General features: G+C 52.4%; 104 protein-coding genes and 3 tRNA genes (1 of these 107 running past the window's edge). 89 read left to right on the forward strand and 18 right to left on the reverse strand.

Translation table 11 applies throughout. From position 1 onward, the window contains the following. Nucleotides 1–273: 273 nt before the first annotated feature. The 9 genes from B5G27_RS16650 (at nt 274) to B5G27_RS12045 (ending at nt 12,942) form a co-directional block, all read left to right on the forward strand. Nucleotides 274–405: a hypothetical protein gene (locus B5G27_RS16650; RefSeq protein WP_275533046.1), complete on the forward strand. Its 132-nt coding sequence runs from the start codon at nt 274–276 to the stop codon at nt 403–405. Nucleotides 406–653: 248 nt separating this feature from the next. Next, complete coding sequence (locus B5G27_RS12010) at nt 654–1,253, forward strand: HAD-IIB family hydrolase (RefSeq protein WP_087179112.1); 600 nt, start codon at nt 654–656, stop codon at nt 1,251–1,253. Nucleotides 1,254–1,404: 151 nt separating this feature from the next. Beyond that, nucleotides 1,405–1,779, forward strand: coding sequence for an NUDIX domain-containing protein (locus B5G27_RS12015; RefSeq protein WP_330399066.1), 375 nt, complete (start codon nt 1,405–1,407; stop codon nt 1,777–1,779). A gap of 62 nt (nt 1,780–1,841) precedes the next feature. Continuing rightward, the gene (locus B5G27_RS12020) at nt 1,842–5,297 is read left to right on the forward strand and encodes a PD-(D/E)XK nuclease family protein (RefSeq protein ID WP_087179114.1); all 3,456 of its coding nucleotides are present in this window, start codon (nt 1,842–1,844) and stop codon (nt 5,295–5,297) included. Then, nucleotides 5,294–9,058: a helicase-exonuclease AddAB subunit AddA gene (gene addA / locus B5G27_RS12025; protein ID WP_087179115.1), complete on the forward strand. Its 3,765-nt coding sequence runs from the start codon at nt 5,294–5,296 to the stop codon at nt 9,056–9,058. Before B5G27_RS12020 ends, addA begins: the two co-directional genes overlap by 4 nt. Further along, nucleotides 9,055–9,330: a DUF1294 domain-containing protein gene (locus B5G27_RS12030; RefSeq protein WP_087179116.1), complete on the forward strand. Its 276-nt coding sequence runs from the start codon at nt 9,055–9,057 to the stop codon at nt 9,328–9,330. The genes addA and B5G27_RS12030 overlap by 4 nt, the downstream gene beginning before the upstream one ends. 225 nt (nt 9,331–9,555) lie before the next feature. Then, nucleotides 9,556–10,137 (forward strand): hypothetical protein, encoded by a 582-nt coding sequence (locus B5G27_RS12035; protein WP_087151332.1) that lies wholly within the window; start codon nt 9,556–9,558, stop codon nt 10,135–10,137. Nucleotides 10,138–10,147: 10 nt separating this feature from the next. Beyond that, on the forward strand, nt 10,148–11,422 hold the full coding sequence (locus tag B5G27_RS12040; protein ID WP_242958172.1) for an ISAs1 family transposase: 1,275 nt from the start codon (nt 10,148–10,150) through the stop codon (nt 11,420–11,422). A gap of 317 nt (nt 11,423–11,739) precedes the next feature. Then, the gene (locus tag B5G27_RS12045; RefSeq protein ID WP_087179117.1) at nt 11,740–12,942 is read left to right on the forward strand and encodes an LL-diaminopimelate aminotransferase; all 1,203 of its coding nucleotides are present in this window, start codon (nt 11,740–11,742) and stop codon (nt 12,940–12,942) included. 106 nt (nt 12,943–13,048) lie between these two features. Here the strand turns inward: B5G27_RS12045 and B5G27_RS12050 are convergent, their stop codons facing one another. Next, complete coding sequence (locus B5G27_RS12050) at nt 13,049–14,080, reverse strand: 3-deoxy-7-phosphoheptulonate synthase (protein WP_087179118.1); 1,032 nt, start codon at nt 14,078–14,080, stop codon at nt 13,049–13,051. 295 nt (nt 14,081–14,375) lie between these two features. Between B5G27_RS12050 and B5G27_RS12055 the strand changes: the two genes are divergently transcribed. After that, nucleotides 14,376–16,352: a leucine-rich repeat domain-containing protein gene (locus B5G27_RS12055; protein WP_087179119.1), complete on the forward strand. Its 1,977-nt coding sequence runs from the start codon at nt 14,376–14,378 to the stop codon at nt 16,350–16,352. 156 nt (nt 16,353–16,508) lie between these two features. On the opposite strand, the gene B5G27_RS12060 is transcribed toward B5G27_RS12055, so the two are convergent. After that, nucleotides 16,509–17,243: a lysophospholipid acyltransferase family protein gene (locus tag B5G27_RS12060; RefSeq protein WP_087179120.1), complete on the reverse strand. Its 735-nt coding sequence runs from the start codon at nt 17,241–17,243 to the stop codon at nt 16,509–16,511. A 218-nt stretch (nt 17,244–17,461) separates the two neighbouring features. On the opposite strand from B5G27_RS12060, the gene B5G27_RS12065 reads away from it, so the two are divergent. From B5G27_RS12065 to B5G27_RS12105, 9 genes are all read left to right on the forward strand, one after another. Further along, a complete protein-coding gene (locus B5G27_RS12065) occupies nt 17,462–17,938 on the forward strand; it encodes a protease complex subunit PrcB family protein (RefSeq protein ID WP_087179228.1) in 477 nt (158 codons plus the stop codon). A 30-nt stretch (nt 17,939–17,968) separates the two neighbouring features. Continuing rightward, entirely contained in the window at nt 17,969–19,528 is a 1,560-nt protein-coding gene (locus B5G27_RS12070) for a DUF3794 and LysM peptidoglycan-binding domain-containing protein (protein WP_087179121.1), read from the forward strand. 111 nt (nt 19,529–19,639) lie between these two features. Beyond that, nucleotides 19,640–20,527 (forward strand): 4-(cytidine 5'-diphospho)-2-C-methyl-D-erythritol kinase, encoded by an 888-nt coding sequence (ispE, locus tag B5G27_RS12075; RefSeq protein ID WP_087179122.1) that lies wholly within the window; start codon nt 19,640–19,642, stop codon nt 20,525–20,527. Then, nucleotides 20,517–21,197: a GntR family transcriptional regulator gene (locus B5G27_RS12080; RefSeq protein WP_087179123.1), complete on the forward strand. Its 681-nt coding sequence runs from the start codon at nt 20,517–20,519 to the stop codon at nt 21,195–21,197. The genes ispE and B5G27_RS12080 overlap by 11 nt, the downstream gene beginning before the upstream one ends. A gap of 105 nt (nt 21,198–21,302) precedes the next feature. Then, nucleotides 21,303–21,959: a stage II sporulation protein R gene (spoIIR, locus tag B5G27_RS12085; RefSeq protein WP_087179124.1), complete on the forward strand. Its 657-nt coding sequence runs from the start codon at nt 21,303–21,305 to the stop codon at nt 21,957–21,959. 2 nt (nt 21,960–21,961) lie between these two features. Further along, the gene (locus B5G27_RS12090) at nt 21,962–23,158 is read left to right on the forward strand and encodes a cation diffusion facilitator family transporter (protein ID WP_087179125.1); all 1,197 of its coding nucleotides are present in this window, start codon (nt 21,962–21,964) and stop codon (nt 23,156–23,158) included. 23 nt (nt 23,159–23,181) lie between these two features. Further along, nucleotides 23,182–23,904 (forward strand): acyl-[acyl-carrier-protein] thioesterase, encoded by a 723-nt coding sequence (locus B5G27_RS12095; RefSeq protein ID WP_087179126.1) that lies wholly within the window; start codon nt 23,182–23,184, stop codon nt 23,902–23,904. 10 nt (nt 23,905–23,914) lie between these two features. After that, nucleotides 23,915–24,892, forward strand: a complete 978-nt coding sequence (locus tag B5G27_RS12100; protein ID WP_087179127.1) for an alpha/beta hydrolase — start codon at nt 23,915–23,917, stop codon at nt 24,890–24,892. 21 nt (nt 24,893–24,913) lie between these two features. Further along, entirely contained in the window at nt 24,914–26,725 is a 1,812-nt protein-coding gene (locus B5G27_RS12105) for a DUF6320 domain-containing protein (protein WP_087179128.1), read from the forward strand. A gap of 91 nt (nt 26,726–26,816) precedes the next feature. Here B5G27_RS12105 and B5G27_RS12110 read toward each other — a convergent pair whose 3' ends face one another. Continuing rightward, on the reverse strand, nt 26,817–27,602 hold the full coding sequence (locus B5G27_RS12110) for an HAD family hydrolase (RefSeq protein ID WP_087179129.1): 786 nt from the start codon (nt 27,600–27,602) through the stop codon (nt 26,817–26,819). Nucleotides 27,603–27,872: 270 nt separating this feature from the next. Between B5G27_RS12110 and glmM the strand changes: the two genes are divergently transcribed. The 22 genes from glmM to B5G27_RS12230 all read left to right on the forward strand — a co-directional run bounded on the left by glmM (nt 27,873) and on the right by B5G27_RS12230 (nt 52,099). Further along, nucleotides 27,873–29,216 carry a phosphoglucosamine mutase gene (gene glmM / locus B5G27_RS12115; RefSeq protein WP_087179130.1) on the forward strand — a complete coding sequence of 448 codons (1,344 nt, stop codon included), beginning with the start codon at nt 27,873–27,875 and terminating at the stop codon, nt 29,214–29,216. A gap of 644 nt (nt 29,217–29,860) precedes the next feature. Continuing rightward, nucleotides 29,861–29,992, forward strand: coding sequence for a hypothetical protein (locus tag B5G27_RS16655; RefSeq protein WP_275533029.1), 132 nt, complete (start codon nt 29,861–29,863; stop codon nt 29,990–29,992). 244 nt (nt 29,993–30,236) lie between these two features. Continuing rightward, complete coding sequence (locus tag B5G27_RS12125; protein WP_087179131.1) at nt 30,237–30,425, forward strand: small, acid-soluble spore protein, alpha/beta type; 189 nt, start codon at nt 30,237–30,239, stop codon at nt 30,423–30,425. A gap of 134 nt (nt 30,426–30,559) precedes the next feature. Beyond that, nucleotides 30,560–31,234, forward strand: a complete 675-nt coding sequence (locus tag B5G27_RS12130; protein ID WP_087179132.1) for a WecB/TagA/CpsF family glycosyltransferase — start codon at nt 30,560–30,562, stop codon at nt 31,232–31,234. Between the two features lie 208 nt (nt 31,235–31,442). Beyond that, nucleotides 31,443–32,534, forward strand: a complete 1,092-nt coding sequence (locus tag B5G27_RS12140) for a PucR family transcriptional regulator (RefSeq protein ID WP_087179134.1) — start codon at nt 31,443–31,445, stop codon at nt 32,532–32,534. Nucleotides 32,535–32,568: 34 nt separating this feature from the next. Continuing rightward, entirely contained in the window at nt 32,569–33,255 is a 687-nt protein-coding gene (gene ftsE / locus B5G27_RS12145) for a cell division ATP-binding protein FtsE (RefSeq protein ID WP_087179135.1), read from the forward strand. After that, the gene (ftsX, locus tag B5G27_RS12150; RefSeq protein ID WP_087179136.1) at nt 33,245–34,195 is read left to right on the forward strand and encodes a permease-like cell division protein FtsX; all 951 of its coding nucleotides are present in this window, start codon (nt 33,245–33,247) and stop codon (nt 34,193–34,195) included. The genes ftsE and ftsX overlap by 11 nt, the downstream gene beginning before the upstream one ends. A gap of 20 nt (nt 34,196–34,215) precedes the next feature. After that, the gene (locus B5G27_RS12155) at nt 34,216–35,322 is read left to right on the forward strand and encodes a murein hydrolase activator EnvC family protein (protein WP_087179137.1); all 1,107 of its coding nucleotides are present in this window, start codon (nt 34,216–34,218) and stop codon (nt 35,320–35,322) included. A gap of 204 nt (nt 35,323–35,526) precedes the next feature. Then, nucleotides 35,527–36,741 (forward strand): S41 family peptidase, encoded by a 1,215-nt coding sequence (locus tag B5G27_RS12165; protein ID WP_087179139.1) that lies wholly within the window; start codon nt 35,527–35,529, stop codon nt 36,739–36,741. A 298-nt stretch (nt 36,742–37,039) separates the two neighbouring features. Then, the gene (locus B5G27_RS12170) at nt 37,040–37,483 is read left to right on the forward strand and encodes a PTS sugar transporter subunit IIA (protein ID WP_087179140.1); all 444 of its coding nucleotides are present in this window, start codon (nt 37,040–37,042) and stop codon (nt 37,481–37,483) included. Continuing rightward, complete coding sequence (locus B5G27_RS12175; protein ID WP_087179141.1) at nt 37,477–38,760, forward strand: neutral/alkaline non-lysosomal ceramidase N-terminal domain-containing protein; 1,284 nt, start codon at nt 37,477–37,479, stop codon at nt 38,758–38,760. Before B5G27_RS12170 ends, B5G27_RS12175 begins: the two co-directional genes overlap by 7 nt. Further along, nucleotides 38,757–39,488 (forward strand): SIS domain-containing protein, encoded by a 732-nt coding sequence (locus B5G27_RS12180; protein WP_206609000.1) that lies wholly within the window; start codon nt 38,757–38,759, stop codon nt 39,486–39,488. The genes B5G27_RS12175 and B5G27_RS12180 overlap by 4 nt, the downstream gene beginning before the upstream one ends. A 70-nt stretch (nt 39,489–39,558) precedes the next feature. Beyond that, a complete protein-coding gene (locus B5G27_RS12185) occupies nt 39,559–40,824 on the forward strand; it encodes a hypothetical protein (RefSeq protein ID WP_162611246.1) in 1,266 nt (421 codons plus the stop codon). 144 nt (nt 40,825–40,968) lie between these two features. Next, a complete protein-coding gene (gene clpB, locus B5G27_RS12190) occupies nt 40,969–43,572 on the forward strand; it encodes an ATP-dependent chaperone ClpB (RefSeq protein ID WP_087179144.1) in 2,604 nt (867 codons plus the stop codon). Between the two features lie 29 nt (nt 43,573–43,601). Next, nucleotides 43,602–44,834: a Y-family DNA polymerase gene (locus tag B5G27_RS12195; protein ID WP_087179229.1), complete on the forward strand. Its 1,233-nt coding sequence runs from the start codon at nt 43,602–43,604 to the stop codon at nt 44,832–44,834. Between the two features lie 24 nt (nt 44,835–44,858). After that, nucleotides 44,859–45,872 carry an acyltransferase gene (locus tag B5G27_RS12200; protein WP_087179145.1) on the forward strand — a complete coding sequence of 338 codons (1,014 nt, stop codon included), beginning with the start codon at nt 44,859–44,861 and terminating at the stop codon, nt 45,870–45,872. Nucleotides 45,873–45,968: 96 nt separating this feature from the next. Beyond that, nucleotides 45,969–46,478 (forward strand): DedA family protein, encoded by a 510-nt coding sequence (locus B5G27_RS12205; protein WP_087179146.1) that lies wholly within the window; start codon nt 45,969–45,971, stop codon nt 46,476–46,478. A gap of 26 nt (nt 46,479–46,504) precedes the next feature. After that, complete coding sequence (locus B5G27_RS12210; RefSeq protein ID WP_087179147.1) at nt 46,505–47,788, forward strand: glycosyltransferase; 1,284 nt, start codon at nt 46,505–46,507, stop codon at nt 47,786–47,788. After that, on the forward strand, nt 47,739–48,371 hold the full coding sequence (locus B5G27_RS12215; RefSeq protein ID WP_191419974.1) for a hypothetical protein: 633 nt from the start codon (nt 47,739–47,741) through the stop codon (nt 48,369–48,371). The genes B5G27_RS12210 and B5G27_RS12215 overlap by 50 nt, the downstream gene beginning before the upstream one ends. A 46-nt stretch (nt 48,372–48,417) precedes the next feature. Next, complete coding sequence (locus B5G27_RS12220; RefSeq protein ID WP_087179148.1) at nt 48,418–49,116, forward strand: response regulator transcription factor; 699 nt, start codon at nt 48,418–48,420, stop codon at nt 49,114–49,116. A 70-nt stretch (nt 49,117–49,186) separates the two neighbouring features. Further along, nucleotides 49,187–51,328: a sensor histidine kinase gene (locus B5G27_RS12225; protein WP_242958310.1), complete on the forward strand. Its 2,142-nt coding sequence runs from the start codon at nt 49,187–49,189 to the stop codon at nt 51,326–51,328. Nucleotides 51,329–51,418: 90 nt separating this feature from the next. Further along, on the forward strand, nt 51,419–52,099 hold the full coding sequence (locus B5G27_RS12230; RefSeq protein ID WP_087179150.1) for a TIGR00266 family protein: 681 nt from the start codon (nt 51,419–51,421) through the stop codon (nt 52,097–52,099). Between the two features lie 214 nt (nt 52,100–52,313). Here the strand turns inward: B5G27_RS12230 and B5G27_RS12235 are convergent, their stop codons facing one another. Beyond that, entirely contained in the window at nt 52,314–53,192 is an 879-nt protein-coding gene (locus B5G27_RS12235; protein WP_087179151.1) for a DegV family protein, read from the reverse strand. Nucleotides 53,193–53,371: 179 nt separating this feature from the next. Between B5G27_RS12235 and B5G27_RS12240 the strand changes: the two genes are divergently transcribed. Next, the gene (locus B5G27_RS12240) at nt 53,372–53,974 is read left to right on the forward strand and encodes a TetR/AcrR family transcriptional regulator (RefSeq protein WP_087179152.1); all 603 of its coding nucleotides are present in this window, start codon (nt 53,372–53,374) and stop codon (nt 53,972–53,974) included. A gap of 5 nt (nt 53,975–53,979) precedes the next feature. On the opposite strand, the gene B5G27_RS12245 is transcribed toward B5G27_RS12240, so the two are convergent. Further along, nucleotides 53,980–54,053: transfer RNA gene (locus B5G27_RS12245), tRNA-Val, on the reverse strand. Nucleotides 54,054–54,253: 200 nt separating this feature from the next. Between B5G27_RS12245 and B5G27_RS12250 the strand changes: the two genes are divergently transcribed. The 8 genes from B5G27_RS12250 to B5G27_RS12285 all read left to right on the forward strand — a co-directional run bounded on the left by B5G27_RS12250 (nt 54,254) and on the right by B5G27_RS12285 (nt 61,368). Then, nucleotides 54,254–54,526: an acylphosphatase gene (locus B5G27_RS12250; RefSeq protein ID WP_087179153.1), complete on the forward strand. Its 273-nt coding sequence runs from the start codon at nt 54,254–54,256 to the stop codon at nt 54,524–54,526. 85 nt (nt 54,527–54,611) lie between these two features. Then, the gene (proC, locus tag B5G27_RS12255; RefSeq protein ID WP_087179231.1) at nt 54,612–55,403 is read left to right on the forward strand and encodes a pyrroline-5-carboxylate reductase; all 792 of its coding nucleotides are present in this window, start codon (nt 54,612–54,614) and stop codon (nt 55,401–55,403) included. Nucleotides 55,404–55,418: 15 nt separating this feature from the next. Beyond that, nucleotides 55,419–56,114, forward strand: coding sequence for an anaerobic ribonucleoside-triphosphate reductase activating protein (locus tag B5G27_RS12260; RefSeq protein ID WP_087179154.1), 696 nt, complete (start codon nt 55,419–55,421; stop codon nt 56,112–56,114). Between the two features lie 145 nt (nt 56,115–56,259). After that, nucleotides 56,260–58,629 (forward strand): ribonucleoside triphosphate reductase, encoded by a 2,370-nt coding sequence (locus B5G27_RS12265; protein ID WP_087179155.1) that lies wholly within the window; start codon nt 56,260–56,262, stop codon nt 58,627–58,629. 5 nt (nt 58,630–58,634) lie between these two features. Then, nucleotides 58,635–59,540: a thioredoxin-disulfide reductase gene (trxB, locus tag B5G27_RS12270; protein ID WP_087179156.1), complete on the forward strand. Its 906-nt coding sequence runs from the start codon at nt 58,635–58,637 to the stop codon at nt 59,538–59,540. Between the two features lie 41 nt (nt 59,541–59,581). After that, complete coding sequence (locus tag B5G27_RS12275) at nt 59,582–60,253, forward strand: Crp/Fnr family transcriptional regulator (RefSeq protein WP_330399064.1); 672 nt, start codon at nt 59,582–59,584, stop codon at nt 60,251–60,253. Between the two features lie 164 nt (nt 60,254–60,417). After that, nucleotides 60,418–60,726: a thioredoxin gene (gene trxA, locus B5G27_RS12280; protein ID WP_087179157.1), complete on the forward strand. Its 309-nt coding sequence runs from the start codon at nt 60,418–60,420 to the stop codon at nt 60,724–60,726. A 30-nt stretch (nt 60,727–60,756) separates the two neighbouring features. Further along, the gene (locus tag B5G27_RS12285; RefSeq protein ID WP_087179158.1) at nt 60,757–61,368 is read left to right on the forward strand and encodes a uridine kinase family protein; all 612 of its coding nucleotides are present in this window, start codon (nt 60,757–60,759) and stop codon (nt 61,366–61,368) included. On the opposite strand, the gene B5G27_RS12290 is transcribed toward B5G27_RS12285, so the two are convergent. From B5G27_RS12290 to B5G27_RS12305, 4 genes are all read right to left on the reverse strand, one after another. Then, the gene (locus tag B5G27_RS12290; RefSeq protein ID WP_087179159.1) at nt 61,365–62,177 is read right to left on the reverse strand and encodes a Cof-type HAD-IIB family hydrolase; all 813 of its coding nucleotides are present in this window, start codon (nt 62,175–62,177) and stop codon (nt 61,365–61,367) included. The genes B5G27_RS12285 and B5G27_RS12290 overlap by 4 nt on opposite strands. 19 nt (nt 62,178–62,196) lie before the next feature. Then, a complete protein-coding gene (locus tag B5G27_RS12295) occupies nt 62,197–63,576 on the reverse strand; it encodes a UDP-N-acetylmuramoyl-tripeptide--D-alanyl-D-alanine ligase (RefSeq protein WP_087179160.1) in 1,380 nt (459 codons plus the stop codon). Continuing rightward, complete coding sequence (locus B5G27_RS12300; RefSeq protein WP_087179161.1) at nt 63,573–64,628, reverse strand: D-alanine--D-alanine ligase family protein; 1,056 nt, start codon at nt 64,626–64,628, stop codon at nt 63,573–63,575. The genes B5G27_RS12295 and B5G27_RS12300 overlap by 4 nt, the downstream gene beginning before the upstream one ends. Nucleotides 64,629–64,734: 106 nt before the next feature. Beyond that, nucleotides 64,735–66,183: a nicotinate phosphoribosyltransferase gene (locus B5G27_RS12305; protein WP_087179162.1), complete on the reverse strand. Its 1,449-nt coding sequence runs from the start codon at nt 66,181–66,183 to the stop codon at nt 64,735–64,737. Between the two features lie 257 nt (nt 66,184–66,440). On the opposite strand from B5G27_RS12305, the gene rhaM reads away from it, so the two are divergent. From rhaM to B5G27_RS12380, 16 genes are all read left to right on the forward strand, one after another. Beyond that, nucleotides 66,441–66,755, forward strand: coding sequence for an L-rhamnose mutarotase (gene rhaM / locus B5G27_RS12310; protein WP_087179163.1), 315 nt, complete (start codon nt 66,441–66,443; stop codon nt 66,753–66,755). A 179-nt stretch (nt 66,756–66,934) separates the two neighbouring features. Then, complete coding sequence (locus B5G27_RS12315) at nt 66,935–67,699, forward strand: glucosaminidase domain-containing protein (RefSeq protein WP_143449717.1); 765 nt, start codon at nt 66,935–66,937, stop codon at nt 67,697–67,699. Between the two features lie 734 nt (nt 67,700–68,433). Next, on the forward strand, nt 68,434–71,082 hold the full coding sequence (locus B5G27_RS12325) for a valine--tRNA ligase (protein ID WP_087179165.1): 2,649 nt from the start codon (nt 68,434–68,436) through the stop codon (nt 71,080–71,082). A gap of 123 nt (nt 71,083–71,205) precedes the next feature. Then, complete coding sequence (locus B5G27_RS12330; RefSeq protein ID WP_087179166.1) at nt 71,206–73,425, forward strand: LTA synthase family protein; 2,220 nt, start codon at nt 71,206–71,208, stop codon at nt 73,423–73,425. Then, the gene (locus B5G27_RS12335; protein ID WP_087179167.1) at nt 73,422–74,705 is read left to right on the forward strand and encodes a bifunctional folylpolyglutamate synthase/dihydrofolate synthase; all 1,284 of its coding nucleotides are present in this window, start codon (nt 73,422–73,424) and stop codon (nt 74,703–74,705) included. Before B5G27_RS12330 ends, B5G27_RS12335 begins: the two co-directional genes overlap by 4 nt. Beyond that, nucleotides 74,706–74,840, forward strand: coding sequence for a hypothetical protein (locus B5G27_RS16660; RefSeq protein WP_275533047.1), 135 nt, complete (start codon nt 74,706–74,708; stop codon nt 74,838–74,840). Nucleotides 74,841–74,909: 69 nt separating this feature from the next. Continuing rightward, nucleotides 74,910–76,229, forward strand: coding sequence for a tetratricopeptide repeat protein (locus tag B5G27_RS12340; RefSeq protein WP_087179168.1), 1,320 nt, complete (start codon nt 74,910–74,912; stop codon nt 76,227–76,229). 152 nt (nt 76,230–76,381) lie between these two features. After that, nucleotides 76,382–76,696: an STAS domain-containing protein gene (locus tag B5G27_RS12345; protein ID WP_087179169.1), complete on the forward strand. Its 315-nt coding sequence runs from the start codon at nt 76,382–76,384 to the stop codon at nt 76,694–76,696. Next, complete coding sequence (gene spoIIAB / locus B5G27_RS12350) at nt 76,693–77,148, forward strand: anti-sigma F factor (RefSeq protein ID WP_087179170.1); 456 nt, start codon at nt 76,693–76,695, stop codon at nt 77,146–77,148. The genes B5G27_RS12345 and spoIIAB overlap by 4 nt, the downstream gene beginning before the upstream one ends. Beyond that, complete coding sequence (gene sigF, locus B5G27_RS12355) at nt 77,127–77,843, forward strand: RNA polymerase sporulation sigma factor SigF (protein ID WP_087179171.1); 717 nt, start codon at nt 77,127–77,129, stop codon at nt 77,841–77,843. The genes spoIIAB and sigF overlap by 22 nt, the downstream gene beginning before the upstream one ends. A 149-nt stretch (nt 77,844–77,992) precedes the next feature. Further along, a complete protein-coding gene (locus B5G27_RS16065) occupies nt 77,993–78,169 on the forward strand; it encodes a hypothetical protein (protein WP_162611245.1) in 177 nt (58 codons plus the stop codon). Continuing rightward, nucleotides 78,159–78,830, forward strand: a complete 672-nt coding sequence (locus B5G27_RS12360; RefSeq protein ID WP_087179172.1) for a stage V sporulation protein AA — start codon at nt 78,159–78,161, stop codon at nt 78,828–78,830. The genes B5G27_RS16065 and B5G27_RS12360 overlap by 11 nt, the downstream gene beginning before the upstream one ends. Next, the gene (locus B5G27_RS12365) at nt 78,781–79,245 is read left to right on the forward strand and encodes a stage V sporulation protein AB (RefSeq protein ID WP_087179173.1); all 465 of its coding nucleotides are present in this window, start codon (nt 78,781–78,783) and stop codon (nt 79,243–79,245) included. The genes B5G27_RS12360 and B5G27_RS12365 overlap by 50 nt, the downstream gene beginning before the upstream one ends. Nucleotides 79,246–79,341: 96 nt before the next feature. Then, entirely contained in the window at nt 79,342–79,710 is a 369-nt protein-coding gene (locus B5G27_RS12370; protein ID WP_087179174.1) for a hypothetical protein, read from the forward strand. A 237-nt stretch (nt 79,711–79,947) separates the two neighbouring features. Beyond that, on the forward strand, nt 79,948–83,292 hold the full coding sequence (locus B5G27_RS12375; protein ID WP_087179175.1) for an ABC transporter ATP-binding protein/permease: 3,345 nt from the start codon (nt 79,948–79,950) through the stop codon (nt 83,290–83,292). Nucleotides 83,293–83,328: 36 nt separating this feature from the next. Next, entirely contained in the window at nt 83,329–84,273 is a 945-nt protein-coding gene (locus tag B5G27_RS12380) for an AEC family transporter (RefSeq protein WP_087179176.1), read from the forward strand. Nucleotides 84,274–84,317: 44 nt separating this feature from the next. On the opposite strand, the gene B5G27_RS12385 is transcribed toward B5G27_RS12380, so the two are convergent. Beyond that, nucleotides 84,318–86,330, reverse strand: a complete 2,013-nt coding sequence (locus B5G27_RS12385) for a glycoside hydrolase family 31 protein (protein ID WP_087179177.1) — start codon at nt 86,328–86,330, stop codon at nt 84,318–84,320. Between the two features lie 314 nt (nt 86,331–86,644). Between B5G27_RS12385 and B5G27_RS12390 the strand changes: the two genes are divergently transcribed. Genes B5G27_RS12390 through B5G27_RS12400 form a run of 3 tightly spaced genes read left to right on the forward strand, consistent with a single transcriptional unit; the run spans nt 86,645 to nt 89,964 of the window. Continuing rightward, nucleotides 86,645–87,232: a TetR/AcrR family transcriptional regulator gene (locus B5G27_RS12390; protein WP_162611247.1), complete on the forward strand. Its 588-nt coding sequence runs from the start codon at nt 86,645–86,647 to the stop codon at nt 87,230–87,232. A gap of 19 nt (nt 87,233–87,251) precedes the next feature. After that, on the forward strand, nt 87,252–88,802 hold the full coding sequence (locus B5G27_RS12395; RefSeq protein ID WP_087179234.1) for a phytoene desaturase family protein: 1,551 nt from the start codon (nt 87,252–87,254) through the stop codon (nt 88,800–88,802). Between the two features lies 1 nt (nt 88,803). Next, nucleotides 88,804–89,964, forward strand: coding sequence for a 2Fe-2S iron-sulfur cluster-binding protein (locus B5G27_RS12400; protein ID WP_087179179.1), 1,161 nt, complete (start codon nt 88,804–88,806; stop codon nt 89,962–89,964). Nucleotides 89,965–90,755: 791 nt separating this feature from the next. Here B5G27_RS12400 and B5G27_RS12405 read toward each other — a convergent pair. Together B5G27_RS12405 and B5G27_RS12410 are read right to left on the reverse strand one after the other, a co-directional pair. Next, entirely contained in the window at nt 90,756–91,406 is a 651-nt protein-coding gene (locus B5G27_RS12405; protein WP_087179180.1) for an SdpI family protein, read from the reverse strand. A 3-nt stretch (nt 91,407–91,409) separates the two neighbouring features. After that, nucleotides 91,410–91,676, reverse strand: a complete 267-nt coding sequence (locus tag B5G27_RS12410) for an autorepressor SdpR family transcription factor (protein ID WP_087179181.1) — start codon at nt 91,674–91,676, stop codon at nt 91,410–91,412. A 279-nt stretch (nt 91,677–91,955) separates the two neighbouring features. Between B5G27_RS12410 and B5G27_RS12415 the strand changes: the two genes are divergently transcribed. From B5G27_RS12415 to B5G27_RS12435, 5 genes are all read left to right on the forward strand, one after another. Further along, nucleotides 91,956–92,450, forward strand: a complete 495-nt coding sequence (locus B5G27_RS12415; protein WP_087179182.1) for an HAD hydrolase family protein — start codon at nt 91,956–91,958, stop codon at nt 92,448–92,450. A 151-nt stretch (nt 92,451–92,601) separates the two neighbouring features. Beyond that, the gene (locus tag B5G27_RS12420) at nt 92,602–94,329 is read left to right on the forward strand and encodes an ABC transporter ATP-binding protein (protein WP_087179183.1); all 1,728 of its coding nucleotides are present in this window, start codon (nt 92,602–92,604) and stop codon (nt 94,327–94,329) included. After that, on the forward strand, nt 94,329–96,161 hold the full coding sequence (locus B5G27_RS12425) for an ABC transporter ATP-binding protein (protein ID WP_087179184.1): 1,833 nt from the start codon (nt 94,329–94,331) through the stop codon (nt 96,159–96,161). Before B5G27_RS12420 ends, B5G27_RS12425 begins: the two co-directional genes overlap by 1 nt. A gap of 12 nt (nt 96,162–96,173) precedes the next feature. After that, entirely contained in the window at nt 96,174–96,623 is a 450-nt protein-coding gene (locus B5G27_RS12430) for a MarR family winged helix-turn-helix transcriptional regulator (protein ID WP_087179185.1), read from the forward strand. Nucleotides 96,624–96,783: 160 nt separating this feature from the next. Then, nucleotides 96,784–98,070, forward strand: a complete 1,287-nt coding sequence (locus B5G27_RS12435) for an aminotransferase class I/II-fold pyridoxal phosphate-dependent enzyme (RefSeq protein ID WP_087179186.1) — start codon at nt 96,784–96,786, stop codon at nt 98,068–98,070. Between the two features lie 45 nt (nt 98,071–98,115). On the opposite strand, the gene B5G27_RS12440 is transcribed toward B5G27_RS12435, so the two are convergent. Then, the gene (locus B5G27_RS12440; RefSeq protein WP_162611248.1) at nt 98,116–99,006 is read right to left on the reverse strand and encodes an AraC family transcriptional regulator; all 891 of its coding nucleotides are present in this window, start codon (nt 99,004–99,006) and stop codon (nt 98,116–98,118) included. Nucleotides 99,007–99,257: 251 nt separating this feature from the next. Between B5G27_RS12440 and B5G27_RS12445 the strand changes: the two genes are divergently transcribed. The 13 genes from B5G27_RS12445 (at nt 99,258) to B5G27_RS12505 (ending at nt 110,060) form a co-directional block, all read left to right on the forward strand. Then, on the forward strand, nt 99,258–100,667 hold the full coding sequence (locus B5G27_RS12445; RefSeq protein ID WP_087179188.1) for a family 4 glycosyl hydrolase: 1,410 nt from the start codon (nt 99,258–99,260) through the stop codon (nt 100,665–100,667). Then, on the forward strand, nt 100,664–101,440 hold the full coding sequence (locus B5G27_RS12450; RefSeq protein ID WP_087179189.1) for a hypothetical protein: 777 nt from the start codon (nt 100,664–100,666) through the stop codon (nt 101,438–101,440). The genes B5G27_RS12445 and B5G27_RS12450 overlap by 4 nt, the downstream gene beginning before the upstream one ends. Nucleotides 101,441–101,834: 394 nt before the next feature. Beyond that, a complete protein-coding gene (gene thiW / locus B5G27_RS12455) occupies nt 101,835–102,365 on the forward strand; it encodes an energy coupling factor transporter S component ThiW (RefSeq protein WP_087179190.1) in 531 nt (176 codons plus the stop codon). A gap of 286 nt (nt 102,366–102,651) precedes the next feature. Next, a complete protein-coding gene (gene thiM, locus B5G27_RS12460; protein ID WP_087179191.1) occupies nt 102,652–103,473 on the forward strand; it encodes a hydroxyethylthiazole kinase in 822 nt (273 codons plus the stop codon). Next, nucleotides 103,460–104,119 (forward strand): thiamine phosphate synthase, encoded by a 660-nt coding sequence (gene thiE / locus B5G27_RS12465; protein ID WP_087179192.1) that lies wholly within the window; start codon nt 103,460–103,462, stop codon nt 104,117–104,119. Before thiM ends, thiE begins: the two co-directional genes overlap by 14 nt. Nucleotides 104,120–104,122: 3 nt before the next feature. Beyond that, the gene (locus B5G27_RS12470; protein WP_087179193.1) at nt 104,123–104,785 is read left to right on the forward strand and encodes an HAD family hydrolase; all 663 of its coding nucleotides are present in this window, start codon (nt 104,123–104,125) and stop codon (nt 104,783–104,785) included. Nucleotides 104,786–104,895: 110 nt separating this feature from the next. Further along, entirely contained in the window at nt 104,896–105,765 is an 870-nt protein-coding gene (thiD, locus tag B5G27_RS12475) for a bifunctional hydroxymethylpyrimidine kinase/phosphomethylpyrimidine kinase (protein WP_087179194.1), read from the forward strand. Nucleotides 105,766–105,767: 2 nt separating this feature from the next. Beyond that, nucleotides 105,768–106,961: a putative hydroxymethylpyrimidine transporter CytX gene (gene cytX, locus B5G27_RS12480; RefSeq protein ID WP_087179195.1), complete on the forward strand. Its 1,194-nt coding sequence runs from the start codon at nt 105,768–105,770 to the stop codon at nt 106,959–106,961. Nucleotides 106,962–107,108: 147 nt separating this feature from the next. Beyond that, complete coding sequence (gene mscL, locus B5G27_RS12485; RefSeq protein ID WP_087179196.1) at nt 107,109–107,531, forward strand: large conductance mechanosensitive channel protein MscL; 423 nt, start codon at nt 107,109–107,111, stop codon at nt 107,529–107,531. A 26-nt stretch (nt 107,532–107,557) separates the two neighbouring features. Further along, the gene (locus tag B5G27_RS12490) at nt 107,558–109,084 is read left to right on the forward strand and encodes a Na+/H+ antiporter NhaC family protein (protein WP_087179197.1); all 1,527 of its coding nucleotides are present in this window, start codon (nt 107,558–107,560) and stop codon (nt 109,082–109,084) included. Next, complete coding sequence (locus tag B5G27_RS12495; protein ID WP_242958311.1) at nt 109,077–109,769, forward strand: C39 family peptidase; 693 nt, start codon at nt 109,077–109,079, stop codon at nt 109,767–109,769. The genes B5G27_RS12490 and B5G27_RS12495 overlap by 8 nt, the downstream gene beginning before the upstream one ends. A gap of 134 nt (nt 109,770–109,903) precedes the next feature. Then, nucleotides 109,904–109,976, forward strand: a tRNA-Val gene (locus B5G27_RS12500). A gap of 11 nt (nt 109,977–109,987) precedes the next feature. Further along, nucleotides 109,988–110,060 (forward strand) — tRNA-Ala (locus B5G27_RS12505). A gap of 841 nt (nt 110,061–110,901) precedes the next feature. Here the strand turns inward: B5G27_RS12505 and B5G27_RS12510 are convergent. From B5G27_RS12510 to B5G27_RS12530, 5 genes are read right to left on the reverse strand one after another with little or no spacing between them, the layout of a single operon-like run. Next, a complete protein-coding gene (locus tag B5G27_RS12510; protein ID WP_087179198.1) occupies nt 110,902–111,171 on the reverse strand; it encodes a hypothetical protein in 270 nt (89 codons plus the stop codon). Beyond that, nucleotides 111,168–111,455 (reverse strand): hypothetical protein, encoded by a 288-nt coding sequence (locus B5G27_RS12515; protein ID WP_087179199.1) that lies wholly within the window; start codon nt 111,453–111,455, stop codon nt 111,168–111,170. Before B5G27_RS12515 ends, B5G27_RS12510 begins: the two co-directional genes overlap by 4 nt. A gap of 36 nt (nt 111,456–111,491) precedes the next feature. Then, nucleotides 111,492–112,262, reverse strand: a complete 771-nt coding sequence (locus B5G27_RS12520) for an ABC transporter permease (RefSeq protein WP_087179200.1) — start codon at nt 112,260–112,262, stop codon at nt 111,492–111,494. Next, nucleotides 112,259–112,996 carry an ABC transporter permease gene (locus tag B5G27_RS12525; protein ID WP_087179201.1) on the reverse strand — a complete coding sequence of 246 codons (738 nt, stop codon included), beginning with the start codon at nt 112,994–112,996 and terminating at the stop codon, nt 112,259–112,261. The genes B5G27_RS12520 and B5G27_RS12525 overlap by 4 nt, the downstream gene beginning before the upstream one ends. Then, complete coding sequence (locus tag B5G27_RS12530) at nt 112,987–113,748, reverse strand: ABC transporter ATP-binding protein (RefSeq protein WP_191375022.1); 762 nt, start codon at nt 113,746–113,748, stop codon at nt 112,987–112,989. The genes B5G27_RS12525 and B5G27_RS12530 overlap by 10 nt, the downstream gene beginning before the upstream one ends. A gap of 207 nt (nt 113,749–113,955) precedes the next feature. Between B5G27_RS12530 and B5G27_RS12535 the strand changes: the two genes are divergently transcribed. After that, nucleotides 113,956–114,663, forward strand: a complete 708-nt coding sequence (locus B5G27_RS12535) for a response regulator transcription factor (protein ID WP_087179203.1) — start codon at nt 113,956–113,958, stop codon at nt 114,661–114,663. Next, nucleotides 114,660–115,343 carry the 5' end (the start) of a sensor histidine kinase gene (locus B5G27_RS12540; protein ID WP_087179204.1) on the forward strand. Its footprint extends 708 nt past the window's final position, so only the first 684 of its 1,392 coding nucleotides appear in the window; it begins with the start codon at nt 114,660–114,662; the stop codon falls past the right edge of the window. The genes B5G27_RS12535 and B5G27_RS12540 overlap by 4 nt, the downstream gene beginning before the upstream one ends.

The raw sequence follows: 115,343 nt of genomic DNA on the forward strand, positions 1-115,343 counted from the left end.
CCTCCGCAGTCACCTCAGTCACCCACACACCCGTGCTGAAAGGTTTTCGAAAAAGGCGCTTCGCTGTTTTCTGGTTTACTCAAGCCGGAAGGTCCCCAGCAAATGCAGCATTTAAAAACGTAGCGAGAAGGGAACTTTCCCGGCAAAAGGCACCCCCTCTCCCGGAAGTCCGCGGTCCCTTCCGATTGGTAAAACTTCTTGTTTTGCCGCTGAAGCTCCCCTCTCACCCACCTTTCGAAATCCTGCATTTGACTGCGGGGACCTTCCGATCGGATGCGCGCAGAAAACCGACCCTTTGATGCGCCTTTCGCGGCGGGCGGGGATATGGCGACGGTGACTTGGAGTAATCTGCTGGAAAGACTTAAAAGAATGGGATGCGGCGTTAATTTCAAAGCGGATGCCTGAGCCGCAGGCGAATCTTCCGCTTTGAAATTGTCCTTAGCCGTATCCCATTCTTTTTACGTCTTTCCCAGATTACGGAACCGGAACCTGAGCCATATCCCCGTCCGCCGCGAAAACATCCTCAATCAGATCAACGGTTTTCGGACGTTATATCCACAAGGAAGGCTCCTCCACAAATACAGATTTCATGTTATAATAGTCCCATGGATTTTTGCCAGGCTGTATAACCACATCTGGAAGGGAGACAGATCATGACTGACATTAAGATCATATTTTTTGATATTGACGGAACTCTGATCGATATGAAGAAAAAATGTATTTCGGAAAAAGCGTTGGAGACGCTGCAGAGGTTAAAGGAGAACGGGATCAGGATCTGCGTTGCCACCGGGCGGTCGCCGATGCAGGTGCCGCGGTTCCCCGGGGTTGAATTCGACGCGTTCCTGACCTATAATGGATCCTACTGTTTTGACAGACATCAGGATATTTTTTCGAATCCTTTAAGGCGAGAGGACGTCCGTACGCTCATTAAAAATGCGGCGGGGCTAGGCCGGCCGGTATCTGTGGCCACGAAGAGCAGGCTTGCGGCCAACGGCGCGGATGAGGATCTGACGGAATATTACGGGTTCGGAGGAGTGGACCTGGAAATAACAGATGATTTTGATACCGTGGCAGAGCAGGAGGAAATCTACCAGCTCATGCTTGGATGCAGGAAGGCAGATTACACAGCCATACTGGAAGGGACCAGAGCGGCAAAGATCGCAGCCTGGTGGGACCGCGCTGTGGATATCATTCCCTCAAACGGCGGGAAAGGGATCGCGATCGACGGAAGATGGAATCTATTTCTATTGTAAAGAAAAGGGATTGATATGATCTCCGAACAGGTGCAGGAATGTGCAAAGGAGCGGAAGGATGAAGAAAGATGAAGAAAGATGCACAGAGATGATCCGGAAGGAGAGACGCGGATGGAAAAATGGCTGAAATGGGCGATCGAGATACAAAATCCTGCTTGTCCATGAAAATAACGGGACATGGTCTCTGCCGGGAGGCTGGTGCGATGTGCTGGAGTCTGTTCGGTCAAATACAGAGAAGGAAGTCCGTGAGGAAACCGGGCTTACAGTAAACGCGGTAAAGATTATTGCTGTGCAGGACAGGAATAAGCATAATAAACCATTATATGCATACGGCGTGTGCAAAATTTTTGTTTTATGCGAAGTGATGGGCGGGGAGTTTGCCGAAAATGCGGAGACCACGGAAACGAGATTTTTCTCCCTGGCGGATCTGCCGGGTGAACTGGCGGAAGAGAAAACGACCCGTGAACAGATTGAAATGTGCTTTCGAGCGGTAAAAGATAAAAACTGGCAGACATGGTTTGACTGAGTGATGGGGACAGAGGATGCCACAGGCGCAAGTGCTGCACAGGACGAGACAGGAGGTATGAAATGTCATTACAATTTATATTCGGCAATTCGGGCAGCGGGAAATCCCACTGGCTGTACCAGTCTATCATCGAGGATTCCATAAAGCACCCGGAGAAGAATTATCTTGTCCTTGTGCCCGAGCAGTTTACCATGCAGACGCAGAAGGACCTCTGCCTGATGCATCCCAGGGGCGGGATCATGAATATCGATGTGTTAAGCTTCGGGCGTCTGGCCCACCGCGTGTTTGAGGAGGTGGGCAGGGACAGCCTCCCCGTGCTGGATGATGAGGGCAAGAATCTGGTGCTCAGGAAGATCGCGGGGAACTTTGAGGATGAGCTCACGGTCCTGAAAGGGAACCTTAAGAAACAGGGCTATATCAGCGAGGTGAAATCCGTGATCTCGGAGTTTACCCAGTACGGCGTGGATCTGGAGAGAATCGACGGATTTATGGAAGGGCTGGACCAGAACAGTTATCTCTATTATAAGCTGAAAGATATCCGAAGGCTCTACGAAGGGTTCGAGGATTATCTGAGTGAAAAATATATTACAAAGGAAGAGATGCTGGATGTGCTCAGCGATGTGGTCCCCCAGTCGGAGATCTTAAAGGACAGCGTAGTCGCGATGGATGGGTTTACCGGCTTTACCCCGGTCCAGGACCGGCTGCTGGGAGAGCTGCTCAGAGTGTGCGGCAGGGTCATGATCACCGTGGAGATGGATGAGAGGGAAGATCCTTTTGTGTACCGCCATCCGTACCAGCTCTTTGCGCTCAGCAAGCAGATGGTCACTTCTCTTGTGAAGATCGCCCGGGAGACAGGGGCAGAGGTGGAGGAGCCGGTGTGCCTGTACGGGAAACCGCCGTACCGGTTCCGCGAAAATCCGGAGATGGCATTCCTGGAGTCAGAGCTGTTCCGCTATTCGGGAAAGAAGTTCCGCGCAGATGAGGACGGAGAGGAAGAAAGCGCGGAGCGGGCGGTCACTCTCCACGAGGCGGGGAATCCGCGGGGGGAGGCTCAGTATGCCGCTGAGGCAATCCGCTGTCTGGTGAGGGAAAAGGGCTATCGGTACCGGGACATCGCGGTGATCGCGGCGGATATGAATGTCTATGCGGATGCGCTTGAAAAGGCATGCGCGGCGTTTGGCATTCCGGTGTTTATGGACCATAAGAAGAGCATCCTTCTGAATTCATTTGTAGAGTATGTGCGGAGCCTTCTGGCAATGGCAGAGCAGAACTTTACCTATGAGAGCGTATTCCGCCACCTCAGGACCGGACTGTGCGGATTTACGGACGAAGAGATCGACCGCATGGAGAATTACTGTCTTGCCCTCGGGATCAAGGGTTATAAGAAATGGCAGCAGGCGTGGGTGAGACGGACCGCATGGGTCGGCGAGGAAGAACTTCAGGAACTGAACCATCTCAGAGTACAATTTGTGGAAAAGACGAGCAGTCTCATGGCCATCCTGAAGCAGCGCAGGAAGACCGTCCGGGACGTGACGCTGGCTGTTTACGGATATATTGCCGGTGAACGGCTCCAGGAGCAGCTCGCGGCGATGGAGCAGAAGTTCCAGGCGGAAGGGGAGCTTGCCCTGGCAAAGGAATACGCCCAGGTCTACCGGATCGTGCTGGAGCTGTTCGACAAGTTTGTGGAGCTTCTCGGAGATGAGAAGATCTCGCTGAAAGAATACTGCGAACTCCTGGACGCAGGGCTGGAGGAGGCGAAAGTGGGCGTAATTCCGCCGAGCATGGACCAGGTCGTCATAGGCGATGTGGAGCGCACCAGGATCAAAAATATCCGGGCTCTCTTTTTCGTGGGGGCAAATGACGTCCTCCTTCCGGGAAATACAGCGGCGGGCGGGCTATTGTCGGAGCGGGACAGAGAGCAGTTCCACCGGGAGGAGATCAGCCTGTCCCCGGGCCCGAAGGAGAAGATCTATATCCAGAAATTTTATTTATACATGAACCTGACAAAGCCTTCGGAGCGGCTTTCCATTTCCTGGTCAAAGGTGTCCGCCGAGGGGAAGACCATGCGTCCGGCATACCTGGTCCAGGATATCAGGCGGCTCTTCCCGGAGCTGCGCCCGGTTGATGAAGAGAAACGGGGACTGACGGAGCGCGAGGTCACGAGAAAGACCGGGATGCGCAGAGTGGCGGAAGGCCTGAGAGACCGGCAGAGAGGACTGGATGATCAGTGGAAGGAGCTGTACACATGGTTTGCCGCAGATGAGAAGAGCGCAGAAGACCTGTCCCACACTCTGAGGGCTGCGTTCCTGCGCAGGGAGTATCCCGTACTGGGCAGGGAGCGCGCGGAGGAGCTCTACCCGGACCGAAGCCGTGTGAGCGTGACGCGGCTGGAACAGTTCGCTTCCTGTGCGTACGCCCATTTCCTGAGCTACGGGCTCCGCCTCTCCGACAGGGAAGAGTACGGGTTTGAAGCTCTGGACCTGGGGAACATCGCTCATCAGTCTCTGGAGCGTTTTTCCAGAAAAGCGGACCGGGAAAAGCTGAGCTGGACAGAGATGTCCCCGGAGAAACGGGAGGAGCTCATCTCGGAGAGCGTGGAAGAAAGCGTCATTGATTACGGGAATACCGTGCTTTTCAGCTCCGCGAGGAATGAGTATATGATCGGGCGGATCAAGCGGCTGATCAGCCGTTCCGTCTGGGCGCTCACCCGCCAGCTTGAGAAGGGGGACTTTGTGCCCAGCGGATATGAACTGAAATTCGGGAGCGGGAAGATCGACCGGATCGACACCTGCGAGGACGACGGCTGTGTGTATGTGAAGGTGACCGATTATAAGACGGGTATGAAAAGCTTTGATATCACAGCGCTGTACCACGGGCTGCAGATGCAGCTCCCGGTCTACCTGAACGCGGCAGTAGAGGTGGAAGAGAGGAAACATCCGGGCAGGGAGATCATTCCCGCGGGGATCTTTTATTACAGGATCCAGGATCCGGTTGTCCCGGAGAAGGACAGCGCTGAGGCGGTGGAGCAGAGCATTTTAAAAGAACTGAAGCTGGACGGGCTCATCAACGGGGACGAGGCCGTCGTCTCCCATCTGGAGCGGGATCTCTCAGGCGCTTCCGTCTTGTTCCCCATGGGACGCAATAAGGACGGTTCCCTCAGCAAAAGCTCCAGGGCGCTTCCACGGGAGACGTTTGAGGCTGTGCTGAGATATACAAGAGAAAAGGAACGTGCCCTGAAAGACGAGATGTATGCAGGGGAGATCGGGGCGGCCCCCTACGAACTGGGCGGGGCCACCGGCTGTGACTACTGCGCGTACAGTGATATCTGTGGGTTTGACCTGAGGATATCCGGGTGCGCATACCGCAGGCTGGAAAAACTCTCTGTGGAGGAAGCCGTCGGCGCCATGGCGGCAGCCGTGGAGAAGGGACAGGGCGAAACAGAGGAGAAAGCAACCGGGGAGAAAGCAACAGAGAATAAAGAAACCGGGGAGAAAGAAAAAGGGGGTGAGCAGGAGTGAGTGTGAGATGGACAGACGAACAGCAGAAGGTGATCAATCTGCGGGACCGGAATATCCTGGTGTCAGCGGCAGCGGGCTCCGGCAAGACGGCAGTGCTCGTGGAGCGGATCATCCGGAGGCTCACAGAGGAAACGCATCCCGTGGATGTGGACCGCCTGCTCATCGTGACATTTACCGAGGCAGCGGCAGCGGAGATGAAAGAGCGGATCGGGGCTGCGATCGAGAAGAAATTGCTGGAACGCCCCGGTGACGCAAGGCTGGAGCAGCAGGCGTCCCTGATCCACAGCGCCCCCATCACGACGATCCACAGCTTCTGCCTCTCTGTGATCCGGGATCATTTCCATGTCATCGGCATTGACCCCGGATTCCGCATCGCGGAGGAGGGAGAGCTCCGGCTCCTGCGCCAGGACGTGCTGGATGAGCTGCTGGAAGCGTGCTATGACGAAGGGACAGAAGAGTTCCTTGATTTTGTGGAGCGGTTCGGGACCGGGAGAAATGACCGTAAGATCGAGGAGATCATCCTGAAGCTCTACGAGTATTCCAGAAGTTATCCTCAGCCGGAAAAATGGCTGGGATCCTGTGTGAAGGCATATGAGACGCCCGGGAGCGGGGAGCTGGCACACCGTGCCGCAGAGAGGGTATGCCGGCGGGCGGGAGATATCCGGAAACTGCTGGAGCATGCCCTGAAGATCTGCGAAGAGCCGGACGGACCATATATGTACGGGGATATGCTGGAGTCAGATCTGGAAAATGCGTCGCGGCTGGAACAGACGGAAGCGTTTGACGATCAGTATGAAGCGGTCTGCGGGTTTGCCTGGAAGCGTCTGTCCGGGAAAAAGGATGAGACTGTGTCCGATGAGAAAAAGGAAGCTGTGAAAAAGCTGCGCGAGCAGGCAAAAAAACTGGTAAAGGATCTCCGCGAGCTGTATTTCTATGCGCCCCGCGAAGAGTGGAAAGAGGACATGCGGCGGGCATGCCCGTCCATGAGGACGCTGGCAGGTCTGGTGAACCGTTTTGCAGAGCTGTTCGCTGAGAAGAAGCGGGGCAGGAATATGATCGACTTCAGCGATATGGAGCAGTTCGCACTGGAGATCCTTACCGTGGAAAAAGACGGGGAACTGGTGCCCTCGCCTGCCGCGGGGGAATATCAGGAACGGTTTGAGGAGGTCATGATCGATGAGTACCAGGACAGCAACCTGGTGCAGGAGACGATCCTGACCAGTGTGTCCAGAATGTCAGAGGGCAGATACAATGTCTTTATGGTAGGAGATGTAAAGCAGAGTATTTACAGCTTCCGTCTTTCCAGACCGGAGCTCTTTATGGAAAAGTACCACACATACAGCCTGGAAGACAATGTAATGCAGAGGATCGACCTGCACAAAAATTTCCGGAGCCGGGCGGAGGTCCTGGACAGTGTGAATTATCTGTTCCGCCAGATCATGGGAAAAGACCTTGGGGGCATCGAGTATGACGACAGCGCCGCCCTGTATGTGGGGGCGGATTTCCCGGAGCTGCCCGGGGAGACGCGCGCCGCAGGATTTTCTGACAGGACGGAGCTCCTTCTGCTGGATAAAGCGGATACAGGGGATGAGGCTGCCCGCAGGGCGGAGGCCCGCATGATCGCCCGGCGGATCCGGGAGCTGGTCAGGAACGGCGCGGTCATTGACCGGGAGACCGGCGGGTACCGCAGGGTACAGTACCGGGATATCGTGATCCTGACCCGCAGCATCCGGGGCTGGGCGGAAGACTTTGCCGCCGTGCTCTCCGAGGAAGGGATCCCTGCCTATTCTGTGAGCAGGGAGGGATATTTTGAGACTTATGAGGTGAGCGTGCTCCTGGATTACCTGAAGATCCTGGACAATGCGAGGCAGGACCTGCCCCTTGCGGCTGTGCTCACATCCCCGTTCGGGAACCTGACTCCTGCGGAAATGGCGGAGATCCGGACCGCGTACCCGAACCTGCCGTTCTATGAGGCTGTGCGCGCTTACGCCGAGGAAGGCGGGGACAGCGGAAATGAGGGCATGGCTGCAGGCAGAGCGTTTACCGGGGAGTCCGGCAGAGAGTCTGACAGCGGGCGTGACCGGGCACTGTGCCGGAAGCTGGAGCGGTTTTTTGACCAGATGGCACATTTCCGGGCTAAGGTGCCCTATACCCCTGTCCATGAACTTCTCACGGAGATCATCGAGACTACGAGCTTCGGGCTTTCTGTGGCGGCAATGCCCGCCGGAGCGCAGAGGGCCGCGAATGTGGATATGCTGGTGGAGAAGGCGTCTGCGTTTGAGGGGACGAGCTATAAAGGACTGTTTAATTTTGTGAGATATATCGGACAGCTCAGGAAATATGACGTGGATTACGGGGAAGCCGGGGTCATGGACGAACAGTCGGATACTGTGCGCATCATGAGCATCCACAAAAGCAAGGGGCTGGAGTTCCCAATCGTATTTGCCGCGGGAATGGGAAAGCGCTTTAATATGCAGGATACGAAGGGCAGTGTGGTCCTCCACCCGGAATGGGGCGTGGGACTGGATGACATCGACCTTGACAGGCGGACAAAGAAGCCGGTATTCCTGAAGAAAATGATCCGGGAAGAGTCCATGATGGAGACGCTGGCGGAAGAGATGAGAGTTCTCTATGTGGCACTGACCCGCGCGAAGGAAAAACTCATTATAACAGGCTGCACAGATGCAGACGCGCTGTCGGACGCTGCCGGGAGCGTGGGGATCTTCCGCCCGGACGGGGCAAGGTGTTATCTGGACTGGATCCTGCCCGCAGTGCTGGAGAAATCCGGACAGCAGCCCGGCGGGCATAGAGAGGATGGATTGGGAAAGAACAGACAGGAAGAGACTGGACAGGAAGAGACTGGACAGGAAGAGACTGGACAGGCAGAGGATAGACAGAGCGGGGAAAATGGGATCAGAGAAAAAGAAGGCGCTCCGCTGGAAATGAGGTTATATACAGGACAGGATCTTGCGCCGGGCGCGGCGGAGACGAGAGCGGAAGAGATCGCGCTGGATGTGCTGGAACACTGGGATACGCACAGGGTTTACGCGCCGGAGCTGAGAGCCCGCCTGGAAGAACAGATGGATTATGTATATCCTTTCGAAGAGGCGGGAAGGATGAAACTGAAATTTACGGTGTCCGAGCTGAAAAAGCGCACAGCGCTTGCAGAGGAGGCCGGTCAGGAGATGTATGAGGAGCCGGAGATCGTCCCGCTGATCCCGGGATTCCTTAAGGAAGAGGAAGTCCTTACCGGAGCCCCCCGGGGCAGCGCCTACCACAAGCTTTTGGAGCTTCTGGATTTTACGGAAGAGTACGATGAGGAGAGCCTGCCGCGGGCAGTGGAGGCACTGCGGAAGGACGGCAGGCTGACCGCTGAGATGGCAGAGTGCATCCGCCCGGAGGATATCCTGCGCTTCCTGCGGTGCGAGAGCGGCAGAAGGATGAGCCGCGCGGCGCAGAGAGGGCGGCTTTACAGGGAGCAGCCCTTTGTCCTTGGGATCGACGCGTCGGAAATCTACCCTCAGGATGAGTCAGGAGAAAAGATCCTTGTGCAGGGGATCATTGATGTGTATTTTGAGGAAGAGGACGGGCTTGTTGTGCTGGACTATAAGACAGACCGGGTAAGGAGCGCAGGGGAGCTCTGTGAGAAATACCATGCGCAGCTTGACTATTACGCGCAGGCCCTGACACAGCTGACCGGCAGGGCGGTAAAAGAGAAGATCATATATTCATTCACACTGGGAGAGGAGATCAGGGTATGAGCTGGCTGGCAGGGTATCTTGCAGTGATCAATTTTATGACATGGGTCGCCTACGGCCTTGACAAAGGACGGGCGAAAAGAGGAAAATGGAGGATCTCGGAGAGAAATCTCCTTATCCTTACGGCGGCGGGAGGTTCTGTGGGCGCCCTGGCGGGAATGCTTATGTTCCGCCATAAGACGAAAAAGGCGAAATTTGTCATCGGGGTGCCGGTGCTGCTTGTGGTGCACTGCGTCCTCGTGGCGATGGCTGCCCAGTGGTTCATGAGGATGTGAGGGCGCGGCTGAACTGTTGCATCATGTGAGAATGAGCCGGAGAGAGCATGAGCCGGAATCCAGGGTTGTTTCATGAAAGATTTTTAAAAATATAAGAAGATTGGATTTTATCGGGGGTTATACGTGTTATACAAATACGCGTATAACTCTCGACTTTTTATTCCTGTAGAGGTATAATGTCTATATAGTATAGGTATACTCCACCTATACAGAGAGGAGGACATTATGCCAGTAACTGAGAAAAAGTATCCGGATTGGGTTCAGAAGTATCGGACAAAGGGAACTACTGTGAAGAAAAAAGGAGATTCGTATTATCTCTATAAAAGGACATCCCGACGTGTGAAAGGGAAAAAGTATCCGCAGCCAGTCGATACATATATCGGCGTGATTACTCCGGAAGGAGTCATACAAAGTAATAAAAGAAAAATATCTTTAACAGACGCAGAAGTATGGGAATACGGATTTTCGAAAGCTGTCTGGGAGTTGTGTCCGGATGATTGGAAAAAACCATTGGGGGATGATTGGAAGGATGTACTTGCCATCATTCTCTTAAAACAGTCTCCGACCTCTTATATCCAGAAAACACGGATGATAAAAAAGGAATCGGATTTCCATTATCAGTTTGCAGCTCAGATATCCTCACTTTCCCGTAGGATCCATAAAAAATGGGGCATTGGATTGGAAGAATTACATCAGTTAGAGACAATCTATTTAGTGTGCCTGGATAAAACAGAAATCATTTCGAAAGTGAGTGAGGAGCAGCGGAAACTTCTGGAGAAAATACAAGTGGTGCTGGAAATGTGCTGAAAGAACATTTGTGACAGAAAAGCTGATCCATTATTTCAGGCAGATTCCGGATTACCGGTGCGACAGAGAGAAAAAACATGACCTTGCAGAAATGCTGGTATGTGTCACTCTCGGAGTTCTTTGTGGCAGGACGACGATCCGCAGGAGCCTGAAATGGTGTAGAAACCACCTGGAAGAACTGCGGAAACATATGAAATTGAACTACGGGATTGCCTCGCCTTCCACCATTACCCGGATGCTGTCTGGGATTGATGAGGAATTAGCCTTGTATGCTTTTATGGAATGGATCGGTGAGATCGTGGACTCGAAGAATACCCATCTCGCTATTGATGGGAAAGCATTACGCGGCGCAGCGGAAAAGACGAAAAGCGGGACAGCACCGATGCTGTTGAATGTAGTGGAAACGGTTCGAGGGTTGATACTTGCACAGCTTCCGGTCGATTCAAAGACGAATGAGATTACGGTGATTCCGGAATTGTTGAAACTTCTGGATATCAGAGGGAGTGTTATAACGATTGATGCGATTGGGACACAGACAGCAATCATGGAACAGATACATGAACAGGAAGGGCATTTTGTATTTACAGTAAAGAAAAATCAGCCAGACGCTTATGAGGAGATCCATACGTTCCTGGATAAACTGGAAGAAGAAGCAGAGAAAAAAGGAAAAAGTGAAACTCCAGATCCTGTTATGCAGGATTATCTTGGGAAATATGAAGAGATCAATCAGATGGAAAAAAATCGGGACAGAAATGAGTACAGGACTTGCCAGATATGTAATAATGCATTAAATCTGACGAAAAAACAAAAAGAATGGACATACGTTCAGAGCATTGGGCGGATCAAGCAGGTGAGGATTCCTGTTGAAAAAGACAGCCAGGGGAATGATATCACTCCGACAAAAGAAGAGTTTTTGAAAAAAGGCTCAAGAAGAGTCCCAGTTCCTTCTGCTGAAGAGGGAATTGGAAAAGACATCCAGTGTACGGCACTGATCTCAGACCTTATCCTCACGGCAGAGGAACTGGGAAGCATAAAAAGAATGCACTGGTCAATAGAGAACCGGCTCCATCATGTACTGGACGACACATTCAGGGAAGATCGCTCGCCAGCCAAAAAGTCCCGAAACAATCTGTCGCTCATCAGAAAATTTGCATACAACATCCTGCGCCTGGCAATGTACGAGACAGGTCTGACAAATATAATGACAGAAATGATGGACTGCTTTTGTGACAATGCCACCTTGCGAGAACAGTATGTATTTCAAGGCATAGCCAGTCTGTATTGACTATATATAGAGAATACCTCTGAAAAAAAGTCTTGTAAAGAGATAGAGAGATAGTTTGCGTTTTTTTACGTGATCAGCTTACCAGAAACGATATGGGGATGTAATAATAAGATTATAAAAGGTAGTGCTGCTCATGAATAGTTCATGAAACAACCCTGGCCGGAATCAAATAAATATTGAAAAAAGACCGGGATTCTGCTAAGATATCTCTGGAAATAACAGAGCGGGTTCTGATACTCCTGACATTTACCGCAATGGGGCGGAGGGCAGGGGCAGTCCCGCTTTTATCTTTTTTAGATCCAGAAAGGAAGAGGAAAATGCCAAAATTAAATGAAAATTATCTGAACGTACAGGACAGCTATCTCTTTGCGGAGATCGCCCGCAGAGTGAAAGCTTATGAGGAAGCCCACCCGGATAAGACGGCGTCCATTATCCGCCTGGGCATCGGCGATGTGACCCGCCCGCTGACAAAGAGCGCTATAGAGGCGCTCCACGAGGCAGTGGATGAGCAGGCAGTCCCGGAGACCTTTAAGGGATACGGACCGGAGCAGGGATATGAGTTTGTCCGTCAGGCAGTGGCTGATTATTATGCACGCGCCGGGGTAACAGTGGATGCGGACGATGTGTTTATCTCTGACGGCGCAAAGAGCGATACCGGGAATATTACAGAGCTGTTTGCAAAAGATAATGTGATCCTTGTGCCTGACCCGGTGTACCCGGTCTATGTGGATACAAATACAATGGACGGGAAGCAGATCGTCTATATGAACGGCACGGAAGAGAATGATTTTCTCCCGATGCCGGACGATTCCGTAAAGGCGGATATCATTTACCTGTGTTCCCCGAACAATCCGACCGGGGCGTGCTACAGCAAAGAGCAGTTAAAAGCATGGGTGGATTATGCGCTGAAGAATGAGGCTGTGATCCTGTTTGACTCTGCTTACGAGGCATTCGTCTCTGAGCCGGATCTGCCGCGCAGCATCTATGCAGTAGAGGGCGCAGAGAAGTGCGCGGTCGAGTTCTGCTCTCTGTCCAAGACCGCAGGATTCACCGGGACACGTTTTTCATACACGATCGTTCCCAAAGAGCTTGTCTTCACTGCATCCAACGGTCAGCAGATGAGCCTCCGCGACATGTGGAACAGGAGGCAGTCCACGAAATTCAACGGGACTCCGTATATCATCCAGTATGCGGCGGCAAAGGTATTTTCTGAAGAGGGCATGAAAGAGTGCATGGAGAATATCTCCTATTATATGGAAAACGCCCGTGTTATCGCAGAGACGCTCCGCAGGAAGAATATTTCCTTTACCGGGGGCGTGAACTCTCCGTATATCTGGTTCAAATGCCCGGACGGCATGGAGTCATGGGAATTCTTTGACTATCTTCTGGAAAATGCCCAGGTCGTAGGTACCCCGGGGGCGGGATTCGGAGTGAACGGAAAGAATCATTTCAGGCTGACATCCTTCGGGACACATGAGAAGACAAAAGAAGCGATGGAACGCTTTGAGAGGCTGTTCTGAAAAGTTTCAGGAGCATCAGACGACAAAAAGAGCCGGCATGGCGCTGCGGATCGGATCCGCGGCGCCATGCCGGCATTAAATTGCTGTTTTTTAAAATTGCTGTCTTTTAGCACTGCTCGGCAATCGTGTACAGCAGCTTTTCTGTATCTTCCCATCCAAGGCAGGGGTCTGTGATGGATTTTCCGTACACATGGTCAGCGCCGATCGGCTGGCATCCCTCTACCAGGTAGCTTTCGATCATGACGCCTTTGACAAGCCTGCGGATATCTTCATCGATCCGGCGGCTGTGCAGGATCTCTTTTACAATGCGGATCTGCTGTTTATACTTTTTGCCGGAATTCGAATGATTGGCATCGATGAGGACCGCAGGGTTCTGCAGGTTTCTCTCCTCATACTTTTCCAGAAGGAGCTGGATGTCCTCATAGTGATAGTTGGGGATCGTGTTTCCGTGCTTGTTTACAGCGCCCCTGAGGATCGTGTGGGTGAGGGGGTTGCCTTCCGTACGTACTTCCCAGCCTCTGGAGATAAAGTCGTGCCCGCCCTGTGCGGCAACGACAGAGTTGAGCATGACAGAGAAGTCTCCGCTGGTGGGATTCTTCATGCCCACGGGGATGTCCAGGCCGCTGACCATGAGGCGGTGCTCCTGATTCTCCACGGAGCGTGCTCCGATGGCCACATAGGAGAGGATATCGGAGAGATAGTGCCAGTTGTCCGGGTAGAGCATCTCATCCGCAGCGGTAAGCCCGGTCTCTGAGATGGAGCGGATATGCATGCGGCGGATCGCGAGGATTCCTGTCAGGATATCCGGCTTTGCCTCGGGATCCGGCTGATGGAGCATTCCCTTATAGCCCTCGCCAGTTGTCCGGGGCTTATTCGTATAGATGCGCGGAACGATCACAAGACGGTCCGCAACTTTTTCCTGTACCTCTGCAAGGCGGTTTGTGTATTCGCATACAGCGTCTTCGTTGTCAGCCGAACAGGGACCTACGATGACGAGAAACTTATCGGATTTCCCTGTGATCACATCGCGGATCAGCTGGTCGCGCCCGGCTTTTATCTGCGCCATTTCTTCGGACATAGGTTCCAGTGCTTTGACTACATCCGGAGTAGGCAGTTGTCTGATAAATGTAAAACTCATTGTATTTTCCCTCTGTGTCTAGATTTTATGATGCGGGATCAGATGTCCCGCCTGACAAATTATAATACAGAGAAGAGAGATTGTCGATACTTCTGTGTAAAAAGTCCCTCTGCTTCTTTTTCGTAATTCAGGGAAATTAAGTTTAACCTGGTCTGTACTTCCCTGCGATTGACAAAAGATGCCGATAAAGATAGAATAAGAACGGTTTATTTTCAACATTCAGAGAACGTATTCCCGGAGAGTTCAAAATAAAATGAGAAAATAAGACGTATGTTATGCGGAAAGAAGGTTAAATATGAGGAGAAGAGTAATAGGGGGACTGCTGGCAGCGATGCTTGTCATCGGACTGGCGCCGACGTCGGTCCTGGCGGAAGGCCCGGGCGTATCTGTTAATGCAGAGGAGGAAATCAATATTCCTGATCAAAATTTTAAAAAACTGATCAACAGTACTCTGAAGCATGAAGAGAATGCTGCGGTTACGGAAGAGGATATGGCAGGGATCACCTCTCTGTCTGTCAATGCAGGCTCCGATGTGACCGATATTGAAGGGATCCAGTATGCGGTCAATCTTGTGTCTTTAAATCTGGACGGAGATATTAAAAATATTGAGAAAATTAATAACCTGACAAAACTGGAAAGACTTAACATAGACAGCAATGATCTCTTAACAGATCTTTCGTTCCTTGGCTCTAAGCCGGATCTTACAGACTTAACTGTGTTTGGAAGTACAGGGCTGACTTCCCTTGAGGGGCTTACCGCGGGAAACTGTCCGAAGCTTGAGGAACTGTCCTGTTCACGCTGCACTTCGCTGAGCGATATCTCAGCATTGGCGGACAGGGAAATCCCGACGCTTATCGCAGCGGACTTTGAGGACTGTGCTATTGCGGATCTCTCTCCGTTAAAGGGATATACTTCAATAACTGAACTGAATCTTGAAAAGGTTGAGATCACTGAGGAAAACAGAGCGGTTTATAAGGAGACAGTCAGCTCGATGACTGGCCTGGAGACGCTTTATATGCCTTATTGCGATATTACTGATGAAGACACAGAGATGTTTTCCACATTGCGGAACCTGAAGACACTGCTGCTGAATATGAACGAACTTACCAGTACAGACTTCTGTGACAAGCTTCCGGCAGGGATGGAGGTGCTAGGCCTGCTCGATAATGACATTGAAGATATGGACAATCTGGGCAGGTTGACACAACTGGAGATTTTGAGCCTGGGCGGCAATAAAGTGACGGACTTTTCCTTTATTTCAAAACTGACTTCCCTGACCGACGAGACCATCCGGCATGCGGACGGCACAGAGGATTTCCCGTCACGTGAGATTTATTCCTATGGCAGCCAGAGTGATCCCATTGAGATCAAGGACGGTCAGGCCACCATTGAGAACCCGTATATCGGAGTGGATGGAAAGCCGGTTTCTTTTGACGGTGCAGAGATAGCTTCCACCGGTGACAGCATGGTTACCGTAAGCTATGATGCGGAAAAGAATGAAATCACACTTGGCAATATCCCTTCCAGTGCTTCGGTCGACTCGATCATGATACAGGTACGGTATAACATTCCCGTATCAAATGGGGAATACAAAGTCGCTGATCTGCGCATCGAGACATATGTAAGGGAAAAATCCCACGAGCATAGCTGGGGCGATGTGACATATACATGGTCAGAAGACGGGAAAACCTGTACGGCAGAGAGAGTCTGCGAAGAGGACAGCACCCATGTGGAGAGTGCGCAGGCATCAGTGAATGCTGAGATCACAAAGCATGCAACATGTACCTCAAAGGGTGAGACTACATATACTGCTGGCTTTGATAACGACTGGGCGGAAACACAGACAAAAGTTTTGGAAGATGTGGAAATGATCCCTCACTCCTACGGCACTGAGTGGAAGTCAGACGAAAACGGTCACTGGCATATGTGTGCTGCCTGCCAGGCTAAAACAGACGAGGCTGACCATACTTTTGAATGGATCGTGGATAAGGAAGCGACTGATGCACAGCCCGGTTCCAGACATCAGGAATGTACTGTGTGCGGGTATGCGCTTGCCGCAGTAGAAATCCCGCCGCTTAAGGACGACACAGAGGATACGGAACAGACAGTCCCGCCTCAGACAGAGAAGCCGGAACCAGTTCCGTCCAAACCGGCAGCGGCAACACCCCGGACAGGGGATGTGGGAAATATGCTTCCCTGGGCGCTGCTGTTTGTTGGCGCAGCCGGTGTGGGAGCAGTTCTCCATACCAGGAGAAAACTGGAAGAGCGATAATGAAATTGAAATAAAATAAGGGACTGCCGGGTGAGTCCGGCTTCCCTTTCTGATATGAAAAAAAGATGGTCCCGCAGGATCCATTACCGACTGATCTGGATGCCTGTGGGACCATCTCCGGCTTTGAGCGCAGGACTCGGGAAAAACTGTTGTTTCCTATACGAGTCCTGCGTTTTTGTTTATGGTCTCCCGTATGATATTTTCTACATAATCCCCGATATGTCTTTTGGTGTCTTTGTCCAGTTCTTCCGGATAGATCGGTTTCCCGTATTCAATGACCACATGCGTCTTTTTTACTTTCGGCAGATGGTTCTCAAAGATCTCGGCTGTGTTGTTCATGGAGATCGGGACGATCGCGCAGCCGCTTTTTGTCGCGATCTTGAACGCGCCGTCTTTAAACGGGAGCAGGGTCAGCTCCTCACCGCTGTTGCGGGTCCCCTCAGGGAAAATGCAGATGGAGATGCCTCTCTTGATATCGTCGATCGCAGTGAGGATGGTCTTGAGTCCTTCTTTTGGATCCTTTCTGTCAAGGAAGAGGCAGTAGACGCGCTTCATCCAGGTCGTCAGTGTGAGATAGCGTTCCATTTCTTTTTTTGCGATATAGCCGGTCAGCCTTTTGCATCGGCTGTAAGTGAGCAGGATATCAAAATAGCTGCGGTGGTTCCCGATGAAAAGGACCGGCTCGTCGGGGATGTTTTCTTCTCCGATGACCGTCGTCCTGACGCCGGACATACGGAGGATCACTTTGAATCCCCACTGTACGATGCGCAGGGAACTGATATCTCTGGCGTAAGGATTAAATTTCCCGATGATCCATTCAGCGATCAGGACCGGGATGGTCAGGATGAGATACAAGATCAAAAAGATTACGATACAGATAAAACGAAACATATTCTGGTCTCCATTTTCCATAATAATAGTGTAAATCGTGCAAAGACAATTATACAGCGGCAGTGGCGAAAAAACAAGACTTATGCAGGTCGGGGACAGGCGGCTGCGGGAGCGATGCGGGCGGGGTACTGCTTACGGCAAACAGCCGGGCAATAGAATATTTCCCCCGCGGAACACATATGATTATATGGAAAATACTGCCGGGGCGGGAAAGAAGGATGGACAGGGAAAAGGCGCTTCGTTTCCGGAAGACAGAAAAGCAGATCCGGGGATCTGTTCTGGCCCGGGGAGCTGCTCTGGTCTGGGGGATCTTTATTTTCATGACAGCATGCATGCTGCCCGGATGTGCCGTCCGCATGCAGGGCACGGAGAAGATCCGGGAGCTGGAGTTTACAGTGTTGGATAAGGAGGACATTCCCCCGGAGCTGCAGCGTCTGATCGGGGAAAATAAGGAAACGCCCTTTCAGTTGACTTATGCAGACCAGGGGAAGCTTTATATTGCAGAAGGTTATGGCCCGCAGCCGACCTCAGGATACAGCGTTGAGGTAACGGCGCTGTACGAAACGCAGGATGCGGTCCGCATGGAAACAAATCTCCTGGGACCTGGGAAAGGGGAGGAGACAAAAGAGAAAACCACATTCCCATATGTGGCCGTAGAGCTGGAATATATTGAAAAAGATGTCTTATTTGACTGAGTGTGAGAAAGGATCGACAGGAGGAGAGAGATGGAACTGATCAAAAGACCGATTCATTATACGCAGGAGGGGAAGAGTATCTTCGACCAGTTTTACCTGGATGAGGACTATAATGTACCTGAGCAGAAGGAGGATGTGAGAAGGATCATCCAGGGAAATGCAGAATGCAGGACCGAGGACATCCGACCGGTGGAAAACTATGTGAAAGTGACCGGAAAAATCTATTTCAGGATCCTTTACATGACTGCTTCCGTAGACTCTAAGCCGGCTGTGCTCGAGGGGAGTCTTCCGTTCGAGGAAATGGTTTACGCGGAGAGCGACGGGAACGAGACATTTTTTATCCGCAGCATGCGGACAGAATTTGCCGGGACAGTAGTCAATTCGAGAAAGCTAAGCCTGAGAGTGATGGCGGAGATGGAGATTGGAAGAGAGCGTCTGAGGGACGAGGAGCTGACAGAAGATGTAGAGGGCCAGATCCCTGTTTACCGCAGGAAGGAGAAGCTGGATCTTCTGAAGCTGGCGGTCTCCGGGAAGGATACATACAGGATCAAAGAAGAGATCGTACTTCCCGGGACGAAGGAAAGTATCGGACAGGTACTGCTTACAGATATCGGAAGCCGTAAGCTGGATATCCGCCTGGGACAGGATGAGATCCTCCTGCGGGGCGAGCTCCTGGTCTTCTGTATGTATCTTTCCGCTGATGAAAAGGCGGACTGGATCGAGCAGAGCGTCCCCTATGAGGGGCGGATTTCCTGCGACGGCGTGACAGAAAGTATGTACCACCATATCCGGCATTCTCTCGAAGATACGCTCGCCGATGTCAGGCTGGATGAGGACGGGGAGATGCGCATCCTCGGGATCGAGGCGACCCTTGCGCTGCGCATGAATATCTATGAGGAAGAAGAGACAGAAGTGCTCCGGGATATGTATTCCCTGGAGCAGGTGTGCGAGTTTGACACGAGGGACGTCGTGTACGAGGAGCTCCTGATGCAGAACCAGTCCCGGTGCAAAGTCTCGGAGCGGCTGGCGCTCCCGGAATTAAAAGAAGATGTACTGCAGATCCTGCACAGTCAGGGGAGCATCCAGATGGAGAGCGAGCAGTATACAGAGGAAGGCATACGGGTAGAGGGGATCCTCCATCTGTCTTTCCTGTATCTGCGGGGAGATGATATGGAGCCTTACGGAAGCTGGCAGGGCATCCTGCCATTTTCCTATCTGATCGAATATCCGGATATGCCGGATCATGTGGAGAGCAGCCTGTCGAGCCATGTGGAACAGCTTGCCGTGACGCTGGCGGGAAGCGAGGCAGTGGAGGTAAAAGCAGTCCTGGCTTTTGATGTCTTCCTGAGGAAACAGATCCCCATCGAGATGATCACGGATGTAAGGATGCGGCCGGCGGATAAAGAGGCAGCGGAAGAACGCCCGGGCATAGTGGGGCACATTGTACAGGCGGGAGAAGACCTGTGGAGCCTCGCGAAAAAATATATGACCACAGTGGAGGGGATCATGGAGATCAACGGGCTCGACAGCGAAAACGTAAGACCAGGTGATAAACTGTTGATTTTGAAAGAAAATGTGAGTATACTGTAAGTACAATGTATACAACATACAGAAGAGGAAAAGGGGTCAGACCCCTTTTAAGAGGGGTCTGACCCCTCTTGGCAAAGTAATCAGAAAATTCAGAAAAAAGGGGAACTCAGGATGAATCAGATTGAACTGAAAGCGCTGGCAAAGATCAATCTGGGGCTGGATGTACTTGGAAGACGGGAGAATGGCTATCATGATGTGAGGATGGTCATGCAGTCGATCTATCTGTACGACGAAGTGAAGATAGAAAAGACAGAAGCGCCGGGGATCACGCTGGCATCTAATTTAAGTTTCCTGCCAACGGGAGAGGGTAATATCGCGTATAAGGCTGCGAAGCTTTTAATGGAAGAGTTTCATATCCCTGCCGGGGTCAGGATCACATTAAATAAGCATATCCCGGTGGCTGCGGGGCTTGCCGGCGGCAGCTCCAATGCGGCGGCGGTCCTGTTCGGGATGAACAGGATGTTCCGCCTGGGGCTGAAACAGGAGGAACTGATGGCAAGGGGAGTCCGCCTGGGCGCGGATGTCCCCTACTGCATCATGCGGGGCACTGTGCTCGCAGAGGGGATCGGTGAGGAGCTGAGCGTACTGCCGGCGATGCCGAAATGTACGGTCCTGATCGCGAAACCGCCGGTGAGCGTGTCCACAAAGGTCGTCTATGAAGCGCTGGATGCAAAGGAGATCGCGGAGCACCCGGACATCGACGGAATCATCGACGGGCTGGAGAAACACAGCTTAAAGCAGGTGGCAGCGTGCATGGGAAATGTGCTGGAAGATGTGACGATCCCCATGCATCCGGTCATCGAGCAGATCAAGCAGGAAATGAAAGACGCGGGCGCCCTGAACGCGATGATGAGCGGGAGCGGGCCGACGGTGTTCGGACTGTTCGAGAGCAGGGCAGCGGCCCGCGAGGCACAGAGACGGATCAGAGAAAAGTCACTGACCAGGCAGGTGTATGTGACGAGTATACACAGTGTGAGGAGGGATCAGGATGCCAATTGATTTTGAAGTTACGATGAATGAATATCTCCCGCTCCGGGACGTCGTGTTCAATACACTGCGCAGGGCGATCCTGCGGGGAGAGCTGAAACCGGGCGAAAGGCTCATGGAGATCCAACTTGCAAACAAATTAGGGGTGAGCCGCACTCCGATCAGGGAGGCAATCCGTAAGCTTGAGCTGGAAGGTCTTGTCCTCATGATCCCGCGGAAGGGTGCGGAGGTGGCGGAGATCACGGAGAAAAACTTAAGGGATGTCCTGGAAGTGCGCTGTGCTCTGGAAGAGCTGGCAGTCCAGCTCGCATGCGACCGCATCGACCGGGAAGAGCTGGGCAAACTGCAGGCGGCGGCGGACCATTTCAGAGACGTGCTGGACAGTGACGACATCACTCTGATCGCGCAGGCGGACGAGGCGTTCCACGATGTGATCTTTACCGCTACAAATAACGGAAGGCTGATCCAGCTCCTGAATAATCTGCGGGAGCAGATGTACCGCTACCGGATCGAATACCTGAAAAAGAAAGAGTGTTATCCCCAGCTGCTGGCAGAGCACAGGTCGATCATAGAGGCGATCGAAAGCCACGACAAAGAGAAGGCGACCGCGATCACGGGCCAGCATATCAACAACCAGGTGGACACCGTGGTGGGGACACTGCGCCACAGGGACGAAGAATAGAGACCGCCTGTATAAAACTTCCATATCTGTCTATACTCTGGATATCTGAAAAAGATATTTGTGAAATGATATCAAAGAAAATGATCAGATATGGAGGAGATACATATGGAAGGTTCTTATATTCAGACAATACAGAAGCGGGAGAGAAATATGGCATGGATCATCCTGCTCCTGGCAGCAGGCATAGCCATACTTCTCACAGGGATCCTGTGCCGGAGGGCAGATGCCGCCGTGCAGGCTGAGATGCAGGAGCATCTGGCGCAGGAGGTGCTGAGATTCCATGTCCTTGCCAACAGTGACAGCGATGCGGATCAGGCATTGAAACTGAAGGTGAGGGACTCAGTGCTGGGCTTCCTGGAAGAAACCATGCCGGAGATGGACGGCGCTTCCGGGACAGCAGCCTGGATGAGGGAGCACATCGATGACATCGAGGCGGTCAGCCGGGAGACTGTGGCAGCAGAAGGAGCGGATTATCCTGTCAGCGCCGCGGTCACGACCTGCTGGTTCCCGGACAGGACCTACGGTGACCTTACATTCCCGGCAGGGAACTACGAGGCGCTGCGCGTAGAGATCGGCGCCGCAGAGGGACATAACTGGTGGTGCGTGCTCTATCCGGGGCTCTGCTTTCTGGACTCCGCCAATGCGGTCGTGCCGGAAGAGGGCAGAGAGAAGCTTAAGAATGTTTTGACAGAAGAGGAGTATTCCAGGATAACAGCCACATCAGATTTTAAAGTGAGCTGGTTTTTCTGGCAAAGGAAATAGCAATGACAGAATTTTTGGTAAGACATTTTATAAAGGATTATAAAGACGTGGAGAAGATATCCGTGCGGACGGCATATGGGGTGCTCGCCAGCATTGTGGGTATCTTCTGTAATGTGTTTCTTTTTATTGTAAAATTTATCGTGGGCCTGGTGCTCCACAGCGTTTCCGTCACAGCGGATGCATTTAACAACCTGTCCGACGCAGGATCATCTATCATCAGCTTTGTGGGCGTGAAGATGGCGGAGAAGCCGGCGGACAGAGACCATCCTTTCGGGCATGGCAGGATCGAATATATCGCGGCTCTGATCGTGTCTTTCCTTGTGCTGGAAGTGGGGTTCACCTTCCTGAAAGATTCCTTCAGCAAGATATGGACGCCGGAGACGCTGAATTTCCAGGCTGTGTCCGTTGTCATCCTGATCCTGTCGGTGGCTGTGAAGCTCTGGCTGGGGATGTTCAACAGAAAGCTCGGGCAGAAGATCGATTCCAAGGTGATGATGGCAGTCTTTACGGATTCCATGGGTGATGTGATCACTACGGGAGCCACGATCCTTTCTATCGTCTTTTTCGGCGTCACAGGGATCAATATCGACGGTTTTGTCGGAGTCGGGGTAGCACTTGTAGTCATGTGGGCAGGTGTGGGCATCGCGAAGGACACGCTGGAACCTCTGATCGGCGAGGCGATCGACCCGGAAGTCTATGACCAGATCAAGAAATTCGTGGAGAGTTACGACGGGATCGCGGGTACCCACGACCTGATCGTACACAATTACGGCCCGGGGCGGAGCATGGCTTCTATCCACGCGGAGGTGCCGAATGATGTGGATATCGGACAGTCTCATGAGATCATTGACCGGATCGAGAGGGAGGCGTCAAAACAGCTCGGGATTTTCCTTGTCATACATATGGACCCTGTTGAGATGAAGGATGAGAGAGTGCTCCGTATCCGTGAGAAAGTGGAAAAAATATTAAAGGAAATGGACCCGTCGTGCAGTATCCATGATTTCCGGGTCGTACACGGAGAAGCGCAGAGCAATCTTATTTTTGATATGGTGATCCCCATTGAATATGACGAGAAGACGAGAGAAGAGCTCCCGGTCAGGCTGGCGGAGAGGATCAAAGAAGCGGATCCCAGGTATGAGTGTGTGATAACAGTGGATTATGATTACGTGGCAAAGCCGGAAGAAGGACCGGAGAAATAAACCAGGCAGAGGAGTGCAGCAGTATGCAGAGAGCAGAAAACAACAGCTATGAATTTGAAGCAAGAGTCAGGTACAGCGAGATCGGCCACAGGGGGACAATGACCATTCCGGCGCTGATCAACTATTTTCAGGATTGCAGCACATTCCATTCGGAAACAGTGGGGCTGGGGATGGAGCATCTCAGGCAGGAGAAAAAAGCATGGGTGCTTTCCTACTGGCAGATCGTGGTCGGACGATGCCCGAAGCTCTGCGAGAAGATCACAGTGGGCACCTTTGCCACAGAATTCAAAGGACTCTTCGGAAACCGTAACTTTTATATGAAGGATGAGGCGGGAAATGTGACTGCCTGTGCGAATTCCATCTGGGTGTTCATGGATCTGGAGAAGGGGCGCCCCTGCCGCCCGGCGGAAGGGGATATCGCCCCCTACGGCGTGCATGAGCCCCTGGACATGCCCTACGAAGGGCGGAAGATCACTGTGCCGGAGGAGCTGGAAGACAGAGAACCTTTCCCTGTGAGAAAATACCATATCGACACAAACGAGCATGTGAATAACTGCCAGTATGTCCAGATGGCGCTGGAAATGCTCCCGGCGGACCCGGACGTGAGGCAGGTGAGAGTGGATTACAGGAAATCCGCCGTACTCGGAGATATGATCTTCCCCAGGACGGCAAAGACGCAGGAAGGCTATATCGTGGAACTCTGCGATGAAAAAAGCGCGCCGTACGCGGTCGTGGAACTGAGATGATGGAGATACGATGACAAAGGCAGTAAGAGCGATCCTTCAGGCGCTGTCCTACGGCAATATCGAGGTGGAGTCCGCGCGGCGCCTGGCGGATCTCAAAAAACTGGATCCCATGCGGATCTTTCTGAAAAAACTGGATACGGAAATCTACAACGGCAGCTATAAAGTCCCGGTACGCCTGTATTTCCCGGACGAGAAAGCGGCAGTGAGCGAGAGGGCACCTGTAAGCGGGAACGGGGCTGTATCGGAAGAGGAAAATTGGGATCCCGGGGTGATCCTCTTCTTCCATGGCGGTGGATGGACCACGGAGAGCGTAGAGACTTACGACAGGGTATGCTCCAGGATGGCACAGTCCACCGGGCGGTTTGTCCTGTCCGCAGAATACCGCCTTGCGCCGGAACACAGATTCCCCGACGGGTTTGAGGACTGCTATGCAGTGGCTGAGGCGCTTTTCGGCGGGAAGATCCTGCCCGGGCTCGATCCCAGGCGGATCACGGTCATGGGGGACAGCGCAGGCGGAAACCTGGCTGCCGCTGTGTGTATGAAAGCAAGGGATACCGGGGACTTTTCCCCGGCGAGACAGATCCTGATCTATCCTGCGCTCTACAATTGTTATACAGAGGATTCGCCCTATGAGTCTGTGAGGACAAACGGTACGGGATATCTGCTGACAAGCGTAAAGATGGAAGATTATGTAAAGCTCTATGCCCGCACGGAGGAGGACAGGCTGGACCCGTATTTCGCCCCGCTTCTGGCGGAGGATTTTTCCGGCCTTCCGGATACGCTCATACTTACAGCGGAGTTTGATCCTTTGAGAGATGAGGGGGAAGACTACGGGCGCAAGCTGAGAGAAGCGGGATGCCGGGTGAGGGTGGAGAGGATAGAAGGAGCGCTCCACGGGTATTTTGCGCTGGGGATACAGCAGTTTTATGTACAGGAGAGCTTCCGTCATATCAACCGCTTCCTGAGTGTGGAGCAGGCACTGTTATAGAAGAGAGAGGAGGGAGCAGCAGTGAGGGAAAAAAGAAAGAGCCAGTGGAGAAAACTGGACAATGCGGCGCAGGCGTTCCCCGCGGCCACGGGGAAAAAGGATACAAGAGTTTTCCGCTTTTACTGTACTCTGAGAGAAGAGGTTCAGGAAGGCATCCTTCAGAAGGCGCTGGACCTGACGCTGGAGAAATACCCGCTCTTCCTCTCAGTCCTCAGGAAAGGAGTGTTCTGGTTCTACATGGAGCCCAGGGATATCCCGGCGGAAGTGCGCCCGGAAAACCGTCCCCCGTGCAGCAGGATCTATGTGCCGGATCAGAAGAAGCTGCTCTTTGAAGTGACATACCACAAAAACAGGATTAATTTTGAAGTGTTCCACGGGCTGACCGACGGCACCGGGGCGATGAACTTCCTGAAAGAGCTTGTGCGGAATTATCTGATGCAGGCCCATCCGGGAGAGGACTTCCCGGAGGTGGACAATGGAGATGAACTGACGCAGAACGATTATGAGGAGGACAGCTTCTCCCAGTATTATACAGGGAAAAAGAAGAAGACAGCGAAGTCAAAGCCCGCGTTTCAGATGAAGGGAGAACGCCTGGAACAGGAAGAAATGGAGATCACGGAGCTGACACTGTCCGCCCGTGAGGTCCACGCGAAAGCGAGAGAGTACGGCGTGTCAGTGACCGCCTTCCTTGCGGCGGCTCTCCTCTATGCGATCTATGAGGAGGTCCCCAGGAGCAGGCTGAAAAAGCCGGTGTCGCTGATGATCCCCGTGAATCTGAGAAATTTTTTCCCGTCGGAGTCCATGACGAATTTCTGGAGCTGGATCGAGACCGCCCAGACGCTCGGGGAAAATGCCAGCCTCGAAGATGTGGTCAGCAGGATGAAAGAAGCGTTCGGAAAAGATGCACTAAGGGAAGAGATATCGTGCCGCATGAATGACCTGGTCCGCCTGGAGAAAAATCCCTTCCTGCGAGCGGTGCCTCTTGAGATCAAAAATCTTTTCCTCATGGCGGGAACGACGCTTGGCGGACGCAGTGTGACAGCAGTGTATTCCAATATCGGGCGCATCCGGATGCCTGAGGGATATGAGCGGTATATTAAACGGTTCGGATTCTTCGCCAGCACGGATAAGCTCCAGCTCTGTTCCTGCTCGTATGGGGACGCGCTGGTACTGGGGTTTACCTCAAAGATCATGAATTCCAATATCTGCCGCAATTTCGTGAATATACTCAAAGGGCAGGGCATCGCCTGCCGGGTGGAAGAAAATGATTTCCCGGGATACCGGGAGAAGCCTTCACGGTCTGCGCTCATGGGCCTGCGCATCTTTACCTTTACCTGCACTGTGGCAGTTGTGGTCTGCTGGATGCTCGATTACCTGCTCACGCCGGGCGCCTGGTGGGCCGGATATGTGACGGGCGGGGTGTTCTGTACATGGCTGCTGATCATGGTGGGGTTCCGCAAGAGGAAAAACCCGCTCAAAAACGGGATGTGGCAGCTTACGATCGTGTCCGCGGGCGCTGTGCTTTGGGATATATTTACCGGCTGGCTTGGATGGTCCGTGGATTATGTTATCCCTCTCGCCGCACTGGTGACCCTGCTGTCCATGGTGATCGTGTCCGCGGCGTGCAGGATGGAGGCGGCGGAGTATCTGTTCTATCTGGCGCAGGCAGGGGCGTTCGGGCTGATCCCGTTTATCCTGCTCGCGGCGGGCGTGGTATCTGTTCCGTATCCATCCGTGATCTGCGCGGGCGTGAGCCTTCTGTTCCTGCTCGGGCTCGTTATATTTAAAGGGAAAGAGTTTGTAAGAGAAATAAAGAAGAAATTCCGTGTGTGACCCCGGAGGATCATCGGCCGGCTCATGCGGGAAAGGCCCGTTGGATCATAGGGGAAAGGTCTGTTGGATCCTAAGGGAAAGATCCGCCGGCTCACAGGGAGCGGAGGATCTCTTCCAGGACATCTTCTACAGAGTCCGTTACATAGTCTGCGTGTTCCGCGATACCGGGGACCGCGTTTGCCATGGCATAGCTTATGCCTGCCGCTTCCAGCATCTCCACGTCATTGTACTGGTCCCCGAAGGCGATGCATTCTTCGGGCCTGACACCGAAGAGCTCCATGAGCTTCATCAGGGCGGTCCCTTTGTTGCAGTCCGGCACGATAAAGTCGATCCAGACATGCCCGGAAGTCACTACTTTGATCTCAGAAGCGAACATTTCCCGGAGATGTTTCAGATATCCTTCCATGTCGTGGGAGGCCATATTGGCGATGGCGATCTTCAGTACCGGTCCTTCCACATCCCGCACATCATCCACGATCTTTGTGGTATTGTGCATGACATTGACGATGTGGTTGACAAATTCTTTATCATTATCTTCGATATAGCAGGCGTCTTCCTTTGACACAACGATTTCAAATCCGGGGCACTTTTTGATCTCATCCAGGATCCGGCGGACGAGGCCGTCCGGGATCACTCCGCGGGAAATGACCTTCCCCTGGTGGATGCACAGGGAACCGTTTTCCGCTATATATGAGATCTCATCCCTGATCTCGTGGAAGACACGGCGCTCATTGTCATACTGGCGGCCGCTCGCAGCTGCAAAATGGATCCCTTTCTGCGTGATCTCATGGATCAGTTTTACCGCTCTTGGGGTGAGTTCCTGGGCGCCATTCTGCAGCAGGGTGCCGTCCAGGTCGCTTGCGATCAGTTTTATCATAAAAAATCTCCGTTCTGTTCATTCATCAGACTGTTGTACTGTTTTTTGTTTTCTCTGGTCTGTCGGTAAAGACTGCCGCGGGTCCTGAGAAATCCCGGGGACAGTGCTTACAGTATATTCTAAAAATTTTCCTGTGTAAATACTTGCGTAACAAAAAAGAAATACTTGTAACCGTTATGTAATAGTAATATAATGTGAATGTGTCAGAGCAAGCGGATGAACAGTCCGTCTCCGGCATAAATATTATGGAAGATCAAGAGGTAGATTGCTATGGGTAAATATTTTGGGACAGACGGTTTCCGGGGCGAGGCGAATGTCGTCCTGACAGTGGAGCACGCATTTAAAGTGGGACGCTATCTGGGATGGTATTTCGGACAGGATCACAAGGCAAGAGTCGTGATCGGCAAGGATACAAGAAGGAGCAGCTATATGTTTGAGTATGCGCTGGCCGCAGGACTGACAGCTTCCGGGGCAGACGCGTACCTTCTCCACGTTACTACAACACCCAGCGTTTCCTATGTTGTAAGGACAGAAGATTTTGACTGCGGGATCATGATCTCAGCAAGCCACAATCCTTTCTATGACAACGGGATCAAAGTGATCAACAGTGCAGGGCATAAGATGGAGGCAGAAGTCGAGGAGAAGATCGAGGCATACATTGACGGCGAGACAGAAGAGCTTCCCCTTGCCACAAAAGAAAAGATCGGGCGCACTGTGGACTATGCAGCGGGAAGAAACCGCTATATCGGGCATCTGATCTCCCTGGCGACAAGGTCCTTTAAAGATATGAGGGTAGGACTTGACTGCGCGAACGGAAGCTCCTCTGCTATCGCGAAGAGCGTGTTTGACGCGCTGGGAGCAAAGACTTATGTGATCAATAACGAGCCGGACGGCACGAATATCAATACGGACTGCGGCTCCACCCATATCCATGTGCTCCAGGAGTTTGTAAAAGAGAAAAAGCTGGATGTCGGATTCGCGTATGACGGAGATGCAGACCGGTGTATCGCGGTAGATGAGAACGGAAACGTCGTGGACGGCGACCGTATCATGTACGTGTGCGGCAAATATCTGATGGAGCAGGGACGCCTGGAGGGCAACACGATCGTCACAACAGTGATGTCAAACCTGGGGCTCTACAAGGCATGCGATAAGATCGGAATGAAGTATGAGCAGACAGCAGTCGGCGACAAGTACGTATATGAAAACATGCTGAAGAACGGATTCGTGCTCGGCGGCGAGCAGTCCGGACATATCATCTTCAGCAAACATGCGAGGACAGGCGACGGTATCCTGACTTCCCTGATGATCATGGAAGTTATCCTGGAGAAGAAGCAGACTCTCGGCAAGCTGGCGGATGAAGTGAAGATCTTCCCGCAGCTTTTGAAAAATGTCCGCGTGAAGGATAAGAAGACCGCAAGGGAAAATCCGGCAGTGCAGGCAGCGGTGCAGAAAGTCGCAGACGAGCTTGGAAGCGACGGGCGCATCCTCGTGCGCGAGAGCGGCACAGAACCGGTGATCCGCGTCATGGTCGAGGCGGCGTCAGATGAGATCTGCGCGAAGTATGTGGACAGCGTGGTAGAAGTCATCGAGGCGGAAGGCCTGTCAGAGTAAAATCTGTATTTGCGGGGGAGCCGACAGATTGGTTAAACGTCCGAAAACAGTGAAGCACGGTTTATAGAAGACGTATTCAGCACGGGTGTGTGGGTGGCTTCGGCTCCGGGGCTCCGTGGCAGCAAAAACTAAGAAATCCGGGACTATGCTAAAGACAGAGATCAGCAGGGCGCAACTCGGCGTTGCCTCAGACAAGCCCCCTGCTGATCTCAACGCATAGTCCCGGATTTCAAGTTTTTTCAAGCCCCTCCGCAGTCACCTCAGACACCCACACACCCGTGCTGAAGGGTTTTCGAAAAGGCGCTTCGCTGTTTTCTGGTTTACTCAAGCCGGAAGCCCCCGACAAATGCAGCGTTTAAAAACGTAGTGAGAGAGGGGAACGTCTTCGACAAAAAGTAACCCATCCCCAGCCAGCAAAAACATACAATGGGGAAAAACTCTCCGCAAAAAAGTAAAATCCCCTCAGCAGGCAGAATTCTATAGCCAGAGAGGCGTAGCTCGCTGCGCCAAATCGAACGGCTAATATCCCCTCCCGGAAGCCCACATCACCTTCCGTCCGATAAAAATTCCTGTTTCGCTACAGAAGATCCCCTTTCATCCAACTTTCGAAATCCAGCATTTGACTGCGGGGATCTTCCGATCGGATGCGCGCAGAAAACCGCTCCTTTGATGCACCTTTCGCGGCGGACGGGGATATGGCGACGGTGACTTGGAGTAATCTGCCGGAAAGACTTAAAGGGAGAAAGCGTGGCGTTAATTGTCCGGCGGATGCCTGAGGCGGAGCCGAATCTTCCGCCGGACAATTGCTTTTAGCCATGCTTTCTCCCTTTTACGTCTTTCCCAGATTACGGAACCGGAACCTGAGCCATATCCCCGCCCGCCGCGAAAACGTCCTGCATCAAACCAACGGTTTTCGGACGTTCATCCAATCGCCCGGCTCCCCCACAAATACAGATTTGTATATTTGGGGGAGGGCCCGGCAATACTTCTGGGGAAAGAAGACGGAAGGAAGGGCTTGCTATGAGTAAAAAGAAGGAAAAACCGATCGACCTGAAGAATCTGGAGCCGGAGGAAAAGCTGAAGTATGAAGTGGCGGAGGAGTTAGGGCTCCTGGATAAGGTGCTGTCCCAGGGGTGGAAGTCGCTGACTTCGAAAGAGACCGGGCGGATAGGGGGGCTGGTTACGAAAAAGAAAAAACAGGAACCGTAAAGACAGCAAAACGGATAAAAACAGACGGGCAAAAACGGACGGGCAAAAACGAAAAACAGGCGCAGTAAAATCTTTACAAAAAAGCAGATATTTGATAAAATTGTACAACTGGGGAGACGATAGGTGATGTAGTTATGGCAGATAGCATAGAAGTCATGGGTGTGGTACTGGACTGCCTTACCGCAAAAGAAGCTATGCTTCAGGCAATGCAGTTTATGGAAAACGACCTGGTTGATACAATAGAGATCCTGTCCATGAGAGACCTGATGAACGGCAGGGAGGACACGGAATGGAAAAATCTGGTGAATGAGTCCGGGCTTGTGATACCCGGAGAGGCGGAGATATTAAAAGCAGGGGATGCAGGCGGCAGGAACCTGGAGAAGGAGACAGCAGACCATACTTTTTTAAAGCTTTTTCTCAAATATCTCCAGAAAAATCAGATGAAAGTTTTCCTGCTCGCAGATACGGATGAGAACCTGCAGCATGCGGCGGACGCGCTGCGCAGGTATGGCAGGGGGATCCGCCTGACGGGGAGCGGGATCATTAAGCCGGATGACAACAGAGAGGAAAGTGTGGTCAACGAGATAAACGGTACGGAAACAGACTGTATCCTCTCCGTGCTTGGCTCTCCGTACCAGGAACAGTTTGTCGGAAGGAACAGGGTCCTGCTCAACGCGAAGGTATGGCTTGGGTGCGGAGCTGTATTCCGGGATGGATACAAGGCGCGCAGACCGTCGGGCAGGGTGAAGCATTTTTTCAGGAAGTTTCTGTTTTCCTGGCGTGCCGGAAAAGAACAGCAGAGGGGATGAACCGGCATTTTGTGAAGAATGTATATGGCAGAAAATATGAATTTTTTGTAAAAACTATGAGGAAATGCATAAAAAGAATGCATTTCCTCTTTCTTTTTTTGATGTTTTGCATTAATATATTACATGAGTATGTGAACGGAAGAAGTTATTTGGGTTTAAAATTTGTGAAAAATGTACATGGTATAACTAAAGGAGCGGAGGGAAAGACATGATTTCTAATCAGATACTGCAAAATACAATAGAGGGGCTGAAGGGGATCTCAAGAGTGGATTTCTGTGTCCTTGATACGGAGGGCAAAGAACTGGCGGCTACATTTGAGAGCGGGCAGGACAGAAGTGAGGCGGTGCTCTCTTTTGTTGAATCTCCTGCGGACAGCCAGGTGATCCAGGGATGTCAGTTTTTCAAGATCTTTGACGAGCAGAGGCTGGAGTATGTACTGCTTGCGGATGGAGACAGCGAGGATGTGTATATGCTGGGCAAGATCGCGGCGTTCCAGATCCAGAGCCTTCTCGTGGCATATAAGGAGAGATTTGACAAAGACAATTTCATCAAGAATCTTCTCCTTGACAACCTGCTTTTAGTAGACATTTACAACCGCGCGAAAAAATTACATATTGACACAGAGGCAAAACGTGTTATCTTTATTATTGAGACATCGCACGAAAAAGACAATGCAGCGCTTGAAAACGTAAGGAGCCTTCTCGGCGGCAGGTCAAAAGATTTCATCACTGCCGTTGATGAGAAGAATATCATTGTGGTCAAGGAACTGACGGATAAAGAAAGCGGCAGGGAACTTGAAAAGATGGCGAAGGAAATGCTGGATACGCTCCACAGCGAGGGAGAGGAAGAGCGGATCCGCATTGCATACGGAACCATTGTCAATGATATCAAGGAAGTTTCCAAGTCTTATAAGGAAGCAAAACTTGCCCTTGATGTGGGGAAGATCTTTTTCGATGAGAAAGATATCATAGCGTTTGCGACTTTGGGCATCGGGCGTCTGATCTATCAGCTCCCGCTCCCGCTGTGCAGGATGTTTATCAAAGAGATTTTCGAGGGGAAATCTCCGGACGAATTTGATGAGGAGACATTGACGACGATCAATAAATTCTTTGAGAACAGTCTCAATGTATCAGAGACGTCCAGGCAGCTTTATATTCACAGAAATACTCTTGTATACAGGCTGGATAAGCTCCAGAAGAGCACCGGGCTGGATCTTCGCGTGTTTGAAGATGCGATCACTTTTAAGATCGCGCTCATGGTCGTGAAGTACATGAAATATATGGAGTCATTAGAGTACTAATATACGCAGGAGTATGAATAATTAGGAGGAACATATGATTGAATTAAGGAACGTGACGAAGGAGTATTCCAAAGGGAATGCTGCTCTTAACGGTGTTTCCGTTAAGATCGAACGGGGAGAGTTCGTTTTCATCGTCGGCGACAGCGGTTCAGGTAAATCCACTCTGATCCGCCTTATCATGAAGGAGCTGAACCCGACCGAGGGAACGATCATCGTGAACGGACAGAACTTAAACCGGATGAAGCACCGCCATATCGCCAAATACAGAAGGGGACTTGGCGTTGTATTCCAGGACTTCCGTCTTTTAAAAGACCGAAATATTTATGAGAATATCGCATTTGCGCTGCGTGTGACAGAGACGCCGACCAGAGTGATCAAGAAGAAGGTGCCTGCTGCGCTTTCACTGGTAGGACTGGCACAGAAATATAAGTCCTTCCCGAAGGAGCTCTCAGGTGGAGAGCAGCAGCGTGTCGCAATTGCAAGGGCTCTCGTAAATGAGCCTGCCATTTTGTTGTGCGACGAGCCGACAGGAAACCTGGACCCGACGAACTCATGGGAGATTATGAGTATCCTGAAGGAGGCAAATGAGCGTGGGACGACAGTCCTTGTCGTTACGCATAACCAGGAGATCGTAAACGAGATGAACGAGCGCGTTATCACGATGAAACAGGGCGTGATCGTCAGTGATGAACAAAAAGGTGGGTATATAGATGAGGATTAGTACAGTAGGATACGTCGGAAAACAGGGCGTTAAGAATATCTGGAGGAACAAGATGTTTTCTCTCGCATCCATTGCGACGATGTCAGCTTGTATCTTCCTGTTTGGTTTATTTTTCTCGATCCTTGTAAACTTTCAGTACATTATCAGGACCGCAGAGGAAGGCGTGGCGATCACCGTATTTTTCGATGAGGATGCCACGGATGCACAGAAGAGGGAAATCGGGGAAGAGCTGGAAAACCACGAAGGTGTGTCGGAAGTAGTATATGTTTCGGCTGATGAGGCGTGGGAAGAATTCCAGAAACAGTATTTTGGGGACAACCCGGAACTTGCGGAAGGGTTCAAAAACGACAACCCGCTGGCGAGCTCGGATAACTATGAAGTGTATATGAAGACGATGGATGATAACCAGAGTCTTCTGGCGAGAAGCCGTTCTCTGTCCGCGACACAGAAAGAACTCGTGGAATTCGCCCAGAAACTTGACGGAGTCAGGGAGGTCAACCGCTCCGATGTGGTGGCGAACACGCTGTCCAGTGTGAATACTCTTGTGGCAGTCGTGTCGATCGCGATCATTATCATTCTGTTCGGTGTGTCTATCTTCCTGATCAGTAATACGGTTACCATGGGTATCACTGTCCGGAAAGAAGAGATCGCGATCATGAAGTACATTGGAGCGAAAGACTTTGTGGTGCGGTCGCCGTTCGTGATCGAAGGTCTGATCATCGGTATCTTCGGCGCGGCGATACCGCTTGTGCTGCTGTACTTCCTGTATGATAAGGCAGTAGAGTATATTATGGAGAAATTCAGTATCCTGCAGAATATCATTGATTTCCTGCCGGTAGGTACAGTTTACCAGATCCTTCTCCCGATCGGACTGGTGATGGGGATCGGGATTGGTTTCCTGGGAAGTTTCTTCACCGTGCGCAAGCACCTGAAAGTATGATAACAGGAGGAGACTCTGCTATGAAAAGACGAATGAGGAGACTGGGAGGACTGGCAATGGCAGCTGTCCTGACAGCGGGGCTGGCACTCAATGTCAATGCCGTTACTCTGAATGATGCGCAGCAGAAGGCGGATGAGCTGGAAGACCAGAAGGACGCCGCTGAGGCTGAAAAGGCATCGCTGGCGGAAAAGCTGGATTCCATTATCAAAAATATGGAGGACACGAAGTCAAAGCTGGATGCGAAGAAGGCAGAGGTCGAGGAAGTTGAGAATGAGCTTGCCCAGGCGCAGATTGACGCGAGCAATCAGTACGAGAGCATGAAAGTGCGCATCAAGTATATGTACGAGAGCGGCGGCAACCAGCTGTTTGAGGTTCTCATGGAGAGTGAAAATATGGGGGACTTCCTCAATAAAGCGGAGTATGTTTCCCAGATTTCAGAATATGACAGGAATGAGCTGATCCGGTATCAGGATACAGTGGAAGAGGTAGAGGAAAAAGAAGAAGAGATCCAGGCAGAGTATGAAGAACTCAATACACTCCAGACGGATCTGATCACGCAGCAGGAAGAAGTGCAGACGCTGATCGACAGCAATGAGGCAGAGCTTGCGGAGATCCAGGATAAGATCGATGAAAATTCTGCGCTCCTTGCACAGCTGAAGGCGCAGGCCGAGGAAGAGGCGAGAGTCCAGCAGGAGATGCAGAGCGGTACGAACTGGATCCAGGGCGGGCCGAATGTGGTCAGCGGGAACGGATTTTTCACCCATCCTTGTCCGGGGTACAGTTATCAGTCCAGTTATTTCGGCGAGGTGAGAGATTTTGACCCGGTACCCCATAAAGGGCATGACTATGCTGCGCCTGCAGGAACCCCGACTTATGCGGCGGCAGCCGGGCGGGTCACGATCGCGGGCTGGAGCAGCAGCGCCGGCAACTGGGTGGTTATTGACCATGGCAACGGGCTGGTCACAAAGTACATGCACCACAGCGCATTATGTGTGACCGCCGGGCAGTATGTAGAGAAGGGACAGCAGATCGGAGCGGTCGGTACGACCGGATATTCCACCGGGAACCATCTCCATTTCCAGGTAGAGCTGAATGGTGTTGCGGTAAATCCGGATCTGTATATGTGATACATAGCAGCGCATGGAGACATGGCGGCATATGGATACACGGATGTATATCCTGCGCGGACGTCAGGACATGGCGGACTGCGGCAGAGAATAGAACGAGGGAGGACAAAGCGGAAGGAGTGTTCTGCTTTGTCCTTTCTTATAGTCCGGGTACGGAGAAGTCCGGAGGTGGACGGAAAAAAGAGAAGATGGAGAGAGTGAGCTATGGATTGGGAAACAGAAAAGAAATCACAGACAAGGAGATTCTGGCTGGGTGTATTTGCCGGATCCCTGGCGGCGATATTTGTCCTTGCCGGGATCTGGTGTGTCTGGCAGATCAGTGGAAGGACGGCCAGAGGAGACTTCGCGTCCGGGGAAATATCCGAGCGTGATGTGGAGGATAAGCTGGACCAGATAAACGGCCTGATCGAGAGATATTACCTGTATGAGGATGAGATCGATGAGGATGCGTTGATAGACGGGATCTATTCGGGATATGCCAGTGCGCTTGGAGATCCATATACAGAGTATTATGATAAAGAGGAAACGCAGGCACTCCTGGAGACGACCAGCGGGGAGTTTTCCGGGATCGGCGCTACGATGTCAATGAATGTTGACAGCGGCGAGATCACGATCGTGAATGTATACAAGGATTCCCCGGCGGACAGGGCAGGGATCCGCGAGGGGGATGTACTGTACCAGGTGGATGATAAAGAAACCGCAGGTGTTGACCTGGATACTGTGGTTTCCTGGATCAAAGGCGAAAAGGGGACGGATGTGACTCTCCATGTCCTTCGTGACGGCGAGGAGATCGAGACAACAGCCACCCGTGATATTATTGAAGTGCAGACCGTTGAGTATGAGATGAAGGACGGGCAGACTGGCTATATCGCGGTCAGCGAATTTGATGACGTGACATACGAACAGTTTAAGACAGCTCTGGAAGAACTGGAGGCACAGGGTATGCAGGGGCTCGTGATCGACCTGAGGAATAATCCGGGCGGAAATCTTTCCACGGTCACTGATATGCTGAAGCTCCTTCTCCCGGAGGGGACGATCGTCTCTACGAAGGATAAGTACGGAAATACGGACGAGATCACCTGCGACGGATCTCATGAGTTTGCGAAGCCTCTGGCAGTCCTGGTGAACCAGTACAGCGCCAGCGCGTCGGAGATCTTCAGCGGCGCCATCCAGGATTATGGCATCGGGCAGATCGTGGGGATGACCACTTACGGGAAGGGCGTTGTGCAGCAGCTGATGGACCTGGGGGATGGCACTTACCTGAAGGTGACGATCGCGGAATATTATACTCCCAGCGGAAGGAGCATAAACGGAACGGGCGTTGAGCCGGATGTGGAAGTGGAGTATGAGTATGACGCGGAGGATCCGGAAGCGGATAATCAGCTGGAAAAGGCGTTGGAGGTGGTGCGGGGAGAGTGACCGGTGAGACAGGAACCGGACGTGAAAAAGAGAGGAAGTTGCTCTTATTAAAAAGGGAAACTGCCTCTCTTTTTGTATGTGTAGCAGAATTATGATCCGAGCTCCCTGTTATAAACGGACTGTACAAGGGTAAATTTGTCTGTCCGGTAATATTCATAACCAAAATTAAACGGGATCCGCTTCTGACTCTTGGCGTATATAAACTTATAAAGAAAGGAGTATCCACTACGAAGGTGCTTTTCCTTGTGATCGCACTGTCGATCCTTGGAGCTGTCGTGGGGATTTTCTAGGAGGAAAAATGATTCAGATTATTTTGACGAGCCACGGACCAATGGCGGAAGCAATGATCTCATCCGCAGCTATGCTGTATGGTGAGAAAGACAATGTAACTGCTCTGTCCCTGGGAGAGGATGACAATATAGAAGAATTCCACGCCCGTATGGAAAGGCTTCTTCATACCAATACAGGTGGAGAGGGATCGCTCATTTTATGCGATATACCAGGAGGGACACCGTGTAATACAGCAGTGAGGCTGGCAGAGGAATATAGTAGCATTGCTGTCCTGGCAGGCATGAATATGGTCATGCTTCTGGAAGCTCTTTTATGTGATGAGGAGACCGGGCTTGAAGCGTTGGCTGCCATTCTCCTTGAGAGTGGAAGAGAAAATCTGAAACGAATGCTCCCTGTGGCACAAATGGAAAAAGATGCGCTGGACTCTGCGATGGAAGAGGAGGAATGGTGACATTGAAAACAGGATTTGCGATGAGAAAGATCACGCCGGAGGGTCCGTGCGTCCTGGCAGGATATGCTCCGGCGCGGGAGATGAAAGGAGTACATGATGATTTATATGTAAAGGCGCTGTTCTTCTCTGTGAAAGATGTAGTCTATGGCTGCATTGCTTACGATCTTCTGGCAGTGGACAGCCTGCTGATCGAGCCTGTGATCCGCTGTCTGGAGGAGAAAGGCATACAAAGGGAAAATGTTGTGATCAGTGCCATACATACGCATTCAGCTCCCGGCGGGATTCTGGAGACAAGAAATGGATATCTGCGTACAGCTCTGGATCTTGCCGGAAAGGTTGACGAGGATCTGATCGGGAACATACTCGCCGGCACCCGGGAATGTATAGAGGAGGCTCTGTTGGACATGCGGGATGGAGAGATCTTCCGTATGTACGGTACATGCCCAGGGGTGGGCAGTAACCGGAATGTAAGAGAATGGGAAGGGAACGATGCCCTTTTGTGCTTTGAAATCTGGTCGGGCGGCAGGAAAATGATGCTGGTACATTTTGCATGCCATCCGACTGTGCTCCATGCGGAGAACCAGCTCTGCAGTGCGGATTATCCCGGTGCACTGCAGAGGCATATGGAAGCAGAAGGGTATGAAATGATCATGTTTCTGAACGGAAGCTGCGGAGACATCTCTACCCGTTTTACACGGAAAGGTAATGGATTTGATGAGGTAGAGAGAGTGGGGGATCTGCTGGCTGCGAAGTGCGTTTCGCTGTCGGGACAGAAAGTTCCATATGAGGTATATGATATAAGGGTGAAACGTAAAAAGATTGTTCTGAGGGCAAAGGATGCTCTTTCTATGGATGAGGCAGAGCGTATGCTTGAGATCCGGCAGAAAGAGTTTGAGGAAGGTGTTGAAAAAGGTGTATCACCGGTGCAAAAGAGGCTGCTGGAAAGTATACTGGAAGGGGCACAGGCAGATCTGCGTTATGCGAAGAATTATGATGGCGAAAAGCAGTATGAAGTAGAACTGCATTTTTACAAGATCAATGAAGATATTTTTGTCTGCATTCCCGGAGAACTGTTTTCAAGGCTGAGTAATCCTGTTCAGGATGAAAAAACGCATTTTATAGGTTATGCCAATGGTTATCTGATGTATTTTGCTGACAGAAATGCCTATGAGCAACGCTATTATGAAGCTTTGAGCAGCCCTTTCGCCGCAGGAGAGGCAGAGCGGATGATGGATCTGATACAAAATGAAATAGAAGAATGGAGGGAGCAGAAATGAGTGCAGCAGCAGATTATCTGTTACATGTGGAAGAAATTTTGAAGAAAACGATCGCAACCCAGGAGGAATCTCTGCTCAAAGCGGCAGACATGGTAACGGATTCCTGCCTGAATAACGGACGGTTTTATGTGTTTGGATCAGGGCATTCTCACATGATCGCAGAAGAGATTTATATCCGGGCAGGAGGACTCGCTTACGTAAAGGCTATCCTTCCGCCGGAGCTGATGCTCCACGAGATGCCGAATAAAAGTACTTATCTGGAGCGATTGGAAGGTTATTCAGATGCAATGCTGAATCTGTACAAAGTGGACAAAAAAGATACGATCATGGTGATCTCGAATTCGGGCAGGAATGCTGTTCCGGTCGAGATGGCGCTGGGAGCAAAGGAGAGGGGATGCGGAGTCATTGCAATGACTTCTCTTGAGCATTCAAGGAATACGAGCTCAAGGCACAAGAGCGGGAAAAAGCTGTATGAGATTGCTGATGTGATCTTGGATAATGGGGCGTGCAAAGGAGACGCAGGCTTTTATATTGAAGGATTTGACGTGCCCACGGGTCCTACAAGCGATACGATTGGAACCGCTCTCGCCCAGGCTCTGATCGCCCAGACGATCCAGGATCTTGTGGAGAAGGGAATGAAGCCGCCGGTCTTCAAAAGTTCCAATATAGACGGAGCAGACGAGTATAATGACGCCCTGTTTGACAAATATTATGGATACTGGAAATAGATCCGCGGTTATCTTGTGCAATCCACCGGACAGCAGGATATTCCCGTTTGCGCGTGAGGAGGGGAACAGTGTGCTCCCTGTGGGAAATGAGTCTCTCCTGGAACGAAATATAAATATTTTGAAAAATCAGGGCATTCAGGATATTTATGTTATCGGGAAACAAAGTGCTGTTTTAAAAAGGATTGCAGTTGATAATTTCTGTGTATTTGAAGAAATGCAGAACGAGATATTTCTTCAGATTGCCGGTCTTGAAATCCCGGGTAATGTGCTGATCATGTATGGCAGCCTGTACCTTGAAGATGGGGATATGGCTGCTCTTGTACAATACTTGGATCAGGGGACTGCCGCGGTTCTGGGAAGACCGTGGAAAGAGCAGGAAAGCGGATTCGGGGCGTGCCCGGACGGAGACAGGATCCATACGATATATGGACATCCCCGTGATCATTATGTGGATACCAGGATCTTCGGTGCCTGTGTACTGCCAAAGAGCTGGATTTCCGCTCTGCAATATACCGTCAGAGGGGCTGGCGTCATCAATTGCGGACAGATGCCGGATGAACAGTACTACCTGGAAAGTGCGCTGGGGCAGATGATCGGACTGGGAATGGAACTCCATGTGTATATATGCGAAAGACCTGTTGTACAGATCCGTTTTCCGTGGGAGTTGTTTGAGGCGAACCGGTATTGCTGCCGGACCTTGTCAGAACTGAAAGAAGATTGCATCGGAGCAGGAAGCATGGTGCAGGATGTATACCGGAAACAAGGTTTCCTGAAAGTGGGGAAAAACTGCCGTATCCGCCGTGTGACGTTTGAAGGAAACTGTGTGATCGGGGATAATGTTGTGCTGGAAGACGGTGCAGTGATCGGGAATAACTGTATGATCGGGAGTGGGAGCGTCATCCGCCATTCCTGCATGATCCATGAGGAAACCGTGATCGGACCGGGAAATAAAGTGGACTTCGGCGCAGAGATCAGCGGGGTCACAATGGAAGGGACAGCGGCGGTCCATGGATGCGAAGTATTCGGCGTTGTCGGAAGGTATGTGGATATCGCGGCAGGTGTCGTGATGGCGGTGCTGCGTTTTGATGACGCTCAGGTGCCCAGGCGGGTAAATGGCAGAGTGTACCGGAGTGCTTATACAAATTGCGTGTGTATCGGAGATTATACAAGGACCGGAGTACATACCACTTTTCTGCCCGGAGTGTCCGTGGGGTCCCGTTGTGCGGTCGGACCTGGGGTGCTGGTAGAGAAGGATGTGAGAGACAACACGCTTCTTCTTCTCCGGCAGGAGACGGTCCAGAAAGAGTGGGGAAGTGCACGGTATGGCTGGCAGTAACTCGATGCCTGGGTCACAAAATAAGCCAGAAAAATAAAGAAAATGTAAATTAGCACTCGCCTCTTGACATGGCTAATAACTATTGCTATATTACTACTAGAACACGAAAAGATATCGTGTGGTGATATGAAGGAGGGAATAGCCATGAATATCAATAAATTTACACAGAATTCATTACAGGCTGTCCAGAACTGTGAGAAGATCGCCGCGGACAACGGCAATCAGGAGCTGGCGCAGGAGCATCTGCTCTACGCGCTGCTCACACAGGATGACAGCCTGATCTTAAAGTTGCTTGAAAAGATGAGTATCCAGGGCCAGCTCTTTGTCAACAGAGTGGAGCAGGCGATCGGTAAGCGGCCGAAAGTCCAGGGCGGCCAGGCTTATGTGGGACAGGATCTCAACAATGTCCTCATCCATGCAGAGGATGAGGCGAAACAGATGGGAGACGAGTATGTATCTGTGGAGCATCTGTTTCTTGCCCTGTTGAAATATGCAAGCAGAGATATGAAGCAGATCTTCCGGGAGTTTGGCATCAGCCGGGAGGGATTTCTCCACGCGCTGTCAACGGTCAGGGGAAACCAGAGGGTGACCAGCGATAACCCGGAGGCTACGTATGATACGCTGAATAAATACGGGCAGGACCTTGTAGAGCGTGCGCGGGACCAGAAGCTCGATCCGGTCATCGGACGTGATGAGGAGATCCGCAATGTGATCCGCATCCTTTCCCGTAAGACGAAGAACAACCCGGTGCTGATCGGTGAACCCGGCGTCGGCAAGACAGCTGTTGTGGAAGGCCTGGCGCAGAGGATCGTCAGCGGGGACGTGCCGGAAGGGCTGAAGGAGAAGACCATCTTCTCCCTTGACATGGGAGCCCTTGTAGCGGGCGCGAAGTACCGCGGCGAGTTCGAGGAACGTCTGAAAGCAGTCCTCGAAGAAGTGAAGAACAGCGATGGCAGGATCATCCTGTTTATCGATGAGCTGCATACGATCGTGGGTGCCGGAAAGACCGACGGCGCAATGGATGCGGGCAATATGTTAAAGCCCATGCTGGCAAGGGGCGAGCTGCACTGTATCGGTGCGACTACCCTCGACGAATACCGCCAGTATATCGAGAAGGATGCAGCGCTGGAACGGCGTTTCCAGCCGGTCATGGTAGATGAGCCTACAGTGGAAGACGCCATCTCAATATTGAGAGGGCTGAAAGAGCGGTATGAAGTGTTCCACGGCGTGAAGATCACAGACAGCGCCCTTGTGGCGGCGGCGACACTTTCGAACCGTTATATTTCCGACCGGTTCCTGCCGGACAAGGCGATCGACCTGGTGGACGAGGCGTGTGCCCTGATCAAGACAGAGCTGGATTCCATGCCCACAGAGCTGGATGAGCTGAGGCGGCGTGTGATGCAGCTCGAGATCGAAGAGGAAGCGCTGAAGAAAGAGGAAGACCGCTTAAGCCGCGAGAGGCTGGAACATCTCCAGGAAGAACTTGCCGGCTTGAAAGAACAGTATGCCAATAAGAAAGTACAGTGGGAAAACGAGAAGAAATCTGTGGAACGGGTCCAGAAGATCCGCGAGGAGATCGAGCAGGTCAACAAGGACATCCAGAAGGCGCAGAGAGAGTATGACCTGAATAAGGCGGCGGAGCTTCAGTATGGAAGGCTGCCGCAGCTTCAGAAGCAGCTCGAAGAAGAGGAGGAGCGGGTCAAGGCAAAAGACCTGTCCCTTGTCCATGAAGCTGTGACAGACGAGGAGATCGCCCGCATCGTTTCGAGGTGGACCGGCATACCGGTGGCGAAATTAAACGAGAGTGAGAGGAACAAGACTCTCCATCTTGCGGATGAACTGCACAAGAGAGTGGTCGGGCAGGATGAAGGCGTGGAGCTCGTGACCGAGGCGATCATCCGCTCAAAGGCAGGGATCAAAGATCCCAGTAAACCCATCGGTTCCTTCCTGTTCCTCGGGCCTACCGGTGTCGGTAAGACGGAACTTGCGAAGGCGCTCGCCCAGAGCCTGTTCGACGATGAGAACAACATGGTCCGTATCGATATGAGTGAGTATATGGAGAAATACTCCGTGTCCAGGCTGATCGGAGCGCCTCCGGGATATGTGGGATATGATGAGGGCGGACAGCTCACTGAGGCAGTCCGCAGGAAACCGTATTCTGTCGTGCTGTTCGATGAGATCGAGAAAGCGCACCCGGATGTGTTCAATGTGCTGCTCCAGGTGCTGGACGACGGGCGTATCACGGATTCACAGGGACGTACTGTGGACTTTAAGAATACGATCCTGATCATGACTTCCAATATCGGGGCAAATTACCTGCTGGAAGGCATCCGCGATGACGGTTCCATTGACGAGAAATGCCAGGAACTGACCATGAATGACCTGAAAGCGCATTTCAGGCCCGAGTTTTTGAACCGTCTGGATGAGATCATTATGTTTAAGCCATTGACGAAACAGAATATCCGTGCCATCATAGACTTGTTGATCGCGGATGTGAACCGGCGGCTTGAGGAGAAGGAACTGAGGATCGAGCTCACGGAAGCGGCGAAGGATTTCGTCGTGGACGGCGGGTATGACCCGATGTACGGAGCGAGGCCGCTGAAGAGATATCTGCAGAAGAATGTGGAGACACTTGCCGCAAGGCTGATCCTTGCAGGAAATGTGGGCAGGGAAGATACGATCCTCATTGATGTAAAAGACGGAAAGCTGACAGCGGACGTGAAGGGGCGGATCGTTTCCGCGGAGTAAGCGGCAGTGTGAAAGGACGGATGTGCCAGATGACACCCATTATCTTTCATATTGATGTGAATTCGGCTTATCTGAGCTGGACAGCAGTGGAACAGTTAAAGAACGGCTCCGCAGTGGATCTGCGCGAGATACCGGCCATCATCGGCGGGGACCAGAAGTCCCGCCACGGCGTGGTGCTCGCCAAATCCCCTGCGGCGAAACAGTATGGCATCCGCACGGGGGAACCTGTTGCGAATGCCTTTCGTAAGTGCCCGGATCTTGTGATGTATCCCCCGGACCATAAGATGTACCGGGAGAAGAGCAGGCTCCTGATGGAATATCTCCGGACATTTACGAAAGAGATCGAACAGGTCAGCGTGGATGAGTGCTATATGGATTTTACATCCATCGCGGGCCGGTACCATTCTCCAGTGGACGGGGCGCTGGAGATCAAGGACGGCATAAAAGAGAGATTCGGATTCACCGTAAATATCGGGATCTCCACGAACAAGCTCCTTGCGAAGATGGCTTCGGATTTCCGGAAGCCGGACCGGATCCACACTCTTTTTCCCGAGGAGATCCGGGTGAAGATGTGGCCTCTGCCCATCGGAGAACTTTACATGGCAGGCAAGTCCAGCGTGGAGACATTGAAAAAGCTGGAGATCAATACGATCGGGGATCTGGCGCAGGCAGACCCGGAGCTGATCGCCCTCCATCTGAAGAGCCATGGGAAAATGCTCTGGGAGTTCGCGAACGGCAGAGGGCGGGATGTGGTCCAGGCGGAGCCGGAAGAGGCGAAGGGGATCGGGAATTCCACGACCCTCAGAGCGGATGCGGAGACAGAGGAAGAGGTTTACGCTGTGTTTGGGGAGCTGGCGCAGAGCGTGGGGAGGCGGCTGAAAAAGGCCGGGAAGAAGGCGGGCATGGTGAGTATGGAGATCAAGTACCATGACTTTCGGACGATCTCCCACCAGATGCAGCTGGAAAAGCCGTCCAACGATCCGGAGCTGCTGAAGGACACTGCGTACAGCCTGTTCCTCGAGGTGTGGAGCGGAGAACCGGTGCGTCTGCTCGGCATACGGACGTCGAAACTGGCGGATGAGTCGGAGCCGGAACAGCTTTCGATCTTTGATATCGAGATGCCGCCGGAACCGGATGAGAAACATAAACGTCTGAAAAAGGCCATAGACGAGCTGAACGCCCGGTTCGGCGAAGGGGCGGTCGTGAAAGCGAGCCTGATGAAAAAGGGCGGGGGCGGACGGAAAAGAGACGGAGAGGCGTGATAATATAAGGAAGGGGATGCGCGGATGAAGGAGAAAAATTATAATCTGGAACTGATCCGGCTGATATCCTTTATCCTGGTGATCGTGATCCATGTGACGAATTATTTCTGCCGGGATTACGGGGAGATCACCCAGGGGGAATACGTATTCTCTCTTGCCCTGGATACGGCGGCAAGAGTCAGTGTCCCATGCTTTTTCATGATCTCCGGGGCACTCCTGCTGGGACGGCAGGAACCACTGAGGAAACATGTGCGCAGGCTGGCGCGGTTTCTGATCGTGCTTGCAGTGTGGAGCGCTGTGTATTACCTGTGGAACCGCTTTTATATGGGGACGCCGTACGAATTAAGGGATATACTCACTGAGCCCACGGAAGCCCATCTGTGGTATCTTTATGCTATGATCCCGATCTATCTGACGCTGCCATTTTTTCAGGTGCTCTGCAGGGGGATGAGCATGAAGCTGGAGAAGGCGTTCCTCGCCGTGACGACAGCGGCTGTGGTGCTGAATTATCTTTTAAGGCTCGCGGGGCAGGAACTGTATTATGATATCCCTCTGGTCGGCGACCGGATCTATGCCTATTATCTGTATGTGGGGTATTATCTGTACAAATACAGACGGCATACGCCTCTGGGACAGCGCCCGGTGCTGGTCCTCTGTCTGCTGAGCACGGCTGCTACATTCGGGATCACCCTGGGAGTGACTGTGGAGCAGGGAGAGCACTATGAGGGTGCGCTTACTTATGAGAGTATTTTTGTTGTTGTAGCGGCGGTCACGTTTTTCCTGTTCATGCTGCGGCTGGGGAATGCCCATATCCGTTTCGGGGAGAGGGCGAAGAAAGTGATCAGCCTGTTCTGTGGCTGTTCCTTCGGGATCTATCTGATCCATATCCTGTTTCTTGACAATTATAAAAAATATATGGAAGCGGCGGATCTGACCGCATGGGCGGCGGTGCCGGTGCTGACGGCGGGGATCACGCTTGTGTCTTTTGTCTGCGTGTGGGTGATCCGGCGGTTTAAGATCGGGCGGAAGATCACCTGAAATCTTTACAATCTTTAGAAAATCTTTCGATTCTCACAACAGCCTCCTTAAGATTTACAGTTTATCCTGTAAACAGTGAAAGGGGGCTGTATTTTTATGTCAATCCAAGAGCTTACCAACTATTTTCTTCAATATGGAGCTTTTTTTATCTATCTTATCGTACTGTTAGAATATCTGAACCTTCCGGGATTCCCGGCGGGGGTGATCATGCCGCTGGCCGGGCTCTGGGCGGCGCGAGGAGAGATCAGCTTCCCGGTCGTGATGCTGCTGACCGTAGCAGCGGGTCTGACAGGGAGCTGGGCACTGTACCTTCTGGGAAGATACGGCGGGGGCAAGGTGCTGGGCTTCTATTTTAAGAAATTTCCAAAGCATCAGCCCGTGATCGAGGAGAAGATGGAATTTTTGCGCAGAAAAGGCTGCGTAGGAGTATTTGTGAGCAAGCTGCTCCCTATGGTAAGGACGCTGATCTCCATTCCCGCAGGGATGGTGAAAATGAATTTTACAAAATATACGCTCAGCTCACTGGGAGGGGTATTCCTCTGGAACCTGGCTTTTGTCGGGGCGGGGTATTTTTTCGGTGACGCGGCGGTCGGATTTTTTGCATAGACGGGATGGAAAAGGAGGCGGATGACATGCGGATCGCAATGCTGACAAATAATTACAGGCCTTTTGTGGGCGGTGTGCCGATCTCTGTGGAGAGACAGGCTCAGGAGCTGGTCAGGCTCGGACATGACGTAACGGTTTTTGCCCCTCATTACGGGGATACAAAAGAGGAGAGAGAAGCTGTCCGTAGGGAGGATGAGGCGGCTTTGGAGAATGTCGTCCGATATCGGGCGCGGAGAAAGAAAATGGACAACGGCATGGTGTACCCGGCGGTATTCCCGGCGGAGATCACGAGGGCATTTGAGAATGAGAGATTTGACTGTATCCATGTGCACCATCCGATGTTTGTCGGGCCGCTGGGGGTAAAGCTGGGGAAGCGTTATGGGATCCCTGTCATCTTTACCTGCCATACACGCTATGAAGATTATCTCCATTATATCCCTGCTTTCCGGGTGGACGGGAAGAGTTCTGCGGTGAAGAAGCGGGCAGTGGAGTGGATCCGGACGAAAGTGATCCCATCTTATATCAGATGGTTTGCAGACCAGTGCGACCTGGTACTGGCTCCGTCGGCAGGAATGCAGCGGGTGCTGCGCGGATACGGGATGAAAAGCAGGTCAGCAGTGTTCCCGACAGGGCTGGAGGAGCGCTTTTTCCGGACTTCTCCCGAACGCGCGATGCGGATCCGGAAGGAGTGGGGACGCGGAAAGAAGCATCTTCTGGTCACAGTGTCCCGCCTGGAGAGGGAGAAAAATTACGGCTTCCTGCTCAGGGGGATCGCGGGACTCCGGGATAGGATAGGGGATGATTTCCATGTGCTGATCCTTGGGGACGGCAGCCAGAAGGCAGAGTTAAAGGTGCGGGCGTCGATCCTGGGGATCCAGGATATGGTCACATTTGTTGGAAATGTCCCAAATGATCAGGTCAGGGATTACCTGGAGGCAGCGGATCTTTTTCTCTTTGCCTCTACATCGGAGACCCAGGGGATCGTCCTGGCAGAGGCGATGGCAGCAGGCGCGCCGGTCGTGGCTGTGCGGGCAGTGGGGACAGATGATATCATAGAAAACGGAGTGAACGGATTCCTCACGGAAGAGTCGGAGGAGGAGTGGGCAGGCTGCGCGGCGGAGATCCTTTCCTGCGGAAACCTGGAAAAGATGAGAGAGGCTGCGCGGCTGTCTGCCGAAAATTACCGGGCTTCAAAGCTTGCCATCTATGAAGAGATGCTCTACAATCAATGTATCTGCGAAAAAAGAGCGGAGGTGTCTTATGGGTCAGAAGAAGATCATGCAGAACATTCTGCAGTGGCTGTTCACTAAATATCTGGAGCTGATCGACCGCACAGTGCAGATCGAGTGGCACGAGGAAAATACGTACGGCGACAGCCAGATATTCGGATTCTGGCACGAAGACAGCTTCTTCATGAACCTTGTGCTGGAGAAACTGTCGCGTAAGACGACACCAGTGGATGTGATCGTGACCGCGGATGCCAGAGGAAACTATATAGAGCATATGATAAAGAAATGCGGGGGAAGCGCCCTGAGAGTGCCCGATGGCTACCGCGCATTCGCAGCGCTGAAAAAGATCGTGCAGGACTCTTACGAGAGTACCCACTCCATCGCTGTGGCTTTGGACGGCCCGCTGGGACCGAGACATGAGCCGAAGAAACTGGCGTTTTACTTATCCGAACACGCGGAAGAAGAATTCGTAGGGATCAGCCTGTCGTATTCATCCTGCATCCGCCTGACACGCAGATGGGATAAATACGTGATCCCGCTGCCATTTACCAGGGTGTCGGTGGCAGTGAAAAATTATGGGGTGGTGTTAAAAAGTGCAATACCGGAATTGCCGGTGGATGCTCAATTTGTGCAAGGGGTCAGACCCCTTTTAAGAGGGGTCTGACCCCAATGGGCAGAATTATCACACAAAAGGAGATATTGTATACATTATGGAAACAAATCACATTCTGATCGTTGAGGATGACAAGGAAATACGGGAAGGCGTCCAGATCTATCTTCAGAGCCAGGGCTACAAGGTCTTTCAGGCTGCGGACGGCATTGAGGGGCTGGAGATCATTGAGAAGGAGGAGATCCACCTGGCGATCGTGGATATTATGATGCCGCGGATGGACGGGATCCGGATGACGATGAAGCTGAGGGAGAAATATGACTTTCCGGTGATCATGCTTTCTGCGAAGTCGGAGGAAGTGGATAAGATCACGGGATTGAATATCGGGGCGGATGATTATGTGACGAAGCCGTTTACGCCCATGGAGCTGATGGCGAGGGTGAATTCGCAGCTCCGCCGCTACCGGAAGTTCCTGGAGAAGCTGGCTCCGAAGGAGAATGTCCATGTGATCGGCGGGCTGGAGATCAACGAGGAGGCAGTGGAAGTGACCATGGACGGAAACCCGGTGAAGCTGACGCCGATTGAATATAAGATCCTGCTCCTTCTGGCGAAAAATCCGGGGCGGGTATTCTCAGCGGAAGAAATCTATGAGAGAGTGTGGCAGGAGAAAGCGATCAATACGGATACGATCATGGTCCATGTAAGGAATATCAGAGAGAAGATTGAGATCGATCCGAAGAATCCGAAATATTTAAAGGTGGTGTGGGGCGTTGGATATAAGATCGAAAAGCAGCCGTAAGGCGGGGATTATTGCTGTTGTGCTCCTTCTGGCTTTTTGTGCTCTGTCTATGCTGAGGAGCTATCCGGAGATGTCGGCTTTTCTGGAGAGCGAAGAGTCGGACGAAACGATGTATATGGAAGGACTCTATAGTATCGGCAACGATCTGGCGGAGGGAAATTATATTCTCTATAATGAGTACGCAAGAGAGACAGACCCGGGCCAGGTGCTGGATGAGTTCGGACAGAGGCCGTTTGATCTGGTGAGAAAATATATGGACTGCGCTGTATTTGCGGAAGAGGACGCAGGAGGAGATGCAGAGACAGCGGAAACCAGTGAGGGATCCGGTGAGCAGGACAGAGAACTGTCAGTCCTCACGGAAAATCTGGCGGAAGACACTCAGGAACTGCTGACTGCTCCGGAGACAGATCATTATGCATTCCGGGCGGAATACAGATTCTCAGGCGATGGGATGCTCTCCGGCGTTCAGGTGGACGGGACCGTGCTTTCCCCGGAGGATGCATATAATCTCGAGAACAACTACATCCGTGAGACGGAGATCGAGGAGGACAACTACGGGATATCGAGCATATCCGTACCGGCGGGTGTCACTGTGATCTATGGAATGACAAAAGAAAATCTTGACGCATATATAAAAGCCACGGATCCTATGTATCCGGATATATACAGTCTGAGCAGCAGCGGAGCATACAGGGATACTCTGGAGATGCTGGGCCTGCTGGTGATCGCCGCGGCGCTTCTTTTGCCTTTGGTCAGGAGACTGGATATCAGCGGCATGAAGATGTTTGCCGTGCCTTTCGAGATTCCTGTGCTGGTCCTGTTCCTCTGCTTTTGCTCGGATCTTTATTTCCTGCCCATGCAGGTCGTGTACGGCTCGCTGACCGGCAGCCTCCTGCCGACAGCGTCGACCGGCGGACTGGAACTCCCGGCAATGCTGCTTAATTTCTTTATGTGGATGCTGGTGTTCGGTGTTCTGTTCTGGGCAGTGACCTCGCTGAGAGCAATAGTGCGCATGAAGGGGGCGTATTGGCGGGAGCGGACGCTGACCTACAGGCTGATCTGCCGCATCAGGAACAGAGGTGATGAATATGGCGGGACTATGACGAAGAAGGCGGGCGGAGCCTTCCGAAAAGTAAAATCATTTATTTCCAGGCAGTATGACGCCCTGCTGCATCTGGATTTCCAGGATAAGACGAACCGCACGATCCTGAAGGTCGTGGTCATCAACTTCCTTCTCCTATGCGTGGTGTGCGCGTTCTGGTATTACGGCATCTTCGCGCTGATCGTGTATTCTGTGATCCTGTTCTTATTCCTGAGGAAATATACAAAAGACCTTCAGGAGAAATATAAGATGCTCTTAAAGTCCACAAACCAGCTGGCGGACGGGCATCTGGATGTGCCCATCGAGGGCGACATCGGCCTGTTCAACCCGATCCAGGAAGAACTGAAGAAGATCCAGAAAGGCTTTAAAAAAGCCGTGGACGAAGAAGTAAAGAATGAGCGCATGAAGACCGAGCTTGTGACAAATGTATCCCATGACCTGAGGACACCGCTCACAGCGATCATCACGTACACGGATCTTCTCAAAAATGAGGAGGATGAGGACAAGAGAAAAGAATATATCGAAGTGCTGGAAAAGAAGTCGCTGAGACTGAAAGTGCTGATCGAGGATCTGTTTGAGATCAGCAAGGCTGCCAGCAGGAATATCGTCATGCACTATATGAAAGTGGATATCGTAAATCTCCTGAAAGAAGTGGGGCTTGAAAATGACGGAAAGATCCGGGACGCGAACCTGGAGTTCCGCTGGAAGCTGCCGGAACAGAAGGTGGTCATGTACCTGGACAGCCAGAAGACTTACCGGATCTTTGAAAATCTCATCGTGAATATCACAAAATACGCGATGCCCCACTCGCGGGTATATATCGAGATGAAGGATCAGGAAAATTCCGTGCATATCTCTATGAAAAATGTGTCGGCAGCGGAGCTGGATTTTGATGTTGACGAGATCACGGACCGTTTTGTCCGCGGGGATTCGTCGAGAAATACCGAAGGATCCGGGCTGGGCCTTGCTATTGCCAAGAGTTTTGTGGAGCTCCAGCACGGGACGCTGAAGATCTCTACAGAGGCGGACCTGTTCAAGGCAGATATCGTGCTCCCCAAAATGGATATGCCGGAGGAAGAAATGACCGAACACAACAGCAGTATTTTATGATATGATGAGAACAGAGATCCGGCAGAGGAGGGCGGATGAAGAAAACGGAAAAACAGGTCAGAGCAGTAAGAAAAGAGAGGAGATCAGAAGATGAGATATGAGATCAAAGGGGAAACACTACCGGTAGTGGTATGCTATCTGGAGGATGGGGAAGTGATGATCACAGAGCGCGGCTCCATGAGCTGGATGTCGCCGAATATGAAGATGGAGACAACGTCCAACGGAGGAGTGGGCAAGGCTCTGGGGAGGATGTTCGCGGGAGAGGCGATCTTCCAGAACCGGTATACAGCCACAGGCGGGAACGGGATGATCGCTTTCGCCTCCAGCTTCCCGGGGCAGATCCGTGCCTGGGATATCAGTCCGGGAAATGACATCATCGTACAGAAAACCGGATTCCTTGCAGCGGAGGAGAGCGTGGAGCTGTCCGTATTCTTCCGAAAAAAACTGGGTGCAGGACTGTTCGGCGGCGAGGGCTTCATCATGCAGAGACTGTCCGGGCAGGGCACTGCATTCGTAGAATTTGACGGACATGTGGTAGAGTACCAGCTCCAGCCCGGCCAGCAGATCATCGTGGATACGGGATATCTGGCCGCGATGGACGCGACCTGCAGCATGGATATCAAGACGGTACCGGGACTGAAAAATATGGTATTCGGCGGCGAGGGCGTATTCAATACCCTGATCACAGGGCCGGGGCGGGTGTGGCTCCAGACCATGCCGATCTCCGGGGTGGCAGGAGAGATCCTGAAATTCATGCCTGCTTCAAAATAGAAATTCATGCCTGAGTCAAAATAGAACTTCGTGTCTGCGTCAAAATAGTATTTCACGCCAGCGTCAAAATAGGACTTCATGCCTGCGTAAAATATCAGGACAGAAATGCGGCGTGTACATCGGGAAACACAAAAAAGAGAGGGGGCGGATCTGTGCGATCCGTCTTCCCTCTTTTTTCTGAGCTCTGTATTTTTTGAGCTCTGTATTCTTGTTTTTACTTATCGTGGAATCTTACAGCTCCGATCCCAAGCCCGCCGGGACCCACATGCGTCCCGATGCTCATGGTGAGCGGGAAATAGACAAAATCCATGTCCGGGAAATTTTCGTGCATCTCAGCTTTAAATGCATCCAGCTTTTCAGGCTCCATCGGTGTGTTTGCGAGGCCGACCTTCAGGCAGCCCTGCGCTCTGAGCGGCGCAAGCCTTGTGTCGAGATCCTTTTTCAGCGCGCCCAGCATAGTGTGGAATGCAGATCTCATCCCCCGTGCCCTGGCACAGGAGTCGAGCTTTCCGCCCTGGATCGTGAGGACGGGCTTGATCCGGAGCATGCTGCCGAAGGCTGCCGCCGCCGGGGTGATCCGTCCGCCTTTTTTCAGATATTCTAAAGTATCCACTGCGATGTAGATCGTGGCGTCGAGAGCTTCCTGCTCCAGGATCTGTTTTATTTCAGCTCCGGACCTGCCCTCGTCTGCCAGGATTTTTGCGTCCAGCACGGAGACTGCCTGGGTGACGGAGATGCGGTGATTATCTACAACGTGGACTCTCCCGCGGTACGGCTCATCGTCTGCCAGGATGAGCGCGGTCTGGCATGTATTGCTCAGTCCCGATGACATTGGGATAAAGACGATCTCATCGTAAGAAGACAGCAGCCTGTCCCACATTGCCGCCACATCCCCCGGGGACGGCTGGGAGGTCGTGATCACAGAGCCTGAGGCCTGCTTCTGGTAAAATATATCCGGCGTGATATCAACGCCTTCGCTGAAAGTTTTCCCGTCGATGATAACGGGCATGGGGAGAACATGGATCCCATATCCTCTCTCTTCTGACGGCATGATCCCGCAGTTGCTGTCCGTCATAATGCCAATTCCAGGCATGATATCCCTCCTGATCTTCAGATTAAAAATTTTGGTGTATCCTGAGTGTCCTATTATTTTATGAATATTGACCGTTATTATAACAGGTGTTAAAATTATAGCAAAATAATTTTTGCTCCACAATGAACAATAAAATAAAAATGTAAGCTATCTATACAAAAAAGGAAATATGTAAGGAAATGGAAGATAAGCGGATCGTAAAAACAAAGCGCAGCTTAAAGGCAGCGATGACAGAGATGCTCGCCAGAGAAGATTTTGAGCATATCTCTATCACAGCGCTCTGCCGGAAAGCGGATGTCAGCAGGATTACTTTTTATTCCCACTATAATGATAAATATGCGCTCCTGGACGATATTTTTAATGATATGCTCTGGCAGGGGACAGAAGATTATTACAAAAGACAGGAAGAGAATAATCCCTCGCACCGGCTGGCGGCGGGATATGTAAATATGCTGGACAGTATTTTGGAGCTGTACTATGAAAGATTTGATTTTTTCCAGCACACAAATCCGGAGAAAAATCCTTACCTTGCTTCCCGGTTTTACAGCATTGTGCTGGAGACGGTGGAAAAACATACGCTCCATGTCAAAAAGCATCTCCGCCTGAAATATTCGCCGAAAAAGATCGCGGGATTCGTATGTTTTGGAATGCTCGGATTTGTCAACGAATCGCACAAGGAAAAGACGCCGCTGGAAGAGATAAAAAGACAGGCGAGGGAACTGCTCACGGATCTGCTCAGATCGGGCGTGCTCACAGAGGAAGAGGGAGAAAAGCAGGCATGAAAAAATGGAAGCAATGGGGCTCGAACCCATGACCTCTCGCGTGTGAGGCGAACGCTCATCCCAGCTGAGCTATGCTTCCATGTGACCTATTATATCACTCTCAATAGAAAATGCAAGTGCTGTCTGCCAGGATCACCTTTGTCAGGGTTAAGGGTCCGGGTTAAGGCGTCAGGGTTAAGGATGATCCGGCAGTGAAAATATGTTAAGATAATTGAGGCTGATATAGACTGTATGAAACGGATAACAGACATTTTTTGTTGGAGCTGAGGGAGACTGCATATGTCGGAAGTGAGAAAACATATCGTATTTTACGGGCGGGTCCAGGGAGTGGGCTTCCGCTACACAGCTAAATATCTCACCAGGTCACTGGGGCTGACCGGCTGGGTGCGCAATGACCCGGACGGGACTGTGACCATGGAAGTCCAGGGGAGAGAAGCATTGATCAATAAGCTGCTCGTAGGGCTTAACGGTGGGCATTTCATTTCCATCGAATGGATGGACACAAAAGAGATCCCGCTGGAGGAAGAGCGGGAGTTTGTTGTAAAAATGTGAATTGTCTGAAAACTTGGGTAAAAGGGGTCTGACCCCTTTTGGTAGAATCGTCAGAAAATTTAGAAAACAGGAGGATATGATCATGATGAAATTAGGTTTTATCGGAACAGGAAACATGGCTGGGGCTATTATGGGAGGGATCATCAAAAAAGGGATCTTCCGCCCGGAGGAGATCATAGGAGCGGACATTTCTGAGGAAGGACGCCGGAAAACGAAGGAGGCTTACGGGATTGAGGTTACGGATGACAACAGAAAGGCAGCGGATGCGGAGGTGCTGATCCTGTCAGTGAAGCCGCAGTTTTATGCGGATGCGATCGCAGAGATCAAGGACTGCATAAAAGATGACCAGCTTGTGATCACTATCGCTCCGGGGAAAACTTTGTCGTGGCTGGAGGCGCAGTTTGGGAAAAAAGTAAAGATAGTGCGCACGATGCCGAATACACCGGCTCTGGTGGGAGAAGGGATGACAGCGGCGTGTGTGAACCAGTATGTGACAGAGGAAGAAAAGGAATATGCGCTCCGGATCCTGTCTTCATTCGGGAAAGTGGAGCTTGTGCCTGAACATCTCATTGACGCTGTGGTAGCAGTCAGTGGCAGCGCGCCGGCCTATGTATTTATGTTTATTGAAGCAATGGCTGATGCAGCCGTGGCGGAGGGGATGCCCAGGGCACAGGCGTATGCATTTGCCGCGCAGGCTGTTTACGGCAGTGCAAAGATGGTATTAGAGACCGGGAAGCATCCGGGAGAACTCAAGGATATGGTATGCTCACCGGCAGGGACGACGATCGAGGCGGTCAGGGTACTGGAGGAAAAAGGATTCAGAAGCGCGGTCATAGAAGCGATGCGTGCCTGCGCGGATGTATCCAGGAGTCTGTAAACAGGGAGTGGGATCATGGATATTCAGGGCCTTCAGAAAGTAACTCTTTTAGATTTCCCGGGCAGGGTGGCCTGCACGGTTTTCCTTGCGGGATGCAATTTCCGCTGCCCGTTCTGCCATAACGCATCCCTTGTAACACATGTGGATCCGGACAGGAATATCCCGGAAGAAGAGATCCTGTCATTCCTGAAAAAGCGCAGAGGCGTTCTCGACGGGGTATGCATTACCGGGGGTGAACCCCTGCTCGCTCCGGGGCTTGACAGATTGATCCGTGAGATAAAAGATCTGGGGTATGAGGTGAAGCTCGATACCAACGGAAGTAATGCGGAGCGGCTGAAAACCCTGGCCGGGTCAGGAATGATAGATTATGTGGCAATGGATATAAAAAACGCTCCGGGAAAGTACGGGATGACGATCGGGATAGACGGTTATGATATGTCAAATATCTTTAAAAGCGTGGATTATCTTATGTCCGGGTCAGTGCCGTTTGAATTCCGCACGACAGTGGTCAGGGAGTTCCATAAAAGAGAGGACTTTGAAGAGATCGGGCGCTGGCTGAAAGGAGCACCTGCATATTATCTCCAAGGGTTCGTGGATTCAGGGGATGTGATACGTCCAGGGCTGCGTGCATATACAAAAGAGATCATGGAACAGGCCCTTGGGATCGTGAAAAAATATATCCCGGCAGCAGGACTGCGGGGAGTGGATTGAAAAACACAACACCAATATCTAGAATGAGATGAAAAGTTAAAATACTAGATATTGGTGTTTTTCCTTGCGTTCCTATCCGCAAGGTGATAGAATGGATTCAGACACCTGCTGGACGGACGATCGGATAAAGGAAGGGGATAGGACGATGTATCAGGTCAAAAAAAGAGACGGAAAGATCGCAGAATTTAATCTGGCAAAGATAGGGGAAGCTATCAGAAAAGCTTTTGAAGCCCAGGAGAAAAATTATAACCAGGATATCATAGATATGCTGGCGCTGAAAGTGACAGCAGCATTTGAGCCAAAGATCAAAGACGGGCTTGTCTCAGTGGAAGATATCCAGGACAGCGTGGAGTCTGTCCTGATCCAGGCGGGATATGATGATGTGGCGAAAGGATATATCCTGTACAGGAAGCAGAGAGAAAAGATCCGCAACCTGAATTCCACTCTTCTGGATTATAAAGAGCTTGTGGACGGATATGTCAAAGTTACGGACTGGCGCGTAAAGGAGAATTCTACAGTGACGTACTCTGTGGGAGGGCTGATCCTGAGCAACTCCGGCGCGATCACGGCGAATTACTGGCTTTCCGAGATTTATGATGAAGAGATCGGCAGAGCCCATAAGAATGCGGATATCCATATCCACGACCTGTCCATGCTCACAGGCTACTGCGCGGGCTGGTCATTAAAACAGCTCATCCAGGAAGGGCTGGGCGGTATCCCGGGAAGGATCACATCCGCCCCGGCGAAGCATCTGAGCGTGCTCTGCAACCAGATGGTGAATTTCCTCGGGATCATGCAGAATGAGTGGGCAGGCGCCCAGGCATTCTCATCATTTGACACGTATCTGGCGCCGTTTGTCAGGACGGATCACCTGACTTACCCGGAGGTGAAAAAATGCGTGGAATCATTTGTCTATGGCGTGAATATCCCGTCGCGCTGGGGGACCCAGGCGCCGTTTACCAATATCACGCTGGACTGGACTGTGCCGGACGACCTGAAAAATCTCCCTGCCATCGTGGGCGGCAAGGAGATGGATTTTACTTACGGAGACTGTAAAGAAGAGATGGATATGGTCAACCGCGCGTTCATTGAGACAATGATCGAGGGGGATGCAGAGGGGCGCGGATTCCAGTACCCGATCCCGACTTATTCCATTACCAGGGATTTTGACTGGTCTGAGACAGAGAACAATAAACTGCTTTTTGAGATGACGGCAAAATACGGCACTCCGTATTTTTCGAATTATATCAACAGCGACATGGAGCCCAGCGACGTGCGCAGTATGTGCTGCCGTCTCCGCCTTGACCTGCGCGAGCTGCGCAAGAAATCAGGCGGCTTCTTCGGGAGCGGGGAGAGCACGGGATCCGTGGGCGTCGTGACCATCAATATGCCGAGGATCGCATACCTGTCAGAAAATAAGGAAGAATTTTATAAGAGGCTGGACCGCCTGATGGATCTTTCTGCAAGATCACTGCATATTAAGAGGACAGTGATCACAAAACTGCTGAATGAGGGGCTGTATCCTTATACAAAGAGATATCTGGGCACATTTGAGAATCATTTCTCAACGATCGGGCTCATAGGCATGAATGAGGCATGCCTCAACGCGAAATGGCTCCGCCAGGACCTGACCCATGAGGAGGCGCAGGAATTTACAAAAGAAGTCCTGAACCATATGAGAGAGCGCCTTTCGGACTATCAGGAGGAGTACGGAGACCTCTACAATCTGGAGGCGACTCCGGCAGAGTCCACGACCTACCGCCTGGCGAAACACGATGTGGAGCAATTCCCGGATATCATTACCGCGGCGGAGAAAAACGGGACGCCTTATTACACGAACAGCTCCCATCTCCCGGTCGGCTATACGGACGATGTGTTCGAGGCCCTGGATATCCAGGACGAACTCCAGACATTATATACATCAGGGACCGTATTCCATACGTTCCTCGGAGAGAAGCTGCCTGACTGGAAGTCTGCCGCATCTCTTGTGAGAAAGATCGCGGAGAATTATAAACTCCCGTACTACACGATGTCGCCGACTTACTCGATCTGTAAGAACCATGGGTACCTCTCGGGCGAGCAGTTCAAGTGCCCGTACTGCGGCGAGGAAGCGGAAGTATACAGCAGGATCACAGGATACTACCGTCCGGTAAAGAACTGGAATGACGGAAAGACGCAGGAGTTTAAGGAGAGGAAAGTATACGATATCACAAATTCCCATATGCGTCCCAGGACTCAGGCAGCGGCTGAGGAGGCGGAGAAAGCTGCGGTGGATGACAGTGAGACAAAGACACTGCTGTTTACGACCAAGACATGTCCGAACTGCCGGGTGGCGACAAGTTCTCTCGAGAAGGCGAATATCCCGTATGAGCTGATCGATGCGGAAGAGAACATGGAGCTTGTGGAGAAATACGGGGTCATGCAGGCGCCGACGCTGATCGTCGTAAAAGACGGGAAGGTCACGAAACTGGCGAATGCATCTAATATAAAAAATTATGCAGAAAAGGAAGGCTGAAAGATATGTACGATATTGGGATCATCGGCGGCGGGACCGCCGGGATGACAGCTGCCATTTACGGGCAGCGCGCAGGCAAAAAGACGATCATCATTGAGGGCGGTGTGTTCGGGGGACAGATCACATCGTCCCCGAATGTGGAAAATTATCCGGGGATCGCAAGTGTGAGCGGCAGTGAATTCTCGATGAACCTGCTGGACCAGGCTGTGAAGCTGGGCGCGGAGACCGCCATGGAGCAGGTCACGGGCATCCGCGATGAGGGCAGCGTCAAGGTGATCGAGACCGCCGGAAAAGAATATCCGTGCCGCAGCGTCATCCTGGCGACCGGGGTGACACACAGGCATCTTGGCGTCCCCAATGAAGAAAGGCTGACAGGCGCGGGTGTGTCCTACTGTGCGACCTGCGACGGGATGTTCTTCCGCGGCAGGGATGTGGCAGTGGTAGGCGGAGGGAGCACCGCGCTCCAGGATGCGGAATTCCTGTCCAATTACTGCCGGAAAGTCTATCTGATCCACCGCAGGGATGAGTTCCGCGGTGAGGACAGTATAGTAAAGCGGCTCGAAAGTAAAGAAAATGTAGAGTTTATCCTGAGCGCAACGGTCAGGGATATCATAGGCGACCAGGCGGTGGAGCGCCTGATCGTAAACAGTAAGAAGACAGGAAAAGAATTTAAGCTGGATGTGTCCGGGGTATTTATCGCTGTGGGACAGATCCCGAAGAATGAGATCTTTGCGGATGTAGTGAAGCTGGATGCGGACGGATTTATCCTGGCTGCGGAGGACTGTATCACATCCCGCCCGGGGATATTCGCCGCGGGAGACTGCCGTACAAAAGAAGTAAGGCAGCTCACAACAGCAGCCGCTGACGGCGCTGTGGCGGCGCTGGCAGCGTGCAGATACATCGCGGGATAAATCCTGTAGAATGACTTTTTTACTGTTGGATAAGCGAGGATATGATGGACGGAAATTTGGAGCAGATGTTTAAAAAGGCATTCCCCTTTTGGGAAGATCTCACGGAGAAACAGAGAGGCGATGTACAGGCAAATACAGTGAGGAATCTGTGCCCCAGGAAAACGAGCCTCCATTTCGGAGGCGGCGAATGCGCCGGGGTCCAGATCATCGCGCAGGGAAGAGCGCGCGTGTTTATCACATCCCCGGGCGGCGGCGATATCACCCTGTTCCGGCTGCTGGAGGGGGATGTGAGCATCTTAAGCGCGGCGTGCATGCTGAACGGTATGGACATCGAGCTGGATATGGAGATGGAGACAGACTGTGTCATATATACGATACCGAAAAAGATCTACCGGAAGCTGTATGATGAGAGCAGTGCGGTGAAAGAATATACGATGGAGATGATATCGGAGAAGTTTTCGGATATTATGTGGCTTTTTAATCAGTTCGTATTTTCCAATGTGGCGTCCCGGGTCGCGGGAGCTCTCCTGGAGCACCGGGGGATCACAGGGGAAGATGTGCTGAATATCACTCACGATGTGCTGGCAAGGGACGCGGGCACTGCGAGAGAAGTGGTGACGCGTATTTTAAAGCAGTTCCAGAATGACGGTCTCGTGAAGCTGACGAGAGGGAAGATCGAAGTGCTGGACGCGTCAGGGCTTGGGAAGATATGAGGGGATGCAGAGCTCGTTGGACAAAGAATAAGAAGACAGATACTGTCAGGGGCTGTTATCCGCTAAAGTGTGACTTTGTCACTGAAAAAGCAAAAGAATGTGATAGAATAAAGGCATAACAAAGAAAAAAACAAATAGAAATGATCTTGAAGGAGGATATAAACATGGCAGTTGTAAAGTTGACAGGAGCGAATTTTGAGCAGGAAGTAATGCAGGCTGACCAGCCGGTGCTGGTGGACTTCTACGCAGACTGGTGCGGACCGTGCAAGATGATGGGACCGGTCGTGGAGGAGATCGCGGGAGAAGAAGCAGGAGTGAAAGTCTGCAAGATCAATATCGATGAAGAGATGGGACTGGCTCAGAGATTCGGCGTGATGAGTATTCCTACTTTTATCGCATTCAAGAATGGGGAGATCGCAGGAAAACAGATCGGGGCAGTGCCGAAGAACGCGCTCCTGGATCTGGTGAAATAGGATCACGCGATAGTATCGGAAGTGAAAACAGTGCAAGTGAGAACAACTGATGTATTCAGACTTGTTGAAGAAGAGCTGGAAAAGTATGTCTCTGGCTATGTCTCTGGCAGCACGGGCGGCAAAAAACTGCCGGTGCTCCTGGCGATCGACGGGCGCTGCGGCAGCGGAAAGACAACTCTTGCAGGGATGATCGCACAGCGGTACAGGGCGGAAGTGATCCACATGGATGATTTTTTCCTGCAGAAGGACCAGAGGACGCCGGAGAGGCTGGCAGAGCCGGGCGGAAATGTGGACCGGGAGCGGTTCCGTCAGGAAGTGATCCTTCCGATCCTGGAAGGGAAGGAAAAATTTGAATATCAGCGGTATGACTGCTCCAGGCAGGAGCTCGGAGAAACCGTGCATATCGCAAAGAGCCCCCTCATTGTCATAGAGGGGGCTTACAGCTGTCATCCGTATTTTGGGGATGTCTATGATATCAGGATATTTATGGACGTGGATCCGGCGGAGCAGCGGCGGAGGATATTATCAAGAAACGGCCCGGAGATGCTGCCCCGGTTTGTCAGTGAGTGGATCCCAATGGAAGAGCTGTATTTTAAAACATTTCGGATAAAAGAAAAATGCAGTATCTGCCTGACCGTCTAATCGCGCATGAACAGGTTGACCACATGGAGGATGCCGTCCTCATCGTTGGAGCGGGTGATAAAGTCAGCGGATTCTTTGATGACCGGCTGGGCGTTTTCCATTGCCACACCGAGTCCCGCGTATTCGATCATGGACAGGTCATTGTACCCGTCCCCGCAGCAGATCATGGAATCCGCGGTCAGTCCGATGCTGTTCAGGAGCTTCTGGAGAGACTGCGCCTTGTCGATATTTCTCGGCATGATCTCCAGGAAGAACGGCTCAGAGCGGTAGATGTTCAAAAGCCCGTGGTATTTCTCCCGGAGCGGGTCCATCAGTGTCTCCAGGACCTCAGGCTCGCCTGCCACGAGGAGCTTGTTCACGGGAAAGCTTAAGAATTCCGGGAAGTCTTCCACGGAGATGATCTCCATGCTGTTGATGCCGGACTCGATCTCTACGTATCGGTTCGGCCGGATGCCGGAGATGATCTGGGTGTCAGTGTAGGAGATGATGTCCAGTCCGGGGAATGTCTTTACATATTCATATACCGGGCGGATGATCTCCCGGGGGACTGTACGGTTGTAAATGATCTCTCCGGTCGAGCATTTTGTGATGCGCGCTCCGTTAAAGGAGAGCATATATCCGCCGAAGCGGTCCATCCGGAGAGCTTTGGCCAGTGGGGCGACTCCGTTGATCGGGCGGCCGCTGGCCAGGACAACAATCTTTCCTGCTTCCTGGATCTCGATCAGAGCCTGTCTCGTGGGCTCTGTGATCTCTTTTTTCGAATTTGTGAGCGTACCGTCCAGATCCAGTACGAGAACCTGATATTTCATGGGTATCTATCCTTTCCTGTTAGTGCTGGAGCCAGTCTACGATCCTGGAAAAATCCATTGCATGCGATGCTTTTACCAGGATGGTATCGCGCTCTTTCAGAAGGCTGTCCGCCTGGCCGAAAAATTCCTCCTTTGAAGCATAGTGAACGACTTCCATGGGAAGTCCTTTTTTCTGCGCGGTCTCCTCTGCTCCCCGTGCAGTGTCCGCAGAGAGGCTGCCGATGCATACAAGGACATCGATCCCCGCGTCTGCGGCATGGGCGCCTGTGTCATAGTGCATTTTTTCGGAATGCTCACCCAGCTCAAACATATCGCCCAGAATGGCTACGGTCCTGGTGTCCGCGCAGGAAAGTACATCCAGAGATGCCTTTACGGAAGCAGGATTTGCATTGTAGCAGTCGTCGATCACAGTGTACTTCCCGGTTTCGATCAGGTTGCTGCGGCCCTGGATGGGCACATTTGCCTCGATGCCCCGGGCGATCTGCTCATCGGACATGCCGAATGCGTAACCCACTGCGATCCCGGCAAGAGCATTGGATACCATATGGCTGCCGGGGATATTGATATGCGCCTGGAAACGGGACTTGGGTGTGATGAACTCCGCATCCGTTCCTTTCAGCCCGCGGCTTGCGATATGGTCTGCGTGGAACGGACAGGAGGGATCCAGCCCGAAATAGACCGGCGTTATCCCGTTTTGAGGAGTAAACTCCCGGAGCTTGTCATCGTCCCCGTTCAGTATGATCGTGCCGTTGGGGTTCATATAGTCAAACATCTCTGTCTTTGCCTTCAGGATGCCGGCGCGGGAGCCCAGGTTTTCCAGGTGCGCCACGCCGATATTGGTGAGGACGCAGATGTCCGGGCGGGCGATCTTCGCAAGGCGGGTCATTTCCCCGAACCCGCTGATCCCCATCTCGAGCACCGCGATCTCATGCTCTTCCCTGAGATTGAATACGGTCAGGGGAAGCCCGATCTCATTATTAAAGTTTCCCTCTGTTTTCAGGACATTGTATTTCTGGCTGAGCACGGAGGCGATCATTTCTTTTGTGCTCGTCTTTCCGACGCTTCCGGAGATCCCGACTACCTTGATGTCCAGGGAACGGCGGTAGTGCTCCGCGATGTCCTTTAACGCCTGCGTGCAGGAGACAACCTGGATATACGGGTAGGGCGCATCGCCCAGATCCTGCTCGGACACGGAGCAGAGCGCCCCGTTTTCCATTACCTGGGGAATAAAAGTATGGCCGTCCACCCGTGCGCCTTTTATCGCGATGAAAAGGCTGTCCTTTTCCACTTTCCTGCTGTCAATGACCACGCTGCTGACTTCCCGGGAAGCAAGCCCGGGGCTGCCGTGGTATGTCCCGCCGCAGGCGGCAGCGATTTCCTGTAATGACATGTGTTTCATGAATATCTTGCCTCCAGTGATTTTTTGATGATGAGTTCGCACAGATCCCCGTATTCAATGCCTATCGCCTTTGCTTCTTTTGGGAGAAGGCTCGCGGCGGTCATTCCCGGGAGTGTGTTCATCTCCAGGCAGTACAGGTTCCCTTTTTCATCCAGAAGGAAATCCGCACGGCTGTATACATTGAGTTTCAATGCGTGGAATGCGCGGACAGTCAGGTCGCGCATCCGCCGGTCTGTCTCTTCCGGGATATCGGCGGGGCATACTTCCAGTGTCGCGTCCGCCTGATATTTGTTCGCGTAATCAAAGAAACCGGTCTTCGGGATGATCTCGATCGGGGGAAGCGCCTCTCCGTCAATGACTCCGCAGGCGAATTCCCTTCCTTTGATATATTCCTCGATGACAACTTCATCCTCATAGCGGAAGGATTTTTCAAGAGCTTCCTTATACTCGGATTCTGTATTTACGATATATACGCCGATGCTGGATCCGCCGGAGCAGGGTTTTATCACGACCGGGAAGTCGAGTCCCAGAGAGCTGACTGAGCGGTCTGCTGCGTTTTTGTGCAGGCATGCGCCTGCCGGGGTGTCGATGCCGGACTGGAGGAATACCTGTTTGGTAAAGCCTTTGTCCATTGCCACCGCGCAGCCCAGTGAGTCGGGGCCTGTGTAACGGATGCCAAGCAGGTCAAAGGTTGCCTGGAGTTTCCCATTCTCCCCCTCGCCGCCGTGAAGGCCGAGGAAGGTAATATCCGCCAGGCGGCAGAGCTCGATGACATTTGGCCCCAGGAAGCAGTCAGACTGATCCGGGCGGGAAGCTTTTACCGCCGCCAGATCCGGCTCGGCTGTCCCGATATTGCCCGCGATCTCCAGCCCGTGGCCGGGAAGGGTAAATACGTCTTCCAGATTTTCCGGCGCATTTTCCAGTCCGAGGAAAACATCCAGGAGGAACGCGTCATGCCCTTTTTCTATGAGGGTCCTGCATATTCCTGCTGCGGACGCCAGGGAGACGTCCCGCTCTGTGCTTAATCCGCCTGCAAGTACGATGATTTTCATGATGATTGATACTCCTTGATCTGTTTTATTTTTATATTTATAGTTTTAAGCGCTGAGAACCGGCACTGGGATCCAGTGCCGGATCATAAGTCTGGTCATATGCTGGTCATACATTGACGCTGTTGAGAAGTTCTGCTTTTGTATTGTACAGCTTTTGGGACAGGTCCACATATACTTTGTGCGGATTGAAGAGACGTTTTGTCTCGTCCCAGAGCGTTTCCTTTTCCTGCCGGCAGAATTCGGCGATCTCTTTTACTGTGGGGGACTGATATTTGCATTCCCCTCTGATGAAGATCGGTTTCAGGATTTCCTTCATTGTATAGGTCCCGCCCGCGAGCCTTGTTTTCTTCCAGGTCGCATTCGGGTCAAAGAGGAGCAGGTCCTTTGAGGTATCGTATTCCTCGCCGACAAAGCAGATCAGGTCCGCGCGCATCTTGCCGGTCTCTTTGTCATAGATCCGGTAGATCGTTTTGTTCCCGGGGTTCGTGATCTTCTCGATGTTCTCGGAGATCTTGATCTTCGGCACGAATTCGCCGTTCTCATCCTGGATCGCCGCCAGCTTATACACTCCGCCGAAGGACGGGCAGTCTTTGGAAGTGATGAGGTTCGTGCCCACGCCCCAGGAAGTGATCTGCGCGCCCTGGATCTTCAGGTCATTGATGAGGAATTCGTCCAGGTCGTTGGAAGCCGCGATGACTGCGTCCGTGAAACCGGCGTCATCCAGCATCTTTCTCGCCTTTTTGGACAGATATGCCAGATCGCCGGAATCCAGGCGGATCCCGTAGCTCTTTGGATGGATGCCCGCATCGCGCATTTCCTGAAATACACGGATCGCATTGGGCACTCCGGATTTCAGCGTGTCGTATGTGTCCACGAGGAGGGTGCACGCATCCGGATACAGACGGGCATATTCTTTGAATGCGGTATATTCATCTTTAAAGCTCATGATCCAGCTGTGGGCGTGAGTCCCCAGGACCGGCACGTCAAACAGTTCTCCCGCGAGCACATTGGATGTGCCGACACATCCGCCGATCATTGCCGCGCGCGCGCCGTACAGACCTGCGTCCGGTCCCTGTGCGCGCCGGAGCCCAAACTCCATGACGCCATTTCCCTGTGCTGCGTGGACGACGCGGGAGGCCTTCGTGGCGATCAGGCACTGGTGGTTGATGATCGTCAGGATCGCGGTCTCCACGAGCTGCGCCTCCATGATCGGCGCGACTACTTTGATCAGCGGTTCGCGGGGGAAGATGACGCTCCCCTCGGGGATCGCATAGATATCCCCGCTGAAGTGGAATCCGCTCAGGTAATGGAGGAAATCTTCGCTGAAGATCCCGAGCCCGCGCAGATAATCCACATCCTCATAAGAAAAGTTCAGATTCTTGATATACTCTATGACCTGTTCCAGACCGGCCATGATGGAATAACCGCCTTTGTTCGGATTTTCTCTGAAAAACATATCAAAGATAACGGTTTCGTTTTCCTGTGTCTCGAAATAACCCTGCATCATGGTCAGTTCGTAGAGATCAGTCAGCAGAGTAAGATTCTGTGAACTCATAGTATTTTCCCTCTTTTCATTCGTCACGGCGCCGCGCAGACGGCGGCTGGGTTGTGATTTTCTTTTCGATTATAGCACAAGTCTTAAAAAAGTAAAATGTGGGATCGGATTTTTTGGGCGGTTTTAGTCTGTTCTTTCCATGTTTTTTTCTGTGCGGACATGCTATGATATACGAGGGATCGGACTGTGCGGGGCATAGTTTTGCCTGGAACGCGGTTCCGCAGGATGATCGAACATTAAGACAGGAGGCAGCAGCAATGGTAAGAAAAGGATTTAAGATGAAACTTTACCCGGGCATGGAGGCAGAGTATGAGAAGCGTCACAATGAACTGTGGCCGGAGATGCAGGATATGATCCATGAGTATGGCGGAAGGAATTATACGATCTTCCTTGACAGGGAGACACTGGTGCTCTACGGGTATATTGAAGTGGAGGATCCGGCAAAATGGGACGAGAGCGCGGATACAGCCATCAACCGTAAGTGGTGGGATTTCATGGCTGACATCATGGATACAAACCCGGACAACAGCCCTGTTTCCGTGGACCTGCATGAGGTATTCCATCTGGACTGAGAAAAACTGGGAATGATATTAAAAACGAGGCGCTCCACACACGGTTACATCCGGCGTGGGGCGCTTTGCTGATGAGATCTGCTATGACAGTGGCTTGAAAAGTTCTGATCGTACTTTTCATTGGACAGGGGCATATCTGATATATGGCAGGAATAGAATATCCCAGGAGGACAGTGCGTATGGACTGGAATGATAAGAGACTCAGATTATATATAGAAGCGGGACTGGCTGTTCTTCTCGTGCTGACACTGGCGCTCGACGGCGCTTCGGGGCGCCTGTCTGCCTCTGCGGACGACAGCGGCAGGCGGGCAGAAGCAGTCTCCGGGCAGGAGAACAGCACTCAGGCGGAGCAGGGTTCCAGTCAGGCAGAAGCGGAAGCGGGGAACGCAGGGACAGCGGAGGAAACGATCGCGGAGGGGCAGTATCCGATCATGGGCGAGAGTCCGGTGACAGTCCAGGAGATGGTGGATTACTTCAATTCCTCAGGGAAAGAATATCCCTCAGACCAGCTCTCAAAGGGAGGCGCGGATTCCATAGAGACGTTCTGCCAGATGTATTATGAGGAGGCGTCGGCGGAAGGTGTGCGGCCGGAGGTCGCCTTCGCGCAGACCATGAAGGAGACGGGATTCCTCCAGTACGGGGGAGATGCAAGTATCGAGCAGTTTAATTTCGCGGGGCTCGGGACGACCGGCGGCGGAGTGCCGGGGAACTCATATCCGGACGTACGGACCGGGATACGCGCCCAGATCCAGCACCTGAAGGCATACGCTACGTCTGATCCGCTGGCGCAGGAATGTGTGGACGACCGGTATGAATATGTGAAAAAAGGCGCCGCGCCCTATGTGGAATGGCTGGGGCAGCAGGAAAACCCGGAAGGGCTCGGATGGGCGACCGGGGATAATTATGGGTATGACATCGTAAATATGATAAAAGATATGATGTGAGGTAACAGTTCAGCCATCGGGCTGCCCGGGAGAGAAAATCATGCTCGCATGCTTTTTCGCCCGCACAGCCTGATGCCTGAACTGTTCTTAAGATTTTCTAAATATCTTGACAAATCATTATCTTGCGGATATAGTAGTTGATAGTTAATTTCCAGTTAACAACTTTGTAAAATTTAGGAGGAGAACAGAGGGCGTATGACAGGCCTGATGTTCTGTTCCGCTCAGAAAGTAAAAGGTGCAGACGAAGAGGAGTACATCACTGCTTCCGGCAGAGAGGGCTGTCCGCAGCTGCGCGCTCTGTGGATCTTATGGATACGAAGAAGAAAGAGCGCCGGCAGGGCTGAAAGGCAGCCTCGGTACAGGGTGATGGAAGGTAGCTTTTGAACCGGACAGCTGAAGAGCGTTTCCCGCAGCCGGGATAAGGCGCGGGCGCGGGTAGGTTATCCCGGAGTGGTCCACGTTACAGGACTTAAGAGATATATTTCATCGGGATATCCAGAGACAGGAGCCTGCGGGTGTGCGGAAGGAAATATATGAAATAAGGTGGTACCGCGGAGTTTTCGCCCTTTACATGATGTAAGGGGCGTTTTTTAATGCATGTGTGAAAATTCCGTGAACACAATGCCTGCCGCCGGATGCTTCCGGCAGGAGATATATAAGATATATATGGACAGCTGTATATGGGCGGGCTGACGTGATAAAAATTATGAGGGAGAGCAAGGAGAGGAAGGATTATGGGAAAAGAACTGGCAAAGACATATGATCCCAAACAGATCGAAGAAAAACTGTACGAAAAATGGTGTGAGAACAAATACTTCCACGCTGAGGTGGACCGGAGCAGAAAGCCGTTCACAACGGTGATGCCGCCTCCGAATATTACAGGAAAGCTGCACATGGGCCATGCCCTGGACAATACGCTGCAGGACATCCTGATCCGCTACAAGAGGATGGAAGGATATAACGCACTGTGGATCCCGGGGACGGACCACGCGGCGATCTCCACAGAGGTCAAGGTGACAAACCAGCTCAAAGAGGAAGGCATTGACAAGAAAGAATTAGGCCGCGAGGGCTTCCTGAAAAGGACGTGGCAGTGGAAGGAAGAGTACGCGGGCACGATCGAGAACCAGTTAAAGAAGCTGGGGATTTCCTGCGACTGGGACAGAGAGCGCTTTACTATGGACGAGGGATGCTCCAAAGCCGTGGAGGAAGTGTTCATCAATTTATATAAGAAGGGATACATTTATAAAGGGTCCAGGATCATCAACTGGTGCCCCATATGCAAGACTTCTCTCTCAGACGCGGAAGTAGAGCACGAGGAGCAGGAAGGACATTTCTGGCACATCAAATATCCGATCGTGGGCACGGACCGGTTCCTCGAGATCGCGACCACACGTCCGGAGACCATGCTCGGGGATACTGCTATCGCGGTGCACCCGGACGATGAGAGATACCAGGATATCATCGGGAAAAATGTGATCCTGCCGCTCGTGGGGCGCGAGATCCCGATCGTGGCGGATTACTATGTGGACAAAGAGTTCGGTACAGGAGCAGTGAAGATCACTCCTGCGCATGACCCGAATGACTTTGAAGTGGGTAAGCGGCATAATCTGCCTGAGATCAATATCATGAACGACGACGCCACCATCAATGAGAATGGCGGGAAATATGCGGGCATGGACCGCTATGAGGCGAGAAAGGCCATCGTGCAGGAACTGGACGAGCAGGGATATCTCGTAAAAGTCGTTCCGCACACACATGCCGTGGGAACCCATGACCGCTGCGGCACGACTGTGGAGCCGCTGATCAAACAGCAGTGGTTCGTGAAGATGGAAGAACTGGCAAAACCTGCCATCAACGCGCTGAAGACAGGCGAGCTGAAATTTGTGCCGGAGCGTTTTGACAAGATCTATCTGCACTGGCTGGAAAATATCAAGGACTGGTGTATCTCCAGGCAGATCTGGTGGGGACACCGCATCCCGGCATATTACTGCGACGAGTGCGGCGAGTTCGTCGTGGACAGGCATGCGCCGGAGAAATGCCCGCACTGCGGGTGCACACATTTTACCCAGGACGAGGATACGCTGGATACATGGTTCTCCTCCGCGCTCTGGCCGTTCTCTACGCTTGGCTGGCCGGAGAAGACAGAGGATCTGGACTACTTCTACCCGACAGATGTGCTTGTGACAGGGTATGACATTATTTTCTTCTGGGTGATCCGCATGGTATTTTCCGGATATGAGCACACCGGGAAATCTCCGTTCCACACCGTCCTCATCCACGGACTGGTGAGAGACTCTCTCGGAAGGAAGATGAGCAAGTCTTTAGGGAACGGGATCGATCCGCTGGAGATCATCGACAAGTACGGCGCAGACGCCCTGAGGCTGACCCTTGTCACAGGAAACGCGCCTGGAAACGACATGCGTTTCTATAATGAGCGCGTGGAGGCAAGCCGGAATTTTGCAAACAAGGTATGGAACGCGTCACGCTTCATCCTTATGAATATGAAGGAAAATGTGGTGGAGGAGCCGGACAGCGCCCTGCTGACGCCGGCGGACCGCTGGATCCTGTCCAGGGTCAACACTCTTGCAAAAGACGTGACGGAAAACATGGACAAGTTTGAGCTGGGCATTGCCGTGCAGAAGGTTTATGACTTCATCTGGGATGAGTTCTGCGACTGGTATGTTGAGCTTGCGAAATACAGGATCTATCACGCGGAAGAGGACAGGGCAGCAGCGGACTGTGTGCTCTGGGTGCTGAAAACTGTGCTGGGACAGGCGCTGAAGCTCCTGCACCCGTTCATGCCGTTTATCACAGAGGAAATCTACAGCGCCCTTGTGCCGGAGGAGGAATCTCTGATGATGTCCCGCTGGCCGGAATACAGGGACGAGTGGAGCTTCCCGGCAGATGAGAATGTGATGGAGCATGTGAAGGCTGTCGTAAAGGGAATCCGAAATATCCGCTCAGAGATGGATGTGCCGAACAGCCGGAAGACAAAAGTATATATTGTCTGCGAAGATGAGGCTCTCAGCAAAGGCATGGAGGCAGTAAAAGTATCAGCTCAGCCTCTGATGATGGCAGGGGAGATCCTGATCCAGAAGACAAAAGACGGTGTTGCGGACAACGCGGTGTCTGTCGTTGTGCCGGATGCGGTCGTCTGTCTGCCGCTTGAAGACCTTGTGGACTTCGAGCAGGAGATAGAGAGGCTGAAAAAAGAGGAAGACAGGCTGAACAGGGAGATTAAAAGAGCACAGGGCATGCTGGCGAACGAAAAGTTCGTGAGCAAGGCGCCTGAGGCAAAAGTCCAGGAGGAGAGGGCGAAGCTGGAGAAATATACCCAGATGCTCGCCCAGGTGAAAGAACGTATGGAAGGGCTTGGAAAATAACTGTGTGAACGCAGGCGCGGCGGAAGCGCGCCGCACAGAGGCAGGCCCCGACGGAGGATAGGATAAACCGGTCTGTGTACGGCAGGCCGGTTCCACTGTATCAAGAAAGGAAAGAAGCCGCACATGAAACGGATCCATATAAAGAAGCCGGATATCAGAGGATTTTTTACCAAGGTCAGGAATCTGAAAAAGGAAGATATCAAACGACATTTTAAAGAGAAGAAGGAGCGCAGGCAGCATATCCTGGAACAGCGCCGCAACAGCAGGTTTGCGAAAAAGATGCAGCCTGTCTATAAGTGGATGAACCGGCTGTCCCTTCCGCTGCAGTTCCTTCTTGCCTGTGTGGTCAATTTCCTGATCGAGGTGATATCCAGGCTTTCCTTTTTCGAGGCATGGGACTACCTGGTGGGGACGCCCCTTGTATTTCTTTACAATGCATTTATGATATTCGCCACGTTTTCGATCGTATATCTGGTGCGGCGGAGAGTATTTGCCAGGATCCTGATCAGTGTATTCTGGATCTTCCTGGGGATCTGCAACGGGTATCTGCTCACGAAGAGGGTGACCCCGTTTAACGCGCAGGACTTAAAGGTGCTCTCAGACGCCCTGGAGCTGACCGGGAATTACTTTAACACGTTTGAGCTTGTTATGATCATCATCGGTGTGGTTGCTCTTGTTTTCTGGGTCGTTTCCATGTGGCGCAGGGGCGGGCAGTTCCAGGGGAAAATGCACAGGATCATTGCCCTGGGCGGTGTGGCAGTCTCCTTTGGGGCCTGCCTGGTGCTGACGAATGTGGCGATCGACAAGCGCGTGATCTCCAATTATTTCGGGAATATCGCATTCGCATATGAAGATTATGGATTCCCGTACTGCTTTTCCGCCAGTCTTTTTAATACCGGAATCAATAAGCCGGCGGGATACAGTGAGCAGACAATGGACGAGATCAGTGATCACGGAGAGCTGACGAAAAATGAGACCGGACGCTCGGCTGAGGAGCTGCCGAATATCATGTTCGTGCAGCTTGAGTCATTCTTTGACCCCACGGAAGTGGAGTGGCTGCGCTTTTCCGAGGACCCGATCCCGAACCTGAGGAAGCTGTTCAGCGAGTATTCCTCGGGGTACTTCAAGGTGCCGTCCGTGGGCGCGGGGACAGCGAATACAGAGTTCGAGGTGCTCACAGGGATGAGTATGCGTTTCTTCGGGCCGGGAGAGTACCCGTATAAGACATACGGAAAGACAAAGACGCTGGAGAGCGCGGCGTCCGCACTGACTGCCCTCGGATACGGGGCAGAGGCTCTCCACAATAACGGAGGCAACTTTTACAGCCGCGCCCAGGTGTTTAACCACATGGGATTCGACCATTATACGAGCAAGGAATTTATGAACATCCTTCAGACAACGCCGAAAGGATGGGCCACAGATGACATCCTTGTGCCGAATATCATGGAGTCCATGGACACCACGGAAGGGCAGGATTTTGTCTTTACGATCACTGTGGAAGGACATGGAGAGTATCCCACAGAGAAGACGCTGGAGAACCCGGAGATCATCGTGAGCGGCGTGGAAGATGAGGGAGAGCGCAATGCGTGGGAATACTATGTGAACCTGATGCATGAGACGGATAAATTTGTCAAAGAGCTGATCGACGCCGTTGAGGCGAGGAATGAGCCGACTGTGCTCGTGTTCTACGGGGACCACCTTCCGACGATGAACCTGGAGGCAAAGGACTTAAAGAGCAAGTACCTGTACAATACGAATTACGTGATCTGGGATAATATCGGCCTGGAAAAGAAGGACGGAAACTATGCGGCGTACCAGATCATGGCAGAGGTGTTTGACCGCCTGGATATCCATTCGGGAACCGTGTTCAATTATCACCAGGAACGCCGCCAGACAAAGAATTACCTGGCGGACCTGGAGCTCCTTCAGTATGATATCATGTACGGGGAGCAGTATGTTTACAAAGAGAGCGGGGAGCCGGTAACGGAAGGACATATGGTCATGGGCGTCAAAGACGCGGTGATCTCGGAAGTCGTAAAACAGTGGGACGGGTCATTCAGCATCTACGGCGATAATTTCACGAAGCAGAGCAAGGTTTATATAAACGGCGAGAAGCAGACCACAAAGTTCCTGAACAATACGAGGCTGGACCTGAAAGAATCTCAGCTGAACGACGGCGATACGGTCATGGTGGCGCAGGTCGGGTCGAGCAATACGATATTCAGGACTTCGAAAACTTACGAATACAATGGAGGCGTCCTGACGGAGGTGCCGGAGGACGAGAATGCTCCGGAGAACGGCCGCCAGGCATTCGTCAAACAGGAAGAAGAACAGGAAGAATGACATACCAAGAGGCAGTAAATTATATACTGGAGATCCCGAAATTCACAAAGAAAAATGACAGAGAGCACACCAGGGCTTTTCTCAGATATCTTGGGGACCCGCAGGAGCACATGAAGGTGCTCCATGTGGCGGGGACGAACGGGAAAGGCTCTGTGTGCGCGTATCTTGACGGAATGCTCCGTTCGGAGGGAAAACGGACGGGGCTTTTTACGTCCCCGCATCTGGTGAAGATGAACGAGCGTATCGTGACCGGCGGGGAGCAGATCAGTGACGCGCAGTTCTGCGCTGTGTTCGAAAAGACGCGGAAGGCAGTAGAGAGTATGGAGGCGCAGGGGCTTGCCCATCCTACGTTTTTTGAATTTCTGTTCGGCATGGCGCTTGCGGCATTTGCGGAAGCGGGGACAGAGTATGCGGTCATTGAGACCGGGCTGGGCGGCAGGCTTGACGCCACCAGCGCGGTGGAAGACCCTGCTGTGTGTGTGATCACGTCTATTGGCCTTGACCATATGGAATACCTGGGGCATACGCTGGGCGAGATCGCCGGGGAGAAGGCGGGGATCATCCGCCCCGGCGTCCCGGTGTTCTATGCGCAGACCGCGGAGGAAAGCGACAGCGTGATCGCGCGGACCGCGGAGGAACGCGGGAGTTTCTGTAAAAAAATCGGGAAAGATGCGTACGAAATCCTGGGAATCCGGGACAAACATATTGCATTTTCCTGTTCCAGTGCTTATTATGGTAATACCACGTGGAAATTGAACAATACCGGCATCTATCAGCCCGGCAATGCCATGCTGGCGCTGGAAGTGATGCGGTATCTTTTCGGGGAAAACGGGCATCCAGAGCGCTGGAGAGCGGTCCTGGCGGACCTGAAATGGGCGGGGCGCATGGAAGAAGTCCTGCCGGATGTATATGTGGACGGGGCGCATAATATCAGCGCTGTGGAGGCATTTACTGAGAGTGTGCCCGGAGACGGAAGGGAAAATATCATACTGTTTTCCGCTGTGCAGGAGAAAGATTATGAGAAGATGGCTGAGTGCCTCTGCCGGAAGAAGACGGCAGCGCTCTACGTGGTCACCCATATTGACGACAGCCGGGGAGCGGCGGCGCAAAGGCTGGCAGACATTTTCAGGAAATATACGGAACAGCCGGTCATAGTGAAGGAGTCTGTGAAAGAGGCGCTCGCGTACGCACTGGATATACAGGGCGGGCGCAGGATCTACTGCCTCGGCTCCCTCTATCTGGCGGGGATGATAAAGGGATTGGTTCAGGAGGAGAGATAAATGCTGGATTTTGAAGAAGAATTAAAGAAGTTCAAGCCGAGCCTTGAAGTCGAAGAGATCGAGGATGCGGTCTATCAGGAAGACCTGTCGGATGTGACAGACCTTCTGAAACAGATCATGGACCAGAAGAAATAGATACACAGACGCGGCGGACCGGCGGGGTCCGGCCTGCGGCAACAGTTCAGAAAGATAGCGGGGATATAAATGGATTACATGAAGAAGATCGTATACCACTCGAATTACTGGTATAACGATGGACTGCGGAAGGCAAAGATGCGCGACATGTCAGGGGCGGTCGCGTCGCTTAGGCGCAGCCTGCAGTTCAACAGGGAGAATATCGCGGCGAGAAATCTGCTGGGGCTTGTCTATTACGGGATCGGGGAGGTGCCGGAAGCCCTTGTGGAATGGATCATCAGCAAAAATTTAAAGGCAAGGGACAACATCGCGGACTATTACATCAAAAATGTACAGGCTTCCGCAAAGGAGCTGGAGACGATCAACCTTGCGATCCGAAAATATAACCAGTGCCTGGCATACTGCCAGCAGAACGGGGAAGATCTGGCGGTCATCCAGCTCAAGCAGGTCATATCCGCCCATCCGTCTTTTCTGAAGGCGTATCAGCTCCTGGCGCTGATCTACCTGCATACGGAGCAGTACCCGCATGCAAGGCAGGTCCTTCGGACCGCGCGGAAACTGGATGCGACCAATGACATCACGCTGCGCTACATGCACGAGCTGGTACAGCAGAAGGGAAGGCGCAGACGGGAGAAGAAAAAGGACGACGCGGTTGAATACAGCCTGGGCAATGAGACCATCATACAGCCGAAGCATTCCCGGATCAGGGAGATGGCAGGGCAGCTTGCGGTGGCGAATATTTTTATCGGAGCTGCGATCGGCGCGGCGGTCATCTGGTTCCTCGTCGCACCGGCGGTGGGGCAGTCCAGGGCTGACCGGATGAATGACCAGATGAGGGAATACAGCGAGGAGATCAAATCGCTGGAAGCCCAGGTCAGCGCGCAGACAAGGACGCTGGATAATTACCGGGCTTCCGGGGAAAATGCGGAGGACGCCGCGCAGCAGACCCAGACTACGCGCGACAGCTACGAATCCCTTCTGACAGCGCAGGATCAGTATGATTCCCCGGAGTATGGGGATGCGGACGTCGCGGGGACTCTGCTCAATGTCAGCAGGGACTCTCTCGGGGCGAATGCGCAGGCGGTTTACGATGAACTGTCCGCCGCGGTCTTTCCGGGGGCGTGTGAGACCTATTTTGCCACAGGCAGCGAAGCGCTGAGCTCCGGGGACTATCAGGGAGCAGTGGACGCACTGTCCAGGGTCGTGCGGATGGACGAAGGATATAACAGCGGGCAGGCTCTGTTTAACCTGGCACAGGCATACCAGGGCAGCGGGGACAATGCCAATGCAGCTACATATTACCAGAGAGTCGTGGAAGGTTACGCGGACTCTGAATACGCGGCAGAGGCGCAGACCAATCTGGAAGCGGTCAGCCAGGCTGCACAGTGAAGCGGCAGGATAAAAAGAAAATTGAAAGAAAATTACGAAAGAAAAGGATGTGCGAAGGAGCGCATCCTTTTTTTGCACGTACAATTCGAACAATTTGAGCAAAAGGGGTCAGACCCCTTCTGGGAAGGAGCTGCCCCATGAGGAGGAGTAGCATGAAATATCAGGTGCAGGAGAACTGCCTTACCATCTATCTGCCCCGCGAAGTGGACCACCACAACGCGGAGGAGATCCGGCGGGAGGCAGATGCGGTAATTGACCGGAACCACATTAAGTATGTGATCTTTGATTTTGAGAAGACAGACTTTATGGACAGTTCCGGGATAGGGGTGATCATGGGAAGATATAAGACGATCTGCCTGATCGGAGGAGAGGTCTGGGCAGTCCACGCGAACGCGAGGATAAAGAAGATACTGACGCTTTCAGGCGTAACAAAAATAATGCAGATATATGAGGAGGATGCGGTATGAAAAATACAAATGAAATGGAGATCCGGTTTGAGAGCAGGTCAGCAAACGAGGGTTTTGCGAGAGTGGCGGTGGCGTCATTCCTAACCCAGCTCAACCCTACTGTGGAGGAGGTGGCGGACGTCAAGACCGCTGTGTCAGAGGCGGTGACCAACGCGATCATCCACGGGTACGAAAATGAGATCAACAAAGTATATATCCGATGCCGTATCGAGGAGAATGTGTTTACTGTTGAGGTGTGCGATAAAGGCAGGGGCATCGAAAATGTGGAGGAGGCGATGCAGCCCATGTATACGACAAAGCCGGAGCAGGACCGGTCCGGCATGGGTTTTTCCTTTATGGAAGCCTTTATGGACAGCCTGGAGGTAGAGTCAGAGCCCGGCAGGGGGACAAGGGTGAGGATGAAGAAGGCTATCGGAAAAGGAAGGGAACTATGGACCACACGATCGCTTTGATACAGAGATCACACGCCGGGGATAAAGAAGCGAGAGAACAGCTTGTGGAAGAAAACGTAGGGCTCGTCTGGTGTGTCGTGAAACGTTTTTACGGCAGAGGAACAGAGGCGGAAGATTTATTCCAGATCGGGAGCATCGGGCTTCTGAAGGCGATCGACAAATTTGACGTGTCCTATGATGTGAAATTTTCTACGTACGCAGTGCCTATGATCTCCGGGGAGATCAAGCGATTCCTCAGGGACGACGGCATGATCAAGGTGAGCCGGTCGCTGAAAGAGCTGGCCTATAAGAGCTTTCAGGCAAGAGAGCGCCTGAATGTAAAACTGGGAAGGGAACCCGACCTGGAGGAACTATCCGAAGAGCTGGGAGTGGAAAAGGAGGAACTCGTGCAGGCGATGGAAGCAGGCGGAGAGATCGAGTCTTTGTACCGCCCGATCCACCAGAAGGAAGGGAGCGAGATCCGCCTTCTGGATAAGATCGAAGAAAAGGAGAGGCGGGAGGATAAGCTCCTCGATCTCATGGTGTTAAAGCAGCTCCTTGAGTCTCTGGAAGCCCAGGAAAGGCAGCTGATCTACCTGCGGTATTTTGCCGACAAGACACAGTCCGAGGTGGGAAAGATGATGGGGATCTCACAGGTGCAGGTATCCCGGATGGAGAAAAGGATCCTGCAGGACCTGAGACAGAAGGGATCTTAGCCTGTCTGGCACCGGATACGGCCGGAAAAGACGGCTGTATAACGAATAAAATCCCCCAAAAACCGGATACTATACCTGACGGTATCAATTGCCGCATCCGGGAAGCGCGGCGGCAGGAGAGCGATCCTCCGGATGCAGGCATAAGTATAATGAAAGGTCAGGTGTACGGTATGGAAGACGGAAGAAAAAAGATATGGATCTGCCTGCTCACAGTTGTCCTCGCGGCGGTCCTGATCGGGGTTATCTACTATTACAGCGCGCCTCAGGAACAGGGGAACGAAGGGTTCCTGATCAGGGAGCAGTGGGAGGAAACCTATGTCTTCTGATATGATACTTTATATTAAGGGGGACAGGGACACAGAGGTGACGAAGCCGGACGTCACCCTCGGGGATATCCTTTCCATGGAATGCGCGGATAAGACGGTGCTCCCGAAGATAAAGACATTAAGGATCATAAAGTTTACAAAACCAGGACAGCAGAGGTGCGTCATCTCGATCCTGCGGGTCATTGAGCGGATCCATGAGGAATACCCGCGGCTCCAGATAGAGAACATGGGGGAAACAGATATCATCGTGACCTATGAGGACCAGAAGACGCCTCCAAAGGCATGGCATATCATGAAAACTGCGTTTGTCGCGGCGGTGACCTTTTTCGGGGCTGCCTTCTCCATCATGGCATTTAATAACGACGTGGACGTGACAAAGCTGTTCGGTCAGCTCTACGAACTGGTCACAGGGCAGGAGACGGGCGGATTTACCATACTGGAGATCACATATTCCATAGGTATTACTGCGGGGATCTTGATCTTTTTTAACCATTTCGGAAAGAAACGTTTTACCGTGGACCCAACGCCGATGGAGGTGCAGATGCGTCTGTACGAAAACGATATCCAGACGACTCTGGCAGAGGATGCGGCGAGAAAGGGGGCGGAGCTGGATGCCGGCACAGTGGGCACAGCAGATCCTTCTGGCAGCAGTCGGACTTAGCGCGGGGGTGGCCGCAGCAGGGGGGCTGTTTGCTTTCATTGTAGAGCTCGGCGTGGTGGCGGATTTCGCCGACCGCACCCACACAGGGGACCGGCTTCTGTTCTATGAGACAAGCGTGGCGCTGGGCGGGATCCTGGGAAATCTGTTCTATGTATTCGGGCTCGGGTCCCCGTCAGTGATGCAGCGGCTCTCGGAAGGAGCGGTATCTTCTGCGGGAAGCGGGATCCTGGGGATTTTCGGGATCTTTTCCGGGATCTTTGTCGGGTGCTGGTCCATGGCGCTGGCGGAGATATTAAATGTGTTCCCCGTATTTATGCGCCGCGCGCGGATCGTGAGGTATATTGCGGCGTTTACGATAAGCGTTGCTGTCGGGAAAGGGCTGGGAGCGGGTCTCTTTTTCTTCAGGGGATGGTAGGCTGTCCTGAAATGTGTTCAGTATTGAACTTCTGCGGAAAAAATGGTAGAGTTTACTATGGTTCTGATAAACAGAGGTTCATATACGGAGGGACATATGAGGACAGGATTAAAGATCATTTCTATCTTACAGATCATAGCAGGACTTTTTGTGGCAGGCGCGGGTGCTCTCACAGCCGCTCTTTTTGCGTCAGGCGACACGTCAGTGGGCTCGACTGTGGAGATGGTCGCGCTCAGCGTGGTGCTGTTCGTACTGGAAGGAGCGCTGGCCATCATCAGCGGAGCACTGGGACTGCGCGCTGCCAGGGATCCGGAGAAATCCATGCTGGCAGTGATCTGGGGAGGGCTGACCCTTGCCATATCCGTGTTTTCTCTTGTCACGGAAGGGGTACAGCAGATCGTTTCCTGCATTATCCCGCTGCTCTATTTCATCTTCGCGATGAATGTACGCAGGAGCAGAAAGTAACAGGAACAGGCAGCAGGAGCCGGAGACGGCTGGATCAAAAAAGGAGTGTCTGCATCACGCAGGCGCTCTTTTTTTGCCCGGTACGCCTCTGCTGTGAGATGACTATTGCCCGTCAGGCAGCTTTCCCTGGGTTCCTGTGTTCAGTCTGAGGATTTGTGAACAGAATGTGAAACATCATAGAGGAATCCTGTAAAATGTGATAAAATAGGAACATTGGCGCAGAAGGGAGAGACATTTATGCTTCAGATCAGAGATATCTGTAAGGAATACCGCACGGGAAGCCTGGTACAGAAAGCGCTCGACAAAGTAAGTTTAAACTTAAGGGATAATGAGTTTGTAGCGATCCTGGGACCGAGCGGCTCGGGGAAGACGACGCTCCTCAATATCATAGGAGGGCTGGACCGCTATGACAGCGGGGACCTGATCATCAACGGGATCTCTACGAAAAAATACAGAGACAGAGACTGGGATTCCTACCGCAACCATACGATCGGTTTTGTATTCCAGAGCTATAACCTGATCCCCCATCAGACGATCCTCGCGAACGTGGAGCTGGCACTGACCATCTCCGGCATCGGCAAGAGCGAGAGGCGGAGGCGGGCACGGCAGGCGCTGGCGCAGGTCGGGCTGGGCGAGCAGGTACACAAGAAACTCATCTCTGACAGCGATGAATATGTGATCCGGGAGGAGATGGCACCGCCGGAACACAGGAACATGGGAAAGGCTTCCATGTCCTTCCTCACGGCCCTTTCTTTAAGTTTTAACAATCTGAAGACAAAAAAGGCGCGCACGCTGCTGACGGCATTTGCCGGGTCCATCGGCATCATCGGCATCGCGCTCATCCTTTCGCTTTCCACGGGAGTGAATGACTACATCAAGGACATAGAAAAGGAGACCCTCTCCGAGTATCCCCTGCAGATCCAGAGCACGGGCTTTGATCTCAGTTCCATCATGGTCAGCGATGAAGCGGCGGGTGAAAACGGACAGAAAGAATCCGGCGATATCCATGTGGTGGAGATGGTGACAGATATGTTTTCCACAATGGATTCCAATGACCTGGAGTCTCTGAAAAAATATCTGGACAGCGGGGAGAGCGGGATCGATAAATATACGAATGCCGTCGAGTATTCCTACAATGTCACCCCGCAGATCTACCGGGAAGAGGGGGATACGATACGCCAGGTGCACCCGGATACCTCGTTTGAGGCAATGGGGCTGGGATCGTCTTCCAGCTCGAACAGCATGATGTCCACCATGATGAGCACGAATGTGTTTTATGAGATGCCCGAGAATCCGGACCTGTACGAGGGACAGTACGATGTAAAGGCAGGGCGCTGGCCGGAGGATTACAATGAGTGCGTCCTCGTGCTCACTTCCGGCGGGAGCATAAGCGACTTCATGCTGTATACCATGGGGCTGCGCGATCCGCTGGAATTAGACGAGATGGTCCGCCAGTTTATCAATGAAGAAAATGTGGATACACCGGAAGATATGGGGGCATATTTTTATGACGATATCCTGGGGATCACGTTCCGGCTTGTGAACAGCGCGGATTACTATGAATATGACAGCCAGTACCATGTGTGGAGAGATAAGACGAATGACCGGGATTATATGAGACAGCTCGTGAGAGACGGAGAGGAGCTCACTATCGTGGGGATCGTCCAGCCGTCCGGGGATGCCAATGCATCGGCACTGAATGCAGGGATCTGCTACCCGGCGTCTCTGACAAAACATGTGGCGGAGCAGGCAGCGCAGGAAGAGATCGTAAAGCAGCAGCTCGCGGAGCCCTCTGTCAATGTGTTTACCGGAGAGCCCTTCGGGGAGGACAGCGGGGAAGATGACTTTGACATGCAGTCTCTGATCACTGTGGATGAGGATAAGCTGAAAGAGGCGTTTGGATTCGACTCAGATGCTTTCTCCGGGATCGGGGATTCCTTGGATCTCTCCGGTGCGTTTAGTTCAGCCGGGAGTACGGTGGATCTGTCGGGGATGATCGATCTGGGAGATATCTCAGTGGACCTTCCGGAAATGCCTGCGCTGAACCTGGGAGACATTATGGGAGATCTGGACGTCACAGTGTCTCCGGACGGGATGTCCGCTCTTGCGGGCAGCCTGATGGAAGGATATCAGCTCTATGCACAGTCACATCCCGAAGCAGACTATTCCGGCTTGGGCGAAGCCTTCCAGGATTATCTGTCCACCCCGGAAGCCCAGGAGATCCTGAAGGAGAATATCAGTGAGATCATCCAGTCCGGGGAAGGGATCACAGTGACCGTGGATGACCTGAAAGGAATGGTCACGGAGGTCATGGGCGGATTCGCACAGTACGTATCTGATAAAGGCTATACGGACCCTGATGAATTTGATGCTTATCTCCTTGAGTACCTCGGGACAGCGGAAGCCCGGGAGATCCTGAACAAATGGGCAGGAGAGATCTTCGGGGGAATCGCGGACAATGTCACGATCTCATCCGATCAGATCCAGAAGCTCGCCTCAGAGCTTGCGGCGGGATATCAGGCTTACGCTGCGGCAGGCAACGGTCCTGACCCGAGTAAAATGCCGGAATATTTCCTTGACTATCTCAGTACACCGGACGGACAGCAGAGGCTCTCAGAGGGACTTGCCAACGTGGTGGACATGGACAGCCTGGGGCAGCAGATCTCCGGGGCAGTGGAAGCCTACATGCAGACCGCTATGTCCTCTTACGGCAGCGCAGTCGGCCAGGCGATCCAGAGCCAGATCTCATCTGCCATGCAGCAGGTGATGGGACAGCTTGCCGCTGGGATGGAGAATGCGATGAAACAGGCAATGTCCCAGGTGGGGAGCAGCCTTCAGAATGCATTTTCAGGCGCAATGGATATTGACGCGGATGCATTTGCGGATGCGTTCCAGATGAATATGACAGGGGAAGAGCTGGCGGAGCTTATGATGTCCATGAACTCCGGAGAAAGCGCTTCCTATGAGAATAATCTGAAAGAGCTGGGGTATGTGGACTTTGACGTGCCGAGCGGCATTGACATTTACCCAAAGGACTTTGAGAGCAAAGAAGAAGTCGTCAATATCCTGGATGGATACAACAGCCGGATGGAGGCGGAGGGAAAAGAAGAGCAGGTCATCACCTACACGGATGTGGTGGGCACGCTGATGTCCTCTGTGACAGATATCATTGACATCATCAGTTATGTGCTGATCGCGTTTGTGGCGATCTCCCTCATCGTGTCTTCGATCATGATCGGCGTCATTACCTATATCAGCGTGCTGGAGCGGAAGAAGGAGATCGGGATCCTGCGCGCCATCGGGGCGTCAAAGGGAAATATCTCCCAGGTGTTCAACGCGGAGACCTTTATCATTGGTCTGTGCGCGGGACTGATCGGTATCGGGCTTTCCCTGCTCATCCTCATACCCGGGAATATGCTGATCCATTTCCTGGCAGGGACAGATGATGTAAGCGCTGTGCTCCCGGTCGTGCCGGCGGTCATCCTGATCCTGCTGAGCGTGGTGCTGACACTGATCGGCGGGATCATCCCGTCCAGGAAAGCGGCGAAGAGCGACCCCGTGACAGCGCTGCGGACAGAGTAGAAGAGCGGATAAGAAATAGAACGGAGGCGGATGTACATGGAGAACCTGATCTTCAGCCTGAACGCGACAGTCCCGGTCTTTCTCATGATGGTGCTGGGGCTGGTGTTCCGGAAGCTGGGCTGGATCGATGACGTATTTGCGTCGAAAATGAATAAATTTGTATTCCTGGTACCCCTGCCGGTGCTCGTCTTTGAAGACCTGGCGACGGTGGATTTTTCCGAGGTATGGAATCTGAAGTTTGTCCTGTTCTGTTTTGCGGCGACCCTGATCAGTATCGGGATCGCGGCGGCGGTCTCCTTCCTGTGGAGAGATAAGTCCATACAGGGAGAGTTCATCCAGGCGTCCTACCGGAGCAGCGCGGCGCTCCTGGGGATCGCGTTCATCCAGAATATCTATGGGGACGCAGGACTGGCGCCGCTAATGATCATCGGCAGCGTGCCCCTCTATAATGTGATGGCAGTCGTTGTGCTCGCTTTCTTCCAGCCGGAGCGGAAAAGGCTGGATAAGGAGCTTTGGAAGTCCACTTTAAAGGGCATTGTGACAAACCCGATCATTATCGGGATCGCGGCGGGCATCCTCTGGTCTGCCCTGAAGATCCCTATGCCGCCCATCCTGGAGAAAACGGTATCCAATGTGGGCGCTGTGGCGACCCCTCTGGGGCTGATGGCGATGGGAGCCACCTTTGATATCAGGAAAGCCTTCGCAAAGGTCAGACCGGCGGCAGCCGCGGCGGTGATGAAGCTGGTGGGATTTGCCGCGGTGTTCCTTCCCCTGGCGGTCATGCTGGGATTTCGGAGAGAAGAGCTGGTGGCGATCCTGGTCATGCTGGGTTCCGCGACTACGGTGAGCTGTTTTGTCATGGCGAAGAATATGGGGCATGAGGGAGTGCTTACTTCCAGTGTAGTCATGCTCACAACGCTGTTCAGCGCATTTACGCTGACCGGGTGGCTGTATGTGCTGAGGAGCATGGGGATGGTGTAGAAAGTGCCGCAGAGTCATCAGAACAGATGGCTTTGCGGCACTTTTTAATGCTGATTTTTCATCGTGCGGTAATTCTTTTCATTCTCATAATCTTTATGCACTCCGTCATCATCGTAAAGCACATATTCAGCTCCGTCATATCCGATCATACGGAGATGTTCCGTATCTATTTCCTCCACACATTCCGCCGTCTCAGCCACGGGGATACATTTCCCTTTCCGGATAAAAAGTGGAACCTCGTTAAGCGCGATATCTACATAGTGGATGCCCTGGCCGAGGAGTTCTTCGCTGATACTTCCGTCCGGGAGGAATTTGACGAATTTCATTTCTTCCGGAAGATACACATATCTGCCTTTTCCGTTCTGCTCATACACCGGGGCGATCATGATCTCATTCCCGAGCATGAGCTGGTCTTCGATGCGGACCGCCATTTTATCTTCCGGGTAGACGAAAGCGAGCGGTTTGAAATACAGGTCATCGTTCAGCGCTGCCTTCATGTACTCACTGTACAGATAGGGCAGCAGGCGGTATCTCACGCCGATCACATGGCGGAAATCCTCGATATTTTCAAACTGATAGCACTCCTGTTCCCTTGTGCCCATGGCAGCATGGTTCCTCATGAGCGGGGTAAACACGCCCAGGGCAAGGAAACGCAGGAGCAGTTCCCGCGTTGTGTCTGCTCCGAATCCGCCCAGGTCCGCTCCGGCATAGAGGAAACCGCACATGTTCAGTGACGGCATCATCTTCAGGTTCAGGAGGATGTGGGACCACCAGGATTTGTTATCCCCTGTCCAGACGCCGCCATAGCGGTGCATCCCGATGTAGGAAGAGCGGGAAAACATCAGGAAGCGGCGACCCGGGTCAATCCGATCGAACGCCTCTCCGGCCGCGCGGGTCATATTGAAGCCATAGAGGTTGTGCACTTTGTCGTGGCGCACTTTCGTTCCGTTTATCTTGTGATAAAATCTCCGGTAATCCTCCGGGCTGTTGGCGAGGCTCTGGAGTTTATCGCCCATCTGCCATACGCCTACACTGCCGGCGCCGTCCCAGCGTCCGTCTTCTCCGTCCGCAAACTTCCGGGCGAGCGCTTTTGCCTCATCCAGACCTTCTCTGGAATAGAAGATCGCCGGTTCGTTCATGTCGTTCCAGAAGCCTTCGATGCCCTGGTCCGTCAGGAAGCGGTATTTATCCCCGAACCATTTCCGCGCATCCGGGTCAAGAAAATCAGGAAAGTGTGTATCACCGGGCCACACTGCGGCGACAAAATCACTGCCGTCTTCCCGCTGGCAGAAATACCGGTTTTGGACGCCTTCCTCATAGATATCATACCCGTCCTCGACTTTGACTCCGGCGTCAATGATCGGGATGAGGCGGATATGGCTGTCCTTCATCTCACGGACAAATTCCGGGAAACCGGCAAATTGCTCACCAAGTGTAAAATCCTTATAAGAATCCATGTAATCGATATCCATATAGATCATGTCCAGGGGGATGTGGTTTTCGCGGTATCCCCGCGCTACCTTTCTGAAATCTTCTTTCGTCCTGTATCCCCAGCGGCTCTGACCGAAGCCAAAAGCAAACTTCGGCGGGATATAGCTCCTGCCGATGATGTGCCGGAACTGTTTTACGATATCGTAAGGAGAGCTGCCGGTTATCACGTACAGATCCAGATCTGCATTTCCGCAGGACACAGTCAGGGTATCCATTCTCGTGTACCCGATGTCAAAAGTCAGGCGGGAAGGATAGTCAAAAAACAGGCCGAACGTCTCTTTTCCCCAGACTACGATGAAATTGTGGGCGCCGTAAAGAGAGCGCTTATCCTCGGTATGGTTTGGGTCGTCCGTACAGTCGCTGATGTAGCAGTAACCGCGCTTGTTGATGCCCCGGGTGGCCTCGCCGAGACCGTAGACGACAGCATCGCTATCCATCGTATAAGTAAAAGAAAATCCGTCCTTCGTGCAGACCGCTCCGTAAGACAGAGCCCCGCTTTCGGCCGGGATCTCAGACGTCACAGCGTCGGTCCGGAGCGGAGCTCCGTAAGTATATTTCCGTATCATGTCAGTACCTCCTTTGGATCACATTAAAAGCAGCCACAGATTACATGTGACTTTTTCGAAATAGATTATATTTCATTTCAGGGCAGGATTCTTGTACGATACTGTCATGTTATTGCATAATCCTGTCGTTCTTGTTCTCTGGATGATCCCGGCACTTTCAGAGTGAAAGAGTATTGGGGAAGCAGGGAAATATAAAAAATGCCTGGACACAAAGTTGTAATAGAAGGAGAGGAATGATATACTGTATAATATAACAAGTGTTATTTTATTTTTCAGACGCAGATAATCCTCAACACAGGAAAGGAGAAGGCGCAGTGCCTGCACGAAAAAAGATACACAAAGAAGATATACTGGAAGCAGCGGTCCGGGTGGTCCGTGAGCAGGGGGCATCTGCGCTGAGCGTGAGAAATATCGCAAAAGAGCTCCATGTCTCTACCCAGCCGCTCTATTCAGAATTTGAAAATTTTGACAGCCTGAAAGAGGAGCTGCTCCTGTTTGCACGGCAAAAATATATCCAGATCCATCCTCACAGGTATAAGGATTTCGGGCTCGCTCTCCTGCATTTTGCAAAAGATGAAAAGGAATTGTTCAAATTCATATTCATCCGCAGCAGGGATAAGGAGAAACAGATCGAGGACGTTAATTATGACCTGACCATAAAGCTGCTGTCTGAGAACCTGGAGATGGATACCGGCAGTGCAAAAGAACTGCATAAAAAGATGCAGTATTACACATATGCCATGGCGGTCATGATCGCCACCGGATACAGGAATATTTCAGAGGACGAGATGGACCGGGAGCTGACGGATATTTTTAAGATCATGCTCAGACACTATAAGCAGATCGATAATGAAGAGGAGTGTGATCACTGGCTGGAAAGAGGCCGTGATCTGCCGGAATAAAAGAAAAGGAGAGGATACTATGGAAAGAAAAGCACGCAAAAAGTATGATGCCGTGGTCATCGGCGCCGGCAACGGCGGGCTTGCTGCGGCGATCCGCATCCTCCAGGGCGGATATTCCTGTCTGCTGCTGGAGAAGCACAATCTGCCCGGCGGTTTTGCCACCAGTTTCAAAAGAGGCAGGTTCGAGTTTGAGGCAAGCCTCCATGAGCTGAATGACTACGGGTCAAAAGAAGATCCCGGGGATATCCGGACGCTGTTCCGAAGTCTCGGCGTGGAGGATATGATCGACTGGGTGCGCATCCCTGAGGCATACCATCTGATCACGACGGACAAAAAATATGACTGTGTCATGCCGTTCGGGGTGGATGCATTCATAGAGAAGATGGTGGAATACTGCCCGGATTCACGCAGATCCATCACGGAATTCTTCGAGCTGTGCGAGGAGGTAAGGGACGCCCAGACTTACAGTAATTCTGTAAACGGAAAAACAGACTCTGATTACATGAAAAAGACATTCCCGAATTTTGTGAAGGCGGGAAGCTATTCTGTAAACGAAGTGCTGGATGCTCTTAAGATGCCGAAGAAAGCCCAGGACATCCTGAATGCATACTGGTGTTACCTTGGAGTTGACTGTGACAGGATGAGTTTCCTTCATTATGGATCCATGGTCATCCGTTATATTACGAAAGCGGCGTGGATGCCGAAGATGCGCTCCCATGAGATCAGCCTGGCCTTTGATGCAAAGATCCGCGAGCTGGGCGGGGATATCTGGTACTGTTCAGAGGCGGACAAGATCCTGACTGACAGAGAGGATCATATTACAGGGGTACGTCTCACAGACGGCACTGTGATAGAGACAGGGCATGTTGTCGCCAACTGTTCCCCGCACCTTGTGTTCGGAAAGATGCTGGAAGAAAAGTCAGTGACAGAAAAAATGGTCAGGGCGACCAATTCGAGAAAGTTTGCAGGACGCGGGTTCACCCTCTTCCTGGGGCTGGATAAAAGCGCGGAAGAACTGGGGATAGAGAGCCACAACTACTTTATCTATGATACGGCGGATTCTGTGAAGCAGTATGATATGATGAAGAAAGTCAGCACGAACCATGTCCAGGCGACAGTATGCCTGAATAATGCGTATAAGGAATGCTCTCCTCCGGGAACATGCATGTTGTATTTTACGACCATGTTTATGTCTGACGACTGGGGTAACGTAACGGATGAGGAATATTTTAAGATGAAGGACAAGGTGGCGGACGATATGATCCGCGTCTTTGAGAGGGAAACCGGGTGTCAGATCCGGGATTCTATTGAAGAGATCTGTGTGGCGTCCCCGACGACTTATGCACGTTACTGCGGGCATCCTCAGGGTGTGATCTACGGATACGAGGCTACGGAATGGGACAGCCTCATGCCGAGGATGATGATGATCCAGGAAGATGCAGAGCTGTTTAAAGGACTCAGGTTCGCAGGAGGTTATGCGATGCGCTCCAGCGGATATTCCAGCGCTTATGTGTCCGGCGACTTGTCAGGCAGACAGACAGTCGGTGATCTGAAAAGGGAGGGAAGATGATATGAAGTTTAAAAAACAGGTTTTCGGGTTCATGGATATGCTCCGGTTTAAAAAACTGGTTCCCAACCGAAGGGAAGCGCTCGCATCAGGACCGGATACGCCTCTGCCGAAAGTGTATCGCACGAACCAGCAGGCAGAGAGGCTCCACCCGGGATATATGGAGGTGGAGCTGACAAAGATCCGTCCTCTCGCAGCCGGAATGAGAGAATTTACATTCCGCCGTGTGGACAGCAGCGCGTTCCCGTTTTTCCGTGCAGGACAGTATGTATCTCTTCAGGCAAAGATCGGGGATTCTCTTGCCAGCCGCCCATATTCTATCGTATCCTCGCCCAGGGACGCCCTTGCAGGCAGACTGGTCCTGGGGATAGAGGACGCAGGATTTTTCTCCTCCTACATGTGTTCCCAGGCAAAGGAAGGCGACCGTTTTCATATGACAGAACCAGCGGGAGAGTTCCACTATGAGACGTTAAGGGACAGCAGAAAGATCGTCTGCATTGCGGGCGGCAGCGGCATCACTCCGTTTATGAGCATGGCGTCCGCTATGCTGGATGGGACGGAAGATTATGAGATGACCCTGTTTTACGGCGCAAAGGACCGGCAGCATATCCCGTACCATGAAGAACTTACTGCTATGGCTGAAAAAGGGCTGAAGGTCATTTATGTATTGAGCGACGAACAGGCAGAGGGGTATGAGAGCGGATTCATCACAAGGGCACTTCTGGAAAAATATGCAGATCTGCGCAGCGCTACCTTCTTCCTCTGCGGTCCGTCAGCCATGTATCAGTTTGTACAGGAAGAATTGAAACCGCTGGGGCTTCCCATAAAAGCAGTCCGCAAGGACGCTGGAAGCTGTACGGATCTGGAGATCAGCGATCCGGGGACGTTCAGTCTGACAGTGAGGATGAGGGATAACGTATTTGAGATCAAAGCAAGAGAAAATGAGACCCTTCTTACCGCAATGGAGCGCGCAGGGCTGAACGCGCCGAATAAATGCCGCGCAGGCGGTTGCGGATTCTGCCACAGCAAATGGATCAAAGGAGAATTCGTGATCGCAGAAGACAGGGACGGAAGGCGCGAGGCTGATAAAAAGTTCGGGTTTATACATCCGTGCGTCACATATCCTGCGGGAGATATGGAGATAGAGGTACCTGTAGCGTATTAAATCTGTCTTTGCGGGGGCGCTGCTGTCAGAGTAAAACGTCCGAAAACAGTGAAGCGCGGTTATAGAAGACGTATTCAGCACGGGTGTGTGGGTGGCTTCGGCTCCGGGGCTCCGTGGCAGCAAAAACTAAGAAATCCGGGACTATGCTAAAGGCAGAAAGCAGCAGGGAGCAACTCGCCTTTGGCTCAGACAAGCCCCCTGCTGCTTTCAACGCATAGTTCCGGATTTCAAGTTTTTTCAAGCCCCTCCGCAGTCACCTCAGTCACCCACACACCCGTGCTGAAGGGTTTTCGAAAAGGCGCTTCGCTGTTTTCTGGTTTACTCAAGCCGGAAGTCCCCCGACAAATGCAGCATTTCAAAACGCGGCGAGAAGGGAACTTTCCCGACAAAAGATAAAACTACTCTGGTCGGGAGAAACTTACAGCGAAGAGGATTTCCCAGCCAAAAGATAACCTTCCCCCAGCCGGCAGAATTCTATCACAAGAGAGGCACAGCTTGCTGGGCCAAATCGAACGGCTAATCCCCTCCCGGAAGTCCGCGGTCCCTTCCGATTAATAAATCTTCCTGTTTCGCCACAGAAGCTCCCCTTTCATCCAACTTTCGAAATCCTGCATTTGCCTGCGGGGACCTTCCGATCGGATGAACCCAGAAAACCGGCCCCTTTTACGTCTTTCCCGGATTACGGAACCGGAACCCAAGCCATATCCCCGTCCGCCGCGAAAACGTCCTGCAACAAACCGACGGTTTTCGGACGTCATATTCACAAGGAAGGCGCCCCCACAAATACAGATTTAAACCCCTCTTTTGAAGAGCCAGAACGAATACCCTGCCGGAACCAGAGTGCACAGCAGGATGACCCCAAGCATTATGACGATCCCCGCGGTTTCTCCGAGAAATGGAGAAAGAAAACCGCTGACCGCGATCAGGATCCCGCCCACTATGAAAAGCTTCCCGCCGAGGCGGTGTGTCCGGTTCCAGTTCTCAGCGCTGTTCAGTGTCCAGGGGAGTTTAATGCCCACGGTATAGTTCTGCTGGAGTTTGGGCATGTAATTCCCAAGCATGATACACAGGACTCCCACTAATATAGAGATGATAAGGCTGATATCTATATCTGATCCCAGGGCAGCCATGTAGGTAAAACCATTGGCCACGAAGGAGACGACAGGTACGATCCAAAATACCAGGGTCAGCGGCTTTTTGTGGATGTTTTTTCTCTTAGGGTCATTGAGCATGATGCAGACAGAAAAAAGATGGATGGCTGCGAGTATACAGGGCAGCCCGAATACGGCGAAAGCCTTGTTTGACCAGCCGTCTGCCTGACCGTCCGCTCCCCAGTGGGTAGCGATGCTGTCGGGAAGCTTTTCCCAGAGGATGACCCCGAGGAGGATCGGGAGCAGTGTAACCAGCGTGGTGATGATGATTGTTTTTTTATAGTTTTTCATAAATCAGGTCTCTCCTTTCAGCTCTGACAGCCACATCATGATTTCTTCCAGGACCGTCAGATTCAGCTCATAAAAAACAAAATTTTTTTCCCGTGTCTCACGGATCAGGTCTGCCTGCTTCAGGATTTTCAGATGGTAGGATACAGTAGCCTGGGTCATGTCGAAATGCCCTGCGATCTTTCCGGCTGAGAGCCTGCCGTCCTTCAGCAGTTCCAGTATCTGCCGTCTTACGGGATCTGATAATGCTTTAAAAGTCTCCGCAAAGCTCAACAGATCACCTCTTTCTTTGATGATGAGTTATAAAAGTATTTAGAAATATTTCTAAATACTATATACATCGGAGAAAAAGAAAAGTCAACAAGTATTTAGAAAAATTTCTAAATACTTGAAGCCTGATAAAAACAAGGTCTGGAAAAGCTGTGATCGTTATCGTACCGGGAAGCAGATGCGTTCCCTGCACTGGCTTGCGCATAAAAAAGAATGATGATAACATATGTCCTGGAAATTACTGCAAGACGGATAAAGCAGGAGAGAATGTAAGGAGAAGAAATGATAAAAGTTGTTTTTTTTGACGTCCCGGTTCTTCTGGTGGAGAAGGACAGAATGTATATCAATTTCGTGAACAAAGAGGTTGAAAAGGCGCAGAGAGAGATTTCCTCAGACGTACCAGACACAGGAGAATACGGCGGGGGCGAGATCTATCAGGCAATTGCTTATGTGGAGAAAGAGAAAGAAGGCGAACTGAAAAGTATCCTGCCGGACTGCAGGATCACGCGGTGGAATGACAGGGCAGTGGATATTATTTCCCGCGGGGGCGGAAAAGTGGTGGGAATAAAGCAGTACTTAGAGAGAAACAACATCCTGCCCCGGGAGACCATGGCATTCGGAGACGGAGAAAACGATATAGAAATGCTGGAGGCTGCCGGCATTGGTATCGCAATGGGAAATGCGGATGACATAGTGAAAAAAAGTGCGGACTATGTCACTGACAGCGTGGACAATGACGGGATCGGGAAAGCGTTGAGGTATTTTCAGATTATCTGACTGATCTGGATTGACAAATCATAGTGGTTGTGCATACAATAGTTGCATATACAACTGTTGTGCGGCAGTAAGATATTTCTATTCTGGGCGAGGCTGTCTGCGGCACCCTGCCTCTTACTGCCCTCAGATTTATGAAAGGTGTGTGCTCACTATGATACGGCGGATCTTTTCTTATTCCGGGAAATATAAAAAATATCTGGTCTTTGCGGCTCTGTGCATTACTGCGGAGTCGCTTTTTGAGCTTCTGATCCCTCTGATCATGGCAAATATCGTGGATATCGGCGTCGCAGAAGGGGACCGCGGATATATTTTCCAGCAGGGCGCCTGGATGCTCGTGTGCGCGGGTCTTGCCCTTCTCCTCGGGATCGGGAGCGCGAAGTTCTCTGCCATTGCGGGCCAGGGGCTGGGCGCGAACTTAAGAGAAGCGGAATATGCGAAATTCCAGCAGTTTTCTTTTGCCAATGTGGACCACTTCCAGATCTCTTCCCTTGTGACAAGGATGACCAGTGATGTGACTAATATTCAGAACAGTATCTCCGGCGGGCTGCGCCCGGCGTGCAGGGGGCCTGTCATGCTGGTGGCGGCCACGGCGGTGGCCTTTTCGATCAATGCCAGACTGGCGGTCGTGTTTCTTGTGGCGCTGCCGACGCTTGGGATCTGTCTGTACCTGATCATAAAAAATGTGCGTCCCCTGTACGCGAAGATGCAGGGAGCCATCGACCTGGTGAACCGGATCATCCAGGAGAACCTGACAGCGGTCCGGGTAGTCAAGGCTTATGTAAGAGGAGAGTATGAGATCCAAAAGTTCGGGGAGGTAAACACGAATCTCCAGACCCAGTCTGAGCGGGCGTTTAAGCTCGCCATGACGAATATGGCGGCGATGCAGTTCGTCATGTACGGCACGATCATCAGCATCCTCTGGTTCGGCGGGGGCATGATCCGCGTGGGGACCATGCAGGTGGGAGAGTTGACCGGATTTTTAAGCTATGTGCTCCAGATCCTGAATTCCCTGATGATGATCTCCAATATTTTCCTCATGCTCACGCGCTCCCTTGCGTCCGGGAAGAGGATCATCGAAGTGCTGGATGAAGAGATCGACATCAAAGAAGACAAGGCGCAGGATATCGAGGTCACCAGGGGCGAGATCGAGTTCAGGCATGTCTACTTTAAATATAAGAAGGAAGCGGCGGAATATGTGCTCTCGGATATCAGCCTGCACATCCGGGCGGGCCAGACCGTGGGGATCGTCGGCCAGACAGGGTCCGCGAAGACAACTCTTGTCCAGCTCATACCGCGGCTTTATGATATCTCTGCCGGAGAGCTGCTCATCGACGGACAGCCGGTGGAGCGGTATCCGCTGAAACATCTGCGTGACGCGGTGGCGGTGGTCCTCCAGAAAAATACGCTCTTTTCCGGGACGCTGATGGAAAACCTGCTGTGGGGAGACAGCGCCGCTTCCCGGGAAGAGGTAGAGGAAGCCTGCCGGATCGCCGGGGCGGACGAATTTATCGGGCGTCTGGAGAAAGGGTATGATACGGAGATGGGCCAGGGCGGAGTGAATGTGTCCGGCGGGCAGAAGCAGCGTCTCTGCATCGCTCGGGCGATCCTGAAGAAACCGAAGGTGCTGATCCTGGACGATTCCACGAGCGCGGTGGATACTGCCACAGAGGCGCGGATAAGGGAGCAGCTCGCGCAGAAGCTGCCGGATATGACGAAGATCATCATCGCCCAGAGGATTTCCTCCGTGCGGCACGCGGACCAGATCGTGGTGCTGGACGACGGGAAGATCCGGGGCATCGGCACCCACGAGGAACTGCTGGCTGGCAATAAGATCTATCAGGAGATCTATGATTCCCAGAAGGAAGGAGCGGATCTGTAATGGCCAGATATACCGGATATAAACGCCCGAAAAATACTAAGAAAGCGCTCGGGGAATTATTTCACTACATGGGGTATCACAAGTGGCTCCTGCTTCTTGTGGCGGTGCTCGTGTTTATAAGCACAGGGGCAAACGTGGCGGGCACGTACCTTCTGAAACCTGTGATCAATCAGTTTATCCTGCCCGGGGATATCAGAGGGCTCATCTATGCTCTCGTCGGAATGGGGATCATGTACCTGTGCGGCGCGCTGTCTACTTTCGGATATAACAGGCTGATGGTAAAGACTTCCCAGAAGGTGGTGGCAGATATCCGCCGGGATCTCTTTGCCCATGTGCAGAAGCTGCCGTTAAAGTATTTTGACGCCCATACGCACGGAGAGCTGATGAGCCGGTTTACCAATGACGTGGATACCGTGCAGGAGGCGCTCAACAACAGTTTCACCATGGTGATCCAGAGCTCGCTGACTCTGACAGGCACTGTGGTCATGCTCCTCGTGCTCAACGTCAATATGTCTCTGATCGTGATCGTGTTCCTGTGTATCATGTTCTTTTTCATTAAATGGAACGGGAGACGGAGCAAAGAGTATTATGACAGGCAGCAGGCGTTCCTTGCGGATATCAATGGCTTTGTGGAAGAGATGGCTGCTGGGCAGAAGGTGGAGAAAGTCTTTAACCACGAAGAAGAGGACATGAAAGTATTCCGGGAGAAAAACGAGGCGCTGCGGCGGGCGTCCACTAAGGCTCTCGGGTACTCCGGGATGATGGTGCCGAGCATTGTGTCCCTGTCGTACGCAAACTATGCGGTGTCCGCCTGCGCAGGCGGGCTGCTGGCCATTGCGGGGATGATGGACCTGGGAAGCCTTGCCGCTTACCTTGTCTATGTGCGGCAGAGCGCGATGCCGCTGAACCAGTTCACGCAGCAGGTGAACTTCATCCTGTCCGCCCTGGCAGGGGCTGAGAGGATTTTTGAGATGATGCACGAGGAGCCGGAGATCGATGAAGGGAAGGTGCGACTTGTCCGCACGGAGAAAACAGGAGAAAACGGCAGGATCGGGTACGCGTATGCATGGCAGGACGAGAGGGGGAAGATGACTCCGTTAAAGGGGGACGTGAGGTTTGAAAATGTGACCTTTGGCTATGTGCCGGATCAGAAGGTGCTGGACGGGATCAGCCTGTATGCAAAGCCCGGCCAGAAGATCGCGTTTGTGGGCTCTACCGGAGCAGGGAAGACAACGATCATCAACCTGATCAACCGGTTTTATGAGATCCAGGGCGGGCGGATCCTCTATGACGGGATCGACATCAGGGATATCCGGAAGGATGACCTGAGGCGTTCCCTTGCCATGGTCATACAGGACACCCATCTGTTTACCGGTACGATCACTGACAATATCCGCTATGGGAATCTGTCGGCCACGGACGAAGAGGTGGCAGAGGCGGCGAGGCTTGCCAATGCGGATTCCTTTATCCGCAGGCTCCCGGACGGTTACCGGACCATGCTTTACAGCGACGGGAGCAATCTCTCCCAGGGGCAGAGGCAGCTTCTCGCAATTGCAAGGGCAGCGGTGGCGCATCCGCCGGTGCTCATCCTGGATGAGGCGACATCCTCTATCGATACGAGGACAGAGCGGCTGATCGAGAAGGGCATGGATGCGATCATGGAAGGCAGGACCGTGTTCGTGATCGCGCACAGGCTTTCGACAGTCCGCAATTCCAAAGCGATCATGGTACTGGAGCACGGGATGATCATCGAGAGAGGAGACCACGAGGAGCTGCTGGAACAGAAGGGACGGTATTACCAGCTCTATACAGGAATGTACGAATTAGAATAGAAGGGATAGAAGATGGGACAGCAGTTGAGGGAAATTTTATTTCAGATCGAACTGATCAAGAGAAAGAGGGTGCAGGAATTCCTGCTGGGGATTAGTCTGACGCCCGGGCAGGGGCAGGCGAGGATCCTTGTATTTGTGGACGCCCATCCGGCGGTCACCCAGAAGGAGATCGCGGACGCGTGCATGCTGGATGTGACGACCATGTCCAGGACGCTGGATAAACTGCAGAAACAGGGGCTGATCATAAGGGAGAGAGACCCGGACTGCAGGCGTTCCTGCCGGATCAGCCTGACAGAAGAGGGCAGGGAAAAGGCAGAGGCAGTGAGGATCGGATTTGCAGAGATCGAACAAATGATATGCAGCGGATTTCGCGAAGAAGAGATCAGACAACTGGCGGGTCAGCTTCTGAGGATCAAAGAAAACCTGCTAAGTGAAGGGGAAAGTGAACAGGAAAATGAATGAAAAAATGAATGAATGAGGAAATGAAATTTCAAAAACAAATCCTTTTTCCCTGAAAATGCGTTGATAAAAAATAAAATAATGCAGGAAAGGATTGACGAACTGTCATAAATTATATACAATAGCAGACAGTGAGTAAAAAAGAAAGTGGAGGAGTCCTGCGATGACTGCGTACAAAGATTTAAGTAAAGAAGAGTTATTGGAACTGAAAAACGGGCTTGAGGCTCAGTTTACAGAAGTAAAGGCAAGAGGGCTGAAGCTGGATATGTCCAGAGGAAAGCCGTCCGCTGAGCAGCTCAACCTGTCCATGGGTATGATGGATGTGCTCAACAGCAGCGCGAACCTGATCTGCGAGGACGGAGTGGACTGCCGCAATTACGGCGGGCTTGATGGGATCACAGAGGCAAAGCAGCTTCTTGCCGACATGATGGAAGTGCCGAAGGACAATGTGATCATCTTCGGGAACTCCAGCCTGAACGTGATGTATGACACCGTGGCGAGGGCAATGACCCACGGAGTGATGGGAAGCACGCCGTGGTGCAGGCTTGACAAGGTGAAATTCCTGTGCCCGGTGCCGGGATATGACAGACATTTTGCCATTACAGAGCACTTTGGTATTGAGATGATCAATGTCCCCATGACTCCCACAGGACCGGATATGGATATGGTAGAAAAGCTGGTCAGCGAAGACCCGGCGATCAAAGGGATCTGGTGCGTGCCGAAGTATTCCAACCCGCAGGGCATCACATACTCTGACGAGACGGTATTCCGCTTCGCGAACCTGAAACCGGCGGCGGAAGATTTCCGTATCTACTGGGATAATGCATACTGCGTACACCATCTGTATGAGGATAAGCAGGATTATCTGATCGAGATCTTAAGCGAGTGTAAGAAGGCCGGCAATCCGGATATGGTATATAAGTTCTCCTCCACGTCCAAGATCAGCTTCCCGGGCTCCGGTATCGCGGCGATCGCGGCGTCAGAGGCGAACTTAAAAGACATCCGCGATATGCTGAAGTTCCAGACAATTGGCCACGACAAGGTAAACCAGCTCCGCCACGTGCGCTTCTTCAAGGATGTGCACGGCATCGTAGAGCACATGAAGAAACACGCGGACATCATGCGCCCGAAGTTCGAGGCAGTCATCGAAGTGCTGGAGAGAGAGCTGGGCGGTCTGGGCATTGGCTCCTGGATCAAGCCGCTGGGCGGATATTTCATCTCCTTTGACGCGATGGAAGGATGCGCGAAGGCAATCGTGGCAAAGGCAAAAGAGGCAGGGCTCGTGATGACAGGCGCCGGCGCTACCTTCCCGTACGGAAAGGATCCGCACGACAGCAACATCCGTATCGCGCCGTCCTACCCGACGCCGGAAGAGCTTGCCGTTGCAGCAGATATCTTTGTCCTCAGCGTAAAACTTGTAAGTATTGATAAACTGCTTGGCAACCTTTAAAAAGTGTAAGGGGTCGGAGGATTTCAAGGGATATTTTCTGAATACTCAGAAAATATCCCCCGAAATCCTCCGACCCCTTGCATTTTTTATGTGCACTTTTCGGTATTCCAGAGGTGACATCCCGGTGTGTTTCCTGAACACCCGCTCAAAATAAGTCAGGTTTTCGTATCCTGCGGCTTCGGATATCTCAGAGATATTCATGGAGCCCTGCACCAGCAGAGTGCGTGCTTTCTGGATCCGGCGGGCGTGCAGGTATCCGGTCACTGTAAATCCGGTGACCTCCTTGAAGATCCGGCTTAAATAGCATTTGTTCATATAAAAATGTTCAGCTATGGAGCTGAGAGAGAGCGGGGAACAGCAGTTATCCGCTATATAGCATGCTATCTGTTCTATCTGCCTGTGGCGGGGATCGTCGGTGCGGGAGGATGCGGCGGAGTTTGCTTTGTTTTCCCACCGCTTGGCAAAAACGAACAGTTCCGCGACCAGGCTTTGGACGAGCAGGCGGAATCCGCAGTCTTTTGCCTTCAGCTCCCTGCCTGTTTCGAGGAGGAGACCTTTTACAAATTCCTGCTCACTGCTGTCCAGAGACAGGACGATACAGTCATCCCGGAAATATTCCGGCAGGGACAGTTCATCTGTGGCGGCAAACACAGACTCAAGATAAGAGTGGGAGATTTCCAGAAGGATACGGTCGTGGTGGGCTTCTCTGGAAAGGGCGGTCTTGTGGATCACATTGCGCCGGATAAAGACAAGGCTGCCCTGTTTCAGATGATAGATTTTCGTCCCGATAAAATAGCGCCGCTCTCCCTCAAGGAGATAATAGACTTCATAGTCATTATAGTGGATATGTACGTCAGACATTGTATACTCAAAATCCCGGACGATCCGGCTGATATACAGGCCTTTTATGGATCCTTCAAAAAGTATATTCTGCATGGCAGCTCCTTTAAAAACATTCCAAAAGCATCCACAAAGCCCCCGCAAAGCGCCCCCCAAATAGCCACAGAGCATCTGCCGGGTATCCCTAAAGTATCTTTTGGAAAAGAAAGTCAATATCGTATGAATAATTATAAAATAAGCAATATCGTGTGAGATTATTATACGATATTTTTTTATAATAATCGATAGAAAAATAAAAAAGGCAGGAGGCAGGGGATCCCCGGCTGAGATGCGGAGAGGAGAAGAAGATGAAGTATAAAGACAAAACGGTACAGGATGTGCAGATCGCTTATATCGGGGGCGGATCCCGCGGATGGGCGTGGACTTTTATGACAGACCTGGCGCTGGAGCCGGACATGAGCGGTACGATCCGGCTGTATGATATTGACAGAGAGGCAGCAGAGGCAAACGAGGTGATCGGCAATGCGGTCAGTGCAAGAGAGGATGCAAAAGGAAAGTGGGAATACAGGACCTGCGCCACCCTGGGAGAAGCACTCACAGGAGCTGATTTTGCAGTGATCTCCATCCTTCCGGGTACATTTGATGAGATGGAAGCAGATGTGCATCTCCCGGAACGTCTGGGGATCTGGCAGTCAGTGGGAGATACGGCGGGACCGGGCGGCATGATGCGGGCGCTCCGCACGATCCCTATGTTCGTGGAGATCGCTGAGGCTGTAAAAGAATACGCTCCTGAGGCATGGGTCATCAATTATACAAACCCTATGTCCCTGTGCGTGAAGACGCTGTATCACACGTTCCCGGAGATCAAAGCGTTCGGATGCTGCCACGAAGTGTTCGGCACACAGAAGGTGCTGAAAGGCATCCTGGAAGAGGAGTACGGGCTTCAGGACATCAGGAGAGAAGATATCCATGTCAATGTGCTGGGCATCAATCATTTCACATGGTTTGACTATGCTTCCTACATGGGGATGGATCTGTTCCCGGTCTACAGGGAATATGTGGATAAGCATTTTGAGGAAGGATTCCATGAGCGGGACATGAACTGGGCAAATTCCTGTTTCGCCTGCGCGCACAGAGTAAAATTTGACCTTTTCCGCCGCTTTGGCCTGATAGCGGCTGCCGGCGACCGCCATCTCGCGGAATTCATGCCGGGAGACGAATACCTGAACGACCCGGAGACAGTGAAGAAATGGAAGTTCGGGCTGACGACTGTGGCATGGAGAAAAGAAGACCTGAAAGATCGGCTTGAAAAGAGCAGGAGACTCTTGAGCGGCGGGGAGAGCGTAGAACTTAAGCCGACAGGGGAAGAAGGCATCCTTCTGATCAAAGCGCTCTGCGGCCTGACCCGGATGGTCAGCAATGTGAATATCCCCAACAGTGCGCTCCAGATCGCGAATCTCCCGGCTGATGCGGTCGTAGAGACAAATGCAGTATTTGAGCGGGATGCAGTGCGTCCGCTTTACGCGGGGAAACTCCCGGAAGATGTCAGAGGTCTTATTATGCCGCATGTAGAAAACCACGGTACGATCCTCCGCGCAGCGCTTAGCTGTGATAAGGAGGCAGTGGTACAGGCGTTCCTGAACGACCCGCTCGTAAAAGGCAAAAAGTGCGGAGAAAACGACGTCCGGCAGCTCGTAGACGACATGCTGAGGGCAACGCAGAAGTACCTGCCGGAAGGCTGGAAAGGACAGATATGATGAAGCGGGATGCACAGCAGGATGTACGGCAAGATGTGCAGCAGGCTGCACAGCAGGTCGTACGAGCTCAGTACCGTGCGGCGCTGAAAAATGACGTGACAGAGGCAGCACTGGAAGAAGCTGTCTCTGCATGCCGCCGGAAGATGGAAAAAGAAAAACAGGAAGGACGTCTCCTGACAGGCGGGATGTTCCGCTGGAATGAGCTTTTATTCCTCTATATGGAATATGTGACAGAAGAACCTGTGTCAAAAGGGGAAAATGAAGGAGCTGACAGCGCAGCGGGCCGGGAAGGTCAGACGGACTGGGCCGGGATCCCGGAGCAGTGGTTCCCGGAGATGGCGCCGCTCCTGCATACCTGGCCGGAACTTTCCGGAGAAACACACTGGGCGTACATGTACCCGGTCTTCTGGTTTGACACGCCGAAAGGACTGGAGACGTGGAGACGGAAGAAAGCGCCGGATAAGCGGTGCGGCAGGATCGCAGTGCTGTACCCGGAAAAATTGTTCTCCTATGTGTGCCACCATCAGGCGATCGTAGAAGAGGGGCTTCTCGTCGGGGACAGATATCAGATGATCTCCCTTCATGAAAACCTTCTCTTCTCCTACTTTGAGACGCCCCGTGACAGAGAGCAGGTAAATATCCGGAGAGAGGAAGGAGAGTCACTGGAAATACAGAAATGGGAGGCAGTGGATCCGGAGGCACATTTCAGACACTTTCCCGAGGCGGGGGGAGAGAATTTCCTCGTGATCGAGACCGTTATATCCGTGGGGTAAATGTAACAGTTCAGCCATCAGGCTGCGCGGAAGAGAAAATCATGCCCGCATGATTTTTCGAACGGGCAGCCCGATGGCTGAACTGTTACGGGTAAATCTGTACTTGTGGACGGTCTTATTGCATTTATCGCAAGAACGTGGTAACATAAACCCCGGACAATCGAATAACAGGTTTTCCCGGGCGGGGAGCGCCGTCCCGGGTTTTACTGTACATCAATACAGCCCTGCTGTACGAAATGTACGAAAACACATGCGAGGGAATCCGTGTTCCGGAGTGAGAGGGCGCCAGCAAGCGCCGACCGTTAAGTGTCAGCCCTGTCGTTGACGCGCCGTCCTTTTGGTAAGGTTATATTGGGCGGGAGAGCATGGCGGCACAAGTACAGGAGGTTCAGTGATGAAAAACGTCAACGTAAGAAAACTTGCCCTTGCGGGCATCCTTGTGGCAGTGGGGATCGTGTGTTCACCGCTGTCGATCCCGGTAGGAGCGTCAAAATGCGCGCCTGTCCAGCACTTTATCAATATCCTTGGAGGCGTGTTCTTAGGCCCGGGATATGCGGTGGGTATGGCTTTTGTGACCAGCCTGCTCAGGAACCTGATGGGGACAGGGACGCTTCTTGCATTCCCGGGTTCTATGTGCGGAGCGCTGCTCTGCGGACTGCTTTACAAATACGGGAAGCACCTGCCATTCGCCTACGCGGGAGAGCTGTTCGGCACATCTGTGATCGGCGGCCTTTTGAGCTACCCGGTCGCGACCCTGATCATGGGAAGCGAGAGCGCAGTGTTCGGATTTGTCATCCCGTTCTTTGTATCGAGCTGCGGCGGAACGGTCATCGCGGCAGTCCTTGTGACAGCGATGAAGAAGATGAAGGTATTTGACATCTATCTCGGCAATCTGGACACAGAGACACAGAAGACAAAAGGATGACCGGCAGGGAAAGCAGAAGAGGAAACGGCAAAAAGGAAGAATAAAACGGATATATAACAGAGAATAAAACAGATAGATCAAACGGGGAGCTTGCGTACCAAGCAGGCTGAGAGGAGAATGAATGTCTCGACCCGACACCTGATTTGGGTAATGCCAACGTAGGGAACATACAGAACCTCAGCGCGGGCGTACCCCATTTCAGGCGGTCACCCGCTTTTTTTATCTGTACAGCAGTTTTATCTGTCCTGCCGGTCCCGTCTGCTCAGCAGAAGAGGAGGTAACAGAGATGTTTAAAAATTGTCTGGAAAATGTAAGGAAAACAGTACCGCTGGTACATAATATCACAAACTATGTCACAGTCAATGATGTGGCAAATGTGCTGCTCGCCTGCGGCGGAAGCCCGATCATGTCCGATGAGGCGGAGGATGTGGAGGACATTACTTCTGTGTGCGGCGGGCTGAATATCAATATCGGCACACTTCACAAGACAAGTATCGAAGGCATGTTCCGCGCGGGGAAGAAGGCGAATGAGCTGGGACACCCGGTGCTCCTCGACCCCGTCGGGGCAGGGGCGAGCGCGCTGCGGACAAATACAGCGCTGGATCTGATGCGGGAATTAGACCTCGCTGTGATCCGGGGCAATATTTCCGAGATCAAGACACTTGCGCTCGGGAGCGGCACCACAAAAGGGGTGGACGCGGACGTAGCGGACGCGGTGACAGAAGAGAATCTTGACGAGGCAGTGGAGTTTGTGAAGCGGTTCGCAAAAGAGACGGGCAGCATCATCGCGGTGACAGGAGCCATTGACCTGGTGTCTGACGGGGAGAAATGCTATGTGATCCGGAATGGACGCCCTGAGATGGGGAAGATCACAGGGACGGGCTGCCAGCTTTCCGGCATGATGACAGCCTATGTCACGGCAAATCCCGAGGACAGGCTGGAAGCGGCGGCAGCGGCTGTGTGCGTGATGGGGCTTGCGGGCGAGACCGGGTGGAGCCGGATGCAGGAGGGCGACGGCAATGCCACCTATCGGAACCGGATCATTGACGCGATTTATAACATGACGGGAGAAGACCTGGAGAAAGGGGCAGACTATGAGATCAGATAATACGGCGTGCAGAGAAGAGGACCTGCTCCTCTATGCAGTGACTGACAGGAGCTGGCTTGGCGGGCATACGTTATATGAGCAGGTAGAGCGTGCGTTAAAGGGCGGAGTGACCTTCGTCCAGCTCAGGGAAAAGACACTGGATGAGGCTGCGTTCCTCGAGGAAGCAAAGGAGATACAGAAGCTCTGCGCCCGCTATGGAGTGCCCTTTGTGATCAATGACAATGTGGAGATCGCGGCAGCCATCAATGCGGACGGAGTCCATGTAGGGCAGAGCGATATGGAAGCCCTGGACGTCCGCAGGAAGCTGGGGCCGGACAAGATCATCGGTGTGTCCGCCCAGACCGTGGAGCAGGCGCTCAAAGCCCAGGAGCACGGGGCGGACTATCTCGGAGTGGGAGCGGTATTCCCCACAGGCTCCAAGGCAGATGCGGTGGAAGTGAGCCACGAGACAGTAAAGGCGATCTGCGAGGCAGTAGACATCCCGGTCATCGCCATCGGCGGGATCACAAAGGAAAATGTAAAGGAGCTTGCCGGGTGCGGGATCTGTGGGATCGCCGTGATCAGCGCGGTCTTCGCGCAGGAGGATATCGAGAGCGCCGCGCGGGAGTTGAGAGCGCGCACGGAAGAGATGTTAAGGGAGAGCTGAGGTATGATCAAAGGCGTAATATTTGATGTGGACGGCGTACTGCTCAATTCGATGCCGGTCTGGGAAAATCTGGGAGAGCTGTATCTCCGGCATCTGGGGATCGAGGCGGAAAAGGACCTGGGGACAAAGCTGTATACAATGAGCCTGGAGCAGAGCGCGGAATACCTGACCGAAACATACCACCTTGACCTGGCTCCGGAACAGGTCATAGCAGGGGTCAACCGGGAGGTGAAAGACTTCTATGCCAGCCGGGTGCCGCTCAAAGAAGGAGTGCGTCAGTACCTGAACGAATTCCACGAAAAAGGAGTGCCCATGGTGATCGCGACGACCGGGGACAGGCAGAATGCGCAAGCAGCCCTGAAAAGGCTCAATGTACTGCGGTTTTTCCAGGGGATCTTTACCTGTTCGGAGATCGGCAGCAGTAAGAATGAGCCGGACATCTATTACGCCGCGGCGCTCCAGCTCGATACAGATCCGGGGCAGACCCTGGTCTTTGAGGACGCTTACCATGCCATCCGCACGGCGAAGAAAGCCGGATTTAAGACGGTCGGCGTCTATGACAGGGCGAATGACAGAGACCTTGCGCACATCTGGAACACAGCGGATATCTATCTGCCGGAGTTCCAGGATTTTAACATATTCTGGAAAAGGGCGTCTGCGCTCTGATGCGGAAGCACAGGACAGACACTTTTCAGCGGCAGGCCGGGGGCACCACTTTCTGCCGCTATATAAAATTAATGCTGAGAAACATGCAAAAGAAGAAAGGATGAGGAACAATGAAGACAGCATTAACGATCGCCGGGAGCGATTCCAGCGGAGGCGCCGGGATTCAGGCAGATATCAAGACAATGACCGCGAACGGCGTGTTTGCCATGAGCGCGGTCACAGCACTGACTGCACAGAATACGACCGGCGTGACAGGGATCATGGAGGTATCTCCTGAATTTCTAAAAGAACAGATCGACTGTATTTTCACGGATATCCGCCCGGACGCGGTAAAGATCGGGATGGTATCTTCCGCGGAGCTGATCCGCGCGATCGCTGAGAAACTGAAAGAGTATCAGGCGGAAAATATCGTGGTGGACCCGGTCATGGTGGCGACCAGCGGGGCAAAGCTGATCAGCGATGACGCCATTGGGACCCTGAAGGAAGCCCTTCTCCCCATGGCAGATATCCTGACGCCGAATATTCCCGAGGCGGAAGTGCTCTCCGGGATGGAAGTGAAGACAGAAGAGGATATGGTAAAGGCGGCGGAAAAGATCAGCCGGACCTATCACTGTGCCGTGCTGTTAAAAGGCGGACATCAGTTAAACGACGCAAACGACCTTCTCTGCCGGGGAGAGGAACACCGCTGGTTTTACGGGAAGCGCATCGATAATCCCAATACCCACGGTACGGGCTGCACCCTGTCCAGCGCCATCGCGTCAAACCTGGCGAAAGGCTTTGACATGGAGACAGCCGTGGAGCGGGCAAAGGCTTACATATCCGGCGCGCTTGGGGCTATGCTGGATCTGGGGAAGGGCAGCGGCCCTATGAACCACGCCTTTGACATCTCCGGGGAATACATAAAGGAATCTGACAGGGCAGCTGAACAGACCGGATCCGGCGCAGCGGGATCCGCAGGGAACGGAAAGGAGGGCGTATAAGAATGGAAGCGAAACGTACCTCTGTATTTGAGAACAGCCTGATCTGGTTCGGCGCAGGAGTCTCCATCGCGGAGATCCTGACCGGTACGTATCTGGCGCCTCTGGGATTCCAGAAGGGACTTGCCGCGATCATCACAGGCCATGTGATCGGCTGCCTGATGATGTTCTTCGCGGGGCTGATCGGCGGGAAGATGCGAAAGAGCGCCATGGAGACTGTAAAGATGAGCTTCGGCCAGAAAGGCGGGCTCCTGTTCGCGGTCCTGAATGTGCTCCAGCTTGTGGGCTGGACAGCGATCATGATCTATGACGGCGCTCTGGCTGCGAACGGCACCTTCAATACCGGCGCATGGGTGTGGTGCATTGTGATCGGCGCACTGATCATCCTGTGGATCGCTGTGGGTGTGACCAATCTGGGGAAACTCAATACAGTCGCCATGGCTGCGCTTTTTGTGCTCACGGTCCTGCTGTGCAGAGTCATCTTCTTTGGAGATTCCGGCGCGGCGGCTGACCTGGGCAGTGAGGCCATGAGCTTCGGCGCGGCGGTAGAACTCTCCGTGGCAATGCCGCTCTCCTGGCTGCCCGTGATCAGCGATTATACACGGGAGGCGGAAAAGCCGGTGAAGGCGACTGCTGCCAGCGTGATCGTCTACGGCCTGGTGAGCTGCTGGATGTACGTCATCGGCATGGGCGCGGCGATCTATACAGGAGAGTCAGATATCGCGGTGATCATGGTAAAAGCAGGGCTGGGGATCGCGGCGCTTCTGATCGTGATCTTCTCCACTGTGACAACCACCTTCCTGGATGCGTACTCTGCAGGTGTTTCGTCGGAATCTGTTTTCCCGAAGCTGAAAGGGAAACATGTGGGGATCATCGTGACCGTCATCGGCACTGTGGCTGCGATCCTGTTCCCGATGGATGATATCACGGATTTCCTCTATCTCATCGGGTCTGTGTTCGCGCCTATGATCGCAGTGCAGATCGCGGATGTGTTCCTGCTGAAAAAAGAGAAAGATCCGGGAGACTTTGAGTGGAAAAATCTCGTGATATGGCTGATCGGTTTTATCTTCTACCGGTGGCTCATGACCGTGGATATCCCGGTGGGGAATACGCTGCCTGACATGGCGGCGGTCATTGTGCTCTGCCTGATCGCGGAAGCGGTCTTCGGGCGGAAAGAAAAAGACGCAAAAAACAGATAAACTAAAGAAAGAAAAAGAAAGAGAAAGAAAGGGAGGGCGCAGCCGAGGGCAGACAGAGCCGTGGCAGGGCGCCTTCCTTTTTTACGGCGTGTATGCTATAATTTCCCCAATAGTCCTGCAAAAGTTTAAATGAAAGGAGAGAGACAAATGAAAAAATTTATTGAGGAATTTAAGGCATTCGCCCTTCGGGGGAATATGATGGACATGGCGGTCGGCGTTATCATCGGCGGCGGTTTTACCGGTATCGTCACATCTCTTACGGACAATTTTATCAATCCCATCCTGAACCTTGTGACACGGGCGGAGATGTACACGCTCCGGGACCTGGTAAGGTTTGCGTCCAGATTCGCATCTGACCTGTTAAATTTCCTGATCCTGGCATTTGTGCTGTTCTGCCTGATCAAAGGCATCAATAAGATCATGGCGCTCGGGCAGAAGAAACAGGAGCCGGCAGCCCCGTCCACGAAAAAATGCCCGTACTGCCTGAGTGATATACCGGTACAGGCGACACGGTGCCCACACTGCACATCCGTGCTCCCGGAAAAAACAGAGAGCGCTGAGACGGTTTAAGATTAAAAAGGAATGGAGAGTACAATATGGACAGTTCAATGTTTATCGGCACATGGTGGGCCCTGGTGCCGCCGCTTCTGGCGATCCTGCTCGCCTTTATCACAAAGGAAGTATACAGTTCCCTCTTTATCGGCGTGGCAGTGGGAGCACTGCTTTACAGCGGTTTTCATCCGTGGGAGTCGTTTGTGAATTTTTTTGAGATTATGAAGGACAGCATGAATCTGAATATCCTGATCTTTGATGTCCTCCTGGGCATGATCATTGTCCTCATGGCGAAGTCAGGCGGTTCCGCTGCCTACGGGAAATGGGCGGGGACCAAGATCAGATCCAAGAGGAGCGCCCTTCTCGCGACGGCGGGGCTGGGAGTCCTGATCTTTGTGGACGATTATTTTAACTGTCTGACCGTGGGTTCGGTCATGCGCCCGGTGACAGACCGGTATAAAGTGTCAAGGGCAAAACTTGCATACATCATTGACGCCACGGCTGCCCCGGTGTGCATCATCGCTCCGGTGTCAAGCTGGGCTGCGGCGGTGAATTCTTACGTGCCGGAGGACGCGGGGATCAGCGGGTTCCAGCTTTTCCTCAGCACGATCCCCTATAACCTGTATGCCATCCTTACGCTGGTCATGGTGTTCTACATCGCCATTACGGCATTTGATTTCGGGCTGATGAAGAAGCATGAGGACAATGCGGCGAAGGGAGATCTCTTTACCAGCGGGGCGGAAGAGTTTGAGCAGGTGTCTGAGGATGAAGTCAATCCCAACGGGAAGGTGATCGACCTGGTACTGCCGGTGGCAGTGCTCATCGTGTCCGCCATCGGGGCGATGATCTACACAGGCTTCCTCGGCGGGGCGGAGGATATCATCACGGCATTTTCCGGATGCGACGCTGAGACAAGCCTGATCTTTGCGACGCTGGTCACTGTGTTCTTTATGCTCCTCCTGTATCTGCCGCGGAAGGTCGTGACATTCAAAGGATTCATGGACAGCCTGGCGGACGGGTTCAAGCTCATGGTGCCTGCGGTCACGATCCTGATCTTCGCATGGTCGCTGAAAGGCATGGGAGATGCTCTTGGGCTTGCGGATTTTGTGGGCCATGTGGTGGGGGACAATGCCTCGGCAAGCATCTTCATCCCGGCGGTCCTCTTTGCAGCGGCAGTGTTCCTGTCCTTTTCCACAGGGACTTCCTGGGGGACCTTTGCGATCCTCGTGCCCATCGCCACAGCGATGTTCTCAGGCGGAGCGGATATGCAGATGATGGTCATCTCTGTCTCAGCGGTCCTGGCGGGCGCAGTGTGCGGGGATCACGTATCGCCGATCTCGGATACGACGGTCATGTCTTCGGCGGGCGCCCAGAGCAACCATATCAACCATGTGTCCACGCAGATGCAGTATGCGGCCATTGTCACAGTCATCAGTTTCGCGGGATACATCTTTGCCGGATTCGTGCATGTCTGGTGGATCGTGCTGGGGGCCAGCCTGATCGTACTGCTGGCCGTGCTGACAGGGATGAAAACATATCTCGGAAGAAAGCAGGAGCGGGCAGATGGATGAGAGAAGGCCCGTCGGCATGGGTGCGGATGGCAGAGACGCTGCTGACAGGAGAGCCGGCGGCAGAAATTCCGGAGAAAAAGTCTGCATAAAAGCGCCGTATATCGACCAGAGCGGCGCTTATCCCACCGGCTGCGAGAGCGTATCAGCAGTCATGCTTCTGCGGTTTTTAGGAGTTGGGATCTCTGTGGATGAATTTATCGAGAAGTATCTGGACAAACAGGGATTTGAAGAGCGGGACGGAGTGCTGTACGGGCCGGATCCCCGGAAATATTTCTGCGGGAGCCCTTATGACGCGGATTCCTTCGGGTGCTACGCGCCGGTAGTCGCGAAGGCCCTGCGGCGGGCGCTGGGCAGCGGGTATACAGTGACTGATGAGACGGGCGTCCGGCTGGAAGAACTGGCCCGGCGCTATCTGGACCGGGGGATGCCGGTCGTCTGCTGGGCGTGCATCAATATGCGGGAGCCAGTCGTCGGCCCGCAGTGGAAACTCCTGGATACGGGCGAGACGTTTACGTGGATCTCCAACGAGCACTGTATGCTCCTCGTCGGATATGATGAAGAAGGGTATTATTTTAACGACCCATATGACAATAACGGGCTCATCTGTTATCCGAAAGAAACGGTGGAGGAGCGGCACCGGGCGCAGCATATGCAGGCTGTGGGAGTGCGGAAGAACGGGAAGTGACTGTGAAAGGCGGCGAGCGGGAAAGAGCCGTTGAAAAACGTTAGGAAAGGCGATAAGGAAAAGCGACAGCGGAAGATCGATAAAATTTGTACTATACATTCCCGGTGCGGCGTGGTATAATAACCGATGGACGCGGAAGCATAGCTCAGCTGGGAGAGCGCTCGCCTGACTAGCGGGAGGTCATGGGTTCGAGCCCCGTTGCTTCCATCGATCCTTTTGGGGTATTAGCGCAGCTGGGAGCGCGCCACATTCGCATTGTGGAGGCCACGGGTTCGAATCCCGTATACTCCATTATATAAGTCCAGTGTTTATGCGGGTTTTCAATTTTCGTGTTACATGAATTTTTTGAAAGCCCGCATTGATTTTTTATTATCTGGCTTGTTAAAGAGAATAAGCCACGCCTTGTATTTTTTCTCGTCAAATGTCGCATCTTTAGTTCGGAATCCGGAAGGTCAATAAAAGTCATGTGGCTGCCCCGAAGATGATACAATATTCCTGTCGAAAAGACGTACATCTTCGGATGTGCATTTCCGCCTGATGCGCCGACATCGGGTGGTTGACTTTTTAAGCACATTTGCTATAATGTATTTAACAAGACAACTGGGATAGATAGATGAAGCCTATCCGTCCCGGGCAAGATTTTAAACTACGAAAAGTAGTCGCTTATCCTACCAAGATACGGGCGACTACTTTTTCCGTTTATCATAGAAACTTTTTACAAGAGTGATGATTGCAATAATCATTAGTACAAATGTAAATAAGTCGTCGTATGTAACGTACATAAGCACCACCCCTTTCGCAAGACTCCGAAACGGATGGATTCCATAAAAGCCGCCTTAAATGAGTAAAGCCCTAGGTATCAGCCAATCCCGTATCATGGGAAACCTACCACCTAAGGCCTGTTTACTTAATAACTCTCGTCGCGTCTATATACTATGCCGGAGGCAGTCAAAAATCAATAAATTTTGTGTGAATTTTTCTAAAATATTAGAGCTACTCTAAAATAATATTTTATTCCAGAAAAAGCACCTTCAGAATAAACTTCTGTTGGTGCTTTTGGTATCTCAACAAAAGAATCGGATTTCCCCGAATTGCGCATACCACTTATCCGTGATTAAAATATGATCCGATCCTAAAGATTTGAGGCATCCGCAAAGCCTCCTTCCTGGGAAAATTCGATTATTAAATGTGCATTATTTCGAACGAATGTTTTGAAATACTCTAGTTCTACGTCTGAATACCCATTATTTTCCCATTTATATTCCGGCAGCCAGCAGACAGCATTGTGAAAGCCATCTTTTTCGTCCGGTGTTTCAATGTATACTTTTACTTTACCGTCCGATAACATTTCAGAATGTGTAATTTCCGTATCATCATTTAAAGTCATGTATGGATACATCATAATATCAATCTCCCATACGCGATCATCCCGGCGATCCCCACGGCTCCCGCAGCATAGATGCAGTTGATGACCATGCACACCTGCATCCATTTGTTCCTGACGTTTCCCGCCGCATAGGCGAGCACGGAAAAGATTCCGGAAAAGATCATAAACGCGGCATAGCTGTAGATAATGATCTCCGCCGCAGGGGACTCCAGCGCCCAGTCAAAGGTGCGCAGGGGCAGGATCGTCCACGGGATAAACAGCATAAGAGTGGCAATGGCAGTACAGATTTTATTTTTCATATTCATGATTTCCTTTCGTATTATTATTTTTCAGATTTATTTCCTTTCAGCAGCTCCAAAGCGGACGCAGGCAATGGCCAGCGCGGCGGCGGTGATCAAAATGGCGGCGGGCAGCCATGGCAGCCAGTCGATCCGGGTGTCATACATCCCTTCTGCGGCTTTCCCGTACTGTACCATCAGCAGGTAAAATGGGTAGCTCATTGGGTAGGCGAACCAGATTTTTGTATTGATGATCAGCACGGACGGCACGATGGAGGCAAGTCCGATCCCTACGGAAAAGACCGGGGTCTGGATCAGGCAGGCGACCATCCAGAAAACTGCCGCCATGGGGATGGCGCCGGCGTAAATGCCCAGTGTGTTCCCGCAGACATAGAGCGGGTCCAGGATGAAATCATAATCCTGTATCCGGGAGACAAGCACGGCACTGAGGTAATATGCACAGACTGTCATGAGCATCTGGGCAGATGCCAGCAGGATGAGCACGGTGAATTTGGCGAGGCACAGCTTTGCGGAACTCACCGGCAGGGACAGCATTTTCATGATGCCGCCGTGGGAGCGTTCGGTCTGGATGAGGAGTACCGTACAGATGACCAGTGATGCAGGGATCATGAACCACACCATTCCCATATAGCCCTGGATAAAGAAGTTGTTTTCCGGGGTGATCGGGATCCCTCTGGTGTCAAAAGCAAAGTCAGAGTTGATGATACCGGGGACCCACATCATGATGACCGGGACCAGCAGGATCAGCAGGATCTTAGACCGCTTGATCTTTTTCAGTTCCACGCTGATAAGAGAAAAGAAATTCATTCTACACACCTCCTGAGTTTTTGGTAAATGAGTTCCAGTGCGCCGAACAACAGGACCTCAGCGGCGCACACGCCGAGAAAGAGAAAGACCCGGTCATTTTCCTCTGCTGCGGCGAGCGTCTGGTAAGGGGAGCTGAACGGGAAAAGGCTCAGCACCGCATGATCCTGGGGAAAGATGAGGAGAGTAAACGCCAGGATCACACCGATCCCGAGGGACACCCACATATTTCTGCAGGCAGAGGCGATCACGAGCATCAGGATGACCGTAGGCAGGGCGGCTCCCCACTGAAAGAGGATACTCCCCAGGAGACCTTTCAGCAGTTCCGCTGCATCCGGGATGCGGTCCGGGAACCAGTGAAGTGCGCACCCTGTGACCGCGAGGATTTCCACGGCAGTCATCATCGCCAGCATCACCGCGGCGATCACGGATTTGCCCAGGAATATGCTCCCGGCGCGGATCGGCAGCACATCCATTTTCTGGGCGCCGTTGTCCGCATACTCTGTGTGGTACATGATGCAGGCTCCGCAGATGGAGACAAGGATATTCAGCATTGCCATCATCTGCCAGTCCGCATCCATGAGGATGTCAAAAGGGCGTCCGGGCATTGCGGTGAATGTCTCCGGGCGGAAGAGCATATTTGCCAGGGGAAATGCCGCGGCGAGGAGGGCGCCCCCGAGGAAAGCGGGGAGATAGCCGGTCCGCTTCAGTTTTTTGATCTCCAGGTTCAGTGCCATGCCCTGCCGCCCCCTTTCCTGTTATCTTCATCGATCATGGCAAGGAAGGTCTCTTCCAGATTGTCTGTGGGAAATCCGGCTTCATGGGCGCTGGATCTTAATTCATCCATTGTCCCTTCGAACAGCAGGCGGCCGTGGTTGAGGATCCCGATCTCATCCGCCATCAGCTCTACTTCGGAAAGCAGGTGGGAGGAGACGAGCACAGTACAGTCAAACTGACGGGGCAGGGACTTTATGAGGGTGCGGATCTCGTGGATGCCGGCCGGGTCGAGACCGTTGGTGGGCTCATCCAGGATCAGGATGGGCGGGCGTCCTATGAGCGCCCCGGCAAGCCCGAGCCTCTGCTTCATGCCGAGGGAATATTTTTTCGCCGGTCTGTTCCGGAACTGGGACAGCCCGACAAGCTCCAGCGCGTCCCGGACGCTGCTCCTGGGAAGCCCAAGGATCCTGCGGATGATATCCAGGTTTTCTTCCCCGGTCAGGCTGCCGTAAAAGGCGGGCGCTTCGATAAAAGAACCGACTTCCTTCAGGATGGATATCCGGTCGGACGGATAGGTCTTCCCGTCGATCTGAAAGCTCCCTCCCGTGGGGCGGGTAAGCCCGAGGAACATTTTCATGGTAGTGGATTTTCCCGCGCCGTTAGGACCGAGGAAGCCATATACGCTTCCCTTGCGGATATGCAGGTTTAAATGAGAGACAGCAGTAAAGCCGCCGTACGTTTTCGTCAGATCCTTTGTTTCAATAATATTCATAATTTCCTGAACTCCTTTCAGTATCCGGTGCCTGCGCGGCGTAAAAGTATCCGCGGCATTTCCACCGGTGATTTTTCCTGACAGTTAAAGTATAGAATGCCGTCCTTACGGAGACCTTCTCCCTTCCTTACGTTTACCTTACATTTAGGGAAAGAGAAATGAGAGCAGGCTCTTCTGTGCTATAATCAGAAGCAGGAGGGATGGATGATGGAGCAATATTATCTGAAACAGAAAAAGATCCTTCTCGTGGATGATGAGAAGGAAATCCTTGACATGATAACAGATTTTCTCAGCAGGGACGGATATACACAGATACGGACAGCGGGCACCGTCAAAGACGCGCTCAGGACAGCAGAAGAATGGGGAGCGGAGCTTGCAGTCCTTGACGTCATGCTGCCGGACGGGGATGGCTTTTCCCTGTTTGAACAGATGCGGAAATTTACAGAGATCCCCGTGCTCTTCCTGACCGCGCGGGGAGAGGACGAGGACAGGATCCGCGGGCTTGGGCTCGGGGCGGACGATTATATGGTCAAGCCATTTCTGCCAAAGGAACTGCTGCTGCGCATCGGTATCATCCTGCGGCGTTATTATAAGGCGGAAGACCCGGCAGTGGAACTGGCAGGGTGCAGGATCGATCTTGCCCGGGCCGAGGTGGTCAAAAACGGAGAACATCTGCCCCTGACTGCGAAAGAACACGAGATCCTGTCAGTATTGTACCGGAATGCAGGGCGGATCGTGACGATCGACCAGCTCTGCGAGGCGGCGTGGGGAGAGAATCCATTTGGGTATGAGAACAGCCTTATGGCGCATATCCGCAGGATCCGGGAAAAGATCGAGGCGAATCCGTCGAAGCCGGTCTCCCTGATCACGGTCAGGGGGCTGGGGTATAAACTGGTGCTGGAGGGGAGAAGATGACGAGTGTGGGAAAGCTGATCCGGAGATTTGTCGGGATCCTGGTCCTGAGCATGTTCCTCCTTTTTATAGTGAATGTGGTGATCCTGCTGGCAGTGGCGTCCACGCAGAATCCCGGCATCGGCCCGTGGACGACTGCGCAGGAGACGGAAGCCGGGCTGCAGAAAACAGAGGCCGGATATACTCTGTCTGATGAGATGACGAAAATGCTGAAAGATAAGGATGCATGGGCAGTCTATATTGACAATGACACCGGAAAGGTACTGTGGCATACAGAAAACCTGCCGTCAGAGATCCCCATGCAGTATACGATCGCAGACATTTCCAGCCTGACAAGGGGCTATCTGGCAGATTATCCCACCTACACCGCAGGCTCTGAAAACGGGCTGGTGGTCGTGGGCTTTCCGAAAGACCGGTACTGGAAGCACATGAGCCCTTCCTGGGATTATGATTTCATCAGGAACAGCCCGTACATCGCGCTGTCTGCGATTGGGATCAATGTTGCCGTGGTCCTTCTGATCTATGTGACTGCAAATACAAAGCTGCTCCGCTCTGTGAGGCCCATCGCGGACGGGATCCAGGCGCTGCCGACGAAGACGCCTCTGTATGTGAAGGAGAAGGGGCTTTTGTCGGATCTGGCAAAAGATATCAACCGGACAGCGGATATCCTTCAGTCCCAGAGA

The sequence above is a fragment of the Lachnoclostridium sp. An76 genome, assembly GCF_002161355.1.
In the GTDB taxonomy this organism is placed as follows: Bacteria; Bacillota; Clostridia; order Lachnospirales; family Lachnospiraceae; genus Mediterraneibacter; species Mediterraneibacter caccavium.

Coding starts and splice junctions, on each gene's coding strand:
- B5G27_RS16650 (WP_275533046.1), top strand. CDS start 274: ATGCGCGCAGAAAACCGACCCTTTGATGCGCCTTTCGCGGCGGGCGGG.
- B5G27_RS12010 (WP_087179112.1), top strand. CDS start 654: ATGACTGACATTAAGATCATATTTTTTGATATTGACGGAACTCTGATC.
- B5G27_RS12020 (WP_087179114.1), top strand. CDS start 1,842: ATGTCATTACAATTTATATTCGGCAATTCGGGCAGCGGGAAATCCCAC.
- B5G27_RS12030 (WP_087179116.1), top strand. CDS start 9,055: ATGAGCTGGCTGGCAGGGTATCTTGCAGTGATCAATTTTATGACATGG.
- B5G27_RS12035 (WP_087151332.1), top strand. CDS start 9,556: ATGCCAGTAACTGAGAAAAAGTATCCGGATTGGGTTCAGAAGTATCGG.
- B5G27_RS12045 (WP_087179117.1), top strand. CDS start 11,740: ATGCCAAAATTAAATGAAAATTATCTGAACGTACAGGACAGCTATCTC.
- B5G27_RS12050 (WP_087179118.1), bottom strand. CDS start 14,080: ATGAGTTTTACATTTATCAGACAACTGCCTACTCCGGATGTAGTCAAA.
- B5G27_RS12055 (WP_087179119.1), top strand. CDS start 14,376: ATGAGGAGAAGAGTAATAGGGGGACTGCTGGCAGCGATGCTTGTCATC.
- B5G27_RS12060 (WP_087179120.1), bottom strand. CDS start 17,243: ATGTTTCGTTTTATCTGTATCGTAATCTTTTTGATCTTGTATCTCATC.
- B5G27_RS12065 (WP_087179228.1), top strand. CDS start 17,462: ATGGACAGGGAAAAGGCGCTTCGTTTCCGGAAGACAGAAAAGCAGATC.
- B5G27_RS12070 (WP_087179121.1), top strand. CDS start 17,969: ATGGAACTGATCAAAAGACCGATTCATTATACGCAGGAGGGGAAGAGT.
- ispE (WP_087179122.1), top strand. CDS start 19,640: ATGAATCAGATTGAACTGAAAGCGCTGGCAAAGATCAATCTGGGGCTG.
- B5G27_RS12080 (WP_087179123.1), top strand. CDS start 20,517: ATGCCAATTGATTTTGAAGTTACGATGAATGAATATCTCCCGCTCCGG.
- spoIIR (WP_087179124.1), top strand. CDS start 21,303: ATGGAAGGTTCTTATATTCAGACAATACAGAAGCGGGAGAGAAATATG.
- B5G27_RS12090 (WP_087179125.1), top strand. CDS start 21,962: ATGACAGAATTTTTGGTAAGACATTTTATAAAGGATTATAAAGACGTG.
- B5G27_RS12095 (WP_087179126.1), top strand. CDS start 23,182: ATGCAGAGAGCAGAAAACAACAGCTATGAATTTGAAGCAAGAGTCAGG.
- B5G27_RS12100 (WP_087179127.1), top strand. CDS start 23,915: ATGACAAAGGCAGTAAGAGCGATCCTTCAGGCGCTGTCCTACGGCAAT.
- B5G27_RS12110 (WP_087179129.1), bottom strand. CDS start 27,602: ATGATAAAACTGATCGCAAGCGACCTGGACGGCACCCTGCTGCAGAAT.
- glmM (WP_087179130.1), top strand. CDS start 27,873: ATGGGTAAATATTTTGGGACAGACGGTTTCCGGGGCGAGGCGAATGTC.
- B5G27_RS16655 (WP_275533029.1), top strand. CDS start 29,861: ATGCGCGCAGAAAACCGCTCCTTTGATGCACCTTTCGCGGCGGACGGG.
- B5G27_RS12125 (WP_087179131.1), top strand. CDS start 30,237: ATGAGTAAAAAGAAGGAAAAACCGATCGACCTGAAGAATCTGGAGCCG.
- B5G27_RS12130 (WP_087179132.1), top strand. CDS start 30,560: ATGGCAGATAGCATAGAAGTCATGGGTGTGGTACTGGACTGCCTTACC.
- B5G27_RS12140 (WP_087179134.1), top strand. CDS start 31,443: ATGATTTCTAATCAGATACTGCAAAATACAATAGAGGGGCTGAAGGGG.
- ftsE (WP_087179135.1), top strand. CDS start 32,569: ATGATTGAATTAAGGAACGTGACGAAGGAGTATTCCAAAGGGAATGCT.
- ftsX (WP_087179136.1), top strand. CDS start 33,245: ATGAGGATTAGTACAGTAGGATACGTCGGAAAACAGGGCGTTAAGAAT.
- B5G27_RS12155 (WP_087179137.1), top strand. CDS start 34,216: ATGAAAAGACGAATGAGGAGACTGGGAGGACTGGCAATGGCAGCTGTC.
- B5G27_RS12165 (WP_087179139.1), top strand. CDS start 35,527: ATGGATTGGGAAACAGAAAAGAAATCACAGACAAGGAGATTCTGGCTG.
- B5G27_RS12170 (WP_087179140.1), top strand. CDS start 37,040: ATGATTCAGATTATTTTGACGAGCCACGGACCAATGGCGGAAGCAATG.
- B5G27_RS12175 (WP_087179141.1), top strand. CDS start 37,477: ATGGTGACATTGAAAACAGGATTTGCGATGAGAAAGATCACGCCGGAG.
- B5G27_RS12180 (WP_206609000.1), top strand. CDS start 38,757: ATGAGTGCAGCAGCAGATTATCTGTTACATGTGGAAGAAATTTTGAAG.
- clpB (WP_087179144.1), top strand. CDS start 40,969: ATGAATATCAATAAATTTACACAGAATTCATTACAGGCTGTCCAGAAC.
- B5G27_RS12195 (WP_087179229.1), top strand. CDS start 43,602: ATGACACCCATTATCTTTCATATTGATGTGAATTCGGCTTATCTGAGC.
- B5G27_RS12200 (WP_087179145.1), top strand. CDS start 44,859: ATGAAGGAGAAAAATTATAATCTGGAACTGATCCGGCTGATATCCTTT.
- B5G27_RS12205 (WP_087179146.1), top strand. CDS start 45,969: ATGTCAATCCAAGAGCTTACCAACTATTTTCTTCAATATGGAGCTTTT.
- B5G27_RS12210 (WP_087179147.1), top strand. CDS start 46,505: ATGCGGATCGCAATGCTGACAAATAATTACAGGCCTTTTGTGGGCGGT.
- B5G27_RS12215 (WP_191419974.1), top strand. CDS start 47,739: ATGGGTCAGAAGAAGATCATGCAGAACATTCTGCAGTGGCTGTTCACT.
- B5G27_RS12220 (WP_087179148.1), top strand. CDS start 48,418: ATGGAAACAAATCACATTCTGATCGTTGAGGATGACAAGGAAATACGG.
- B5G27_RS12225 (WP_242958310.1), top strand. CDS start 49,187: ATGTCGGCTTTTCTGGAGAGCGAAGAGTCGGACGAAACGATGTATATG.
- B5G27_RS12230 (WP_087179150.1), top strand. CDS start 51,419: ATGAGATATGAGATCAAAGGGGAAACACTACCGGTAGTGGTATGCTAT.
- B5G27_RS12235 (WP_087179151.1), bottom strand. CDS start 53,192: ATGCCTGGAATTGGCATTATGACGGACAGCAACTGCGGGATCATGCCG.
- B5G27_RS12240 (WP_087179152.1), top strand. CDS start 53,372: ATGGAAGATAAGCGGATCGTAAAAACAAAGCGCAGCTTAAAGGCAGCG.
- B5G27_RS12250 (WP_087179153.1), top strand. CDS start 54,254: ATGTCGGAAGTGAGAAAACATATCGTATTTTACGGGCGGGTCCAGGGA.
- proC (WP_087179231.1), top strand. CDS start 54,612: ATGAAATTAGGTTTTATCGGAACAGGAAACATGGCTGGGGCTATTATG.
- B5G27_RS12260 (WP_087179154.1), top strand. CDS start 55,419: ATGGATATTCAGGGCCTTCAGAAAGTAACTCTTTTAGATTTCCCGGGC.
- B5G27_RS12265 (WP_087179155.1), top strand. CDS start 56,260: ATGTATCAGGTCAAAAAAAGAGACGGAAAGATCGCAGAATTTAATCTG.
- trxB (WP_087179156.1), top strand. CDS start 58,635: ATGTACGATATTGGGATCATCGGCGGCGGGACCGCCGGGATGACAGCT.
- B5G27_RS12275 (WP_330399064.1), top strand. CDS start 59,582: ATGATGGACGGAAATTTGGAGCAGATGTTTAAAAAGGCATTCCCCTTT.
- trxA (WP_087179157.1), top strand. CDS start 60,418: ATGGCAGTTGTAAAGTTGACAGGAGCGAATTTTGAGCAGGAAGTAATG.
- B5G27_RS12290 (WP_087179159.1), bottom strand. CDS start 62,177: ATGAAATATCAGGTTCTCGTACTGGATCTGGACGGTACGCTCACAAAT.
- B5G27_RS12295 (WP_087179160.1), bottom strand. CDS start 63,576: ATGAAACACATGTCATTACAGGAAATCGCTGCCGCCTGCGGCGGGACA.
- B5G27_RS12300 (WP_087179161.1), bottom strand. CDS start 64,628: ATGAAAATCATCGTACTTGCAGGCGGATTAAGCACAGAGCGGGACGTC.
- B5G27_RS12305 (WP_087179162.1), bottom strand. CDS start 66,183: ATGAGTTCACAGAATCTTACTCTGCTGACTGATCTCTACGAACTGACC.
- rhaM (WP_087179163.1), top strand. CDS start 66,441: ATGGTAAGAAAAGGATTTAAGATGAAACTTTACCCGGGCATGGAGGCA.
- B5G27_RS12315 (WP_143449717.1), top strand. CDS start 66,935: ATGGACTGGAATGATAAGAGACTCAGATTATATATAGAAGCGGGACTG.
- B5G27_RS12325 (WP_087179165.1), top strand. CDS start 68,434: ATGGGAAAAGAACTGGCAAAGACATATGATCCCAAACAGATCGAAGAA.
- B5G27_RS12330 (WP_087179166.1), top strand. CDS start 71,206: ATGAAACGGATCCATATAAAGAAGCCGGATATCAGAGGATTTTTTACC.
- B5G27_RS12335 (WP_087179167.1), top strand. CDS start 73,422: ATGACATACCAAGAGGCAGTAAATTATATACTGGAGATCCCGAAATTC.
- B5G27_RS16660 (WP_275533047.1), top strand. CDS start 74,706: ATGCTGGATTTTGAAGAAGAATTAAAGAAGTTCAAGCCGAGCCTTGAA.
- B5G27_RS12340 (WP_087179168.1), top strand. CDS start 74,910: ATGGATTACATGAAGAAGATCGTATACCACTCGAATTACTGGTATAAC.
- B5G27_RS12345 (WP_087179169.1), top strand. CDS start 76,382: ATGAAATATCAGGTGCAGGAGAACTGCCTTACCATCTATCTGCCCCGC.
- spoIIAB (WP_087179170.1), top strand. CDS start 76,693: ATGAAAAATACAAATGAAATGGAGATCCGGTTTGAGAGCAGGTCAGCA.
- sigF (WP_087179171.1), top strand. CDS start 77,127: ATGGACCACACGATCGCTTTGATACAGAGATCACACGCCGGGGATAAA.
- B5G27_RS16065 (WP_162611245.1), top strand. CDS start 77,993: ATGAAAGGTCAGGTGTACGGTATGGAAGACGGAAGAAAAAAGATATGG.
- B5G27_RS12360 (WP_087179172.1), top strand. CDS start 78,159: ATGTCTTCTGATATGATACTTTATATTAAGGGGGACAGGGACACAGAG.
- B5G27_RS12365 (WP_087179173.1), top strand. CDS start 78,781: ATGCCGGCACAGTGGGCACAGCAGATCCTTCTGGCAGCAGTCGGACTT.
- B5G27_RS12370 (WP_087179174.1), top strand. CDS start 79,342: ATGAGGACAGGATTAAAGATCATTTCTATCTTACAGATCATAGCAGGA.
- B5G27_RS12375 (WP_087179175.1), top strand. CDS start 79,948: ATGCTTCAGATCAGAGATATCTGTAAGGAATACCGCACGGGAAGCCTG.
- B5G27_RS12380 (WP_087179176.1), top strand. CDS start 83,329: ATGGAGAACCTGATCTTCAGCCTGAACGCGACAGTCCCGGTCTTTCTC.
- B5G27_RS12385 (WP_087179177.1), bottom strand. CDS start 86,330: ATGATACGGAAATATACTTACGGAGCTCCGCTCCGGACCGACGCTGTG.
- B5G27_RS12395 (WP_087179234.1), top strand. CDS start 87,252: ATGGAAAGAAAAGCACGCAAAAAGTATGATGCCGTGGTCATCGGCGCC.
- B5G27_RS12400 (WP_087179179.1), top strand. CDS start 88,804: ATGAAGTTTAAAAAACAGGTTTTCGGGTTCATGGATATGCTCCGGTTT.
- B5G27_RS12405 (WP_087179180.1), bottom strand. CDS start 91,406: ATGAAAAACTATAAAAAAACAATCATCATCACCACGCTGGTTACACTG.
- B5G27_RS12415 (WP_087179182.1), top strand. CDS start 91,956: ATGATAAAAGTTGTTTTTTTTGACGTCCCGGTTCTTCTGGTGGAGAAG.
- B5G27_RS12420 (WP_087179183.1), top strand. CDS start 92,602: ATGATACGGCGGATCTTTTCTTATTCCGGGAAATATAAAAAATATCTG.
- B5G27_RS12425 (WP_087179184.1), top strand. CDS start 94,329: ATGGCCAGATATACCGGATATAAACGCCCGAAAAATACTAAGAAAGCG.
- B5G27_RS12430 (WP_087179185.1), top strand. CDS start 96,174: ATGGGACAGCAGTTGAGGGAAATTTTATTTCAGATCGAACTGATCAAG.
- B5G27_RS12435 (WP_087179186.1), top strand. CDS start 96,784: ATGACTGCGTACAAAGATTTAAGTAAAGAAGAGTTATTGGAACTGAAA.
- B5G27_RS12440 (WP_162611248.1), bottom strand. CDS start 99,006: ATGCAGAATATACTTTTTGAAGGATCCATAAAAGGCCTGTATATCAGC.
- B5G27_RS12445 (WP_087179188.1), top strand. CDS start 99,258: ATGAAGTATAAAGACAAAACGGTACAGGATGTGCAGATCGCTTATATC.
- B5G27_RS12450 (WP_087179189.1), top strand. CDS start 100,664: ATGATGAAGCGGGATGCACAGCAGGATGTACGGCAAGATGTGCAGCAG.
- thiW (WP_087179190.1), top strand. CDS start 101,835: ATGAAAAACGTCAACGTAAGAAAACTTGCCCTTGCGGGCATCCTTGTG.
- thiM (WP_087179191.1), top strand. CDS start 102,652: ATGTTTAAAAATTGTCTGGAAAATGTAAGGAAAACAGTACCGCTGGTA.
- thiE (WP_087179192.1), top strand. CDS start 103,460: ATGAGATCAGATAATACGGCGTGCAGAGAAGAGGACCTGCTCCTCTAT.
- B5G27_RS12470 (WP_087179193.1), top strand. CDS start 104,123: ATGATCAAAGGCGTAATATTTGATGTGGACGGCGTACTGCTCAATTCG.
- thiD (WP_087179194.1), top strand. CDS start 104,896: ATGAAGACAGCATTAACGATCGCCGGGAGCGATTCCAGCGGAGGCGCC.
- cytX (WP_087179195.1), top strand. CDS start 105,768: ATGGAAGCGAAACGTACCTCTGTATTTGAGAACAGCCTGATCTGGTTC.
- mscL (WP_087179196.1), top strand. CDS start 107,109: ATGAAAAAATTTATTGAGGAATTTAAGGCATTCGCCCTTCGGGGGAAT.
- B5G27_RS12490 (WP_087179197.1), top strand. CDS start 107,558: ATGGACAGTTCAATGTTTATCGGCACATGGTGGGCCCTGGTGCCGCCG.
- B5G27_RS12495 (WP_242958311.1), top strand. CDS start 109,077: ATGGATGAGAGAAGGCCCGTCGGCATGGGTGCGGATGGCAGAGACGCT.
- B5G27_RS12510 (WP_087179198.1), bottom strand. CDS start 111,171: ATGATGTATCCATACATGACTTTAAATGATGATACGGAAATTACACAT.
- B5G27_RS12515 (WP_087179199.1), bottom strand. CDS start 111,455: ATGAAAAATAAAATCTGTACTGCCATTGCCACTCTTATGCTGTTTATC.
- B5G27_RS12520 (WP_087179200.1), bottom strand. CDS start 112,262: ATGAATTTCTTTTCTCTTATCAGCGTGGAACTGAAAAAGATCAAGCGG.
- B5G27_RS12525 (WP_087179201.1), bottom strand. CDS start 112,996: ATGGCACTGAACCTGGAGATCAAAAAACTGAAGCGGACCGGCTATCTC.
- B5G27_RS12530 (WP_191375022.1), bottom strand. CDS start 113,748: ATGAATATTATTGAAACAAAGGATCTGACGAAAACGTACGGCGGCTTT.
- B5G27_RS12535 (WP_087179203.1), top strand. CDS start 113,956: ATGGAGCAATATTATCTGAAACAGAAAAAGATCCTTCTCGTGGATGAT.